This window comes from Paraburkholderia largidicola (genome assembly GCF_013426895.1).
In the GTDB taxonomy this organism is placed as follows: domain Bacteria; phylum Pseudomonadota; class Gammaproteobacteria; order Burkholderiales; family Burkholderiaceae; genus Paraburkholderia; species Paraburkholderia largidicola.
In genome coordinates this window covers 1,821,894-1,936,367 of sequence record NZ_AP023175.1, presented here as the reverse complement: position 1 = coordinate 1,936,367, position 114,474 = coordinate 1,821,894, and the positions used below count along the sequence as shown (strand labels likewise).

The 114,474-nt window shown below is 62.5% G+C and carries 104 protein-coding genes (1 of these 104 cut by a window edge); 49 read left to right on the top strand and 55 right to left on the bottom strand.

Features of this window, described 5'->3' with window-relative positions; all coding sequences use genetic code 11:
- The first annotated feature begins 106 nt into the window (after positions 1–106).
- The gene (locus PPGU16_RS25370; RefSeq protein WP_180723152.1) at positions 107–1,783 is read left to right on the top strand and encodes a methyl-accepting chemotaxis protein; all 1,677 of its coding nucleotides are present in this window, start codon (positions 107–109) and stop codon (positions 1,781–1,783) included.
- A gap of 150 nt (positions 1,784–1,933) precedes the next feature.
- On the opposite strand, the gene PPGU16_RS25365 is transcribed toward PPGU16_RS25370, so the two are convergent.
- Positions 1,934–2,455 carry a methylated-DNA--[protein]-cysteine S-methyltransferase gene (locus PPGU16_RS25365; protein WP_180723151.1) on the bottom strand — a complete coding sequence of 174 codons (522 nt, stop codon included), beginning with the start codon at positions 2,453–2,455 and terminating at the stop codon, positions 1,934–1,936.
- 427 nt (positions 2,456–2,882) lie between these two features.
- Here PPGU16_RS25365 and PPGU16_RS25360 point away from each other — a divergent pair, with 427 nt between their 5' ends.
- The 5 genes from PPGU16_RS25360 to PPGU16_RS25340 all read left to right on the top strand — a co-directional run bounded on the left by PPGU16_RS25360 (position 2,883) and on the right by PPGU16_RS25340 (position 8,053).
- A complete protein-coding gene (locus tag PPGU16_RS25360; RefSeq protein ID WP_012403560.1) occupies positions 2,883–3,134 on the top strand; it encodes a hypothetical protein in 252 nt (83 codons plus the stop codon).
- A 297-nt stretch (positions 3,135–3,431) separates the two neighbouring features.
- Positions 3,432–4,421, top strand: coding sequence for a DedA family protein/thiosulfate sulfurtransferase GlpE (locus PPGU16_RS25355; protein ID WP_180723150.1), 990 nt, complete (start codon positions 3,432–3,434; stop codon positions 4,419–4,421).
- Positions 4,422–4,475: 54 nt separating this feature from the next.
- Complete coding sequence (locus tag PPGU16_RS25350) at positions 4,476–6,182, top strand: FAD-dependent oxidoreductase (protein ID WP_180723149.1); 1,707 nt, start codon at positions 4,476–4,478, stop codon at positions 6,180–6,182.
- A 189-nt stretch (positions 6,183–6,371) separates the two neighbouring features.
- Positions 6,372–6,659 (top strand): hypothetical protein, encoded by a 288-nt coding sequence (locus tag PPGU16_RS25345; RefSeq protein WP_180723148.1) that lies wholly within the window; start codon positions 6,372–6,374, stop codon positions 6,657–6,659.
- Between the two features lie 179 nt (positions 6,660–6,838).
- On the top strand, positions 6,839–8,053 hold the full coding sequence (locus tag PPGU16_RS25340) for a winged helix-turn-helix domain-containing protein (RefSeq protein WP_180723147.1): 1,215 nt from the start codon (positions 6,839–6,841) through the stop codon (positions 8,051–8,053).
- 15 nt (positions 8,054–8,068) lie between these two features.
- On the opposite strand, the gene PPGU16_RS25335 is transcribed toward PPGU16_RS25340, so the two are convergent.
- From PPGU16_RS25335 to PPGU16_RS25320, 4 genes are all read right to left on the bottom strand, one after another.
- The gene (locus PPGU16_RS25335; protein ID WP_180723146.1) at positions 8,069–8,668 is read right to left on the bottom strand and encodes a LysE family translocator; all 600 of its coding nucleotides are present in this window, start codon (positions 8,666–8,668) and stop codon (positions 8,069–8,071) included.
- A 129-nt stretch (positions 8,669–8,797) separates the two neighbouring features.
- Positions 8,798–9,055: a hypothetical protein gene (locus PPGU16_RS25330; RefSeq protein WP_180723145.1), complete on the bottom strand. Its 258-nt coding sequence runs from the start codon at positions 9,053–9,055 to the stop codon at positions 8,798–8,800.
- A gap of 151 nt (positions 9,056–9,206) precedes the next feature.
- A complete protein-coding gene (locus tag PPGU16_RS25325) occupies positions 9,207–11,390 on the bottom strand; it encodes an NHL repeat-containing protein (RefSeq protein ID WP_180723144.1) in 2,184 nt (727 codons plus the stop codon).
- 230 nt (positions 11,391–11,620) lie between these two features.
- Positions 11,621–12,520 carry a DMT family transporter gene (locus tag PPGU16_RS25320; RefSeq protein ID WP_180723143.1) on the bottom strand — a complete coding sequence of 300 codons (900 nt, stop codon included), beginning with the start codon at positions 12,518–12,520 and terminating at the stop codon, positions 11,621–11,623.
- A 105-nt stretch (positions 12,521–12,625) separates the two neighbouring features.
- On the opposite strand from PPGU16_RS25320, the gene PPGU16_RS25315 reads away from it, so the two are divergent.
- Positions 12,626–13,609, top strand: coding sequence for a helix-turn-helix domain-containing protein (locus PPGU16_RS25315; RefSeq protein WP_180723142.1), 984 nt, complete (start codon positions 12,626–12,628; stop codon positions 13,607–13,609).
- 227 nt (positions 13,610–13,836) lie between these two features.
- Positions 13,837–14,961 carry an aminotransferase gene (locus PPGU16_RS25310; protein ID WP_180723141.1) on the top strand — a complete coding sequence of 375 codons (1,125 nt, stop codon included), beginning with the start codon at positions 13,837–13,839 and terminating at the stop codon, positions 14,959–14,961.
- A 712-nt stretch (positions 14,962–15,673) separates the two neighbouring features.
- Here PPGU16_RS25310 and PPGU16_RS25305 read toward each other — a convergent pair.
- The 5 genes from PPGU16_RS25305 to PPGU16_RS25285 form a co-directional block, all read right to left on the bottom strand.
- Positions 15,674–16,945, bottom strand: coding sequence for an IS256 family transposase (locus PPGU16_RS25305; protein WP_418016271.1), 1,272 nt, complete (start codon positions 16,943–16,945; stop codon positions 15,674–15,676).
- A 147-nt stretch (positions 16,946–17,092) separates the two neighbouring features.
- Positions 17,093–20,107 carry an FAD-binding and (Fe-S)-binding domain-containing protein gene (locus PPGU16_RS25300; protein ID WP_180723140.1) on the bottom strand — a complete coding sequence of 1,005 codons (3,015 nt, stop codon included), beginning with the start codon at positions 20,105–20,107 and terminating at the stop codon, positions 17,093–17,095.
- A 39-nt stretch (positions 20,108–20,146) separates the two neighbouring features.
- Complete coding sequence (locus PPGU16_RS25295; RefSeq protein ID WP_180723139.1) at positions 20,147–20,896, bottom strand: 2-keto-4-pentenoate hydratase; 750 nt, start codon at positions 20,894–20,896, stop codon at positions 20,147–20,149.
- Positions 20,897–20,913: 17 nt separating this feature from the next.
- Positions 20,914–22,200: an MFS transporter gene (locus PPGU16_RS25290; protein ID WP_180723138.1), complete on the bottom strand. Its 1,287-nt coding sequence runs from the start codon at positions 22,198–22,200 to the stop codon at positions 20,914–20,916.
- Between the two features lie 271 nt (positions 22,201–22,471).
- Positions 22,472–23,692, bottom strand: a complete 1,221-nt coding sequence (locus tag PPGU16_RS25285; protein ID WP_180723137.1) for a pyridoxal-phosphate-dependent aminotransferase family protein — start codon at positions 23,690–23,692, stop codon at positions 22,472–22,474.
- Between the two features lie 143 nt (positions 23,693–23,835).
- On the opposite strand from PPGU16_RS25285, the gene PPGU16_RS25280 reads away from it, so the two are divergent.
- A complete protein-coding gene (locus tag PPGU16_RS25280) occupies positions 23,836–24,561 on the top strand; it encodes a GntR family transcriptional regulator (RefSeq protein WP_180723136.1) in 726 nt (241 codons plus the stop codon).
- A 54-nt stretch (positions 24,562–24,615) separates the two neighbouring features.
- On the opposite strand, the gene PPGU16_RS25275 is transcribed toward PPGU16_RS25280, so the two are convergent.
- From PPGU16_RS25275 to PPGU16_RS43110, 5 genes are all read right to left on the bottom strand, one after another.
- A complete protein-coding gene (locus PPGU16_RS25275; protein WP_180723135.1) occupies positions 24,616–25,959 on the bottom strand; it encodes an MFS transporter in 1,344 nt (447 codons plus the stop codon).
- A gap of 61 nt (positions 25,960–26,020) precedes the next feature.
- Complete coding sequence (locus PPGU16_RS25270; protein WP_180723134.1) at positions 26,021–26,965, bottom strand: hydroxymethylglutaryl-CoA lyase; 945 nt, start codon at positions 26,963–26,965, stop codon at positions 26,021–26,023.
- A complete protein-coding gene (locus tag PPGU16_RS25265) occupies positions 26,962–28,155 on the bottom strand; it encodes a CaiB/BaiF CoA transferase family protein (protein ID WP_180723133.1) in 1,194 nt (397 codons plus the stop codon). The genes PPGU16_RS25270 and PPGU16_RS25265 overlap by 4 nt, the downstream gene beginning before the upstream one ends.
- A gap of 110 nt (positions 28,156–28,265) precedes the next feature.
- Positions 28,266–29,192, bottom strand: coding sequence for a LysR family transcriptional regulator (locus tag PPGU16_RS25260; RefSeq protein ID WP_180725206.1), 927 nt, complete (start codon positions 29,190–29,192; stop codon positions 28,266–28,268).
- Positions 29,193–29,256: 64 nt separating this feature from the next.
- The gene (locus PPGU16_RS43110) at positions 29,257–29,391 is read right to left on the bottom strand and encodes a hypothetical protein (protein WP_274599983.1); all 135 of its coding nucleotides are present in this window, start codon (positions 29,389–29,391) and stop codon (positions 29,257–29,259) included.
- 148 nt (positions 29,392–29,539) lie between these two features.
- Between PPGU16_RS43110 and PPGU16_RS25255 the strand changes: the two genes are divergently transcribed.
- Entirely contained in the window at positions 29,540–30,499 is a 960-nt protein-coding gene (locus tag PPGU16_RS25255; protein ID WP_180723132.1) for a GlxA family transcriptional regulator, read from the top strand.
- 81 nt (positions 30,500–30,580) lie between these two features.
- The gene (locus tag PPGU16_RS25250) at positions 30,581–31,330 is read left to right on the top strand and encodes an SDR family oxidoreductase (protein WP_180723131.1); all 750 of its coding nucleotides are present in this window, start codon (positions 30,581–30,583) and stop codon (positions 31,328–31,330) included.
- A 39-nt stretch (positions 31,331–31,369) separates the two neighbouring features.
- Here PPGU16_RS25250 and PPGU16_RS25245 read toward each other — a convergent pair whose 3' ends face one another.
- The 16 genes from PPGU16_RS25245 to PPGU16_RS25170 all read right to left on the bottom strand — a co-directional run bounded on the left by PPGU16_RS25245 (position 31,370) and on the right by PPGU16_RS25170 (position 45,737).
- The gene (locus PPGU16_RS25245) at positions 31,370–31,690 is read right to left on the bottom strand and encodes a helix-turn-helix domain-containing protein (RefSeq protein ID WP_180723130.1); all 321 of its coding nucleotides are present in this window, start codon (positions 31,688–31,690) and stop codon (positions 31,370–31,372) included.
- Positions 31,683–32,048, bottom strand: a complete 366-nt coding sequence (locus PPGU16_RS25240) for a type II toxin-antitoxin system RelE/ParE family toxin (RefSeq protein ID WP_180723129.1) — start codon at positions 32,046–32,048, stop codon at positions 31,683–31,685. The genes PPGU16_RS25245 and PPGU16_RS25240 overlap by 8 nt, the downstream gene beginning before the upstream one ends.
- Before the next feature lie 352 nt (positions 32,049–32,400).
- A complete protein-coding gene (locus PPGU16_RS25235; RefSeq protein ID WP_180723128.1) occupies positions 32,401–33,804 on the bottom strand; it encodes an MFS transporter in 1,404 nt (467 codons plus the stop codon).
- Positions 33,805–33,831: 27 nt separating this feature from the next.
- Positions 33,832–35,088 carry an NAD(P)/FAD-dependent oxidoreductase gene (locus PPGU16_RS25230; protein WP_180723127.1) on the bottom strand — a complete coding sequence of 419 codons (1,257 nt, stop codon included), beginning with the start codon at positions 35,086–35,088 and terminating at the stop codon, positions 33,832–33,834.
- Complete coding sequence (locus PPGU16_RS25225; RefSeq protein ID WP_180723126.1) at positions 35,081–36,046, bottom strand: VOC family protein; 966 nt, start codon at positions 36,044–36,046, stop codon at positions 35,081–35,083. The genes PPGU16_RS25230 and PPGU16_RS25225 overlap by 8 nt, the downstream gene beginning before the upstream one ends.
- A 13-nt stretch (positions 36,047–36,059) precedes the next feature.
- On the bottom strand, positions 36,060–37,556 hold the full coding sequence (locus PPGU16_RS25220; RefSeq protein ID WP_180723125.1) for an aldehyde dehydrogenase: 1,497 nt from the start codon (positions 37,554–37,556) through the stop codon (positions 36,060–36,062).
- A gap of 27 nt (positions 37,557–37,583) precedes the next feature.
- Positions 37,584–38,414: an aspartate dehydrogenase gene (locus PPGU16_RS25215; protein ID WP_180723124.1), complete on the bottom strand. Its 831-nt coding sequence runs from the start codon at positions 38,412–38,414 to the stop codon at positions 37,584–37,586.
- Positions 38,407–40,065, bottom strand: a complete 1,659-nt coding sequence (locus PPGU16_RS25210; protein ID WP_180723123.1) for a thiamine pyrophosphate-binding protein — start codon at positions 40,063–40,065, stop codon at positions 38,407–38,409. Before PPGU16_RS25210 ends, PPGU16_RS25215 begins: the two co-directional genes overlap by 8 nt.
- Positions 40,058–40,864 (bottom strand): SDR family oxidoreductase, encoded by an 807-nt coding sequence (locus PPGU16_RS25205; protein WP_180723122.1) that lies wholly within the window; start codon positions 40,862–40,864, stop codon positions 40,058–40,060. The genes PPGU16_RS25210 and PPGU16_RS25205 overlap by 8 nt, the downstream gene beginning before the upstream one ends.
- Positions 40,864–41,724 (bottom strand): IclR family transcriptional regulator, encoded by an 861-nt coding sequence (locus PPGU16_RS25200; protein WP_180723121.1) that lies wholly within the window; start codon positions 41,722–41,724, stop codon positions 40,864–40,866. Before PPGU16_RS25200 ends, PPGU16_RS25205 begins: the two co-directional genes overlap by 1 nt.
- Positions 41,721–42,614: an alpha/beta fold hydrolase gene (locus PPGU16_RS25195; RefSeq protein ID WP_180723120.1), complete on the bottom strand. Its 894-nt coding sequence runs from the start codon at positions 42,612–42,614 to the stop codon at positions 41,721–41,723. Before PPGU16_RS25195 ends, PPGU16_RS25200 begins: the two co-directional genes overlap by 4 nt.
- Positions 42,615–42,639: 25 nt before the next feature.
- Positions 42,640–43,179 carry a cupin domain-containing protein gene (locus PPGU16_RS25190; RefSeq protein WP_180723119.1) on the bottom strand — a complete coding sequence of 180 codons (540 nt, stop codon included), beginning with the start codon at positions 43,177–43,179 and terminating at the stop codon, positions 42,640–42,642.
- A gap of 35 nt (positions 43,180–43,214) precedes the next feature.
- Positions 43,215–43,982, bottom strand: coding sequence for an SDR family oxidoreductase (locus PPGU16_RS25185; protein ID WP_180723118.1), 768 nt, complete (start codon positions 43,980–43,982; stop codon positions 43,215–43,217).
- A complete protein-coding gene (locus tag PPGU16_RS25180; protein ID WP_180723117.1) occupies positions 43,975–45,063 on the bottom strand; it encodes an aromatic ring-hydroxylating oxygenase subunit alpha in 1,089 nt (362 codons plus the stop codon). Before PPGU16_RS25180 ends, PPGU16_RS25185 begins: the two co-directional genes overlap by 8 nt.
- Positions 45,064–45,106: 43 nt before the next feature.
- On the bottom strand, positions 45,107–45,418 hold the full coding sequence (locus tag PPGU16_RS25175) for a recombinase-like helix-turn-helix domain-containing protein (protein ID WP_180723116.1): 312 nt from the start codon (positions 45,416–45,418) through the stop codon (positions 45,107–45,109).
- Position 45,419: 1 nt separating this feature from the next.
- The gene (locus PPGU16_RS25170) at positions 45,420–45,737 is read right to left on the bottom strand and encodes a non-heme iron oxygenase ferredoxin subunit (RefSeq protein WP_091781007.1); all 318 of its coding nucleotides are present in this window, start codon (positions 45,735–45,737) and stop codon (positions 45,420–45,422) included.
- A gap of 440 nt (positions 45,738–46,177) precedes the next feature.
- Here PPGU16_RS25170 and PPGU16_RS25165 point away from each other — a divergent pair, with 440 nt between their 5' ends.
- Positions 46,178–47,251, top strand: coding sequence for a porin (locus PPGU16_RS25165; protein ID WP_180723115.1), 1,074 nt, complete (start codon positions 46,178–46,180; stop codon positions 47,249–47,251).
- Positions 47,252–47,362: 111 nt separating this feature from the next.
- On the opposite strand, the gene PPGU16_RS25160 is transcribed toward PPGU16_RS25165, so the two are convergent.
- Positions 47,363–48,217, bottom strand: a complete 855-nt coding sequence (locus PPGU16_RS25160; RefSeq protein ID WP_434064425.1) for an IclR family transcriptional regulator — start codon at positions 48,215–48,217, stop codon at positions 47,363–47,365.
- Between the two features lie 440 nt (positions 48,218–48,657).
- Here PPGU16_RS25160 and PPGU16_RS25155 point away from each other — a divergent pair, with 440 nt between their 5' ends.
- The 8 genes from PPGU16_RS25155 (at position 48,658) to PPGU16_RS25120 (ending at position 58,024) form a co-directional block, all read left to right on the top strand.
- Positions 48,658–49,611, top strand: coding sequence for a MurR/RpiR family transcriptional regulator (locus tag PPGU16_RS25155; RefSeq protein ID WP_180723113.1), 954 nt, complete (start codon positions 48,658–48,660; stop codon positions 49,609–49,611).
- Entirely contained in the window at positions 49,608–50,603 is a 996-nt protein-coding gene (locus PPGU16_RS25150) for an isoaspartyl peptidase/L-asparaginase family protein (RefSeq protein ID WP_180723112.1), read from the top strand. Before PPGU16_RS25155 ends, PPGU16_RS25150 begins: the two co-directional genes overlap by 4 nt.
- A 35-nt stretch (positions 50,604–50,638) precedes the next feature.
- A complete protein-coding gene (locus PPGU16_RS25145; RefSeq protein WP_180723111.1) occupies positions 50,639–52,561 on the top strand; it encodes a dipeptide ABC transporter ATP-binding protein in 1,923 nt (640 codons plus the stop codon).
- Between the two features lie 88 nt (positions 52,562–52,649).
- Positions 52,650–54,212 (top strand): glutathione ABC transporter substrate-binding protein GsiB, encoded by a 1,563-nt coding sequence (gene gsiB, locus PPGU16_RS25140; protein WP_180723110.1) that lies wholly within the window; start codon positions 52,650–52,652, stop codon positions 54,210–54,212.
- A 90-nt stretch (positions 54,213–54,302) separates the two neighbouring features.
- The gene (gsiC, locus tag PPGU16_RS25135) at positions 54,303–55,223 is read left to right on the top strand and encodes a glutathione ABC transporter permease GsiC (protein WP_180723109.1); all 921 of its coding nucleotides are present in this window, start codon (positions 54,303–54,305) and stop codon (positions 55,221–55,223) included.
- 7 nt (positions 55,224–55,230) lie between these two features.
- Positions 55,231–56,136: a glutathione ABC transporter permease GsiD gene (gene gsiD, locus PPGU16_RS25130; protein WP_180723108.1), complete on the top strand. Its 906-nt coding sequence runs from the start codon at positions 55,231–55,233 to the stop codon at positions 56,134–56,136.
- Complete coding sequence (locus PPGU16_RS25125) at positions 56,133–57,203, top strand: DmpA family aminopeptidase (protein ID WP_180723107.1); 1,071 nt, start codon at positions 56,133–56,135, stop codon at positions 57,201–57,203. Before gsiD ends, PPGU16_RS25125 begins: the two co-directional genes overlap by 4 nt.
- The gene (locus tag PPGU16_RS25120; protein WP_180723106.1) at positions 57,200–58,024 is read left to right on the top strand and encodes a M55 family metallopeptidase; all 825 of its coding nucleotides are present in this window, start codon (positions 57,200–57,202) and stop codon (positions 58,022–58,024) included. The genes PPGU16_RS25125 and PPGU16_RS25120 overlap by 4 nt, the downstream gene beginning before the upstream one ends.
- Positions 58,025–58,060: 36 nt before the next feature.
- Here PPGU16_RS25120 and PPGU16_RS25115 read toward each other — a convergent pair whose 3' ends face one another.
- The 8 genes from PPGU16_RS25115 to PPGU16_RS25080 all read right to left on the bottom strand — a co-directional run bounded on the left by PPGU16_RS25115 (position 58,061) and on the right by PPGU16_RS25080 (position 69,236).
- Positions 58,061–58,282 (bottom strand): PAAR domain-containing protein, encoded by a 222-nt coding sequence (locus PPGU16_RS25115; RefSeq protein ID WP_238268721.1) that lies wholly within the window; start codon positions 58,280–58,282, stop codon positions 58,061–58,063.
- A gap of 57 nt (positions 58,283–58,339) precedes the next feature.
- Entirely contained in the window at positions 58,340–59,185 is an 846-nt protein-coding gene (locus PPGU16_RS25110; RefSeq protein WP_180723104.1) for a hypothetical protein, read from the bottom strand.
- A 112-nt stretch (positions 59,186–59,297) separates the two neighbouring features.
- Positions 59,298–61,802 carry a M35 family metalloendopeptidase gene (locus PPGU16_RS25105; RefSeq protein WP_180723103.1) on the bottom strand — a complete coding sequence of 835 codons (2,505 nt, stop codon included), beginning with the start codon at positions 61,800–61,802 and terminating at the stop codon, positions 59,298–59,300.
- A gap of 51 nt (positions 61,803–61,853) precedes the next feature.
- Positions 61,854–64,034, bottom strand: coding sequence for a type VI secretion system Vgr family protein (locus PPGU16_RS25100; RefSeq protein WP_180723102.1), 2,181 nt, complete (start codon positions 64,032–64,034; stop codon positions 61,854–61,856).
- Between the two features lie 520 nt (positions 64,035–64,554).
- Positions 64,555–65,571, bottom strand: a complete 1,017-nt coding sequence (araH, locus tag PPGU16_RS25095) for an L-arabinose ABC transporter permease AraH (protein ID WP_180723101.1) — start codon at positions 65,569–65,571, stop codon at positions 64,555–64,557.
- A gap of 60 nt (positions 65,572–65,631) precedes the next feature.
- Positions 65,632–67,182, bottom strand: coding sequence for an L-arabinose ABC transporter ATP-binding protein AraG (gene araG / locus PPGU16_RS25090; RefSeq protein WP_224029590.1), 1,551 nt, complete (start codon positions 67,180–67,182; stop codon positions 65,632–65,634).
- A 25-nt stretch (positions 67,183–67,207) separates the two neighbouring features.
- Positions 67,208–68,212: an arabinose ABC transporter substrate-binding protein gene (locus PPGU16_RS25085; RefSeq protein ID WP_007582801.1), complete on the bottom strand. Its 1,005-nt coding sequence runs from the start codon at positions 68,210–68,212 to the stop codon at positions 67,208–67,210.
- A 94-nt stretch (positions 68,213–68,306) separates the two neighbouring features.
- Positions 68,307–69,236 carry a Gfo/Idh/MocA family protein gene (locus tag PPGU16_RS25080; RefSeq protein WP_180723100.1) on the bottom strand — a complete coding sequence of 310 codons (930 nt, stop codon included), beginning with the start codon at positions 69,234–69,236 and terminating at the stop codon, positions 68,307–68,309.
- A gap of 484 nt (positions 69,237–69,720) precedes the next feature.
- Between PPGU16_RS25080 and PPGU16_RS25075 the strand changes: the two genes are divergently transcribed.
- Positions 69,721–71,463 carry an IlvD/Edd family dehydratase gene (locus PPGU16_RS25075; protein ID WP_180723099.1) on the top strand — a complete coding sequence of 581 codons (1,743 nt, stop codon included), beginning with the start codon at positions 69,721–69,723 and terminating at the stop codon, positions 71,461–71,463.
- A 27-nt stretch (positions 71,464–71,490) separates the two neighbouring features.
- On the opposite strand, the gene PPGU16_RS25070 is transcribed toward PPGU16_RS25075, so the two are convergent.
- Positions 71,491–72,219, bottom strand: a complete 729-nt coding sequence (locus tag PPGU16_RS25070; RefSeq protein WP_180723098.1) for a FadR/GntR family transcriptional regulator — start codon at positions 72,217–72,219, stop codon at positions 71,491–71,493.
- 261 nt (positions 72,220–72,480) lie between these two features.
- Here PPGU16_RS25070 and PPGU16_RS25065 point away from each other — a divergent pair, with 261 nt between their 5' ends.
- Positions 72,481–72,732: a hypothetical protein gene (locus PPGU16_RS25065; RefSeq protein WP_180723097.1), complete on the top strand. Its 252-nt coding sequence runs from the start codon at positions 72,481–72,483 to the stop codon at positions 72,730–72,732.
- 27 nt (positions 72,733–72,759) lie between these two features.
- Here PPGU16_RS25065 and PPGU16_RS25060 read toward each other — a convergent pair whose 3' ends face one another.
- The gene (locus tag PPGU16_RS25060; RefSeq protein WP_180723096.1) at positions 72,760–73,809 is read right to left on the bottom strand and encodes an asparaginase; all 1,050 of its coding nucleotides are present in this window, start codon (positions 73,807–73,809) and stop codon (positions 72,760–72,762) included.
- A 222-nt stretch (positions 73,810–74,031) separates the two neighbouring features.
- Here PPGU16_RS25060 and PPGU16_RS25055 point away from each other — a divergent pair, with 222 nt between their 5' ends.
- The 6 genes from PPGU16_RS25055 to PPGU16_RS25030 all read left to right on the top strand — a co-directional run bounded on the left by PPGU16_RS25055 (position 74,032) and on the right by PPGU16_RS25030 (position 81,881).
- Positions 74,032–74,337 carry a DUF4148 domain-containing protein gene (locus PPGU16_RS25055; protein ID WP_180723095.1) on the top strand — a complete coding sequence of 102 codons (306 nt, stop codon included), beginning with the start codon at positions 74,032–74,034 and terminating at the stop codon, positions 74,335–74,337.
- 327 nt (positions 74,338–74,664) lie between these two features.
- Positions 74,665–78,171 (top strand): response regulator, encoded by a 3,507-nt coding sequence (locus PPGU16_RS25050; RefSeq protein WP_180723094.1) that lies wholly within the window; start codon positions 74,665–74,667, stop codon positions 78,169–78,171.
- Positions 78,172–78,190: 19 nt separating this feature from the next.
- The gene (locus PPGU16_RS25045) at positions 78,191–79,039 is read left to right on the top strand and encodes a CheR family methyltransferase (RefSeq protein ID WP_180723093.1); all 849 of its coding nucleotides are present in this window, start codon (positions 78,191–78,193) and stop codon (positions 79,037–79,039) included.
- 41 nt (positions 79,040–79,080) lie between these two features.
- Positions 79,081–79,725 (top strand): chemotaxis protein CheB, encoded by a 645-nt coding sequence (locus tag PPGU16_RS25040; protein WP_180723092.1) that lies wholly within the window; start codon positions 79,081–79,083, stop codon positions 79,723–79,725.
- Positions 79,722–80,834, top strand: a complete 1,113-nt coding sequence (locus tag PPGU16_RS25035) for a hybrid sensor histidine kinase/response regulator (RefSeq protein ID WP_180723091.1) — start codon at positions 79,722–79,724, stop codon at positions 80,832–80,834. The genes PPGU16_RS25040 and PPGU16_RS25035 overlap by 4 nt, the downstream gene beginning before the upstream one ends.
- Positions 80,835–81,044: 210 nt before the next feature.
- Entirely contained in the window at positions 81,045–81,881 is an 837-nt protein-coding gene (locus tag PPGU16_RS25030) for a DUF2242 domain-containing protein (protein WP_243460611.1), read from the top strand.
- A 2-nt stretch (positions 81,882–81,883) separates the two neighbouring features.
- Here PPGU16_RS25030 and PPGU16_RS25025 read toward each other — a convergent pair whose 3' ends face one another.
- A complete protein-coding gene (locus PPGU16_RS25025) occupies positions 81,884–82,984 on the bottom strand; it encodes a Fic family protein (protein ID WP_180723089.1) in 1,101 nt (366 codons plus the stop codon).
- A 533-nt stretch (positions 82,985–83,517) separates the two neighbouring features.
- On the opposite strand from PPGU16_RS25025, the gene motA reads away from it, so the two are divergent.
- The 3 genes from motA to PPGU16_RS25010 all read left to right on the top strand — a co-directional run bounded on the left by motA (position 83,518) and on the right by PPGU16_RS25010 (position 86,292).
- Positions 83,518–84,387, top strand: a complete 870-nt coding sequence (motA, locus tag PPGU16_RS25020; protein ID WP_180723088.1) for a flagellar motor stator protein MotA — start codon at positions 83,518–83,520, stop codon at positions 84,385–84,387.
- A 23-nt stretch (positions 84,388–84,410) separates the two neighbouring features.
- A complete protein-coding gene (motB, locus tag PPGU16_RS25015; protein WP_180723087.1) occupies positions 84,411–85,394 on the top strand; it encodes a flagellar motor protein MotB in 984 nt (327 codons plus the stop codon).
- 310 nt (positions 85,395–85,704) lie between these two features.
- Positions 85,705–86,292: a BPSL1445 family SYLF domain-containing lipoprotein gene (locus tag PPGU16_RS25010; RefSeq protein ID WP_180723086.1), complete on the top strand. Its 588-nt coding sequence runs from the start codon at positions 85,705–85,707 to the stop codon at positions 86,290–86,292.
- A gap of 119 nt (positions 86,293–86,411) precedes the next feature.
- Here the strand turns inward: PPGU16_RS25010 and PPGU16_RS25005 are convergent, their stop codons facing one another.
- Both PPGU16_RS25005 and PPGU16_RS25000 read right to left on the bottom strand, forming a co-directional pair.
- Positions 86,412–87,062: a hypothetical protein gene (locus PPGU16_RS25005; protein ID WP_180723085.1), complete on the bottom strand. Its 651-nt coding sequence runs from the start codon at positions 87,060–87,062 to the stop codon at positions 86,412–86,414.
- Positions 87,063–87,327: 265 nt separating this feature from the next.
- Positions 87,328–88,266, bottom strand: coding sequence for a GlxA family transcriptional regulator (locus tag PPGU16_RS25000; protein WP_180723084.1), 939 nt, complete (start codon positions 88,264–88,266; stop codon positions 87,328–87,330).
- A gap of 129 nt (positions 88,267–88,395) precedes the next feature.
- Here PPGU16_RS25000 and PPGU16_RS24995 point away from each other — a divergent pair, with 129 nt between their 5' ends.
- The gene (locus PPGU16_RS24995; RefSeq protein ID WP_180723083.1) at positions 88,396–89,211 is read left to right on the top strand and encodes an SDR family NAD(P)-dependent oxidoreductase; all 816 of its coding nucleotides are present in this window, start codon (positions 88,396–88,398) and stop codon (positions 89,209–89,211) included.
- 255 nt (positions 89,212–89,466) lie between these two features.
- Here PPGU16_RS24995 and PPGU16_RS24990 read toward each other — a convergent pair whose 3' ends face one another.
- On the bottom strand, positions 89,467–90,582 hold the full coding sequence (locus PPGU16_RS24990; protein ID WP_180723082.1) for a succinylglutamate desuccinylase/aspartoacylase family protein: 1,116 nt from the start codon (positions 90,580–90,582) through the stop codon (positions 89,467–89,469).
- 36 nt (positions 90,583–90,618) lie between these two features.
- Positions 90,619–91,392, bottom strand: coding sequence for a transporter substrate-binding domain-containing protein (locus PPGU16_RS24985; RefSeq protein ID WP_180723081.1), 774 nt, complete (start codon positions 91,390–91,392; stop codon positions 90,619–90,621).
- A gap of 138 nt (positions 91,393–91,530) precedes the next feature.
- Between PPGU16_RS24985 and PPGU16_RS24980 the strand changes: the two genes are divergently transcribed.
- Positions 91,531–92,463, top strand: coding sequence for a LysR substrate-binding domain-containing protein (locus PPGU16_RS24980; protein WP_180725204.1), 933 nt, complete (start codon positions 91,531–91,533; stop codon positions 92,461–92,463).
- Positions 92,464–92,680: 217 nt separating this feature from the next.
- Entirely contained in the window at positions 92,681–93,370 is a 690-nt protein-coding gene (locus PPGU16_RS24975; RefSeq protein WP_180723080.1) for an HD domain-containing protein, read from the top strand.
- A 151-nt stretch (positions 93,371–93,521) separates the two neighbouring features.
- Here the strand turns inward: PPGU16_RS24975 and PPGU16_RS24970 are convergent, their stop codons facing one another.
- Positions 93,522–94,484, bottom strand: a complete 963-nt coding sequence (locus PPGU16_RS24970; RefSeq protein WP_180723079.1) for a helix-turn-helix domain-containing protein — start codon at positions 94,482–94,484, stop codon at positions 93,522–93,524.
- Positions 94,485–94,768: 284 nt separating this feature from the next.
- Here PPGU16_RS24970 and hpaR point away from each other — a divergent pair, with 284 nt between their 5' ends.
- Complete coding sequence (hpaR, locus tag PPGU16_RS24965; RefSeq protein ID WP_180723078.1) at positions 94,769–95,245, top strand: homoprotocatechuate degradation operon regulator HpaR; 477 nt, start codon at positions 94,769–94,771, stop codon at positions 95,243–95,245.
- A 61-nt stretch (positions 95,246–95,306) separates the two neighbouring features.
- On the opposite strand, the gene PPGU16_RS24960 is transcribed toward hpaR, so the two are convergent.
- The 4 genes from PPGU16_RS24960 to PPGU16_RS24945 form a co-directional block, all read right to left on the bottom strand.
- On the bottom strand, positions 95,307–95,486 hold the full coding sequence (locus PPGU16_RS24960) for a hypothetical protein (protein WP_180725203.1): 180 nt from the start codon (positions 95,484–95,486) through the stop codon (positions 95,307–95,309).
- A gap of 25 nt (positions 95,487–95,511) precedes the next feature.
- A complete protein-coding gene (locus PPGU16_RS24955; RefSeq protein WP_180723077.1) occupies positions 95,512–97,209 on the bottom strand; it encodes an FAD-dependent oxidoreductase in 1,698 nt (565 codons plus the stop codon).
- A gap of 22 nt (positions 97,210–97,231) precedes the next feature.
- Positions 97,232–98,596, bottom strand: a complete 1,365-nt coding sequence (locus tag PPGU16_RS24950; protein ID WP_180723076.1) for an MFS transporter — start codon at positions 98,594–98,596, stop codon at positions 97,232–97,234.
- 136 nt (positions 98,597–98,732) lie between these two features.
- Positions 98,733–99,551 (bottom strand): helix-turn-helix transcriptional regulator, encoded by an 819-nt coding sequence (locus PPGU16_RS24945; RefSeq protein ID WP_180723075.1) that lies wholly within the window; start codon positions 99,549–99,551, stop codon positions 98,733–98,735.
- A gap of 287 nt (positions 99,552–99,838) precedes the next feature.
- On the opposite strand from PPGU16_RS24945, the gene PPGU16_RS24940 reads away from it, so the two are divergent.
- The 8 genes from PPGU16_RS24940 to PPGU16_RS24905 all read left to right on the top strand — a co-directional run bounded on the left by PPGU16_RS24940 (position 99,839) and on the right by PPGU16_RS24905 (position 106,432).
- The gene (locus PPGU16_RS24940) at positions 99,839–101,233 is read left to right on the top strand and encodes a selenium-binding family protein (protein ID WP_180723074.1); all 1,395 of its coding nucleotides are present in this window, start codon (positions 99,839–99,841) and stop codon (positions 101,231–101,233) included.
- Between the two features lie 7 nt (positions 101,234–101,240).
- Positions 101,241–101,852, top strand: a complete 612-nt coding sequence (locus tag PPGU16_RS24935) for a hypothetical protein (RefSeq protein ID WP_180723073.1) — start codon at positions 101,241–101,243, stop codon at positions 101,850–101,852.
- Positions 101,853–102,017: 165 nt separating this feature from the next.
- Complete coding sequence (locus PPGU16_RS24930; protein WP_180723072.1) at positions 102,018–102,413, top strand: VOC family protein; 396 nt, start codon at positions 102,018–102,020, stop codon at positions 102,411–102,413.
- 157 nt (positions 102,414–102,570) lie between these two features.
- Positions 102,571–103,683: a BMP family ABC transporter substrate-binding protein gene (locus PPGU16_RS24925; RefSeq protein WP_180723071.1), complete on the top strand. Its 1,113-nt coding sequence runs from the start codon at positions 102,571–102,573 to the stop codon at positions 103,681–103,683.
- Between the two features lie 34 nt (positions 103,684–103,717).
- On the top strand, positions 103,718–104,260 hold the full coding sequence (locus PPGU16_RS24920; RefSeq protein ID WP_180723070.1) for a nucleoside deaminase: 543 nt from the start codon (positions 103,718–103,720) through the stop codon (positions 104,258–104,260).
- 370 nt (positions 104,261–104,630) lie between these two features.
- Positions 104,631–105,200: a cytochrome b gene (locus tag PPGU16_RS24915; RefSeq protein ID WP_180723069.1), complete on the top strand. Its 570-nt coding sequence runs from the start codon at positions 104,631–104,633 to the stop codon at positions 105,198–105,200.
- Between the two features lie 53 nt (positions 105,201–105,253).
- Positions 105,254–105,817, top strand: coding sequence for a YceI family protein (locus tag PPGU16_RS24910; protein WP_180723068.1), 564 nt, complete (start codon positions 105,254–105,256; stop codon positions 105,815–105,817).
- Between the two features lie 36 nt (positions 105,818–105,853).
- On the top strand, positions 105,854–106,432 hold the full coding sequence (locus tag PPGU16_RS24905) for a YceI family protein (protein WP_180723067.1): 579 nt from the start codon (positions 105,854–105,856) through the stop codon (positions 106,430–106,432).
- Positions 106,433–106,639: 207 nt separating this feature from the next.
- On the opposite strand, the gene PPGU16_RS24900 is transcribed toward PPGU16_RS24905, so the two are convergent.
- Both PPGU16_RS24900 and PPGU16_RS24895 read right to left on the bottom strand, forming a co-directional pair.
- The gene (locus tag PPGU16_RS24900; RefSeq protein ID WP_180723066.1) at positions 106,640–107,011 is read right to left on the bottom strand and encodes a nucleotide pyrophosphohydrolase; all 372 of its coding nucleotides are present in this window, start codon (positions 107,009–107,011) and stop codon (positions 106,640–106,642) included.
- Positions 107,012–107,043: 32 nt separating this feature from the next.
- Positions 107,044–109,533: a penicillin acylase family protein gene (locus PPGU16_RS24895; RefSeq protein WP_180723065.1), complete on the bottom strand. Its 2,490-nt coding sequence runs from the start codon at positions 109,531–109,533 to the stop codon at positions 107,044–107,046.
- Between the two features lie 137 nt (positions 109,534–109,670).
- Between PPGU16_RS24895 and PPGU16_RS24890 the strand changes: the two genes are divergently transcribed.
- From PPGU16_RS24890 to PPGU16_RS24870, 5 genes are all read left to right on the top strand, one after another.
- Positions 109,671–110,261: a helix-turn-helix domain-containing protein gene (locus tag PPGU16_RS24890; protein WP_180723064.1), complete on the top strand. Its 591-nt coding sequence runs from the start codon at positions 109,671–109,673 to the stop codon at positions 110,259–110,261.
- Entirely contained in the window at positions 110,258–110,785 is a 528-nt protein-coding gene (locus tag PPGU16_RS24885; protein WP_180723063.1) for a GNAT family N-acetyltransferase, read from the top strand. The genes PPGU16_RS24890 and PPGU16_RS24885 overlap by 4 nt, the downstream gene beginning before the upstream one ends.
- Before the next feature lie 136 nt (positions 110,786–110,921).
- Positions 110,922–111,386, top strand: coding sequence for a hypothetical protein (locus PPGU16_RS24880; RefSeq protein ID WP_180723062.1), 465 nt, complete (start codon positions 110,922–110,924; stop codon positions 111,384–111,386).
- Positions 111,387–111,589: 203 nt separating this feature from the next.
- Positions 111,590–112,117: an ankyrin repeat domain-containing protein gene (locus PPGU16_RS24875; protein WP_180723061.1), complete on the top strand. Its 528-nt coding sequence runs from the start codon at positions 111,590–111,592 to the stop codon at positions 112,115–112,117.
- Entirely contained in the window at positions 112,114–112,980 is an 867-nt protein-coding gene (locus PPGU16_RS24870; RefSeq protein ID WP_180723060.1) for a S66 peptidase family protein, read from the top strand. The genes PPGU16_RS24875 and PPGU16_RS24870 overlap by 4 nt, the downstream gene beginning before the upstream one ends.
- Here PPGU16_RS24870 and PPGU16_RS24865 read toward each other — a convergent pair.
- On the bottom strand, positions 112,977–113,507 hold the full coding sequence (locus PPGU16_RS24865; protein ID WP_180723059.1) for a hypothetical protein: 531 nt from the start codon (positions 113,505–113,507) through the stop codon (positions 112,977–112,979). The genes PPGU16_RS24870 and PPGU16_RS24865 overlap by 4 nt on opposite strands.
- 233 nt (positions 113,508–113,740) lie before the next feature.
- On the opposite strand from PPGU16_RS24865, the gene PPGU16_RS24860 reads away from it, so the two are divergent.
- Positions 113,741–114,474, top strand: the 5' portion of a protein-coding gene (locus PPGU16_RS24860) for a sugar efflux transporter (protein WP_180723058.1). The gene runs 568 nt beyond the window's last position; only the first 734 of its 1,302 coding nucleotides appear in the window; its start codon is at positions 113,741–113,743; its stop codon lies off the right edge, out of view.

Here is a 114,474-nt window from a genome sequence, read left to right as displayed (position 1 = left end):
TTACCTGAGTCAAATACCAGGAAAACCCTAAAGCATCAGGGGTCAATGCCGTTAAGCCTTACAGAACCATTCGGGTGCGGAGGCATCCGGCAGTCCAAGGAACGTCATGCGCAACAATCAGCCTGTCACCCAGAACGAGTACGACTATCCGTCCTCGCAGATGCTCGTTTCGGCAACCGACCTCAAGGGCAAGATCCAGTACTGCAATCCTGCCTTCATCGCCGTATCTGGCTACAGCCGCGACGAGCTGATCGGCCAGCCGCACAACTTGATCCGCCATCCCGACATGCCGGCCGAAGCCTTCGCCGACATGTGGACGACGATCCGCGCCGGCCGCCCCTGGTCGGCGTTCGTCAAGAACCGCCGCAAGAACGGCGACCACTACTGGGTGCGTGCGAGCGTCACGCCCGTCGTCGAGAACGGCACGACCGTCGGCTACCTGAGCGTGCGCGTGAAGCCGGATCGCATTCAGGTGCGCGAGGCGGAAGCGCTCTACGCGAAGATGCGCGCGGGCACGGCGCGCGGCGTCCGGCTGCATCAGGGCGTGGTCGTGCGCACGGGGCTGGTCGGCAAGCTGCAGGCGTTGATGCGCCTGCCCGTCGCCATGCGCGCGACGATCGGCTACATGGTCGCGCCCATCGCGCTGCTTGCAGCGGGCCTCGCGGCATGGGGCGGCACGCCGCCGCTGCCATTCTGGATCGCATTCGGTGTGACGGCCGCAGTGAGCGCGGCGGCTGCGCAGTTGCTGTCGCGCCATCTCGGTCAGCCGGTCGATGCGATGGGGTCGTTCGCCACGCGCATGGCTGCAGGCGACCTGACAGCGGATCTCGCCATCGCGCGACACGACGATCTCGGTGACGTGCTGCAGGCGCTGAACCAGCTAAAAGCGAATCTCGCCGCGATCGTCTCCGACGTGCGCGCGCAGATCGGCGGAATGCTCGACGCTGCGCACGAAATTTCGACAGGCAATCTGGATCTCGCGCGCCGCACGGAAATGCAGGCGGCGTCGCTGGAAGAAACGGCGGCGACGATGGAGCAACTGACGACCACCGTGCAGGCCAACGCCGATGCCACCGTGCGCGCGCTCGATCTCGTCAGGGATGCGCAATCGGCGGCGGCGACGGGCGGCCAGGTCGCGCTGCAGGTCGAGCAGACGATGGCAGGCATCACCGAAGCGTCGAAGCGCATCGCCGACATCACGGGCGTGATCGACGGCATTGCGTTCCAGACCAACATCCTCGCGCTCAATGCCGCCGTCGAAGCGGCGCGCGCGGGCGAGGCAGGGCGCTCGTTCGCCGTCGTCGCGAGCGAAGTGCGCATGCTGGCGCAGCGCTGCGCGGCGTCCGCGAAGGAAATCAAGCAGGTGGTGGATACGACGGTGAGCGAGGTGTCACAAGGCACGGAACTGGTCGCGCGCACCACGGCGCAGATGGGCGTGATCGATCAGGCCGTGGCGCGCGTGTCGTCGCTGATCGTCGAAGTCGCGAACGCGAGCAGCGAACAGGCCGACGGCATCGGCCAGGTCAATCAGGCCGTGGCGCATCTGGACAGCGCGACGCAGCAGAACGCCGCGATGGTCGAGCAGGCTGCAGCGACGGCGCAACGTCTCGCGGAACAGGCCGACGTGCTCGACGAAGCTGTGCGCCTGTTCACGGTGGCGGGCGCGCAGGACGCGCGCGGCGCGGTCAGCAAAGCGGTACGCCCCGCCGACCGGGCGTTGCGTAACCCGGCCACGCCGGCTCGCGCAGTCCGCGCTGCCGTCGATGAAGACGCTTTGGTCTGACGGATCATCGTTACTACCATCTCGACAGCGCGCTATTGTCCGATAAAGATAGGTCCGTCAGCGCCCAGAATTGAGTACGGGCCGGCTGACCCGAGTAACAACGGCGTTTACGCAGCCCGCCCTTCTGGACGGGCTATTTTTTTGCTGCGTTCAACCGAACGCGAGCAATTCCAGCTGCTGCGGCGCTTTCGACATCGGCCGCTCCAGCGTCAGCAGCGCTTCCTTCCGATGCAGTCCGCCCGCGTAGCCGGTCAGATCGCCCGCGCTCGAAATCACCCGGTGACACGGCACGATGATCGAAACGGGATTGCGTCCGTTGGCCGCGCCGACCGCGCGCGACGCGGATAACGGCGAGCCGAGCCGCCGCGCGATGCTGCCGTAGCTCGCCGTTTCGCCGTACGGAATCTGCACGAGCTGATCCCACACGTCGCGCTGGAAAGCGCTCCCGAGCATTCTTAAAGGCACAGTGAACGCATCGCGCTCGCCCGCGAAGTATTCGTCGAGCTGTTCGCGCGCCTGATGCAGCACCCGTGACGCGTTCGCAGCGGCAAGCGCGCCGTCGGCGGCCGGAAAATACTTCTGTCCGACGAAGTACACGCCCGTCAGCGCGTCGTCTTCGGCGCGCAGCAGAATGTCGCCGAGCGGGCTCGGCATCGACATGCATTGCTTCATGAGATTTCTCCTGCATGGTCGCGAAGGCCGGCGGCAAGGTCGTGCGCGGCCTTCTGGATGCGCCCACTGTATCGCACCGGCACGCGGCGCTGCTTCCCGGATCTTGCTGATCGAAGCCCATCACACGCACGCGTCATTGCCGTGACAGCGAAAAAATGTGTGTCGCGAACCCGCGCGAAATCTGTGCCGTCGCGTCCCGAAACGCACGCGACACGCGCGCTCGCTGCCATGCAAAAAAATCGCGGCACCCCGCCAGGAGCCGCACCGGCCTTATATTTGCGCGCGCCGCAGCGCCCCTTCGATGCATCGCGCACGCCTCGCCCGCATAATCCGGAGAGTGTGAGCGCCACGCGACAGACGGCGCGCGGTACTGCCCTTACAATGCCTGTTCGGCAACGTTGTTCAATCACGCAAGAGGGAATTTTCGATGCGCACCACCGGGTCTTCCGGGGCAATGGCCCTGCTCACCGAGCACGACGACGCAACGGGTCGCGAACTGCGCTCACTGCGCCTCGAATCGACAGAAGACGGGAAAGGCATACTTCTGATCGAAGTCGATGAACGCAAGCCGGGCATTCACCGCGAAGTGCGTTATGAAATTACGCCTGCGGAACTGATCGCAGCCATCCGTGCGCATGGCGCCGAACTACCGGGCGAGCAGCATAACCACCGTCAATAATTCACTGCAGTCATCAATAGCCATACGAAGCGTGCGCGGCGCAGGTCGAATCAGGCGCCGCGCCTCTTGTTTTTTGCGCAGTCACCATCATCTTTGACGCCTCGACGGACGTCGCATGACGTTCATCGGACGCACCAAAGCCTTTCCGCCGAAGACCGAGGCGTCAGGCGCTTTTCCCGCACGTCGGCAATATCCGGACGCAAAACGCACCTCTCTTGCACGCGTTGAAAATGCGTCCATAATCTTTTAGTCACTTCCAGTCGTCTTCGAGGCCGAAACGGTCACGAAAGTAAGCCGATGCTACATGATCTCGTCGAGCAGTACGGGCCTGCTATCGTATTCGTCAATGTGCTTGCCGCATCCATCGGGCTGCCCGTGCCCGCGATGCCGTCCCTCGTGCTGTTCGGCGCGATGGCCGCGATGCATCCCGGTTCGGTCGGCGCGCAAGTGCTGCCCGTGCTGGTGCTCGCGGTATTCGCCACGCTGATCGGCGACAGCGCGTGGTTCGCAGCGGGCCGCATCTACGGCGGCAACACGCTGAAGACGCTCTGCAAGCTGTCGCTGTCGCGCGATACCTGCGTGAAAAAGACCGAGCGTTTCTTCGGCCGCTGGGGCGTGCGCGTGCTGGCCGTCGCGAAGTTCGTGCCGGGCCTGTCGATCGTCTCCATTCCGATGGCGGGCGCGATGGGTACGCCTTACCGCATGTTCCTCGCCTACGACAGCATCGGCGCGACGCTCTGGTCGGGCCTCGGCCTCGGGCTCGGCGTCGTGTTCGCGCAGCAGATCGACATGCTGTTCGCCGGCGCGAGCCGTCTGGGCAAGATGACGGCCGTGGTCGTCGTGGTGCTGCTGGCCATCTACTGCGCGTACCGCTGGTACAGGCGTCGTCAGCTGATCAAGAAGCTCGCAACGGCACGCATGGACGTCGACGAGCTGTACGACCTGATGCTGGACAAGCGCACGCCCGTTCTATTCGACATCCGCTCGGAAGAAAAGCGCGCGCTGGATCCTTTCGTGATTCCCGGCTCGGTGTTCGCGGATGAGCGCCAGCTCGAGGAAATCGTCGCGAAATATCCGCACGACCAGAAGCTGGTGATCTATTGCTCGTGCCCGAACGAGGTGTCGGCGGCATGGATGGCGAAGCAATTGGCGGATGCCGGCTTCAAGGACGTGATTCCGTTGCGCGGCGGCCTCGATGCGTGGCGCGATGCGGGCCGCCAGCTCGAACCGCTCGCCGACGAGCCAGAGCCGACGCTGGATATCGGCATCACGCCGAAGACAGTCTGACCGACATTGGCTGCATGCCGCATCAGGCGTGCGGCAAAGCAAGGAGCATATTCGATGGGTGTAACGCGAGAGGGTGAAGACGCTCAACGCGCCGCCGTCAACGAGGCGCCGTTCTCGACGCTTTCGACACGGCGTCACCAGATGTTTCCCATACTCCAGCCCGAGGAAATCAAGCGGCTGTGCAAGTTCGGCGAAAGGCGGAATTACGAAGCGGGCGAGATGCTGTTCCTTACGGGCACCACCGGTCCGGGCATGGTCGTGGTGCTGAAAGGCTCGGTCAAGGTCTACCAGCGTGATGGGCTCGGGCGCGAACTGCTCGTCAACGAACACCATCAAGGCTCGTTCCTCGCCGAAGTCGGCCAGTTGTCGGGCAAGCCGGCGCTCGTCGACGGTATGGCGCTGGAACACGTCGAAGCCCTGCTGATCTCGCCGGAGCGGCTGCGCGCACTGATCGTCGCAGAGGCTGAACTCGGCGAGCGCATCATGCGCGCGCTGATTCTGCGCCGCGTCGGGCTGATCGAGCGCGGCGCGGGCGGACCGATCATCGTCGGCAAGAGCAATGACCGGCGGCTCGTGTCGCTGCAAGGGTTCCTCGCGCGCAACGGCCATCCGCATACCGTGCTCGACGAGCGCGATGAAGACGGGCTGCGCGTCATCGAACAGTTCGCGGCCGGTCCCGAGGACATGCCGCTCGTGATCTGTCCCGACGGCTCGGTGCTGCGTCATCCGAGCGACCCGGAACTGGCAACCTGCCTCGGCCTGATCCCCGATCTCGACTCGGAACATGTCTACGATGTGGCGATCGTCGGCGCGGGTCCGGCGGGGCTGGCGACGGCCGTATATGCGGCCTCGGAAGGTCTGTCGGTGATCGTGCTCGACAGCCGTGCGCCGGGCGGACAGGCGGGCGCCAGTTCGCGCATCGAGAACTATCTCGGCTTTCCGACGGGCATTTCGGGCCAGGCGCTCGCGGGCCGCGCGTTCGTGCAGGCGCAGAAGTTCGGCGCGCACGTGGCGATTCCCGTCAAGGTCAAGCATCTGCACTGCGAGGAACGTCCGTACCGGCTCGAACTGCAGTGCCAGGGCAGCATCCGCGCGCAGACGATCGTGATCGCGAGCGGCGCGGTGTATCGTCGGCCCGAGATCGACGGGCTCGACCGCTTCGACGGCCGTGGCATTTACTACTGGGCGTCGCCTGTCGAGGCGAAACTGTGCAAGCGCGAGGAAATCGTGCTCGTCGGCGGCGGCAATTCGGCGGGTCAGGGCATCGTCTATCTGGCTTCGCATGCCAAGCACATCCACGTGCTGATCCGCCGCAGCGGCTTCGAGGCCACAATGTCGCGCTATCTGATCGACCGGATCGCGTCGCTGCCGAACGTCACCGTGTATCCGGATACGGAGATCGGCTGGCTCGAAGGCAACGAAGGCGGGCTCGAGCAGATCGGCCTGAAAAACCCATGCGCGGACGGACGCGACTGCTTCGACTCGCGGCATCTTTTCCTGTTCACGGGCGCCGATCCGAATACGGACTGGCTGCGCAGCTGCGGCGTCGAACTGGACAAGAAGGGCTTCGTCATTACGGGCGCAAACTCGGCGTGCGATCTGAACACGTCAGTCGAAGGCGTGTACGCGATCGGCGATGCGCGCGCCGGATCGACGAAGCGCGTGGCGGCTGCTGTCGGTGAAGGCGCCCAGGTCGTCGCGCAAATCCATCAGATGCTCGCGCAACTCGCGGGCGAAACGACCGTCGCGCTCGGCGCCTGATACTTCCGCTTTTGCACCGGCCTGCGCGCTTCGCCGCGCAGGCCGGTCGCCTCTCCTGTTCCCCCAATCGTCAGCCTGCTTACTGGTTGTTACATAAGCCACCGTCTGCTTGCACCTGTGATGCTTTCTACTTCGTAAGATCAAGTCAGGCTTCAGTTAGCAATCGGCTTGGGACGGATGGAGAACAGCATGATCAAACGTGCGATGGTATTTGCGGCAATCGGACTGGCCGCTGCATGCGTATCGACGGCCGCATCGGCGCATGTCGGCGTCGGCGTGTATCTGGGCGGGCCCGTTTATGCCGCGCCGCCGCCCGTCTACTATGCGCCGCCTCCCGTGGTCTATGCACCGCCGCCGCCCGTCTATTACGGCGGATATGGTGGCTACGGGCCCCGCTACTGGGGCGGCGGTCCGCGCTGGCACGATCATGGCCGTCATCGCGGCTGGGAAGGACGTCATCATCACGGACGCTGGTAAAGGGGCAACGCATCGCGCGACGGCAAATGCCATCTGACGGTGCGTTTGCGCCGATCACGCTACAGTAGCGACACGTCCGGCATGGCAAGCCGCCATGCCGCCCCTGGTAAGGCGCGACTCGGGTTTCGCTCGACGCTGCGCCTGCCGGATCGCTATAACGCCGCTACGACGCCGACCGCGTGATCACACTGCCCTTACCCGCCGCCCGCACCCTGCATCTGGCCGCTCAAGGCCTGCTCTCCCCGCCGCGCCGCAAGGCGACCAAAGCCGATGTGCTCGACGCCATCCGGCGAATGGCGCAATTGCAGATCGATACGATCCATGTCGTCGCGCGCAGTCCTTATCTCGTGCTGTTCAGCCGTCTCGGACCGTATCAGCCGCAATGGCTCGACGAGCATCTCGCCGAAGGCAAGCTGTTCGAGTACTGGGCGCACGAAGCGTGTTTTCTTCCCATCGAGGACTACGGCCTGATGCGGCACCGGATGCTCGATCCCGGCGACATGGGCTGGAAATACGCTGCCGACTGGCACGCGCAGTACCGCGCCGAAATCGACGATCTGCTCGCGCATATCCGCGCGACAGGACCCGTGCGCTCGGCGGACTTCGCGCGCGAAGCGGGCAAGAGCAACGGCTGGTGGGACTGGAAACCGCAGAAGCGGCATCTGGAAGTGCTGTTCGCGATCGGCGCGTTGATGGTCGCGGAGCGGCGCAATTTTCAGCGTGTCTACGACGTGACCGAGCGCGTGTTGCCGCATTGGAACGACAAACGCCATCTGCAGCCCGTCGATGCCGTCGCGAAAGAACTACTGCGGCGCAGTTGCCGCGCGCTGGGTGTCGTGCGGTCGGACTGGGTCGCGGATTACTACCGGATGCCGCGCCGCCCTTACGCCGACGCGCTCCATCAACTGGCGGACGAAGGCGAGCTGACACCTGTGCGCGTCGAAGGATGGAAGCAGCCGACTTTCGTGCATCGCGACTTCACGCCGATGATCGACGATGCGGCAAACGGCAAGATTGCGTCGACGGTCACGACACTGCTGTCGCCATTCGATCCCGTCGTCTGGGACCGCAAGCGCGCCGCCGCGCTGTTCGACTTCGACTATGTGATCGAATGCTACGTGCCCGCGCCGAAACGCAAATACGGCTACTACGTGCTACCCATCCTCAATCGCGGCAAGCTGATCGGCCGTGTCGACGCGAAAGCGCACCGCGCGAGCGGCGTGTTCGAACTGAAGGCGCTGCATCTGGAACCGGGCGTGCGCGTAAGCGGCCGGCTGACGTCGGATTTGCGCCGCGCGCTGCAGCGTTGCGCAGACTGGCACGGCACGCCGCAATTGCAGATCACCTCCGCACCCGACGAACTCAGAGCCTCGCTCGAAACCGGCGAAGACTAAGCGCTATCTACGCGTTCAATGCAACGCAGCCCACGCGAGCGAAAGGGAAAACATCCCGAGCACGATCGACGCCGCGCGCTGCATCTTCACCGGGTCGAGCCATGTGAGCTTGCCGCTGCCGAGCGCCGCGCCAAACGAGATCCACGCGAACGCGATGGGCGCGAGCAAACACGCGAACAGCGACATCGCAAGGCCATAGGTTGCGAGGTTCTCGAATGCAATCGACGGAAAGATCGTGCCTGCGAACAGCAATGCCTTCGGATTGAGCAGCGTGGCGACGAATAGCGCGCGCGGCCCGTTGGCCGGTTGCGCCGAGTCGGGCAGCGCCACGGCCGCGCGCCACATGTCGACGGCCAGCCACGCGATGTACAGACCGCTCGCGATGCGCAGCACCGAAGGCAGCCACGGCAGCGTATGCGCCGCGTGCACGAGAAAACGGCCCCACGCGGAAATCGACACGAGATACCCGGCCAGTTCCGCGCCGATCAGCGGCAGCGAGCGGCGCGCGCCCTGGCGCAGGCCAGCGGCTGCCAATAGCGTGTTGGTCGGGCCAGGCGTGATCAGCACGACGATGATGCCGAGCGCGAGCAGCGCCGTGTTGGAAGGAGAAAGCATCAGGTGAAGACGGGCAGGTCGGAACGAGCGCCCTTTGTATCACAGTCGCGCGACAGTGCCGATTTCTGTCAGGAAAACGGCTGCATGCGGCGTACTCGAAAGCGCCGCCGCATGCACCGCGGCACACGTTCAGTGATCGATTTTGACCCGCAGTTCACGCGCCGTTTCGAGCAGACCTTCGTAGCCGGAACGCGCATGTTCCGGCAGGTCCGGGTCGCCGACCAGCGTGCCGAGCGTTTCGATCAGGCTATAGAGAATGCCGCGGGCCGCGCTCGCCGCGATGTTGCCCGACGACACCATTTCGTTCACATGCGACACGGCTGCGTCGAGATGTTCGAGGTCCGGCTGAACGCCAGTTTGCTGCTTGTCCGGATCTTCGGGCGTCATGATGAATCGTCGCTCCTGTTATGGCTCGTCAACAAAGGGTTCTATCGTTATATATATACCGATCGTGTGCAGCCGTCCATTCGCACAGACGGCATGCACGGGCGGCATGTCTCTTTCGACTGACGACGATCAAGCCGAGTTCACGCGGCGTTCAGGGAGTCCATCGATACATCAGGATTTTCGCGCGCGCATCGTCTTCGAGCAGCACGACATATTCGCCGTTAGGGCGCCGTACTGCGCTGATGCCGAGATACACGTCGACCCATCCCGTCGTGTTGCCGACTGCGGCGCCCGGCGTCATATAGCCGACCATCTGTCCCGAGCGCGCATCGTAGACGTCGACCTTCGGCGTGTACAACTCGGCGACGAAGATATAGTTGCCCGCCACGGCGACGCCGACGGGCGTGACCTGCGGATTGCTGCTCGCATTCCACGGCAGCGCGATCGTATAAGCGGGCGTGGGCGAGCCCGAACTCCAGTTGTCGTAGCGCACGAGAATGCGGCCCGCTTCCTTCCAGTGCGTCGCGTCCCACGGCAGGCTGCTCGTGTAGCCGGACACATACATCGTGTCCGTTTCGGCGATATAGACGATGCGCACGATGCGATTGAACGGCGCGGGCATCGGGAACGTCTTCGAGCTTTCGTACGTGTAGATCGGATTGCCCACGCCGTCGAAGCCCTGCAACGGCGTTTCGCGGATACCGCTCGCTGGCGTCGCGAGCCACACGTTGCCCGGCGTATCGACCCACCAGAAGCCGTTGCCGACCGTGCTGCCCGTCGACGGATTGCCGGTGATCTCGCTTGCGTCGACATGGCCGTCGCCGTTCGTATCGCGCCACATCCATTCGCCGTAAGTGGGCTGGCCGACGGGCCAGTTGCCCGGCAGCGGATTCTGCGCGAACAGGCCGGAGGGAATCGCCACTTCGTCATGCGCGGCATCGAAACGATAGACGTTCAGGTAATGCGCGCCGGGGTCGAGCGTGTACAGATACGGCTTGCCGTTGATCCGCCGCACCATCGGCTCGCCGCGCACGCCGCGCGGCTGATGGAAGGTCGGGTCGTCGGGGAAATCGAAACGGTTGAGCGTGAAACCCGCGTACTTCCATTCGCTGCCGGGCGGCTGCGCATAGTCCATCGTGAAGCGCTTGGAGCCGGTGTAGACGATGTTCGGCGTCGCGGGATCGAAGGCCGCGCTGTCGACAAACGTGAGCCCTTGCAGCCGCCAGTTGAAGCCGCGTGTCGCGTAGCGGTAGCTTTCCAGCACCGCGCCCTGTCCGACCGTCGCCGACGCAAGCGGACGCGGCCCTTCGCCGTTCTGAGCGACGTAGAGGTTGCCCGCCTGATCGAAGCCGATGCCCGTGATGCCGTTGAAGCGCCAGTTGCCAGGCGTGCCCTTCGGTTCGTGGAAGATGCCGTATAGCGTACCGAGCGCGCCCGTCAGTCGGGTCGCGCCACTTGCCGACCGGTCGTAGACGAGGACCTGCTGCTTCGGGCCGTTGTCGGCGACGAGAATCTGTCCCGCAGGGGAAATGGCGAGATCCGTCGGCACGGTGCCGGCGGGTAACGCGAGCGTGCCCGCCAACGGCGCGCCCGTCGACGAATAGTGCAGCACGCTCACGCTGCCCGTGCCGAAGCCGCTCATCACCCAGAGGGATGCGTCGGTATCGAGCGCGATGCGTCCCGGTGCCGCGACATTCCACGAGCGCAGACGTCGCATCGTGTTGGCGTCGAACACGACGATCTGATTGCCGTAGGTATCCGACGCATACAGTTCGGTGTCCGTCGCTGCGAGGCCGCGAATGCCCGCGTCCGCGCCCGTCGCGACCGCGTTCACGCGCAGAAAGCTGTTCTTCGTTGCGTTTGCGCTGTTGCCGATGCCGCTGTCGAACGGCGCGCCTACCGCGATGTTCGCAAGCGAGCGGCGCGTGATGCCGAACCACGTCTGCCCGCTCGGCGGATAATCCGCGCCGACCAGGCCATTGTTCTGATTGCCGATCGACATGGCCGCGTACACGTAGGTGTGATTCGAAGCTATCGCATCGCCGCCTGCCGCGCCCCAGCCGTGCGTCGCGCCGGCAACTGCAATTTTGTCGCCATTTTTATAGGCGGCTATTTCGCTTCCGCTTTCATCCCATGGCGAATTCGTGAATACGGTGCCATCCGGCGCAACGTTAATTGCCTGAATGTCTTGCTGCATCCATTTACCGTCGCCAAATCCAAAACTATTGCCTATCCACGAGGTGGTGTAGGTCAATTGCGATTGCGCAGCAGCGCCGAGGGGAATCAGGCTGCCAAGCGTGAACAGCGCGGCAGCGAGGCGGGTCGAGACTTTCACGGTCGTGTCCTTGCGAGAAGCAAAACGTTAGCAAATGCAGATAAAGATCTCATCGATGTGCTTATCGAAGAGCATTTGCCATTCCGTACGAATTAATACCCAATTCGCATGGAATAAACTTATTGTGCTTGTTATCTTCTCAAATCAGAACGCGACCGTTTCTCCTTAAATAATTCGTTTAGCGATTTTTTCCGCTTTTATTCGAATCGAATTGGCATTAGCTTGAAGGATCAGACAGTTCGCGCACGGCGCACGAATAGCCGCTGTGTGACGCCGAACGCGACGAGGTTGCCCGCCACCACCAATACGAGTCCGACGACGGCAAGCGGCGACCATCGGTAGCCTTCGAACACCGTCGACACCACCAGCGCGACGAACGGGAACAGCACCGTGCAGTACGCGGCGCGCTCCGGACCGATGCGCCCGACCAGCATCAGATACGCGGTAAAGCCGATCACCGAGCCCGGTACAGCGAGATAGACGAGCGCGCCGAGATAGCGCGCGTCCGTCTCCAGTGCGAACGGCAGGCCGGCAGCGAGACTGCCCACCGTGAGCACGCTCGCGCCGATCAGCATCGCCCAGCTGTTGGTGACGAGGGGATGCAGACCCATCGACTGCATGCGGCTGGACAGCAGATTGCCCGCCGAAAAGCACAGCGTCCCCGCGAACGCGACGGCGAGACCGAGCCACGCGGCATGATCGCCGAGATGCCCGGCCATCTGCTGCAACGACAGGCACAGAATGCCCGCCAGCCCGAGCACCGCGCCGACGATAGCCGTCGGCTGCAATGGGCGGCCCATGAAAAGGCGACCATTGAGCGAGTTCAAAAGCGGCGCCGTCGAAAACACGACGGCCACGAGACCGCTCGGCACGACGCTTTCCGCGTAATAGAAGCAGAGGAAGTTCACGCAAAACAGCGCGAGACCCTGCGCGGCGAGAAAACGCCACGCCGCGCGCGGCGGCCACATCGGGCGACGCATGATTTTCAGCAGCGCGAACAGCACGATGGCGGCGAGCCAGAAGCGGCACGCAATCGAAACGGACATCGGCACGGCGCCGAGCTGCCACTTGATCGCGATCCAGGTCGTGCCCCAGATGAGCACGGTCACAACATAAAGAAACAGATTCATTGCATCAGGGCCACACAATACGAGTTGGCCCGACTATGCGCCAGCGCACGTCCGTTCGATTGTCCAGAATTGCGCACTTTTGCCATGCCGCCGGGAGCGAAATGCGTGCTGGCCGTATACTCGATGCAAGCACTGAGTTTCTGCGTCCCCTTTTCGTTTCGCCGCATCCACGTGAACCCACCGCCCATCGCCACGACCGACCCAGCCGATCCGCCGTTCGGCCTGCATTCGGTCTGCAAGACGCTGAGCGACTCCAATGCGACACTCGAACGCTTCGCGTGGCTGGGCGATCAGCTCGCTGTTGCAATCTGGACGCGCGAAACGAAGGAAGCCGAGACGATCTACGCGCAACCCGGTCATCACACGCTGTCGTGCTATCTGGACGGCGGCTATCGCACCGAGCGCCAGAAGCTGCCGGGCCGCTATGGCGCCCCAAGCCGCCTGTGCGCGCTGCCCGGCGATCACGAATCGCGCTGGTGGGTACGCGGCCACATGCATTTCATGCATCTGTATTTCCTGCCCGAGCACTTCACGCAGCGCGCGATCCGCGAACTGGACCGCGAGCCGCGCGAACTGACGCTTGCCGACCGCACGTACTTCGAGGACGAGCACATTGCGGCGCTCTGCCAGTCGCTCGCGAACGATGTGTGGGACGACGCCGACGGCCGTTTGCGCGCCAACGAAACATCGCATGAAATCCTGAGCCTGTTGCTGCGCTCGCAGGGCGTCAACCGCACGGGCGCGGTGCTCAAGGGCGGGCTTGCCGTCGCGACGCGCCGCCGGCTGCGCGAATACATCGATCAGAATCTGACGCAGCCATTGACGCTCGGTGAACTCGCCGCCGTCGCGAACCTTTCCGAATTCCATCTTGCGCGGATGTTCCGTGCATCGTTCGGCCTGCCGCCGCATGCGTGGATTGCGCAGCAGCGGCTCGAACGCGCGCGCACGCTGCTGCGCACGACCGCGTTGCCGCTGATCGATATCGCGACGCAGTGCGGCTACGCGAACGCGAGCCACTTCAGCCACCGGTTCCGTCAGGGCGTCGGCGTGTCGCCCGCCGCCTGGCGGGAGGCGCTGCGCGCCGGCTGACATGTCGCGCCTGCGTCGCGTCCGGTTCGGGCGTACGCTGTCTTTTCGTTTTCCACTCTCCGTCCCGATGCGCGTCGCTGCGTAGACGCGCGTTTGCCCTTTCTGCCATTTATGGACTTTGTTTGTCTATTTGAGACAAATAGTCTACACTCGACAGCAATCAACCTGCGCCGCGAACGTCTGACCAGCCGCGCCCTAGCCACTGCTTTCACACGAGGACAGCACTCATGCAAATCAGGGAATTTGGAGTCGAACGCTGGATGGATCTCTATGAGAACCAATGTGAGTTGAACCTTGCGGAGACGTGCGTCGAATCGCTGACGGTTGGCGAACTGCTGAAGATCGCGGGCAAGGAAGACGCGCTGCTCGGCGAGATTCTGCCGATGAAGCTGACGTATGGCGCGATCGACGGCACTGAGCGTTTGCGGAGCAATGTCGCGTCGCTGTATGAAAAGCAGGGCGTGCCGAATGTGTTGATTACGCACGGCGCGATCAGCGCGAATGCGCTGGTTTATGAAACGCTCGTCGAGCCTGGCGATCATGTGATTTCGGTGCTGCCCACGTATCAGCAGCATTATTCGATTCCCGAGAGCTACGGCGCGAACGTTGAGATTTTGCGTTTGCGTGAAGAGAACGGTTTTCTGCCTGATCTTGAAGAACTGAAGCGGATGGTCAAGCCGACCACGCGCGTCATCGCGATCAACAATCCGAACAATCCGACGGGCTCGTTGATGGATCGCGAGTTTCTCCTGGCGATTGCGGAGATTGCACGTTCGTGCGGCGCTTATGTGCTGAATGACGAGGTGTATCGCGGTACGGATCAGGAAGGGACGGGCTTTACTGCGTCGATTGCGGATTTGTACGAGAAGGGCATCAGCACGGGCAGTATGTCGAAGACATGGTCGTTGGCGGGCTTGCGGGTGGGCTGGATCGTTGCGCCTGTTGAATTGCTTCAGCGCGTCCGGACGCATCGCGACTACAACACGATTAGTGTCGGGATGTTGAATGATCTGCTGGCTTCCATTGCGCTGGAAAATCGCAAGGCGATTCTGGAGCGTAATCACGGGATTTTGCGGACTAATCTTGCTGTGCTCGATGCGTGGATTGCCAAGGAGCCTTTGCTTTCTTATGTGAAGCCGAAGTCGGGGACGACTGCTCTTGTGAAGGTTAATGTCGATATGACTTCTCGAGAGTTCTGTGTCTCTTTGCTTGAGAAGACTGGGGTGATGTTTACGCCTGGCAGCGCGCTGGATGTCGAAGGGTATGTTCGGGTGGGATACACGAATAATCGTGAGGTGCTTGTCGCGGGGCTCGCTAAGGTGTCGGAGTTTTTGCGGGGTATTGCGCGTTGAGGTTTTTTTTGCGCCTGCGCGGCGCGGGCGGTTGGGTGTTTTTGTTTTTTCGCTGGCATCCGCGTGATGTTATTGGTCCGCAAGCGTTGCCCCTGTGCGGGGCGGCACCTACTTTTCTTTGCCGCCGCAAAGAAAAGTAGGCAAAAGAAAGCGGCTCACACCGCCAGTTCTTGTGTTTGCCTGAGGGCCCCCAAAGGTTCTTACGCTTCATACGGCAACAAGATTGCTCAGGTTCGTTGCCAACGCTCTCTCTATACGCCTCACCCGCTTCATGCGCCCGCGTCGCGGTACGCCGTGTCAGACAGTCCGCCGCCGCCCAGGTGGCAAACGGTGTGTAGGTTGCCGCACCAGACAGGTGAGCGCTCTTACCAGAAACACCAATCTTGCTACACAGTTCGGAGTGGTGCGCGTACGGCGCGAAAGCCTACACACAGTTTGCCGCCTGGGCGGCACAAACCATTCGCTGACGCTGGCTCTTGTGCGGGTGTTTGACGTGGGTGAGGCGCTAATGTAGAGCGCTGGCAACGGGCGTCGATCAGCGCGTTGCCGTCTGAGGCATAAGACCCTTTGGGGGCCCTCAGGCAGTAACAAGGGCTGGCGGTGTTAGCCGCTTTCTTTTGCCTACTTTTCTTTGCGGCGGCAAAGAAAAGTAGGTGCCGCCCCGCACAGGAGCCTGTCCGCATTTTTGTGGGCGAGGCGGTTAAAGGAATCGTTAGCCGCGCGCCTGCGTGAATCGATCGCCAAACAGAATAGCAAACTGGTTCATGGCTGACTTCCAGTCGAAGGCTGAGCGCACGTTTTTGGCCAGGACGTTGCGCAATGCCAGCCAGAGTAGCTTGATGGCAGCATCGTCATTGGGGAAGTGACCGCGGGTCTTGATGATCTTGCGTAACTGCATGTTCAGACTCTCAATGGCGTTCGTGGTGTACACGACCCGTCGGATCTCGGGTGGAAACACGAAGAACGGCGTGACGTGCTCCCATGCGCGCTGCCAGGACTGCACGATGCTCGGGTATTTCGCGCCCCATGGCCCATCAGCGAAGGCTTGCAGAGCCTGCTTCGCGGCCTCTTCGCTGGCCGCTGCGTAGATCGGACGCAGCGCCTGGGCGACGGCCTTGCGGTCCTTCCAGCCCGCGTATTCCAGGCTGTTGCGGATCAGATGCACGATGCAGGTTTGCACCGCCGTCTTCGGATAAGCCGCGCCGATCGCGTCGGTCAGCCCCTTCAGGCCGTCAACGACCGCAATCAGGATGTCCTGGCAGCCGCGGGTCTTGAGTTCGTTGAACACCTTGAGCCAGAACTTCGCGCCCTCGGTCTGCTCGATCCACAGGCCCAGCACATCGCGCTGGCCGTCCGCCTGAATGCCCAGAGCCAGATACACCGCCTTGTTGCTGACCACACCGTCATCGCGGATCTTGACCCGCAACGCGTCGAAGAAGACCACCGGGTACATCGTCTCGAGCGGACGGTTCTGCCAGGCCAGCGTTTCGGCCATCACCTCGTCGGTGACCGAACTGATGAAATCGGGCGACACCTCGGTGCCGTAGCTCTCGGCCAGAAAGGCCTGGATCTCACGCACGCTCATGCCACGCGCGTACATCGCGATGATGCGCTCGTCAAAGCCGGTGAAGCGGCGTTCGTGTTTGGGGATCAGGATCGGCTCGAAGCTGCCGTCGCGGTCGCGCGGCAACTCGACCCGGACGACGCCACGATCGGTGATGACCGTCTTGCGGCTGGCGCCGTTGCGCTCGTTGGCCTGGCCAGCGGGTTTGGATTCGCCCGGCGGATACCCCAGATGCAGATTCATCTCCGCACCCATCGCGCGTTCGATAATCGCCTTGTTAAACGCCAGCATCAGATCCTGCACCTCGCCTGGCGTCATCGGCCCTTTGACCAGTTCGTCCAGCAGTGCCTTGGGCAGTTCAGGCAGCGGCCCTCGGGCCGCTGCCTGAGACGCCACCGTGCGTTTCTTCTTCATTGGCATATCCATGACTTTTACCTCTCATGATATGCCTCGCCCACAAAATGACGGATAGGCCCCCGCACAGGGGCAACGCTTGCAGACCAATAACATCTAGCGGATGCCAGCGCAAAGCCCCAAAAACCCCAGCCAGCTTGCGCAGACAAAAAACTACTTCAAAGCCCGCATCAAAACCCGCGCGACGTGCATCGCACTCACCCCTGCTCCATCATAAATCTGATGCCGACAACTCGTCCCATCCGCGACCATCACAGTGTGAGCATCGATCCCACGCGCCGCAGGCAGCAACGACAACTCCCCCATCGCCATCGACGCCTCATAGTGCTCCGCCTCATACCCGAAGCTCCCCGCCATCCCGCAACACGACGATTCGACGGTCGATACCTTCAACTCGGGAATCCACTTCAACACTGTCTGAACAGGCGAAAACGCATCGAATGCCTTCTGATGACAATGCCCATGCACCAACGCCTGGCTCGCATCGTCAAGCGGCTTCAAATCGAGCGTCAATCGACCAGCCTTATGCTCGCGAACAAGAAACTCCTCAAACAGCATCGCGAGTTTAGACAGACGCTCAGCCTCTTCCCCAAAACCATACTGAAGAAACTCGTCGCGCAGCGACAAAAGACATGAAGGCTCCAGCCCAACCACAGGCACACCACGCTCGATAAACGGCCTGAACGCATCGAGCATCCGGCGCGCTTCGCGCTTCGCTTCATCCACGAGTCCCGCTGCAAGAAACGTCCTCCCACAGCACAGCGGACGCTCGCCCTCGATCTTGTTGAAGCGCACGGTATATCCCGCCGCTTCGAGCACCTGTTGCGCGGCGCGCGCGTTCTCCGGCTCGATGTTGTTGTTAAACGTATCGACGAATAACAGCACTTCTTTTTGCGCGCTCTGCGCATTCGACGACGCAGCCTTCACATCTCCACGACTCAAAAAAGGCTTCACAAATCGCGGCAACGATCTCTGCGGCGCAAATCCCAACGCACGCTTGAACCAGGGCATGTCAGCCGCAAACGCAAACACGCCCGGCATGCTCGCTGCAAACCCAGCGTAACGCGGCATAAACGCGATCATCTTCTCGCGCAAACGCAGGCCATGCTTCTGCGCCCACGCAGCGCGTGCTTCGATCTTGAACTTCGCCATATCGATGCCCGTCGGACAGTCGCGCTTGCAACCCTTGCACGAGACGCACAAATCGAGCGTGTCCTTCACATCCTGGCTGGCAAGCCCTTCATCACCCAACTGCCCCGACAGCGCAAGCCGCAATGTATTGGCCCGTCCGCGCGTCACATGCTGCTCGTCCTTCGTCACGCGATAGCTCGGACACATCGTCCCCGCATCGAACTTGCGGCAATGACCGTTGTTGTTGCACATCTCGACGGCCTTCGCGAGGCCGCCCGCCAGGTCGTTGCCCGTGCCACGCGCGGTCTCCACGCCCGTCATCGGATCACGTTCGACATTCCACTGCGACCAGTCGAGGGCTGGCGTCAACGCACGCGCCTTGTATCCCGGTGCGAAACGGAAGTTGCTCGCATCGTCCATCTTCGGCGGACGCACGATCTTGTCCGGGTTCATCCGGTTGTTCGGATCGAACAGCGCTTTGATCTCGCTGAACGCCCGGTTGATGCGCGGACCGTATTGCCACGCCACCCATTCGCCGCGACACAAGCCGTCGCCATGTTCACCGGAATACGCGCCCTTGTATTCGCGCACCAGCGCCGCCGCCTCTTCGGCAATCGCGCGCATCTTTGTCGCGCCGTCGCGGCGCATGTCGAGAATCGGCCGCACGTGCAGCGTGCCGACGCTCGCATGTGCGTACCACGTCCCTTCCGTGCCGTTGCGATGAAACACCTCGGTCAGCCGGCTCGTGTACTCGGCGAGATGTTCCAGCGGCACCGCGCAGTCTTCGATGAACGACACGGGCTTGCCATCGCCCTTCATGCTCATCATGATGTTCAGGCCAGCCTTGCGTACTTCCCACAGCGCCTTTTGTTCGCCTTGATCGGACATTTGCACGACCGAGTCGGGCAGGCCAAGATCGGCCATCAGCTCCGTCAGTTGCTTGAGCAACGCGAGTTGTTCGTCGCGGTTCTCGCCTGCGAACTCGACGAGCAGAATCGCTTCGGGCCTGCCGACCAGCGCCTTCTCGATCACCGGCCGGAACGCGGGATTGCTCATCGCGAGATCGATCATCGTGCGATCGACCAGTTCGACGGCAACGGGCTTGAGCTTGACGATGTGCTGCGTCAGGTCCATGGCCTGCCAGAACGTCGGAAAGTTCACGACGCCCAGCGCCTTGTGCGCAGGCAGCGGCGCGAGCTTCAGCGTCAACTGGCGGCTGAACGCGAGCGTCCCTTCGGAGCCGACCAGCAGATGCGCGAGATTCGCAAACCCATCGTCGGTATAGGCGCGCGGATTCTGACAGTCGAACAGATCGATGTTGTAGCCCGCGACACGTCGCAATACCTTGGGCACTTGCGCGACGATCTCATCGTGCTCGCGCAGCGCAATCGCCTTCACGTCTTCGACGATCTGCTGCAACCGCACGCCCTGCGGCGCATCGCGCAGCGAAGCGAAATGCGCTTGCGTGCCGTCCGCGAGAATCGCGTCGATCGCTTCGACGTTGTGAACCATGTTGCCGTATTCGATCGACCGCGAGCCGCACGAATTGTTGCCCGCCATCCCGCCGATCGTACATTGCGCCGCCGTCGACACATCGACAGGAAACCACAGACCATGCGGCTTCAGCCACGCATTCAGATGATCGAGCACGATGCCCGGCTCGACCGTCACCGTGCGCTTGTCCTTGTCGAACGCGATGACCTGATTGAGCCATTTACTGGTGTCGATCACGAGCGCTTCGCCGACCGTCTGCCCGCACTGGCTCGAACCCGCGCCGCGCGCGAGCAGCGGCACGCGTTCGCTGCGCGCGATGTCCAGCGCAACGAGCAGATCGTCCTGATCGCGCGGCACGACCACGCCGATGGGCATGATCTGATAGATCGACGCATCCGTCGAATAGCGTCCACGGCTTGCTGCATCGAACAACACATCGCCGCGCAATTCCTTGCGCAGGCGGTTCGCAAGCGGCGTGCTCAGACGCGCCGACGACGGCACGAGATGAATCGGTTTGACCAGCAGAGAATCGGCGTTCGACATGTGCTTCGGCCTATAAAAAGCGAGGCGTGTAGTGCGAAACTATTCGAGCGTGACGCTGACGGGCGCAAGCCCGTCGATATGCCCGCGCGCAGTGCCCGCATGTTGCGGAAAGAACATGCCCGTATACGAACCCGTCGTGAGGATCATGTCGGTTGTCACTGCAATGCGATGATGCTGCGTGCAATGATTGACGAGCCACGTCAGCAGGCGCCGCGGATCGCCACAAGGGTTCGAAGGCGTCGCCTTCACCACATCCTGTCCTTCGAACGTGAAGCCGAGCGTGGGCGCCACGAACGGAAAATCACGCCGGTACTGCGTGAACTCGCCGACAATCAGCGCGCCGTGATTCTGCAAGTCCGCGAGTTGCGCGAGCTTGTCGACGTTGGGCCATTGCGCGAAGCGGCTCGCAACGATTTCGATGGTCGCAGCCATCGAATCGATTGCATCGAGCACTTCGACTTCGTGATACGCGCTGGCCGACGGCTCGAAGTCCCGACCGAAGCGAAACGCGATTTCCAGTTCGAGGCCAAGCGGCGCGTAATGCGCGCGCGGCAAACGCGCGCCATCCACATGCAAATCTGAAGAAGGCAGCGGCGCGCCCTGAATCGCGCCCTCGGCGGATTTAGCGCCGATCTTCCAGCCGCCGATACGCGCGCCGCGCAACGCCAGCAACTCGTGCTGGATCGCGTAGGCGGCGCTCATGTCGGCGGGAATCAGTTCGGGCGAGAGTGACGCGAGCGTCGTGTGATCGGCGCGCGCGTCGGCAAGTTGTCGAGTCAGCATGGTCATTCAAACGTTGGCGAGGCTCACGCGTTAAAGCGCGTGGCGGGTTGTGCACTCGGCTCTGCACCGATTTCAAAACGGCTTTCGGGCTGCATGCGGAACGCAAGCACGACGCCAATCGCCATCAGCAGCATGCTGCCCGCGAACGGCAACTCCCAGCTGCCGAACGTATCGATCAGGTAGCCCGACAGCACAGGCGAAATGATCGCCGCGAGTGCCGAGCCCGTGTTCATCATGCCGCTTGCGGTGCCCGAGTATTCAGGCGCGATGTCCATCGGGATCGCCCACATCGGGCCGATCGTCATTTCGGCGAAGAAGAAGCCCGCCGACAGACACACCATCGACACATACAGGTTGTGCGTAAGCATCAGCGGCACGAGCGACGCGAGCGTGAGCAGCATGCAGATCGACACCATCCAGCTACGCGCGCGCCTGAGGTTGCCCGTGCGCTCGAAGATCTTGTCGGTGACGATGCCACCCAGCGTATCGCCGATCACGCCTGCAAAGAACACCGCCGAAGCGAATATCGCCGACTTCTTCAGGTCGAGGTGATAGCTATGCAGAAAGTACTGCGGAATCCAGCTCAGGAACAGCCACAACGTCCAGCCATAGCAGAAGTACACGATGGTCACGGGCGTCATGCGCTTGAAGAGCGCCTTCCAGGGCACGTTTGCGGTCTTCGCTTTGGGGGGCGGCAGGAAGTCGAGTTCTTCCTGCGTGATGCGGCGATGTTCTTTCGGATATTCGGTGAACGTCATCGCCCAGACGACGACCCACAGCAGACTGAACGCGCCGCAGATATAGAACGACTCGCGCCAGCCCCATGTCGTCATCACCAGCACGATCACGCCGGGCGCAACGGCATTGCCGATGCGCGCCGCCGCGTGCGTGATGCCTTGCGCGAAGCCGCGCTTTTCTTTCGCGACCCAGCGCGACATCGCGGCCGTCGCGGCCGGAAACGTTGCGCCCTCGCCGAAACCGAGCAACACCCGCGCAAAGAGCAGCGAGACGAGGCCACCCGCGAAGCCCGTCAGCAGCGTCGCGAGCGCCCAGATCGCGCCGCACGCAATCAGCGTGCGCTTCGCGCCGAAACGGTCGCTCACCCAGCCACCGATGATCTGAAACACCAGATACGGATAGGCAAAGGCCGAGAAAACAAGGCCGATTTCCGTATGCGAAAGGTTGAACTCCTTGCCGAAGCCCGCGGCCGCCGTGCTGACGTTGACGCGGTCAAGGTAGGTGATGAAGTACATGATGCATAGCATCAGTAGAACGATACTGGTCGCACTGGTTACACGAAACCGCTTCATCGTCTGTCTCCGTTGCTGGCGGACGGGGCATTCGCACGGCGTGTTCGGCCTTCATGCCGCGCGAGCCGCCGTCCGCAGGGTCTGCCGTTGGCGTTGGTCGCGTTTGTGGTTCGCTTGCGTCTTTGTCTTTCTGTTCGCTGCTGTGCGTCGCGCTGGCCGGGCGCGTGAGTACTTCGGAATTGCGTTTGCGATGAAGGAAGCAACGTGTCGCCGTTTGCGCTTCCTTCGTCGTCTGGTTATCGGCAGCTTATGTGGCTGCTTAAGTATTCAATCAAGCGGCTGCCTTGAGCTTCGGTGCGTTCGGCTGCGACATCAGGAATTCCATCGCAGCAGGCAGGCCGCTCGCCGCAACGGGCACACCCGCGATCTGCAGGCCCATTTCGACGCCGGCAAGCGTCGCCATCAGCGTGAGGTCGTTGCAGTCGCCCAGATGCCCGATGCGGAACATGCGCCCTTTCATCTTGCCGAGGCCCGTGCCGAGCGACATGTCGAAGCGTTCGTAGATCACCTTGCGCACGGCGTCCGCATCGACGCCATCCGGCATCATCACGCCCGTCAGCACCGGGCTATACACGGACGGATCGGCGCATTGAATCTCGAGGCCCCATGCGCGCACTGCGCGGCGGCAGGCTTCGGCAAGGCGGTCGTGACGCGCGAACACGTTGTCGAGCCCTTCGCCGAGAATCATGTCGAGCGCCTCGTACAAGCCATACAGCAGGTTCGTATTCGGCGTGTACGGCCAGTAGCCGCTCTTGTTCATCTCGATGATTTCAGTCCAGTCCCAGAACGCGCGCGGCAGCTTCGCCTGCTTGCCCGCTTCGATCGCCTTCGGCGACACGGCGTTGAAACTGATGCCCGGCGGCAGCATCAAGCCCTTCTGCGAACCCGAGACGGTGACGTCGACGCCCCATTCGTCATGACGATAGTCGGCGCAGGCAAGCCCCGAAATCGTATCGACGAGCAGCAGTGCCGGATGGCCCGCCGCGTCGATCGCGCGGCGCACGGCAGCGATGTCGGACGTCACGCCCGTCGAGGTTTCGTTGTGCACGACGCACACGGCCTTGATCGAATGCTGCGTGTCCTCGCGCAGCCGCGCTTCGATCATTTGCGGTTGGACGCCGCGCCGCCAGCCTTCGATGCCCGGCAAGCCCAGAAACTCCGGCTTCAGACCGAGGTTCTCGGCCATCTTCTTCCATAGCGTCGCGAAGTGGCCCGTTTCAAACATCAGCACGTGGTCGCCGGGACTCAGCGTGTTCGACAACGCCGCTTCCCATGCGCCCGTGCCCGACGCCGGATAGATCACGACCGGCTGCTGCGTCTTGAAGATCTTCTTGATGCCGTCCAGCACTTTCAGGCCCAGCGCGCCGAACTCCGGGCCGCGGTGGTCGATGGTCGGATAGCTCATCGCCCGCAAGATGCGGTCGGGCACCGGGCTCGGACCCGGAATCTGCAAAAAGTGGCGGCCTGCGGGATGAAAGTCGAGTTTCAGCATCGGTCGATCTCCTCGATTGAATTTTGCATGCAAAAAACTATAACAAACGATTCGTGACAATCCCAAGGCGGTGTTTACCCTCGCAGTCAGTTAGCGGGGTGCATGCTTTAAAATCGGTGTAAATCGTGCTTGAGGATTTTTGTATGCAAAATTCGGACATTGAAGCAGGCCTGACACCGCCTCCCCTGATGCCGAAGGTCGAACGCCAGCGTTTGCACGACACGGTGGTCGAACACATCCGGCGCTTCATCGTCGAGGGGGTGCTGGAGCCGGGCAAGAAACTGAACGAACGCGAACTGTGCGAAACACTCGGCATTTCGCGCACGCCGTTGCGCGAGGCGCTCAAAGTGCTGGCGGCGGAAGGCTTGATCGAGATCGAGCCGAATCGCGGCGCGTCGGTGTCGAAGATGTCGGAAGCGGAACTACGCGAGACGTTCGAACTGATGAGCGGGCTCGAAGCGTTTTCCGGCGAACTTGCGGCGGAGCGCATGACGGCCGCCGAACTCACCGAAATCAAGGCGCTGCACTACGCGATGCTCGCGTGCCGCGCGCAAAACGATCTGGCCGGTTACTACAGCCGCAATCAGGCGATTCACGACAAGATCAACGAGGCCGCGCGCAACTCGGCGCTGCGTCAGACGTATATCGCCGTGAACCGCCGCTTGCAGGCGCTGCGCTTTCGCTCGAACTTCCAGATTCCGAAGTGGGACAGCGCGATTCACGATCACGACGAGATGCTCAAGGCGCTGGAAGCGCGAGACGGCAAGCGCCTGAGCGTAATCTTGCGGCAGCACTTGCTCGACAAGCGCGATGCGGTGCTGCAAGTGCAGTCGCGCGAAGATGCGGCGGCTGCGAAACTGAAGGCTTAAAAGCAAAACGCACGGCTCGATGCCGTGCGTTTTTTCTATCCAGTCACCGTTGCATCACGCGCCCGCGCGACCCGTGTGATCTTTCTGCCGCAGCGATTGCGGCAGGCCATACAGAATGATCAACGCGCAGATCAGGCTCAACGCACCAATCACATACAGCGCGGGCGTCGTGCTACCCGTCACGTCGCGCACGCGCCCCACCATCACCGGGCTGACGATACCGCCCAATTGACCCAACGTGTTGATCAGCGCGATACCGCCCGCCGCACCCGCGCCCGTCACGAGCTTCGGCGGCAGCGCCCAGAACGCGGGAATCGAAGCGATTACCCCTGCGCCGAGCACAGCGAGTGCGATGACCAGCATCACCGTCTGCTTGTCGAAGAAGCCTGCAGCAAAGAAACCGACAGCGGCCATCACGAGCAACCCGCTCACGAACTTGCGGCGCTCGCCCGATGCATCCGACAAACGTCCCACGATCACCATGCAGATCGCGCCGCAGATATAAGGCACGGCCGTCAGCAGACCGATGATCGTCGGGCTTTGTGTGCCTGCGACACGGATCAGATGCGGCGCCCAGAAATTCAGGCCGTAGGAAGCGATCTGAATCAGGAAGTAGATCAGGCCGAGCGTGAGGAAGCCGGGCGTGCGAATCGCGCCGAGCAGCGAGTGACCATGCGTGGTCGGCTGCGCCTGCTGCGCGATCTGGCTCGACAGATAGGTCTTTTCGGCAGGCGACAGCCAGCCTGCGTCTTCGATGCGATCCTTCAGCACCTTGAGCACGAGAATGCCGAGCACGATACACGGTAGGCCGCCGAGCATGAAGAGCCAATGCCAGCCGCGAATGCCGAACACGCCGTCCATCTGACCGAGCACCAGACCCGAGAGTGGCGCGCCGACGAGACCCGAGAACGCCGATGCGAGAAACAGCAGCGACGTCACGCGTCCGCGATAGCTCGCCGGAAACCACAGCGTCAGGTAGTAGAGCACGCCGGGCGCAAAGCCCGCTTCCATCGCGCCGATCACGAAGCGCAGACCGTAGAACTGCCATTCGTTCTGGACGAACACCATCGCGGCTGTCGCGAGACCCCATGAAATCATGATCCGCGCAATCCATCTGCGCGCGCCGACCTTGTACAACAGCATGTTGCTGGGCACTTCGAACAGCACGTAGCCGATCACGAAGAGACTCGCGCCGAGGCCGTACGCCGTATCCGAAAAGCCGAGGTCGCTTTGCAGCTGGAACTTCGCGAAGCTGATGTTGATGCGGTCGAAGAACGCGAACAGATAGCAGATCATGATGAGCGGCATGAGCCGCCACGTGACCTTCTTGATGATGTCGGCCGTGGCCGTTAGTTTGTCGTCGCGGCCGCCTGCCGCCACTGCGCCTGGTGTGCTCATGGTTGTCTCCTTACAGGCCGGATTCGTCGTCCGGTCGTCGGTGTTGTTGGTCGGGTGAAGTTCAGATAGCGCGAACGTAATCCGGCACGGGATGCACGTCGCAATTGCGGCCCGCTTTCATCAGTTGGCCCGGTACGTCATGACCGAGCAACGCGGGCAGCGTGCGCGACAGCGCGATCAGCTTTTGCAGATCGATGCCTGTCGGAATGCCGATCTCGTCGCACATGTTGACGAGGTCTTCCGTGCAGATGTTGCCCGACGCGCCCGGCGCAAACGGGCAGCCGCCGAGGCCGCCGAGCGCCGCGTCGAAGCGGCGCGCGCCAACTTCATACGCGGCCAGCACGTTCGCGAGCCCAAGGCCGCGCGTGTTGTGGAAGTGCAGCGTGAGCGCATCGGCGGGCACGCGTTGCAGCACGCGCTTGACCAGCCGCGCAACCTGGCGAGGATTCGCCATGCCCGTCGTATCGGCAAGCGTGATGCCGTCGATGCCCATCTCGCGGTATGTATCGACGATCGACACGACACGGTCTTCGTCGATCTTGCCTTCGAACGGGCAACCGAACGCCGTCGCCACCGTCGCATTCAACGACACTGGGAAATGCTTCGCGAGCCGCACGATATCGCCGAATGCATCCAGCGACGCCTCGCAGCTCATCCGCATGTTCGCGCGGTTGTGTGTCTGGCTCGCGGACATCACGAGGTTCAACTCGTCGGCGCGTGCATTGAGCGCGCGTTCGGCGCCCTTTACGTTCGGCACCAGCGCGACGAAGATCACGCCTTCGCGGCGCTGGATCTGCGTGAACACCGCTTCGCCGTCGCGCAACGCGGGAATCGCTTTCGGCGAAACGAACGAGCCCGCCTCGATGCGCGTGAAGCCCGCTGTCGACAACTGATCGATCAACGCGATCTTGTCGGCCGTTTCGACCCACGTCGGTTCGATCTGCAAGCCGTCGCGCGGCGCGACTTCCTGCACGATCAGCTTGTCGAACTGAATGTCGTCATTCATTGCACAGCTCCTTCGCGGCGCAGCCGCTCGATTTCGCTTTGCTCGTAGCCAAGATCGGCGAGCACGCTCGACGTATGCTCGCCAAGCGTCGGACCTTGCCAGCGCACTTCACCCGGCGTCTCCGACAGCTTCGGTACGATGCCCGGCATCTTCACCGACGCGCCGCCCGGCAGATCGGCCTTCAGCAACATCTCGCGCGCCTGATAGTGCGGATCGGCGACGATATCGGCGACTGAAAAAATACGGCCCGATGGCACTTCGGCGCGTTCGAGCGCGGCCAGCACGTCGTCGATCGATTGATGCGAGGTCCACGCCGTGATCGCGGCATCGAGCATCGCGCTTTGCGCGACGCGGCCGTCGTTGCGAGCCAGCGCGGGATCGTCGGCGAGATCGGCGCGGCCGATCACATGCATCAGGCGCTTGAAGATCGGATCGCTATTGCCCGCGATCACGACAAAGCCGCCATCTTCCGTGCGATACGTGTTCGACGGCGCGATGCCCGGCAGCGCGCCGCCGCTGCGCTCGCGCACATGGCCGAGCAGATCGTATTCGGGCACGAGGCTTTCCATCAGGTTGAACACGCTTTCGACCAGCGACACGTCCACGATCTGTCCATCGCCCTGTCCAGTCTTCACGCGCAGCAGCGACATCAACGCGCCGATCACGCCGTGCAGCGAAGCAAGCGAATCGCCGAGGCTCACGCCGACGCGAGCGGGCGCGCCGTCGACATCGCCCGTCGTATAGCGGATGCCGCCCATTGCTTCGCCGATCGCGCCGAAGCCCGGCCGATCGCGATACGGGCCCGTCTGGCCATAGCCGGAGATGCGGACCATCGTGAGTTTGGGGTTGATGGCGTGCAGTACGTCCCAGCCGAGGCCGAGCTTTTCGAGCGCGCCTGGGCGCAGGTTTTCGATGACGACGTCGGCATCGGCGGCCAGACGTTTGACGACATCAGCGCCCTCTTCCGACTTGAGATTCACGCAGATCGACTTCTTGTTGCGCGATTGCAGATACCACCAGAGCGAGGTGCCTTCATGCAGCTTGCGCCATTTGCGCAACGGGTCGCCCGTTTCGGGCGCTTCGATCTTGATGACTTCGGCGCCGAACTCGGCGAGCAGGCGCGCGGCGAACGGCGCTGCGATCAGCGTGCCGATCTCGACGACGCGAATACCCTGCAACGGACCACTCATGATGCTGTCTCCAATCTTGTTTCACGTTGGAGACAAATGTAGAAGCGAGGCCGCCGGGGCGTCCAACCGCATTTCGCCAAGGACCGTTCGCGGTTCGCGAACGCTCGGCGCTAAGCCTTGCTGGACAAGGCTTCCACCGAGGACAGATGATCGAACAGCAGCTTCGCGACGGGCGACAGACGCGCCGCATCCCGCGTAACGATGATGAGGCTGCGCTCGGCCCATTCGTCTTCGAGCGCAACCGACACGAGTCCCAGCGGCCGCCCCATGATGCGATACACGTTGACGGGCAGCACGCCGACGCCCATGCCCGCCTGCACCATGCGGCACACGGCGTCGAAGCCCGGCACGTGAATGCGCAGCTTCAGTGCCTTGCCCGCCTGGCGCGCCGCCATGTGCGTGCGCGCGTTGATCGAACTGGCCGAATGCAGACCGACGTGATCGCTGTCGAGCGTGTCTTCGAACGCAACACTCGTACGGCCAGCGAGCGGATGGTCGTCGCGCATCACGACGCACAGCATGTCGTGCCGGTAATGCGTCACTTCGAGGCCACGCGCGTCGGCTTCACCGGAACAGATGCCGAGATCGGCGAGACTGTCCGCCACCGCCTCGACTACGCCGCCGCTTGGCCGCTCTTCGAGGTCGATCTTCACCTGTTCGTTGACGGCGAGAAATGCGCGCAGATCTTCGGGCAAGAACTCGACGATCGCGGAGAGGTTCGCCATCATCCGCACATAACCGCGCACGCCGCTCGCGTGGCCTGCAAGCTCGATACCGATGTTCTCGATGCCGCGCATCACGCGGCGCGCGTGATGCAGCAGCGTTTCGCCCGCGGGCGTGAGCGTCATGCCGCGCGCGTTGCGCTGAAACAGCGTCGCGCCGACGGCCTGCTCCAGTTCGAGCAGCCGCTTGCTCGCGGCGGAGACGGCGATGGCCTCGCGTTCCGCGGCGCGCGTCAGCGTGCCTTCCTCATACACGGCGATGAACAGTTGCAGCGTGGTGAGGTCGAGGCGGCGAAGCAGGTTCTTCAGGACCATGACGGACAATTAGCGCATTGGATTGCGTGATATTGTGCCGCGAGCCTGCCGCTTGCGCTCGAAGTCAATCGAAACACATCGGCGCGATCGGGTCGCTGGCGGGGAAAGTGTCCATCAGCGCTTCGTCCATCAGTTGTTCGTCGTGCGCGTCGCGGCCCTCGGCGTCGGCGTTGTAAGCAGATTTGCTATCCTGTTCCATCCTGGGTTCCTCCGGTGATTCATGGTTGTCGATGGCTTCAGTATTGGTTTTGAGGCCGCTGCCTTCAACCTGCGCTCACCGCCGTAACCTGCCAACCACACGTCGTCTGCTGCCGTTTTCCATTACGCGTTGTCTGCGAGGTCACTGAATGCCGAGCGTTGCCATAGCGATCTTTCCGGGCGTCCAGGCGCTGGATGTCGCCGGTCCTCTCGATGTGTTCGCCGAGGCGAATCTGTTCATCGGCGACAAGGAACGCTATGACGTGGCGCTGCTCGCCGCGGACAGCGCGCCGCTGCGCGCGTCGAATGGCATCCGGTTCGTCGCCGACGAAACCTTCGACCAGCCACGCAGCACGTTCGATCTCGCCCTGGTCGCAGGCGGTCCCGCCTTGCCGGAAAGCACGCCCGACGCGCGTCTCACGGCCTGGCTGGCGAATGTCGCATCGCAATGCGAGCGCTACGGCTCGATCTGCACGGGCGCGTTCGCGTTGGGCCACGCGGGACTGCTCGACGATCGCAACGTCACGACGCACTGGCAGCACGCGCAGCAGCTCGCGGCGCAGTTTCCGAAAGCGCGCGTCGATTTCGACCGCATCTATCTGCGCGACGAGCGGCTCGTGACGTCGGCGGGCGTGACGGCGGGCATCGACCTCGCGCTCGCGCTCGTGACGGAAGACCACGGCCCGCAGACGGCGCTAAAGGTCGCGAAACGCCTGGTGGTGTTCTCGCAGCGCCAGGGCGGGCAGTCGCAATTCAGCCCCTACCTCACTGCGCCCGCCGACGAGGCCTCGCCTGTGGCGAAGATCCAGGCACATGTGATGACGAACATCCGCAACAACTTCACGGTCAAACAACTCGCGGATGTGGCGGGCATGAGCGCACGCAATTTCGCGCGCATCTTCGTGCAGGAAACGGGCGTGACGCCTCATGAGTTCGTCGAGCGGGCGCGGATGGATGCGGCGCGCAAGCTGCTCGAAAGCAGCGGCGCGGCGCTCAAAACGATTGCCTACGATTGCGGCTTCGGCACGGCCGACCGCATGCGCATCGTATTCACCAAGCGCATTGGCGCGACACCTAAACAGTATCGCGAGCGGTTTCGCCAGGAATGAACGAAGCGCCTGCACACGTCGAATGCGCGTGAGAAAATGGTGCGCTGATCAACGGTCTCATTGAATATCGAGCACATCGACATGAACGCTACTACTTCCGTTCGCGCCATCGTCACGGGTCACACGCGTGGTCTCGGCGAGGCGCTCGCACATCGGCTGCTGGCACAAGGCATCGCCGTGCTCGGCATTTCCCGTTCGCGCAACGAAGCGCTCGCGAATCAGGCGGGCTTCGAACAGGTCGCGGTCGATCTGGCGGATGCCGAAAGCCTCACGCAATTGCTCGCGGGCGACACGTTGCGCAACTTCCTGAAGGGTGCGCAGACCGCGTTGCTGTTCAACAATGCGGGCATGGTCCAGCCGATCGGGCCCATTGAAGCGCAAGACGTTGCCGCGATTGCGCAAGCTGTGACGCTGAACGTGTCGGCACCGTTGATGTTGGCGAGCGCGTTCGCCACGGCCAGCCCGGATGCGAGCGACCGGCGCATCGTGCATATTTCCAGTGGCGCGGCGCGCCATCCTTATTCCGGGTGGAGCATTTACTGCGCGACGAAGGCCGCGCTCGATCACCATGCGCGTTCTGTCGCGCTCGACGAGAATCGCGCGCTGCGTATTTGCAGCGTCGCGCCGGGTGTCGTCGATACGAACATGCAGGCGGAGATTCGCTCGACAGGTCTGGAAAAATTCCCGATGCGCGAGAAGTTCGAAGAACTGAAGCGCAGCGGGAAGCTGGCGACGCCGGAAGAGTCGGCGGGCAAGCTGGTTGATTACGTGTTGAGCGACACGTTTGGGGCAGTGGCGACGGCCGATGTGCGGGAGTTGCCGCAGGGTTGAGGGGTCTGCCCAACGGGCAGACCTACGGCTTCGCTTTCGTTACCCGAATATCGCCAAACCGTTCTTCTGAATGAGCTGAAGCAGACGCGCGGCAATCCCACTCGGCTTCTTGTCGCCCTGCTCCCATTGCCGTACCGTCGACACCGTCGTGTTGAGATAGAGCGCGAACACGTTTTGGCTGACGTTCACGCCCTTACGGATACGCGCAATATCTTTTGCATTGAACTCCGGTACTTCTTCGATGCAGAGTTCGTCGTACTCGCGCATCGTTTTCTTGTCGATGACATTGGCCCGATGCAAGCCGGAAGCAGCGCTATGAATAGCTTCTGACGCATCGCTTCTAGAACGTGTCTTAGCCATTGCAGATCTCCACTAGTTCCTTCGCTTCCAACATCCAGTCTATGTCGGCGGGCTTCGCCGCACCGTAGTCCCGGGCAAGCTTCTTGAAACCGCGCAACTCGCGATCGTCAATGTTCTCGCGGGCGCTCTTCGCAAATACGTAGACGAACACCCAAAAATCGCCGACCTTGTTGACGACGATGCCTCGCTTCGTGTTCTTATCCAGACGCTTTTTCCAGACGTTCCCACCGAGGTCGTCGCCTTGTCCGTCGGTCAGCTCTCTCGCAGCCTTGCATAGCTCCGCGTCTGGGATACCCGCAGACCTGGCCTTTTTGGTGAACCAGGCCGTTTTGAAAACCCGCAGCGCCTTTTTCTTCATTTGAGGTCAAGTCGTGGACGTGATGAAATATACCACTTAGTGGTATATTTTTCAAGTGGAGACATGTCACGACCGCGGGAACCCCTCCCGTAGCGAAGTCCCGAAAACCCTCACCTTTACAGGTTGCGTGCTTCTCAAATGCCTCATTCTGCCTGCTCGTCATCCTCTAAAAGCGTGTGGAAATGGGCTGAAACGGGCGTTTTCAGATCATTCGAACCATGCCGATGCAGCTTGAGGTGCGTTCGAAACGCACCCAAAGACTCACTCCCGAAAACCCTCACCTCAAAACAACTCGGGCCACGATACGCAGAACCTGCGCATCGCGGCCCGACATAAAACACGTCAGAGAAGCCTAGGCTTCCAGCTGCTCCAGCACCTTCCCCTTCGTCTCGATCCCCAGAAACTGCACGACAAGCGCCGCAAGAAACGGCACCACGGCAAGCAGATAAAACGCCACATCGAGATTCCCGCCGACCATCGTCTTCGACACCAGCGTCGGCGCAAAGATCGCTGCAAGCTTCAACCACGCGCCGCCAACACCGCACCCAAACGCGCGAATACTCGTCGGATACAACTCAGGCGTGTACACATAAGCCGTGATGAACCCACACGCCAGCCAGCCGAGCGCGAACGCACAGCACGTCGCCACCACATAAACGGAGGCGTCATGGAACACGCCCGCCAACACCAGCGACAACGCGCACAACATGAACGACCAGTTGATGATCGGCTTGCGGCCCACCTTGTCGACCAGCATCGCGCACAGCAGCGAACCGAGCACGCCAAGCACGGACGCAGCAACAGCCAGATTCAGCGCCAGTTGCAACGGCGCGTGATACACCGTGCGATAAATCGTCGGCAGCCACGTCGACAGACCGTACTGGATCACGCCGCACGTCATCCACAGCATCGCGACAGCCGCCGAGCGCTTCCAGTACGCCTTGCCGAACAGATCGCGCATCTTGCGTTTCGGGTGGCGCGCAGCCATCGCTTCGAAATCAGCGGGATCTTGCATCGGCGGCAGCGCGCTTTTGGCGGTGCGCTCGAAAGCGTGCACGGCATCGGCGGCTTCGTTCATGCGGCCGCGTTCTGCGAGCCAGCGCGGCGATTCGGGCACGAGCCTGCGCAGCACGAAGAACAGGATCAACGGCATGCCGCCGATAAAGTACATCGCCTCCCAGCCGAAGCGCGGCACGATCCACGCGCCCAATGCATTCGACGCAAGCAGGCCGACCGGGAACACGATCTCGTACAGCAGCACGAAGCGCCCGCGTCCATGCGCGCGGCAGATTTCATTGATGTACGTCGCGGCCACGGGCAACTCGCCACCCAGCCCGATGCCCTGCACGATGCGCAACACGAAAAACACTGCAAATGTCGGTGCAAAACCACACGCGATACTCGTCACACCGATCAACCCCGAACTCAGCGCGATCGCCTTCACGCGGCCGTGACGCTCCGCATACCACGGAAACAGAAACGCGCCGATCAATTGGCCGACCGAACTCGCGCCGATCATCAGGCCCACATCCCACGGCGTCAGATGCCATTTGCCGATCAGGATCGGCAGCGTCGCGGCGATCGCGATGACGTCGAAGCCGTCAAAGAACGTCGCGAGGCCGATCAGTATGCGCGCGCGCACCAGCATCGCATTCGCGGGCAATCGTTCGAGCCGCGCAATGATCGAGCCGCGCGTCGCGGGATGGGAGACACCGGCGCTGCTGTGTGCCTCAAACGTGTTGTCGATAGTGCTCATGCGTCGTTTCTCCGCCCCGTACTGTGGTTAGGCAAGCGCCTTGTCGGCGTCGGCCAGAGCCGCCACATCGACCGTGCGCCCCTGGGTCATCCATTTGCGCGCGAGCTTCAGATCGCGCGGCGTGTTGATCGCAATCACGCCGCGCACGCCACCGTCCGCGACATGAAAGAGCGTCGCGCGGCGCGCGCTGACATCGCCACGCACGACGAGTTCGGCATCGGCGGGAATGTCGCCGAGAATCTGCAGGTTCACGTCGTATTGATCCGACCAGAACCACGGAATCTCCGCATACGGTTCGAACTGACCGAGCATGGCCTTCGCGACGACGATCGCCTGGTTCTGCGCATTCGCCCACGATTCGAGCCGCACGCGACGCTTCAACCACGCGCTCGGATGATTCGCGACATCGCCGCAAGCGAAGATGCGCGGGTCGTTCGTCATGCCGTGTTCGTCGACGACGATACCGTCGTTCACAGGCAAGCCGGCCGCTTCAGCCAGCGACGTATGCGGCGTCAGACCGATGCCCGCCACGGCGAAATCGGCATCGATGGATGTGCCGTCCGCAAGCGTCGCGCGCACTTTGCTCGCGTCGTCAGGATGCGTGTCGAGCGACGTCAACGCAGCGGACAAACGCACGTCGACGCCATTCGAGCGATGCAGATCGAGCAGGAAGTCCGATACGGCAGGCGGCACCGAACGCGCACACAGACGCGGCGCGCCTTCCACGACCGTCGCCGCGACGCCGAGCTTGCGCGCCGTCGCCGCGACTTCGAGACCGATCCATCCACCGCCGATCACGAGCACATGCTTGCTAGCGCGCAAACGCTCGCCGAGCGCCGACGCTTCGTCCAACGTGCGCAGATACGCGATGTGATCCGTCTTCACCAACGACGCAGGCAGCTTGCGCGCCGCGCCGCCCGTTGCGATCACGAGCCGGTCGTACTGCACTTCGCGTCCCGATTGCGTACGCACGATGCGTTGTGCGCGGTCGATCTGCGTCGCAACGTCCGGCTGCCATGCTTCGACGTTGAGCGAAGCGAAATCGTCGCTTGCGAAGAGGCGCACCGTATCGATGTCGGCATCACCCGACAGCACCGCTTTCGACAGCGGCGGCCGCTCATACGGCAGATGAATCTCATCCGCGATCATCACGAGACGGCCTTCGAAGCCCGTCTTGCGCAGCGTCTTCACGACCCAGCCCGCAGCCTGCCCCCCGCCGATCACGACGATCGTTTGCGGCACGTCCGCGTTGCTCGCAGCGTTTGAAATGGCAGCGTCAGTCATGTTTGCGCTCCGTCATGAACTTGCCTTCCGGCGCCTTCGCGTTCTTCTGACGGCGCGTGTTGCCGTCGATACCGCCGTCGATCGCCCATTCGGCGAACACGGTCGGACCCGGTTCGAAATCGCGCGGCTGCCATTCGGGCGTGAGTTGATCTTCGTCGGCGTAATACTCGATCAGTCCGCCTGCCGGATTCTGGAAGTACCAGAAGTACGCGGACGAGACAGGGTGACGTCCCGGCCCGAGTTGCGTATCCCACCCGCAACGGCTGACGTGCATGCCGCCACCGAATACTTCGTGGATGTCGCGCACGGTGAACGCAACGTGATTCAATCCGCGCTTGCCTGTCGGCAGTTGCAGCAGAAAGATGTCGTGATGGCCGCCGTGCGGCGCGCAACGCATGAATGCGCCACGGCCCGGATAACGGTCCGACATCTCGAAGCCGAGTCGTTCCTGATAGAACGTCTCCTGCTCCGCGAGGCAGTTCGTGAAAAACACGACGTGGCCCACTTCGACGGGTTCCGCGCGTTCGTAGATCGGACTAGGCGTATCGACACGCAGCGTCTGGCCCCATACGTTCGACGGCGAACCATGCACATCGACGGCGCGCTTGCGTGTCACTTCAACGCGAATCGCCATACCGTTCGGATCGATGCAGCCGACGGCGTCGTCGTTCGAGTAATAGCCCTGCGCGCCTTCGAGACTCGCACGGTATTTGTCGAGATCGGCGGGCGTGGCGACGCCCCACGTCACTTCGCGCAGCGTCGGACCTTCTTCGAACGCGGGCGGCAGCGACGGGTCGTTCGCCATCACCGCGAGCACCGTGCAACCGTTCAATGTTTCGAAGCGCGCGCGCGTTTCGTCGTGCGCGGTTTCCTTCATGCCCCAGTCGGCGAAAAAGCGCCGACAGGTATCGAGATCCGTCACGCCGTACGTGATCTGTTCAATGCCGAGAATGCTCATGTTGCGTGCCTCTTCAGTTCGCCCAAGCCAACGGGGCGTCGTTCAAGCCCCAGTAGAGGCTCTTTTGCTGCATGTACTCACGAATGCCCAGGCGGCCTTTCTCGCGGCCCATGCCGCTTTCTTTCCAGCCTGAGAACGGCGTCGAAATCGAGAACAGCTTGTACGTGTTGATCCAGACGGTGCCCGCTTCGAGCGCGCGCGCGACGCGCCATGCGCGCTTGTAGTCCCGCGTCCAGATGCCGGCGGCGAGACCGAATACGCTGTCGTTCGCTTCTTTCAGCAGCGACGCTTCGTCGTCGAACGGCATCGCGACCAGCACGGGCCCGAAGATTTCTTCCTGGCAAATGCGTGCGTTGTTCGACAGGCCCTCGAGAATCGTCGGCTGATAGAAGAAGCCTTGTTCGCGGTTATTGCCGACAGGCCGTTCGCCACCACACAGCAAACGGCCGCCTTCTTCGAGACCCAGCGCGACATAACGCTCAACCGATTCGCGATGCTTCGCGGAAATCAGCGGACCCATCTGCGTGCTTTCACTCGCGGGATCGCCGACGCGCAACTCACGCGCTTTCGCAGTCAGCCGCTTCATGAACTCGGGATAGATCGAGCGCTGCACGAACAGACGCGAACCCGCGATGCACGCTTCGCCCGACGAACTGAAAATGCCGTACAACACGCCGTTCACTGCATGATCGAGATCGGCGTCGTCGAAAACCATCGTCGGCGATTTGCCGCCGAGTTCGAGCGACACAGGCATCAACTTGTCCGCCGCGATCCGCGCGATGCCGCGCCCCACTTCCGTGCCACCCGTGAACGACACTTTCTTCACGAGCGGATGGCGCACCAGCACATCACCGATCACCGAGCCCTTGCCGGGCAGTACGCTCACCACACCCTTCGGCACGCCCGCTTCCTCGCAGATGCGAGCAAGCGCGAGCGACACCAGCGGCGTTATTTCAGCGGGCTTCAACACGACGGCATTGCCAGCAGCCAAAGCGGGCGCGAGCTTTTGCGCATCGGAAGCGATGGGTGAATTCCACGGCGTAATCGCCGCAATCACGCCGATCGGCTCGTGTACGCTCATCGTCAGATAGTCGCCGCGCGAGGGCGTCACTTCTTCGTCGAGTGTTTCGAGGCACGCCGCGAAATAGCGGAACGTGTTCGCTGCGCTCGCGACCAGTACGCGCGTTTCGCCAATCGGCTTGCCGTTGTCGCGGCGTTGCAGTTGTGCGAGCGCTTCGTGCTTCGCCATGATCAGATCGGCGATGCGATACAGAATCAGCGCGCGCTGATGCGGCTTCAGACCGGACCAGTTCGGCTGGCGCCACGCGAGGTCGGCGGCTTCGGCGGCTTCGCGCGCATCGTCGGCATCGGCCGTCGTGATTTCGGTGTTCACCGAGCCGTCAGCGGGATAAATGCTCGCGTACAGTGCACCGCGCCCGCGTTTCCATTCGCCGCCGACAAAAATGTCGGCGGTGGGCACGAGGCTCGAAATGATGTCGGTGTGGGGCATGTCGTACTTCCTTTGACTGTCAGATCTTCAGATCACGCAGCGGGCCGCGCGATTGCGCAGCGCGCGGATCGCGCTGAACGCGGTCAGCGCAGAGGTCTTCGGATTGTCGGGCAGCGGCTTGCCGCTCATTTCGAGCGACATCTCGCCGAACGCGCCGCGCGCGACGATGCGATGCACGTTGCGCGTCACGGCGGGATCGGCGATCAGACGCACCATCGTCTGATCGAGGCCGAGACCGGCGAGCGCGACAGTTGCCGCGACGTTTGCGTTCTTCGGATACAGGCGCGCCGCTTCGCGCGCGCTGCCTTCGAAAATCACGCGCGCTTCCGTCAGCGTCTGCAGATCGCAGAGTTGCTCGGCGGGCGTGCCGAGCCAGCCCGTCGGCGGCTTGCGGCCGATGTACTGCACTTCGTCGAGGCCACCGAGTTTTGCCGCTGCGAGCGCGTCAATGCCGCCAATGGCGCCGGAAAGCAGCGTCACGGTTGCATGGCCTTCATCAGCGGCGGCGTTCAGCGCTTCAAGCAGGCTCAGATCCGACAGCGCGCCGATCGACGCTACGGCGCAATCGGTGCCTGCCTTCAGCAGCGGCACGACATGGCTCACCAGCGCGCCGTGCCCCGCGCATTCGAGCGCGAATTGCGGACGCGACTTCAATGCATCGACGGTCCACACGACATCCACATCCGGCCCGACCTGCTCACGCACGGCGTTGGCCTGATGCTCGGGCACGATCACATGCGACACATGCACTTGCGGATCGGCAGCAACCGCGTGATACACGGTCTGACCGATGGCGCCGAAACCGATCATCGCGATGTCGATGGGCGTGTGATGATTGATGCCCGCAACGTTAGGCATGTTCTGGCTCCTGTTTGCGCACGGGCGGGCCGGCGAATGCAGTGGCGAATGAACCGACCGACAACATGTCCACTTCGACCAGCACCGGCCCGCTCTTCGCGATGCCGTCGCGGATCACATCGTCAGCCTGATCCAGCGACGAAATGCGGTAGTGCGTGAGGCCGAAGCTCGCGCAGAACTGCGCAAAATCCGGTTGATGCAGTTGCACGTAGCAGCGGCGGCCGCCATAGTGCGCGTCCTGAATGTTGCGGATCACGCCGTAGCATTGATCGTTCATCAGCACGATCATCACGTTCGCGTTTTCCTGCACGGCCGTGACCAGTTCGCCGACGTTGACCATCAGGCCACCATCGCCGACGAGGCAAACGGTCTTCGCCGCCGCATCCGCGAGCGCCGCGCCGATCGCCATCTGGATGCCCTGGCCGATGCCGCCGCCAAGCGCATGCACGCCCGCGCGCGGCTGGAAGATCTTCAGCATGCGGTTGCCCCACGTGCTGTTCGAGATCGTCACGTCGCGCACCCAGTTGTAGTCGCGGCCCACGGCGTGTTGCAGCACGTCGACGAGGCGCTTGTACGGTCCGAGACCCTTGCCCGTTTCAGCGACAGCGACTTCGCGCGTCGCGGCCAGATCACCGGCAAATGCCGGGTCGATCTTCATGCGGCCTTCGAGCAGCGTCGCGAGCTGATCGAGCACGGCGACGGCATCGCCATGAACGAACAGCTCATTGCGATAGCCGCGGTTGTCGGCGAGTGCGTCGGCGTCGACGCGGAACAGCGGTTGCGGCAACGCGAGCTTGTACTTGAGCGTTTCGTTGCCCCGCAGACGCGAGCCAACCACGAGCAGCGCATCGCAGGTCTTGTAGAACTTCTCGACTGTCGGCTGCACGTTGAATGCACCGAGCGTCGCGGGATGATCTTCGGGCAGCACGCCGCGGCCCTGCACGCTGGTCACGACGCCGAAGCCGAGCTTCACGAGGCGTTCGACCTGTGCACGCGCATGACGCGTTCCGCCACCGAGCCACAGCAACGGACGCTTCGCTTTCGCGAGTTCGTCGGCAAGTTGTTCGACGCGCTTCGCGTCGTGCGTCAGCGTGTTGATGTGCGGCGCAGCCATGTCGACGGGCCATTCGATTTCAGCGGCCTGGATGTCGATCGGAATCTCGACACTGACGGGACCACTCGGCGCCGTTTGCGCGACGCGCACGGCTTCGCGCACGGTTGCCAACGCCGTCTCGACCGAGCGCACGCGGTATGCGGCCTTCGAAATCGACGAGAGCATCGCCAGCTGATCGGGCGCTTCGTGGATGTACGCGAGGTCCTGATCCAGATACGTCGATTCGATCTGACCGGTGATATGCACGAGCGCCGTGCCTGCCGTCAGCGCTTCGACCATCGCGCCCGCCGCGTTGCCCGCAGCCGTGCCCGTGCTCGTGAACGCGACGCCGAGGCCGCCCGACACGCGCGCGAGACCATCGGCCATGTTCAGCGCGCCCGCTTCGCCGCGCGCGCCGACATAGCGGATGTTGCCGCGCGTGTTGATCGCGTCGAGGATCGGCATGTTGTGGATCGAGATCACGCCGAATGCAGTTTTAACGCCGCATTGCTCGAGAAAAGCGGCGATCAGCTCGCCGACGGTGGTTTTGTTAGACATGACGTGCAACGCCTCCGGAAACATCGATATGGCTTCCCGTCGTGTACGACGACAGGGGTGTAGCGAGATAAAAGAGCGCTTGTGCGGCCTCTTCAGGACGGCCGAAGCGGCCGAGCGGAATGTTCTTCTTGCGCGCGAGTTCGCTGGTCCATTCTTCCCAGCTTTGTCCCGGCTGCGCCTGCGTCTGATAGCGTCGGCGCCATTGGCCCGACTCGACGATGCCGATCAGAATCGAGTTCACGCGAATGCGCTGCGGCGCGAGTTCCACGGCCAGCGACTTGATCAGGTTCTGCACGCCCGCGCGCGCCGACGAGGTCGCGACCATATGCGACTCCGGCTGCAATGCGAGCAGCGAGTTCACGCAGACAATCGAACCGTGGCCTTGTTGCGCGGCTTGCGTGAGCATCGGCAGAAATGCGCGCGTCGGACGGATCACGCTGAAGTACTTGAGGTCCAGTTCTTCGCGCCACGCTTCGTCGCTCGTGTCGGCGAACGTCGATACGCGGCCCTGGCCTGCGTTGTTCACGAGCATGTCGGTGCGGCCGAAGCGTTGCTGTACTGCATTCGCAAATGCGACGACTTCATCGGCATCGAGCACGTTGCAGCGCGCGGCGAGCAATTGCGCTTGCGGAAACTGAGCGCGCAACGAAGCTTCGGCGCTTGCAAGCCGGTCGGTGTCGCGCCCGCAGATCGCTACCGATGCGCCCGCACGCAAAAAGAGTTCGGCTGTTGCGAGACCGATGCCGGACGAGCCGCCCGTCACCACTGCAACCTGTCCTGTGAGATCGATTTGAATCATCAGAGCCCCAATGCCTTCATGTACCTGCTTTCCGCCGACGGCCGATAGTTCAGCCGCAGCGACAGTTGCTCCGCCGCAGTGCGCACCTTGTCGATGAGGCCGCCATCGAGCAGCGCCGCGTCGATCTGCGGACGCGGGATCGTCGTCGTGATGACGGCGGCGATGCGGCCCGTATCGTTGCGCACAGGCACACTGATCACGGAAATGCCGTTTTCAAACGACGATTCGCTGATCGCGAAACCGCGCACTGCGTCGTCCTTCACGCGCTCGTACAGTTCATCGACAGTGGCGGGCGTGTGTTTGGTGAAACGTTCAAGCGTCTGCTCCGGATACAGCGCACGCAGTTCGTCGAGCGACAGATCGCCCATCAGCACGTGGCCATGCGTCGTTGCATGCGCGGGCAGCCGCGTGCCGACGTTTACCTTCACCGAGCTGAACACGGGCGCGTGACTCTGCGCCTTCGCGACGAACACCACGTCGCGGCCGTCGCGGATCACGATGTGCGTGGTCAGGCCCGTCGCGTCGCGCAACCCTTCGATCAGCGGCAAGCCGAGATCGGTGAGTTCGAGCGAACTGAGATATTCGAAGCCGAGGCGCAGCACCGCGACGCCCAGGCGATAGTTACGATCGCGATCTGCCCGCTCCAGGAAGCCTAGCGATTCGAGCGTCTGCAGCAGACGGAACACCGTCGTGCGCGGAATGCCGAGGCGCTTCGACAACTCGGGCGCGCCGAGCACCGGTTCGCGCGGCGAAAACTCCGTGAGAATGCGCAGGCCGCGTTCGAGTCCGGGCACGCGATAGCTCGCGTCGTTGCGGTCTTCTTCTGCTTCAGGTGCAGTGCCCGTCAATTCGGGGGTCATGCCTTGCTCCATTGGCCGTCGCTCGCGCAGCAGAATGCGTCGATGAGCGCGGTGTAGTCAGTGCTCGCCTCGATATAGCCCGCGTGACCCGCGCGCGGGATGATCTGCAAACGCGTGTTTGCTGCGAGCGCGATCCGTTCACACGACGACGGTGGCGTAATCACGTCTTCTGCACCGACCGCGACGGTGATACGGCCTGTGTACGTCGTGACATCGCTGGCGAGGTCGGCGTTGGCGAGCAGATGCGTCGCCTGTGCGTAACCGTGCGGCACGATGCGCGACATGTTCCAGCGGACCCAGTCGCGCGATGCGTCATCGGCGTGCGGCGACAACATGTTGGCGCTGCGTTGGTCCGCGAGTCCTTGCGGGCCGAGTTCGGCGAGCATCGCAAGGCGGCTGTCGCGCTTCGACGCGCGCACTTCTTCGGATGCCGCGCCGTAGCCCGCCGCGGGCGAAATCAGCAACAGACCGGCGACGCGCTCAGCGTGCGATGCCGCGAACGAGCCCGCGATGATCGCGCCAAGCGAATGACCGACCAGCACGCAACGTTCTATGTTTAGTACGTTGAGCCATTGCTCGACTGCACTCGCGTACTCGCTCGCGGCGGGCGAAGCCGATGCAACAGGCGTCGATTCGCCATAGCCCGGCGCGTCCCACGCGAACACGCGGCGCGTCGTGCCCAACGCTTCGAGTTGTTGCACCCACGAAGCCGCGCCCGAGCCGATACCGTGCAACAGCACGAGCGGCAGCGCATCGGCATGTGCGGCACCCGCTTCGCGATAGCCGATCGCGCATTGCGGCGCAATCTCGATCCGCCGTGCCGGGAAGTGCGAGAGGCGCGTTTCCAGCGTGACGGTTCGATCGACAGTGACGGGCAAGGCTGCGGACATGGGCATGACTTCGTGAGTGGTGGGCTTACTTCGCGAGATCGCGCTTGATCTTTGCGAGCGGCGAGTCAGGCGGATACGTCGGCGTGATCGGCTTCGACGAACCGAGCATCACGCACATCAGCGCGTCTTCTTCACCAATGTTGATTTCCGTGCGATACACGCCCGGCGGCACCGAGATCAGATCGCGTTCGCCGAGCACGGCTTCCCACGTTTCGCCGTCGCGCTCGCAGATCACTTTCATCTTGCCGCGCAGCACGAAGAAGATTTCTTCGACGTCGATATGAATATGGCTCGGGCCGATGTTGCCGGCGGGAATCACCATCGTCGAGAACGTGAAGTTGCCTGCGGGCACCGTGTTCATATCTTTCGCGACACCCGTGCCGCCCGTGCCGACATAGCGCATTTGCGCGCGACGGTACTTCGGGTCGTAGTCAGCCTGGAACTTCAGCGCGTCCCAGTCGTAGCGGCGCGTTTCGAACCGCGCGACGCGCGTGTCCATCCATTGTTCGAAACTTGCGTCGGCGGGTTGATCCCACGATTTGCGTTCGAGATCGGCGTCGGCCATTGTTTTCTCCATGTGGTTTGCTGGTTCGAGCAAGGTCAATTCATCACGAAGCCGCCGTTCACGGGCAGCAACTGGCCCGTCACGAAGCGGGCGGCGTCCGTCAGCAGGAAAAGCACGGGGCCCGTTACGTCATCGGGCACTTGTGCGCGGTTCAACGCGCGGCCTTTCAGGTAATACTCGTGGCGTTCGGCGGGCACGTAGGCCGTCGCTTCGACTTCCGTGAGGCCAGGCGCAATTGCATTCACCGTGATGCCGTGCGCACCGAATTCGCGTGCGAGCGAGCGCGTCATCGAAATCACCGCGCCCTTGCTTGCGACGTACGCGAGCAGCTTCGGCGCGCCCCACATCGCCGTGTCCGACGCAACGTTCACGATCGCGCCGCGCTTCGAGTCCCGCAGATGCGGCAGCGCTGCTGTGCACATGAGCCACGTGCCGCGCACGTTGACGTTCATCACGGCGTCCCATGTTTGCGTGGTCAGTTCTTCCGCGAAGCGTCCGCCTGAGTTGGTGATCGCGGCGTTGTTGATCAGGGCGTCGATGCCGCCCATCTTCTGCGCGGCTTGCGTGACGAAGGCATCGATGCTGTCGGGACTGGCGAGATCGAGCGGAATGAAATGCACGTTCGCACCGAGCTTCTCCGCGAGCGCACGGCCTTCAGCTTCGAGCACATCGCCGAACACGACTTGCGCATCTGCTTTAGCAAGCGCATCGATGAACGCTGCGCCGAGCCCGCGCGCGCCGCCCGTCACGACGACGCGCCGACCGCTCAAACCGCTCAGGCTGGAGACCGTGACATCAGGCATGAGCATGCCCCGTCGACGCTTGCGCGCCTGCTTCCGCCTGCTTCGCGTTGAATGCGTCAAGCTCCGAGAAGTGCTGTTGCGCGCGTTGACGCAGCATGCGGCGCACGCGCGTCATACCGACATCGTGCTGATAAAGGAATTCGTGTTCGCGCGCGTTCGGTGCGAGGCTTTCGAGCACGTAGCGGTCTTGCTCCAGCACCGCCCAATGCAGGCCTTCCAGGCGATTGCGATACAGGAAGCGCCATGCGTCGCGCTGCCAGCCGCTCACCTTGCGCGTGCGCCAGAAGTAGACCTGGCAGTTATCGTTATCGACGGGCACCGCAAAGCCGATGATGCCGAAGCTGCCGCCAGGGCCGAACTTCTTCTTGTAGGGAATCGCGAGACGCATCCACAGGCAACCTGTTTCGCCCAGTTCGACCCAGTCGAAATTCACGTCGCGCTGACCGACCTTCTCGAACATGAGGCCGGTTTCGGTTTTACGCACGCGCATGTCGGCCTGCTTGTCGCCTTCGGCCATCGAATGCGACGTCGCGTGCAGATACGCGCCGTGCATCGGGTCCATCACGTTGTCGATGGCGTACTGATAGTTGCACTTCCAGTTCGACACGCACAGGAACTGCGAGTACTCCGCGCCGACCAGTTCGTCGGGCAGTGCGAGCGGCGTCGGCTCCTTGTGCGCGTCGTCGCCGAACCACAGGAAGATCGCGCCCGCGTGTTCCTCGACGGGATACGACTTCACGCACTTCTGACCTTCGAGCGGACAGGCCGACACGGCAGGCACGGCCTGCACGGTGCCCGAGCCGTCGACTTCGATGCCGTGATACCAGCACGCGACGCGATTGCCAAGATTCCAGCCGAGCGACAGACGCGCGCCGCGGTGCGGGCAGCGGTCTTCGAGCGCGTGGACTTTGCCGTCCTGATCGCGCCACAGCACGATCTGCTCGCTGAGCCGCGTGAGGCCGATAGGCGCATTGCCTACCTGCCAGCTCGGCGCGACGGGATACCAGTAGTTCTTGATGCCGCGATCGAGATAAGCCTGAATCGGATCGGCGGCGGGGCTCGTTGTATTGAGGGACGTCATGGGGAAACTCCGTGTTCGCTGGGATCGGTTGAACTGGCTGCGCTTATTCCGCGAGCAACCGCAGTTCCGCGGCGAGACGCTCTTCGCTCCACTGCGCGCCTTCCGGCGTGCGGAATCCGACCCGGTTCAGACCCGCCACCACTTCGTGCAACTCGACTGCGCCGGCTTCGAACACCTGTTCCAGTGCATTGCCGAAGTCGTTCTCGTATTGCGTCGGCTCCGCCTTGCGCGTCTGCCAGATCATGTTTTCCGTCTCGCCCGGCTTTTCGATCACGCCCTTGCCGGCGACGTTGTTCGGCTGCGGCGCGAGCCACGGCTTGAGGAAAGGATTGAAGTTCACGAAGGCTTCTTTCATGTCATTCCACCTTGATCTGGATTTCTTCACCCGCGAGGCGCACCGCGTACACCTTCAGGTCGCGGCCGCCCGGCTCTTTCAGACATTTGCCCGTCGGGATGTGAAAAACGGCTTCGTGCAGCGGACATTCGACCGTGTCGCCGTCGATGAAGCCTTGAGTCAGCAGCGCATACGCATGCGGGCAGACGTTCTCGAGCGCGTAGACCTCATCGCCCACCTTGTAGATGCCAATTTCCTTGCCGTCGCCGAGCTTGAACTCGACGGGCGCGTCTTCGGATAGCGCGCCGGCGTGTCCGGCGCAAAGCCACTGTTCACTCATTTCTCACCTTCTCCGACCAACCGGTTCCGACCGTTTGACGTTCCACCTAAGGAACATCAGTTTATGTATGGTCATTATAGGAACATGTTCGGGCGGACAAAATAAAAATTCTGCGCTTCCAGGGAAAACACCGACAGCAGCTTTTTCGCAACGTAAGAAGGCCGTAAACCGGGCCAAATCAAAGGGTTGCTGCGCATAAAGAGCGCGCGCGTACGGCACTGGACTGATCTGATGAATGAGGGTTTTCACCATCGCAAAAACTTTTTTGTTCGTTCATTTGACTCTCTATACTTTCCATAGGCGATACACATGCCCATAGGTGGAACGTAAAGCGGATAGCCGACGTAGCAGGCGACCAGAAGGCCATCCAGAGAGATGACAGGCAAAGGAAGAGAAACCGGCATGTCCGGCTCTCGACTACACGATCAGGAGTACCAAGGGTGAAACGCATCATCGCTGCCGGCGCGGCAGGACTTGTGGTGACATCGACGGCATGGGCGCAAAGCAGCGTCACGCTGTACGGCAGCCTCGATGCCGGCATTGCTTACGTGAGCAACGTCGGCGGACATACGAAGTGGATGGAAGAACAAGGCAACATGCAGCCGGACCGCTGGGGTCTGCGCGGCGTCGAAGATCTGGGCGGCGGTCTGCACACGATCTTCCAGCTGGAAAACGGCTTTTATACGAACACCGGCAACTTCGCGAAAGCGGGCACGCTGTTCAACCGGCAGGCTTATGTGGGCATCAGTTCCGACCAGTTCGGGCAGATCACGCTCGGCCATCAGACGCCGTTCAACTTCGACATGCTCGGCCCGCTCAGCACCGCTTACCTCGCGGCGAGCTGGTTTGCGTTCCACCCGGGCAACATCGACGAACTGGCTGATACGGGCGTCGTACCGTTCGACAACTCGGTGAAGTTCAAGTCAGCCAGCTACGCGGGCTTCACGGTCGGCGCGATGATGGGCCTCGGCAACACGACGAACTTCTCGACGGGCAAGACGATGAGCTTCGGCGTGAACTACGCGAACGGCCCGTTCAAGGCGGCCGCCGTGTATTCGAACGAGCACAACCGCACGCCTTCGATCGTCACCACGGGCATCAACACGTTCCAGGGCGTGCCGGCCGCCACCTATTCCGCCGACAAGGTCGAGAATATGGGCGCTGGTCTGTCGTATCAGCTCGGCAAGCTGCTCGTGCACGCGCTGTACACGCGCGTGAAGTTGCAGTCGAACGGATTCTCGGACACGTATCAGAGCTGGGACGCGGGCGCGAACTATCAGTTCACGCCGGCCAACACGCTCGCGGGCGGCGCCGCGACGACGACGCTGTCGGGTCGTCGCTGGACGCAGTTCGAAATCGGCGATATCTATGCGCTGTCCAAGCGCACGCAGGTCTATGTGAATGTGCTCTACGAGCACGCGAACGAGAACGCGAACGCCGCGTTTTTCACAGCGGGCGTGTCGGGCGGCCGCAACCAGGCAATCGTGCTGACAGGCATTCATCACTCGTTCTGAGCGATGGTTTGAGGCCTTTTTTAAGGCCTCGAAATGAGACAGGCGGCCTATCGAGGCCGCCTGTTTTCGTTTTTCTGCCGCACTATTTGCGACGCGAGCGCAAGACCCTGCCTAGCGACGCGTTTGCGCGAGCGTTGGATCGTCGGCCGACGGGCGATAGTTCAGACGCGCCGACAGATCGAGCGCCGCGCCGCACACCTTTGCGACGAGCGGCCCGCGTTCATCGTCACCGATATCGGAACGCGGCACTGTCGTCGTCATCGCCGCGACGATCTTGCCCGTCTGATCGCGCACGGGCGCGCTGACCACGGATATCCCGCGCTCGAACGATGCCTCGCTGATCGCATAGCCTTGCGCGGCCGTTTCTCGAATGCGCTCGTACAGTTCGTCGACGGTGGCGGGCGTGCGGTCGGTGAAGCGTTCGAGCTGCTGCTCGGGATAAAGCTGACGCAGCTGCATCAGCGAGAGATCGCCCATCAGCACCTGGCCGTGGACGGTCGCGTGCGCGGGCAACCGCGTGCCGACGTGGACCTTCACTGAACTGAACATCGGATCGTGCGTCTGCGCCTTCGCGACGAACACGACATCGCGCTCGTCGCGTATCAGCAGATGGGTGCTCAAGCCGGTCTGATCGCGCAACCGCTCGAGAATCGGCGTGCCGAAGTCGGTCAGTTCCAGCGAGCTCAGATACTCGAAGCCGAGGCGCAGCACCGCGACGCCAAGACGAAAATGCCGGTCGCCATTCGCGCGTTCGAGAAAACCGAGCGCTTCGAGTGTTTGCAGCAGACGGAACGTGGTCGTACGTGGAATGCCGATGCGCTTGGATAGCTCGGGCGCGCCGAGCACGGGTTCGCGTGCCGAGAACTCAGCAAGAATGCGCAAGCCGCGCTCGAGGCCGGGGACGAGATAGGTCGAGCCGCCGCCGGATTCTTCTTCGGCGGATTCCGCTGGATCCGTGCTGCGCATCGTGTCCTCGTCAGCCGGTGCGCGCGCCGCCTGCGTTCCGGCAGCCCGGTGTCCCACTCCTGTCGTGTTTTCTCTTGCCATGTCCGGCTATGTCGTTGAACCGTGGAAGATTGAGATGATAGCGCGAAGGGGTGGGTGGGACGGCGTTGCCTTCCATGCACGCACCGTTCTCATGCCATTGCAGTGACTGTTCGGAATCCGATAAATGCTTCCGAACTTTTTCCGTGTCCTTGTGCGATCTCGACAGAATCCATTGATCGTGATCAAAGCCGATCGATCTTTCGCGCTTGTTCCTGCTGTCCGACTCGCACCAAACCCACCAAACCTGTTTCCCGCCTGCTCAGCAAAAACCCTAGGCGAGCGAAAATATATTTTCACAAGATAATTTTCATGTAAATTCACTTTCATTCCAGCCAGCCCGACAGACCCGCTCCGACATCATGGTCCGCCAACGTCAGAATCCACCCACCGCCGCCGAGCCTGCCATCGCCGCCCGCATCACGGCTGCGATGCCGATCCTCACGCCCGTTCACCGGCGCATGGGCGAGTTCGTGCTGGCCAACCAGTTCCGGGCCGCGACCATGCGCATCGACGAACTGGCCACCGCCGTCGGTGCGTCCATCGCGACGGCGAACCGCTTTGCGCGCGCGCTCGGCTTCGACGGCTATCCGGCGTTTCGCGAAGCGCTCGTGCGCGGCTTCGAAGCGACGCTCGCCCCTGTCGAGCGCCTGCGCACCGCGCAGGAATCGCAGACGAACGGCGACGAACTGTTCAGCGCGTCGCTCGAACAGGCCGCCACCAATCTCGGCACGACGCGCAGCACGATCGACGGAACAGCCGCCGAGGCCGCCGTCGAAGCGATCATCGCCGCGCGCCGCGTGTTCATCCTCGGCTCCGGCGCGAGCGCGTTTCTCGCGAGCCTGATGGAGCACAACCTGCTGCCGTATCACGACAACGTGCAGTCGCTCGCCCTGATCGGCGGACCGACGCACGCGGCGCGCCGCCTGTTCAACGCGGGCAAGGGTGACCTCGTGATCGCCATCGCGTTCCCGCGCTATGTCGACGACACGATCGAGCTCGCGCGCCGCGCCGCCAGCCTCGGCGCCGACGTGCTCGCGCTGACCGACGGTCCGACCTCGCCACTCGCCACGATCGCCACGCGCTCGCTCTTCATCCGCGCCGAGCGGCGTCTTGCCGCGACATCGGAAGCGACCGTGCTCGCGGTGATCGAAGCGCTGTGCGACGCCGTCGCGTTCCGCGCGAAGCGCTCCGCGCAGGCGGCCGCCAACATGACCGAGTTCGTGTTGCCGTGGCTCACCGACACGTCGGCGCTGCAAGCTCATTCGAAGTCCGCCACGCGGCCCACCTCCAACCAGGCAAAGAAGAAGAAATGAACACCAAAGCGGTAATCGCGATTCATGGCGGCGCAGGCACGATCGTGCGCGCGTCGATGGCCCCCGATGCGGAAGCCCGCTATCACGCCGAATTGCGCGCCGTGCTCGTCGCCGCGCAACGCGTGCTCGCCGATGGCGGCAGCGCGCTCGACGCCGTCACGCAAGCCGTGCGGCTGCTCGAAGACTGTCCGCTGTTCAACGCAGGGCATGGTTCGGTTTTCACGTCGGCGGGCACGCATGAACTCGATGCGTCGATCATGGACGGCCGCACGCTCGAAGCAGGCGCCGTGTCGTGCGTGAAGCGCGTGCGCAACCCCATCGTCGCCGCGCGCCACGTGCTCGAATACAGCGAGCACGTGATGTTCACGGCCGAAGGCGCCGAAGCATTCGCGCAGGCGCAGGGTCTGGAATTCGTCGATCCGTCGTACTTCCACACGGACGCACGCTATCGCCAATGGCAACTGGCACGCGAGCAGCAACGCGCGATGCTCGACCACGACGGCGCAGCGCTTGCCGCGCAGGAAGCAGCGTCCGCCAATAAAGAAGCCCTGCCCCACGAGCCCATCGATCCGAACAAAAAATTCGGCACGGTCGGCGCAGTCGCCGTCGATCTATACGGCCACGTCGCGGCCGCGACCTCGACGGGCGGCATCACGAACAAGCAGTTGGGCCGCGTCGGCGATGCGCCGCTGATCGGCGCGGGCTGCTATGCCGACGACGCAACCTGCGCCGTCTCGACCACGGGCTCGGGCGAAATGTTCATGCGCATGGTCGCCGCCTACGACGTCGCCGCGCAGATGGCGTATCGCGGCGTGTCGCTCGACGAAGCGGCAAACGATGTCGTGATGAACCGCTTGCCGCGCATCGACGGACGCGGCGGCCTGATCGCCGTCGACGCGCACGGCAACGTCGTGCTGCCCTTCAATACCGAAGGCATGTACCGCGGCTATGCGCGCGTTGGCGAAGCGCCCGTCACGGCGATCTATCGCTAGCCCGCCCGCCACGCTTACGCCATCCCCTGTTTCAGATGCCGGGAGACATCATCGTGCCGAACACGCCGAATACGCCGCACCAGCCACGCCCGCTCGACAGCCTGCCGCCGCAACGCGTCGTCGATATCGATCGCCTCACGGTCGCGTTCCGTCGCGGCGAGACCACGTTCAACGCGGTACGCGACCTGTCGCTTTCCGTCGATCGCGGCGAGACGCTTGCCATCGTCGGCGAATCGGGCTCGGGTAAATCGGTGACGTCGCTTGCGTTGATGCGCCTCGTCGAACACGGCGGCGGAAGCGTTGCGAACGGCAGCATCGCGTTTCGCCGGCGCAACGGCAGCGTGCTCGATCTTGCGCGGGCATCGCAATCCACCATGCGTTCCGTTCGCGGCGCAGACATCGCGATGATCTTCCAGGAACCGATGACGTCGCTCAATCCCGTCTTCACGGTCGGCGATCAGATCGGCGAAGCAATTGCGCTGCATCAGAACATGAACCGCAGCCAGGCGCATGCTGAAACGCTGCGTCTGCTCGATCTCGTGCGCATTCCCGAAGCGCGCCGCGTGGCCGCGCGCTATCCGCACCAGTTGTCGGGCGGCATGCGGCAGCGCGTGATGATCGCCATGGCGCTGTCGTGCAAGCCGTCGCTGCTGATCGCCGACGAACCGACCACTGCGCTCGACGTGACGATCCAGGCGCAGATCCTCCAACTGATTCGCGGCTTGCAAGACGAGATGAACATGGGCGTGATCTTCATCACGCACGACATGGGCGTCGTCGCCGAAGTGGCGGATCGCGTGCTGGTGATGTATCGCGGCGACAAGGTCGAAGAAGGCGAATCGGCGCAGCTGTTCGCTTCGCCCGTGCATCCTTATACGAGGGCGCTGCTTGCGGCCGTGCCGAAGCTCGGCTCGATGCAAGGCACGAACTCACCCGCGAAGTTTTCGCTGCTCGCGCTGGACGGTGAACGTACGCAGCAGCCGCTTCCCGAAGCCGACACGGCATCGGAAGCATCGAAGCAGGTACAGCCGATTCTCCGCGTGCGCGACCTCGTTACGCGTTTTCCCGTGCGCAGCGGTCTGTTCGGCAAGCTCACGGGTCGGGTGCATGCCGTCGAGCGCGTCAGCTTCGATCTGCATGCGGGAGAAACGCTCGCGCTGGTCGGCGAATCCGGTTGCGGCAAGTCGACCACGGGGCGCTCGTTGCTGAGGCTCGTCGAAAGCCAGAGCGGCAGCATCGAGTTCGACGGCAAGGACATCAGTTCGCTCACAGGCCCTTCGCTGCAAGCTTTGCGCCGCGATATCCAGTTCATTTTCCAGGACCCGTTCGCGTCCCTCAATCCGCGCCTGACGGTCGGCTTCTCGATCATGGAGCCGCTGCTCGTGCACAACGTCGCGAGCGGCAAGGAAGCGCAGGAGCGCGTCGCGTGGCTGCTCGACAAGGTCGGCCTGCCCGCCGACGCCGCGCGCCGCTATCCGCATGAATTCTCGGGCGGCCAGCGTCAGCGGATCGCGATTGCGCGTGCGCTCGCGCTCAACCCGAAGGTCGTCATCGCGGACGAATCGGTGTCGGCGCTCGACGTTTCCGTGCAGGCGCAGATCGTCAATCTGATGCTCGATCTGCAACGCGAACTGGGTGTGGCGTATCTGTTCATCTCGCACGACATGGCCGTCGTCGAGCGCATCAGTCATCGCGTCGCGGTGATGTATCTCGGCCAGATCGTCGAGATCGGACCGCGTCGCGCGGTGTTCGAATCGCCGCAGCATCCGTACACGAAGAAGCTGATGGGCGCCGTGCCCGTCGCCGATCCCGCGCGCCGCCACGCGAAGCGCATGCTCGCCGCCGATGAACTGCCCAGCCCGATTCGCGCGCTCGACAACGAGCCCGTCGTCGCGCCGCTCGTCGCCGTGGGCCCCGATCATTTCGTCGCCGAGCATCGCATCGGCGGCGCTTACTAGACACAGCAATACCCGCAACAACCCCGTAGCCGCGCAGACCAGCGGCATGACAACAGGCAGTTCCCTCGCTCAGTGGAGTTCTGAAACGATGACTACGCTTCTCTTCTCTCAACCGTTGCGCCTGCGTTCGCTCGTGACGAGCGGCGCGCTGGTGTTCGCGATGCTCGCGTCGGGCGCTGCGCACGCGGCAACCACGGCCGTGATGGCCGTCGACTCGACGTTCACGACGCTCGACCCATACGACGCCAACGACACGCTCTCGCAAGCCGTGTCCAAGTCGTTCTATCAAGGTCTGTTCGGCTTCGACAAGGACATGAAGCTGGTCAACGTGCTCGCGACGAGCTACGAAGCCAGCCCGGATGCGCGCGTCTACACGTTCAAGCTGCGTCAGGGTGTGAAGTTCCAGGACGGCACCGACTTCAACGCCGCCGCCGTCAAGGCGACGTTCGACCGCGTGACCGACCCGGCGAACAAGCTCAAGCGCTACAACATGTTCAGCCGCATCGAGAAGACGGAAGTGGTCGATCCGTACACCGTGAAAGTCACGCTGAAGGCGCCGTTCTCGGCGTTCGTCAACGTGCTCGCGCATCCGTCGGCCGTGATGATCTCGCCGGCTGCAATGAAGAAGTACGGCAAGGACCTCGCGTTTCACCCGGTCGGCACGGGCCCGTTCGAACTCGTCAAGTGGGACCCGGCGGGCGATCTGACTGTGAAGAAGTTCGATGGTTACTGGAAGAAGGGTTATCCGAAGATCGATGAAATCGACTGGAAGCCCGTAGTGGACAACAACACGCGCGCCGCGCTCGTGCGCACGGGCGAAGCAGACTTCGCGTTCCGCATTCCGTTCGAACAGGCCACCGCGCTGCAATCGGAATCGAAAGTCGACATCATCGCGACGCCGTCGATCATCAACCGCTACGTGAGCCTGAACACGACGAAGAAGCCGTTCGACAACCCGAAGGTGCGTGAAGCGCTGAACTACGCGATCAACAAGGAAGCACTCGCAAAGGTCGCATTCTCGGGCTACGCCGTGCCCGCCGACGGCGTGATTCCCGAAGGCGTCGATTACGCGACGAAGCTCGGCCCCTGGCCGTACGACCCCGCGAAAGCACGCGCGCTGCTGAAGGAAGCTGGCTATCCGAACGGCTTCGAAACGACGCTCTGGTCGGCGTACAACAACTCGACTTCGCAGAAGACGATCCAGTTCGTGCAGCAGCAACTGGCGCAGGTGGGCGTGAAGGCGAGCGTCGAAGCGCTCGAAGCGGGCCAGCGCGTGGCGAAGGTCGAAAGCGCGCAAGACCCGGCGACGGCGCCCGTGCGCATGTACTACATCGGCTGGTCGTCGTCGACGGGCGAAGCGGACTGGGGCATCACGCCGCTGCTCGCGTCGTCGTCGGTCCCGCCGAAGCTCGTGAACACCGCGTACTACAAGAACGATACCGTCGACAGCGATCTCACCAAGGCGCTCGAAACCACGGACCGCACGCAGAAGGCCGCGCTCTACGGCGACGCGCAAAAGCGCATCTGGACCGACGCGCCGTGGATCTTCCTCGTCAAGGAGAAGATCGTGTACGCGCGCAGCAAGCGGCTTGCGGGCGCATACGTGGCGCCGGACGGCTCGTTCAACTTCGATGAAATCGCGCTGAAGTAAAGCGCTGATGACGCTGGTCTCGATGCGTGCGTTTCGAGACCAGCGCGTTCGCTTCATGCAGCCCATGCTTTTCGATAGCGGATCGCTCTCATGCTGAATTTTCTCGTCAAACGTCTGCTGGGCCTGCTGCCGACACTCCTGATCGTCGCCGGCCTCGTGTTCCTGTTCGTGCACATGCTGCCCGGCGACCCGGCGCGGCTCGCAGCCGGCCCCGAAGCCGACGATGCGACCGTCGCGCTCGTGCGCGCCGACCTCGGCCTCGACAAGCCGATGCCGCAGCAGTTCGTGAACTTCTTCATGCGCACCGCGCATGGCGACTTCGGCATCTCGACGCGCAGCAAGCGCCCCGTCTCTGCGGAGATCGGCGAACGCTTCATGCCGACGCTGCTACTCACGCTCGTCAGCATGGTGTGGGCGGTGATCTTCGGCATGGCGATCGGCATCGTGTCGGCCGTGTGGCGCAACAAGTGGCCCGACCGGCTCGGCATGACTATCGCGGTGTCGGGCATTTCGTTTCCCGCCTTCGCGCTCGGCATGCTGCTGATGGAAGTGTTCTCGGTGAAGCTCGGCTGGCTGCCGATCGTCGGCGACGGCTCGTGGCGCAGCTACGTGCTGCCGTCCATCACGCTCGGCGCGGCTGTCGCAGCCGTGATGGCGCGCTTCACGCGGGCATCGTTCGTCGAGGTGCTGAACGAGGACTTCGTGCGCACCGCGCGCGCGAAAGGCGTCGCCGAGCAATGGGTCGTCATCAAGCACTGCCTGCGCAACGCGATGATTCCCGTCGTCACGATGATGGGCCTGCAGTTCGGCTTTCTGCTCGGCGGCTCGATCGTCGTCGAAGTGGTGTTCAACTGGCCGGGCATGGGACGCCTGCTGGTCGACGCCGTCGCGATGCGCGATTACCCCGTGATTCAGGCGGAAGTGCTGCTGTTCTCGCTGGAATTCATCGTCATCAATCTGATTGTCGACGTGCTGTATGCCGTCATCAATCCGACCATCCGTTTCAAGTGAGGCCCGCATGAGCACGACCGCCGACAACACCCGCACCGTCTCGTCCACCCGCGACGAACGCGCGATCCGCACGCCATGGAGCGAGTTCTGGCGCAAGTTCCGCAAGCAGCACGTCGCCCTCGCGGCGGGCCTGTTCGTGCTGGTGCTCATCGTCGTTTCGATCGTGGGCCCGTATATCGTTCCGTACGACCCTGAAAACTATTTCGACTACGACGCGTTGAATGCGGGACCGTCGGCTGCGCACTGGTTCGGCGTCGATTCGCTGGGCCGCGATATCTTCAGCCGCATCGTCGCGGGCACGCGCATTTCGCTTGCGGCGGGCTTCGTGTCGGTGGCGATCGGTGCGGTCGTCGGCACGTTCTTCGGTTTGCTCGCGGGCTACTACGAAGGCTGGTGGGACCGCATCACGATGCGCGTCGCCGACGTGCTGTTCGCGTTCCCGGGCATTCTGCTCGCCATCGGCATCGTTGCGATTCTCGGCAACGGCATGATCAACGTGATCGCAGCCGTCGCCGTGTTCAGCATTCCCGCGTTCGCGCGGCTCGTGCGCGGCAATACGCTGATGCTCAAGCAGCTGACGTATATCGAAGCGGCACGAAGCATCGGTGCGTCGGACTGGACCATCATCATGCGACACATTCTGCCGGGCACGATTTCGTCGGTGGTCGTGTATCTGACGATGCGCATCGGCACGTCGATCATCACGGCGGCGAGCCTGTCGTTTCTCGGCTTGGGCGCGCAGCCGCCGACGCCCGAGTGGGGCGCGATGCTCAACGAGGCACGCGCCGATATGGTGACGGCGCCGCATATCGCGCTGTTTCCGAGCCTCGCCATCTTCCTGACTGTGCTCGCGTTCAACCTGCTCGGCGATGGCTTGCGCGACGCGCTCGATCCTAAGCTGGATCGGCCATGAACATGCTGTCGATGCCGCATGTCGGCGTGTTGCCTGCAGGCGTGTTGGGCACGATCGGCGATGTGGCTGGCGTGACGGTTGGGCATTGCACGCTCGCTGATGGGCCGATACAGACAGGCGTGACCGTAGTCCGGGCCCATCGCGACGATCCGTACCGTCACAAGGTGCCTGCTGCTGCGAGCGTGATAAACGGTTTCGGCAAGAGCATCGGACTCGTGCAGGTCGAAGAACTCGGCGTGCTCGAAACGCCGATCGCGTTGACCAATACGTTTGGTGTCGCGGCTGTCGCGCAGGCGCAGATCCGCGCCGCCGTTGCGAGCAGTCCGCAGATTGGGCGCGAGTGGTCGACCGTCAATCCGCTCGTGTTCGAATGCAATGACGGTTATCTCAACGATATTCAGGCGCTTGCCGTTGCAGACCAGCACTACGTCGCGGCGCTCGATGCGGCGACATCCAGGTTCGAACGCGGCTCGGTCGGCGCGGGCCGCGGCATGTCGTGTTTCGATCTAAAAGGCGGTATGGGCTCGGCTTCGCGCATCGTGAATGTGGCGAGGCAAGACTTCACTGTCGGCGCGCTCGTGCTCGCGAACTTCGGGCGGCTGCCGATGCTGACTATCGATGGCGTCCCGATTGGACGTGAACTGTCTGCACGCAAGCAGACATCGACGCAACCGACTGCCACAAAACCCGAGCAAGGCTCGATCATCATGATCGTCGCCACCGATGCGCCTCTCGATTCGCGCCAACTCAAGCGCCTTTCAATGCGCGCCGCCGCGGGCCTCGCGCGCACAGGTTCGGTGTATGGACACGGCAGTGGCGATATCGCGCTCGCGTTCTCGACGGCGTGGACTGTTCCGCATGAGGCCGATTTCATCGCAACGCCGCCGTTGCTCAGCGACACGCGTCTCGATCCGTTGTTTCACGCATGCGCGGATAGCGTCGAGCAGGCAATCATCGATGCATTGTGGTCCGCCACCTCCGTCACCGGGCGCGACGCGCACACACGTCTTTCGCTGCGTGAAGCGGCGCCCGATCTCGAACAACTGTTGAAGCGGCACACAACATGAAAGCACTGATTTCCGTCGATATCGAAGGCGTGGCAGGCGTCGTGAGTACCGAGCAGACGCGCGCGGGCAATGGCGAATACGAACGCGCGCGCCGCTGGATGACGCTGGAAGCGAATGCAGCGATCGAAGGTGCATTCGCGGGCGGTGCTACGGACGTCTGGGTCAACGACTCGCACGGCGGCTTTCGCAATCTGCTGCCCGACATGCTCGATGCGCGCGCCAACGTGATACTCGGCAAGCCGCGCACGCTCGGCATGATGGCGGGCCTCGAATACGGGCCGCAACTCGTATTCATGATCGGCTATCACGCGATGGCGCAAAGCCGCGGCATTCTTGCGCATACGATCAACAGCTTCGCTTTTACCCGCGTGACGATGAATGGGCGCGAGGTGGGCGAAGCCGGGATTTATGGCGCGTTGGCTCGTGAATATGGCGCGAGCGTCGTGCTGCTTTCGGGCGATGACGTGTTTGCCGATGAGACGAATCCCGTGTTTCGCGATGCGACGTTCGTAGTTACCAAGAACGCGACGGGTTTTGGAAGCGGTGTGACGCAGACGCCGGAGCGTGCGTGTGCTGCGATCAGAGAAGCAGCACGGGAAGTTGTCACGAAGTTCGAGGGGCGAGCCGTTGCGCAACGCGTTACGCGTCAGCCTGTCGATATCGAATTGCGCGTGCAAACGACTGCGCTCGCCGATCTGTTTGCGCAGATGCCGTCGCTGGAACGCGTGGACGGCGTGACGCTGCGGTTTTCTACACCCTCTGTCGAGCATGCGGTGCGCACGCTGAATTGTCTGTCGGCGATGTCGTTCATGTTGCGCTGAGAACTTCCTTGGACTTTTGAAGTTCGCTAGTAGCAGTCAGTCTAAAAGCCAACCGCTATCGCCTTCGATAAGCGTGCCGCCGTGACTTGTCGAGTCGCCCATTCGCGCAACGCCCGAACCATCGAATACCGATGACGATCCCGACACGATTACCGCTCCGCAACTGGTCTTGTCACCGACCCGTGCGACGGCACGACCACCGACAAGCACGCCGCTGGTACCCGTAGTCACGATGCCGGGACCGTGAATGGGACACATGTGTTGATGTCCAACCAGAACCACTGGGCGCATAAAAGTCCTTCACTGTCGAAGCGCTTATCGTGCCGAAGCCTTCGGCTGCTCGCCGGCATACTTCCACTGGAAACTGAACGGGTCTACGCCAATATTGCCCGGCAGGTTCGGCATCTGGTCGCCCTCCTTCACAAAGGCTTCGTGATATCCCCCGATCATGTCAATGGTCTGGCCTACCGCCTGCCAGTACCCCGTTCGTGGTGAGAAGTCGCCGGGGCGGGCAAAAGGAAACGCTGGCACCTGAGTCCGGGCATCCACTTCACCGAGGAATTCGATCTTTCGACCTTTCGCGGCTTCTTCCTCTGTGGGTTTATAGACCTTGAAGTACAGGCGGTTCGATGGAGCATTGTCGGTAATCGGATAGCGCATGCGGCCCTTGCCCTGCGCATCGGTTCGATCAAGGACTTCGCGTACGGCGATCCAGTCAAGCTGGCTCTGCCAGTAGACCATTTCGTAGATATGGGTGCCGGGAAGGAACTGGCTGTTCTCGATGAGGAGTTCCGCAGGGATTCCACCATCAACCTGCCGTTTTGGATGGATCGCATATCGATACTTCATTGTTTCGTCGTCACGCGGTGCCGCTTTGATTGCCATAATGCCGTCATCTTTGCGAGAGATTCGCGGCTCTATCTGTTTCCCTTCCGAATAAATTCGCTCATGCGGCCCGTCCGGTGTTGGGCTACCAGTAGCTTCGACGTCCGAACTCGTCGGATTTATAAAGGTAAGGCTGTACCGTATCATTGTGTCGTCGTTCCCCATGGCCCAATCGATAAACTTGATCAGAGTAATGAGGGGATTTTTCACCCAGTTGATACGGTTGTCAGGAATACCTGTCTGGTTGGCGCTGCCGGAAGACTGGTTGCTGTTCATGGTGACAATCCCGCTACTGATTTTTGTGGACGACGACTGTGTTTCAATTGTCGAACAGGCTGTAAAGGTCACGATACTCCATACGGCGACCACCCATCGAATAGGTCGCCGACTACGCGTCAAGTTCTGGTTCATCTTTTGCACTCTCGATAAAGAAAGCAATACTCTCGGCATTGGCAAGTGCCCAATTCGGGGAGAATTCAGCCAGCACTCTTGCCGCGCGTGCGCCGTAGGCAGTGCGGCCATTGAAGTCCTTTGGATCGCTTGTTGCGGCAGGCAGCGCGATAATCTGGTCTTTTGCATGCGCAGTGTTTTGCAAATGTGCGACCTCATGCAGTTGGACCTCCATCCGGTTCTGGTCGACAGGATCATTCTTACTGAACGGGCGGAAAAACAGTCCGTACTGGCACCCGATATTGGCGTACTCCATCTGAAAACCGGCTTGTGCAGGTTGCAGCGGCCGCACTGGGTACGAAGCGGGGTGTACCCACGCGCCTGCCTCAAAGCCCACTGCACCCTTGATGACACGCTGCAGTGAAATGTGCCGGAAAAAGTTCCTCATGCCTTTCATATATAGATAGACATGGTGACCGGCAGGCGCGGCTGCGAGCGTCCCGTGAAGCGTTTCGGGCGCGGCAATTGCGTTGGGATCCACGCCGAACCAGTAGATGAAGTTTTCCCAGAACGTTACGTGACCGATATTGTGAATGTCGTGCGTTGTCGCATACTCACGGGCGACTACGGGCGTTGGCGCCGGGGGAGACGGCAAGGTAGCCGTGGCTTCCTTCCAGGGCTCAAGCTGCGCCAGGCGCTTTTCGATCAGCTTCAGGCCCGTATTCCAGCTTCGCAGGATTTCCTGTTCGAATGCTTCTTCTGAGAGATGCACATCCGTCGTCAAGCATTCGCGCATCTGCGCAAGGAAGCCGAGCGGATGAAAGTGCCAGTTCTTCGCATCCATCGGTTGCGCCCGCGGAGTCAGGGATGGACTGGTCACACCATCCTTCTTTACCTGAGCTTCGGTCCAGAACTGCTGGCGTCCTACGTCATCAAGGAACGCGTTAAACTGCTCATCGGTCAATTGTGGAAGTGGCGGATGCGCGCCAGTTTTCAGCTTCTGGTAGCGCGTCGCGTTGTGGTCCTTATCCCACTCGGTGTGAAAACGCACTGCCGTACGGCGTAGGATTGCATCTACGCCCGCACTATGCAGATCGTTCAGGTTTAACGCTGCTGGCAGCTTGCAAGCCGCACCGAGTATCTGCTGCATCACCGCGTCGTCGTCCTCGACGAAGGCATCATCGGTTGTGTTCAGATCCCTGTCGTCGTATGCCAGCCAGCCACTACTCATCCAGTCGCTATCGGTAGTCAGCGAGATCCATGCATCGTTGGCGAAACTTCGGCCGTCAGCGGCTGCAAGAGCTTGGGACGAATAGGCATACCAAGCGACCCCAGATAAATCGAATAGTTTGAAACAACGAAGCTCTAACGCGCTAGTTCCGGGTTTTCCATCTACCCTGCAAGGAATCGCTGATGCAAAACACGATCCGGCAGAAACTCCTATAACGTCACTGCTCGTCAATGCTGAGACTCCGAAGGGCGGACGCTTCATGAGCTGCGCAATCCTCGTCAACCACACCTTCCCCGCGCCATCGCTCTTACCACCATCCGCGTAGTCCTGATGCGCCAGGCTGGGGTTGACTATGTTAAGCGGCTCAAGCGCCTTCATCGGCTTAACCAACGCGTTGTCGGCAGTAAATATCTCGAGGTGGAAGCTGTCGGCGATCACCCCGAGCTGGCCATCGGTCATGCCCGCATAACCGATGACCTCGCCTGCACGCACAGGATGGCTAACTGTCTTCACCGCATCGAGCGTGCGCCACATTTTCTCCGTCGGATGGTTCCCGTACAGCGCACCGATCGGATAGCCAAGCCGTACTTTTGCTGAAACAGCAAGCGGCACGGCAGGATCAAGGTCCAGGTAAAGATGTTCGATCCAGCCCTCGACCGTACCGCCCGTGTTGACGTCCGTAACACGTATTCTCGACATCCGGTGTGGATCATTGTTGAGAGCCAGAATCGTAACCAGGTCGCCTCGCAAGGCACTCACTGGCAAAAAGCTCTCGCCCGTTGCGAGAAAAGGCGGCAAAAGTCTCTTGTCCTTCATTGACGATAAGGGCATCAGATTCGCGTATAGCGAATAAAAGTGCGCGCCGGTATAGCGGTTTGTCGGATTGGCGCCGTTATTCTTTTCAAGCTCGTGACGGATCAGTACAAAGCTGCCACTGATCTGCCGATAGGCCGACCGCCTCGGCGCAGGCTTTGCATTCTCTTTGACCTTCATGTCTAACGAACTGTGGGTGTAGTCACTGTCCAGCCGATAGGCGACGATCACGCCCGCGGCAACCGCCCGCACAGGCTTCGTCGACTTGAGATGTACACCGCCATGCCAGAAGCGGTTTATCCCGACAGGAAATACGCCGCCGGACAACCCTCGTGCCTGATCCAGATACTTCTTGACGAGCGCGGGCGTGGTCAGTGCCGCCCCGTTCGACGCTGCATAGCTGACAGAAGGCGGAGGGCTGTAGTAAGGATCGTCTTCAAAAGGAAAAGTAACAATCATTGTTCTATGTTGTTCAACTCAGCGTCGTGAAGTGCTGGACTGGCGGATTGCTCAACCGGAAAACGGAAAGGTCTCGGGATCGAAAGTCGACCCGTCACGCACGTCGGAGCGCATTTCAAGTGCGTTCTTTACCCATCCGGTTGTCGACTGCACGGGTCCCTTCAGGACGATCCTGACCGCCTCCAAGGTGATGCCATTGCCGTCGAGCGTGATCGTTCCTGCCGGCCCCTGGATCTTCGCCACGTCGCCTGCCATCAACGTAAGTACCTTGCTGCTCAGATCGAGGGCCTGCCCGGCCTGCAGCTGATAATGGCCTTGCACGGTATGCTCCGCATGCCCCTTGATATCGACCAGATGGTTTGCGGTAATACGATCCTTGCGATGATTGCCGATCTCCTCGATACGGTCCTTGGCGATGTGCAGGGTATGATTCCGGCCAATCTCCAGAAACGCGTCGTGGTCGATACGGTGATGCCGGTCATGACCAATCTTCACCTGCTCGTTGTTGCCGACCGTCTCTGAACGGTCGTGACCAATCGTTGTGTTTTCGTCGTTCTCAACAGTCTTTATCCGGTCGTGCCGGACCGCGTGCGACTCGTCATTCTCGACCTCAGTGCGCATGTCTTTCTCGGCCTGCAGCCACAACTCTTCCGCGCCCTTCTTGTCCTCGAAGCGGATCGCGTTGGCGTTCCCGTAGCCGCCATCCTTCGACGAGCGCGTGAGGATGCCACTTTGCGTCGCGTTGCCGGGCAGATCCCACGGCGGCATCGTCATCGCGTTATAGACGCGTCCGGTCACGATGGGCAGATCCGGGTCGCCGTTGACAAAGTCCACGATCACTTCCGTGCCCACGCGTGGAATATGGATGCCGCCGAAGTTGCTGCCCGCCCACGGATACGACACGCGCACCCAGCATGACGAGTTGTGGTCCTTCGGGCCGTGGCGATCCCAGTGGAAGGCGAGCTTCACGCGCCCGTACTGATCGGTCCAGATTTCGCTGCCGGGCGCGCCCGTCACGATCGCCGTTTGCGGACCGGTGGTGCGCGGCTTCGGATAATGCTCGCGCGATGGACGGAAGACGGTCGTTGCCGGCTGCACGGCGAACTCCGTCCTGATGCGGTATTGCGCGCCGCTGCCCGTCACCTCGGCGACTTCCTCGGCCTCGAGCGTCGCGCGTAACACCAGGTATTCGCGGTTGGCACCCGCCTGCGGATGGCCAGCAAGAGTGAAGGTCGTGCCGCACACGATACTGCGCACATTGCCGCCGCCCGAGGCCACCTCGCCCTGCGCGTACAGTTCCTCCATGCGCACCCGCGCGAACTGCTCGCCGTGTTCGCGATCGGTGTAATCACCCGGCCATTCATAGCGTTCGAGCTGGTTGTGCGCGGTGTCCTGAGCCAGCTCGTTCTGCGCCTGCAGTTGCGCCTTTGGCTTCTTGAAGTCGAAGTCGTTCGTGGTCCAGATGCCCGTCTGCAGGCGGTCAGAGGTGTTGAACCGGCCGATGTATTCACGGTCGATCTTGTGACCAGGCGGGTAATACCACAGCGTCTGGTAGGCGGCACTCTCAACCGTTTTATGCGCACCCAGATGATCCACCAGCACCATCCGGTGGAATGTATTCGAGTGCTCGACAAACCAATAGATGCCGTGCTCGGCCATCAGGCGTTGAACGAAATGAAAATCCGTTTCGCCATACTGGACCTGAAAGTCGAGCACCGGATACGTGCCGCTCAGGCGCAAGTCGTACGAGTAGAGATAGTTGCCAAACACCGCTTCGAGGATTTCCACCACGGTCTTGCGCTGAAAAATTCGATAGTCCAAGCGCAAATCCATCAGCGCGATCCACGGCTGCAGCAGCACGCGGTAACGCGACTGCCGGTTCAACTGCTCCACGAACCCCGCTTCCATCACGATGCCGCTGATCTCACGCGTACCCGCGCCGATGTTCGCGGAACCTGTCAGCCCCGTAGCGCCCGCCACGAACTCACCCATGCCGTCGAGCTGGATAGTCACCGTCAGTTCAGTGCCGATCAATGCTTTCAGGTCGACCGACGCGGCTTCCTCTTCCGGCATGTCCAGCGGCGTCGTAAGAAAGAGATCGTAACCGTAGAGGGAGGAGAGCTTCTCTTCGCCGCGAAGTGCTGCCAGTTGAAGGACGGGTGAACCGTCGGGAAACTGCGGCAGCGCAGGGCCGCTGACGCTCAGCGTGCGGGCAGTCAGAAAGTTCAGCATGCGGGGCGGACTCCCGGCCGAGCGGAGCGCAGACTAGCGTGTCGACATGTTAAGTCTTGCATGCGGCAGATTCCTTTCTTATGCGTTTTGATGTCTACCGCCTTGTGTATCTACGCGGGAGCACAACTTAACTTCACTTCAACGCGGCGCGAAAGACTCTGCCTCAGGCTTGACCTTGATGCATATCAGAACAGTCCCAATAATTAGCTATCCGATTCAAATAGCATTTGTCTGTCAGATAGCGCGCTTATAGCGCGACATTGACGGCAAACAACTCAGGAATACCGTACGGGCGATCGACTGGGGGATGAATATGGCCGACAGACTTCTCGACGCCGCAGAATGAATTACGCGGGCGTCGCGCATTCAAAACAGGCGCCTCGAACGAGGACGAACGGGTCGCGCTGCGCTATGGTTTCGAATGAAAGCGCAACGCGACCCGCTGAAGGGGGACGGAAAGATGATCGAGTCGGCGGTTGACTCTATTGAAGAGAAGGTACGGTGAACAAAATCACGTGTTTCAAACCCGCCGCTTGCTCCGCCGGAACTGATCGAACAGCACCGCGAGCAGCAGAATCCCACCGCGAATCAGATACTGATAAAACGTCGGAACATTGAGCAGGCTCATCGCGTCCTGCACCGAGCCCATAATCAGCACGCCAACCAGCACACCCGAAATCGTCGCGACACCACCTGTCAGCGACACGCCGCCCAGCACGCAAGCCGAAATCACGCCGAGTTCCAACCCAACCGACGTCTTCGGATCGCCGAGACTCATCCGCGACGCGAGCATCACGCCTGCGAAACCCGTCACCAGCCCTTGCAGCACGAACACCGTGATCTTGATGCGCGTAACCGGCAGACCGGCCAGCAACGCCGCCTCGCTATTGCCGCCGACAGCCAGCACATTCTTGCCGAACACCGTCTTGCGCAGCAAAAATCCGAACAGCACGAAGCCGACGATGTTGCTCCAGATCGGAAACGAAATACCGAGGAACGAACCGCCGCCAAGATCGAAGAAGCTCTCTTCCGAGATCATCACCGCATCGCCGTTCGACGTAATGAACGCGAGGCCGCGCACCACTTCCATCATCGCGAGCGTGACGATCAGCGAATTGATCTTGTAGCGCGCAATCAGCACGCCGTTCACCATCCCGACCGCGCCGCCCGCCAGCACGCCCGCGGCAACGCCGAGCGTCACGCTGTGCGTTGCCGTAATCAGCGTCGACGCTACGACACCCGAAAACGCGACGATCGACGCCACCGACAAATCCACTTCGCCAAGTGCCAGCACGAACATCATCGTCACGGAGATCGAACCGATCAGCGTGACCGAGAGCAACAGGCCCTGCATGTTGCGGGTCGTCAGAAAGTCGGGCACCGCGAACGACAGCACCGCGAACAGAATGACGAACACCATCACGATGCCCGACTTGTTGATCAGGTCCCACGTGCGCGCCGCGTGCGCGGCCGCGCCGGGCGATGCGGCGTGATTGGCTGCCGGCTCGGTCGCCGGACGTGTGCTCGGTGTTTGCATGGTCTTCCAGTTCCGTGGTCTACGTGGTGCGTTGTTGCGCGTGCTGAGTCGCTGAATGCGTCACTGCGGCAAAGCAAGTTTGATCAGTTGATCGGGCGTGGCCTGCGCTTTCGGCAGATCGCCGACGATGCGCCCTTCCTTCATCACCAGCACGCGGTCCGCAATGCCGATCACTTCCGCCAGATCGCTCGAAACGACGATCACCGTGCGCCCCGCTTCCGCGAGGTCGTACAGCAGGTCGTAGATTTCCGCGCGCGCGCCGACGTCGATGCCGCGCGTTGGTTCGTCGAGCAGAAACACGTCGATGCGCTCGGCCAGCCAGCGCGACAAAATCACCTTCTGCTGGTTGCCGCCCGACAACGTGCCGATCACGGTTTCCGTATTGCGTGTCTTGATCGACAGCTTGTCGATGTATTCGCGCGTCAGATCGCGTTCGCGCTTGCCGTTCAGCAGAAAACTCAATGGGCTGAAGTGCCGGCGCGCGCTGATGTTCAGGTTGTCGGCCACGGAAGCAATCGCGACGATGCCTTCCTGCTTGCGGTCTTCCGGACACAGCGCGATGCCTGCGCGCACCGCATCGCGCGGCGTCGCAAAAGCAACACGCTTGCCGTTCAGTTCGACATGGCCGCTTGCTGGCCGCGTCGCGCCATAGAGCAGCTTCATCAACTCCGAGCGCCCCGCGCCCACCAGCCCGAAGAAGCCGACAATCTCGCCCTTGCGCGCAGTGAAGGAGACCGGAGCGGAAAGCCCCGGCCCCATCAACTGCTTCGCTTCAAGCTGTACCTCGCCCGGCGTACGCGGACGATATCCATACACATCGCGGATCGAACGGCCCACCATGCAGCTGATGAGCCGGTCGCGATCCAGATCCGCAACGGAATCGAACGTTTCGATCCGGCGGCCGTCGCGGAACACCGTGACGCGGTCGCACAGTTCGTAGACCTCGTCCATCCGGTGCGTGACGTAAATCACCGCGCGCCCTTGAGCGCGCAGCGCATTGATGATCTTGAAGAGCCGTTCCGTTTCTCGCGCGGACAGCGAACTGGTCGGTTCGTCGAAGGCGATCACGCGCGCGTCGCGCATCAGCGCCTTGCCGATTTCGATCATCTGCCGCTGACCGATCGACAGGCTCTTCACCTGCGTGTTCGGATCGATCGATTCGCCTAGCCGCTCCAGCTCGGTCATCGCGCGTTTGACGAGCGCTTTCTCGTCGAGCACGCCGAAGCGGTTCGGCAACTGCCCGAGCATCAGGTTCTCAGCGACCGTCAGCTCGGGCACGAGATGCAGTTCCTGATAGATGATCGCGATGCCCGCCTCGATCGCGGCTTTGGTCGTCGTGAACTTGTGTTCGACACCGGCGAGGCGCAATGCGCCCGCCTGCGTCTGGTTCACGCCCGACAACACCTTCAGCAGCGTCGACTTGCCCGCGCCGTTCTCGCCCATCAGGCCGTGCACTTCGCCGCCGCGCACGTCGAACGAGACGTTGTCGAGCGCCACCACGCCCGGAAACGCGACGGTGATGCCGTCGAGTTCGAGATGCGTGGCGGACGCCGTCAACGGCTGTTCCGAAGGAGCGACATAGGTCGCGCTGCTGGCGTCATTCGCGTTCATCGTGTTTTGCATCCGTTCTACCGCATCAGATTCCGAGTTCCGTCCGCACGTCCTTCCAGTTTTCGCGCGTCATCAGCTTGCCCGTGGTCTGCGTATCGGCAGGCGGCTGCTTGCCCGACTTGATCCAGTCGACGAGGTTCTGCGTGCTCTGCTTGCCGTGGTTCGTCGAGCTGACGGCGATCGTGCCGTAGAAGCCCGTCGGTTCCTTCTTCTGGAACTCGGCGAACGCTTCGCCCGCGCCGTTGATGCCCACGCCGATCACGTCCGCGCCGGGAATGTGCAGTTGCTCGGTGGCACGCACGCCGCCCAGCACGCTCTCTTCATTCAGCGCGAAGATCACCCACTTCTTGATGTTCGGATGCTTCGACAGCACGGGCGACGCTGCGTTGAAGCCGCCTTCGTCGTCGGTGGTCTTTTGCGGCGCGTCGAAGATGTTGTCCTTCTTGAAGCCGTTGGCGAGCAGCGATTCCGTTGCGCCGTCGGTGCGCAGCTTGGCCGTCGGCAGTTCGTAGTCGGTGATGCGGATCGCGCCCACTTCTTCCGGCTTCCAGCCGCGCTTCTTCATTTCGTCGGTGATCGCCGTGCCAACCTGATTGCCGATCTTGAACGCCGACATGCCCAGATGCGGCACGTTCGCGAGCGGCTTGCCCGTCGAGTCGACCAGTTGATCGTCGACGGTCACGAACTTCATGTTGTAGCGCTTTGCGCGCGCCTGAATCGCCGGTCCGAGACGCACGTCGGGCGGGCAGATCACGAAGCCCTGTGCGCCTTGTGCGCCGAGGTTGTCGATCGCGGCGAGCACTTTCTCGCCGTCGGGCGCGCCGATGTTCACAACCGAGAAGCCTTCCTTCTGGCCCAAAGCCGCCGCCGCTTTCTGCTCGTTGATGAACCATGCCTGTTCGGGCATCTTCACGAGCACGCCGATTTTCAGCGGCGTATCCGCGTGTGCGGTCATCTGCACGGCGAACGGCGCGGCCAGCAGCGCGGCGGCCATCGCGGACAAAGTGAGGCGTCTAAGCTTACGGGTCATGCTTGTCTCCTTGGATCAGGTCGTTGCTTGTGGTTGTTCGAATCAGCGCTTAACAGGTCTAACGGGACGACCAGGCCCGCGCATCTCTCAGGCGCTAGTCGTGAAACGGCTCGACCTCGTGACGACGGCCAAGCAGGAATGCATCGGCCACCAGCCGCAGCGGGCGCACATCCACGTCGTGCTCGCCATGCGTGATCAGCCAGTGGAACCGCTCATACAGCGACGGATATTCGCGCTCGGGTCCGATCTCGACCGGCTTGCCCGCAATCGCGAGCTTCTTGCCGCCTTCGCTCAGATGCAGCACGCCGTCCGTGGTCTTCACTTCGATTTCCCATTGCTCGACGGGACCATGACGCCAGTCGAACTCCGCACGCACGGGCACGCCCGCTTCGTCGATGAAGTCGAGGTCGGCGGCGATCGGCGTCTGCACGTTGGCGGGAACCGAAAGCGTTGCTTCGCGCAGAATGACTTCGCGCGGCAGCATGTGCGTGATGATCGACAGCGCATTGATGCCCGGATCGAACACGCCGAGTCCACCCGGCGTCCAGATCCACGCCTGACCCGGATGCCAGCGGCGCACGTCTTCCTTCCAGCGCACCTGCACTTCCTGCAGCGTGCGCGACGCAAGCCATTCACGGGCCGTTTCGACAGCGGGCGCGTAACGCGAATGCCATGTCGCAAACAGCGTGCGGCCCGCGTTGCGCGCCATCGCGCGCAATACGTCCACTTCGTGCACGCTCGCGCCGGGCGGCTTTTCGAGCATCACGTGCTTGCCGGCTTCGAGTGCAACGCGCGCCTGATCGAAGCGCACTTGCGGCGTCGCGCAGAGCGACACCGCATCGAGTTGCGGCTCGTTGGCCAGCATCTCTTCGATGGTCTTGTAGTTGCGCACGCCGTCGACCTGCGCATTGCGACTCGCGCACGCGACAAGCTCGAAGCCGTCGAGCGCGGCGATAGCGGGAAGATGCTGGTCGCGCGCAATCTTGCCGACGCCGACGATGCCAATGGAAAGTCTGTTGTTCATATAGTGAGCTTCGAGGGACTAACGGATTGTTAGCGGCCCCAGCGTAACGCAAGCGCATGTGCCGCGCGTGCGCATCCGCATGAATCGACGCGAGCGGCATTCGACATCGCGCCGACTTGCAGAGCGAGTCGCACAACGTGGGATTCGACGAAGCGTTTGCCCGACCTTGCCACTATTTGAGACTCCTCATTTTCTTCACGCTGCCGACTCGCCTGTTCACCGTGCCGCCGACGAATTAGCCAAACTATATGCGTGGAGTCGACACGGTGTGATTGGTGTTTTCCCCCATGCACAACACCCAAAAGTCATTCTATTTATCGACTCTAGCAACGTGCAACCCGTATTACAGCGCACAACGTACCCGCTATTTAAGACATTCCGCTGACAATGGACTTTTCAAAAGTTTGCTTGTAAGCCCTAATGGACATCGGCGGAAGCCACGCATATAGTCTTACTATATTTGAACAAAATTGAACGAGACACCATGACCGACCAACCCCGCAAACTGCGCTCCGCCGCCTGGTTCGGCACCGCCGACAAGAACGGTTTCATGTACCGCAGCTGGATGAAGAACCAGGGCATCCCCGACCACGAATTCGCCGGCAAGCCGATCATCGGCATCTGCAATACGTGGTCCGAGCTGACACCGTGCAATGCACACTTTCGCAAGCTCGCCGAGCACGTGAAGCGCGGCGTCTATGAAGCGGGCGGATTTCCCGTCGAGTTTCCGGTGTTCTCGAACGGCGAGTCGAACCTGCGGCCCACGGCCATGTTCACGCGCAATCTCGCGAGCATGGATGTCGAGGAATCGATTCGCGGCAATCCGATCGATGCCGTCGTGCTGCTCGCCGGTTGCGACAAGACCACGCCCGCACTGCTGATGGGCGCGGCCAGTTGCGATGTGCCCGCGATCGTCGTGAGCGGCGGGCCGATGCTCAATGGCAAGCACGAAGGTCGCGACATCGGCTCGGGCACGGTCGTGTGGCAGCTGAGCGAACAGGTGAAGGCGGGCAAGATCTCGATTCACGAGTTCATGTCGGCGGAAGCGGGCATGTCGCGCTCGGCGGGCACCTGCAACACGATGGGCACGGCGTCGACGATGGCTTGCATGGCCGAAGCGCTCGGCGTCACGCTGCCGCACAACGCGGCGATTCCCGCCGTCGATTCGCGCCGCTATGTGCTCGCGCATCTGTCGGGCATGCGCATCGTCGAGATGGCGCTGCAGGACGTGCGGCTGTCGAAGCTGCTCACGCGCGAAGCGTTCGAAAACGCAATCCGTGCGAATGCGGCAATTGGCGGATCGACCAACGCGGCGATCCATCTGAAGGCGATTGCCGGACGTATCGGCGTGCAGCTCGAACTGGACGACTGGACGCGTATTGGACGCGGCACGCCGACGCTCGTCGATCTCCAGCCTTCAGGCCGCTTCCTGATGGAAGAGTTTTACTACGCGGGCGGCTTGCCCGCTGTATTGCGCAGGCTCGGCGAAGCCGGTCTGCTGCCGCATCCCGACGCGCTCACTGCGAACGGCAAGACGCTGTGGGAAAACAGTATCGACGCACCGATCTATAACGACGAAGTGATCCGGCCGCTGGAGAAGCCGCTGCGCGAAGACGGCGGCCTGTGCGTGCTGCGCGGCAATCTCGCGCCCAATGGCGCGGTGCTCAAGCCGTCGGCGGCCACGCCTGCGCTGTTGAAGCATCGCGGCCGCGCCGTGGTGTTCGAGAACTTCGACGACTACAAGAAGCGCATCGCCGACCCCGAACTCGACGTGACGGCGGACTCGGTGCTCGTGATGAAGAACTGCGGGCCGAAGGGTTATCCGGGCATGGCCGAAGTCGGCAACATGGGTCTGCCGCCGAAGCTGCTCGCGCAGGGCGTGACGGACATGGTGCGCGTGTCGGATGCGCGCATGAGCGGCACGGCGTATGGCACGGTGGTCCTGCACGTGGCGCCCGAAGCGCGCGCGGGCGGCCCGCTCGCGGTGGTGCGCGACGGCGACTGGATCGAGCTGGATTGCGACGCGGGCCGCCTGCATGTCGATATCGACGACAAGGAAATGACCACGCGTCTCGCGGAATGGAAAGAGTCGCAACAGCGCAATCCCGCCGATGCGAGCGGCTATCGCAACCTCTATATCGACCATGTGCTGCAGGCCGATCAGGGCTGCGATTTCGACTTTCTGGTGGGTTGTCGCGGCGCGGAAGTGCCGGCGCATTCGCACTGAACGCGCCGCGCTACGTAGCGTAGCGAATCAGCTCAGGGTATGCGCTCCGACGCCGAGAATCTTATCGGCGTCGGCGCGGGCGTTTTCGAGCTGCACGAGGCTCGCCTGACGCGCGGCCAAGGCATCGCGATTCTGGATCGCGGTGAGGATCGCCTTATGGCGCGGCAGCGATAGCGCATGCGTGTCGGGATGGCGGCTGGTCAGCTTGATCGACTCCGACAGCGCCAGCGACATCATGTTGCCGATATACGCGAGCATGTCGTTGTGCGTCGCAGCCATGATCGCGCGGTGAAACTCGAGGTCCGGCTCGAGCAGATCGCCGGCGCTTTGCGCATGCTCCATGCGGTCATACGCGGAGCCGATGCGCACCAGGTCTTCATCCGTTGCCGCCGTCGCCGCGAGCGCGGCCGCAGCGGGTTCTATGATGCGGCGCACCGTCATCAGCGACAGAAAGAACTCACCTTCGGGAATGCTGTTGAGCGTCCAGTAGAGCACGTCAGGGTCCAGCATGTGCCACTCTTCGCGCGGCCGCACGACGCTGCCCACGCGCGGCTTCGAAACGACCAGCCCTTTGGCGACCAGCACGCGCGTCGCTTCGCGTAGCACGGGACGGCTGACACCGTATTTTTCGCACAGCGTCGCCTCGGCGGGCAGGCGTTCGCCTGGCGCCAGCCTGCCGCTTACGATCTCGATGCCGAGTTCCTGCACGATCCGCGCATGCAGGCTTTTGCGTTTCTGAAGATGCCGGTAGTCCATGATGTATTTGTTGTGGCCGTGCGAATGCGGATAGCTGTACCGTTCCCGTTGTGGGCTCTGCAAAGCATAGCATGGGGCGCACGCACCGCCTTCCCCTTTGGCGAAGCGCCACACGCAGTCATTATCGCGCTTGCCTGATATCGCCATGCGTGCGCTGCGCCGCGTTGGGTTCGTTTTTTGCTTGATCGTTTGTGGACGGGCTGCTTTACTCAAAGACAGTCCAGACAACCCGTGCATTCAACTCGACATGGACCCACGGCAATGAAGCTCAAACCGCTACTTCTGCTGGTCGCATGCGTGGCGGCGGCGAACGTCGGAACGGCCGCTACGCGCGACGAGCAGACCAAGGCCTGCAAGCACGACGCGATCAAGTTCTGCGCGATCCATATTCCCAACAAGGAGAAGATCGAAGCGTGCATGAAGCAGCACTACGACAAGCTGTCGCCGAAATGCCAGGCGATGTTCGACCCGCCTGACAACGACAGCGGCAGCGGCAGCCAGTCGTCGAGCTAGGCGCGCTTGTCAACGTGCTGATCGTGTTCAGCCCGCTTTGACGAGCGGCACGGCCACTTCGACCCGGCCCGTTTCGAGACCGACCGTGTTGCGCATGGCGCGCAAACGGAAACCATCGAGCGCGCGATACGCGGCTTCTTCGCCGATGCCAAGCTTCGCGAGCAGGTCGACGACGATCGCATAGAGGATGGTCGAGTTGCCGTCCTCCACTTTCACTGCGATGCCGAGGGCGCCCTTCGCCCCCAGCTTTGCCGTCTGCGCCGACGCGCGCACTCCGATCGCATAGCTCGCGTCCGCGCCCACCTTGCCGACCAGCGCGCGTTCGAATGCGCCCATCAGCGCGGTGCAGAAGCGCCCTTCGCCGGCGACCATTTCCGGGTGCGTCGTCATCGCGCGATAGATTTGCGCAAGCGCCGCGTCTCTTTTCAAATCCGTCGATACATGCCCGTCGGCGGCCCGCGCGAGCTTCATGTAAAGACGCGCGAGACGGTCGAGCGGGAACGCGGGCGTCGGCAGATTGCAGCCGTCTACAGCCCATTGCACGCTGTCGGCGGGCAGATCGCAGACGTCGGCGACCGTGCGCTTCACGAGCCGCTGCAACGGATGCTCCGGCAGATGGTAGTCGGCAAGCGCCGCGCCGATTGCCCGCGCGCCCGCCAGCATGCCCGCGTGCTTGCCCGAACAGTTGCTGCACACGGCGCCCGGAACGAAGTCGCGTTTGATCCATTCGCGGTAGACGGCATCGGAAATAGGCGCATGGCCGCCGCAACGCAAATCGGCTTCCGTCGCCTGCGATTTTTCGAGCATGCGGCGCGCGCGTTCGATGTGCCGGTCTTCGCTACTGTGCGAGCCGCACATCAGCGCGAGGTCCGCGTCGTCGAAACCAAAGCGCTCGAGCGCGCCCGACTCGACGACGGCGAGCGCCTGAGCCGGCTTCGCTGCCGACCTGACCAGCGTGACGCGCGACGGGTCGCCGCACGAATACAGCAGCGCGCCCTCTGTATCGACGACGGCCACATGCGCGATATGCGTGTTCTCGACAACATCGCCGCGATAGACGGTGGCAGCAACGGACATCCCGGTCTCCTTATCTGTTCGGTTCGGTCTGCGCAACGGCAGAGCATGCCGCCGGATTCTACAACCCTGCCAGGCGCGATACGTGCGTGTCGAGTACATTGGATTCACCCGGCGCCTGGCTGCATCGGCCCAGGTTATGCGAACGGGTTCATCACCGGGTTCATCCGAATCAGGCCGCGCAAGCGGAATCGATCGTAAAGCCATTACGACAGGAGAAAAGATATGCACATCGCCAGAAAACTGATCGTCCTCCTCGCCTCGGCCTCGTTGGGCATCGGCGCGGCTGCGCCGGCATTTGCGCAAAACGACGCGGGCACGGACGCGGCGGGCGTCGCCGCCTCCGCCGCGAAGCCGACCAAGCAGCAGAAAAAGCAGGCCCGCAAGGAAGCGCGTGCGAAGAAGAACGCCGAGTTGAAGAAGCTCGAAGATGCGGGCTACCAGCCTGGCCGCTCGAACGACCCGAACTACCCGCAAGACTTGCAAGACGCGCAGAAAAAGGCAGGTATTGGCGCGGGCGCGAGCCAGTAATCATCGTGTGATCGAGTCGGCCGCACGCGGCGTTGTCTGCGTACGGCCGTACCGCTTTTCGCAGTGTCGATAGTCGCTGTATGACCCTTCCCGCCAGTCCTCCCTAAGCGTCACTTTCTGTTCGGCCATCGCCGTTTGTGCGTCGTATTCCACGAACGCCCGACGCTATGTGATACTTTCCAGCGCTTGTCCACACAACGAATTGCATCGCTGCGACGGGGGCATAGCCGTGCAGTCGCACATTCCGGCTACAACTAAAGACGCCAACGCTTTTTCCAGTCAAAAATGCCGAATCCATCACACGAGCCGAGCGGCCGCGCAGAAAAAATGACCGCCATCGCCGCTGTCGATCAGATCAGTTTTCGCCGCATCATTCGCCGCAATATCGCGCTACCGCTCGCGCTCGGCGTCGTCACGATGGCGCTGTTCGTCGCGCTGATCGCCTATCTCGTCAATACGATGAGCTGGGTCGAGCATTCGGAGCGCGTGATCGGCAACGCCAATGAAATGCTGCGGCTCGCCGTCGACCGCGAGTCCGCATTGCGCGGCTTCCTGATTACGGGCGACGAAACTTTCCTCGCGCCGTATCAGCTGGGCCAGCCGCGCTTCGAAACCGAGATCAACACGCTGATGCAACTGGTCTCCGACAATCCTTCCCAGGTCGAACAGCTCAAGCGCATTCGCGGCGTGCAGCTGCGCTGGGACCAGTTCGCGCAGGAGATGATCGATCTGCGCCGGCGTAACCTCGACTACACCGATCAGGTGAAGAGCGGTCGCGGCAAAATCGAGTTCGACGAAACGCGGCGGCTTTTCGGGCAGTTTCTTTCTGTCGAAGAAGCACTGCGTCAACAGCGCTCCAGCGACGCACGCAGCGTCACATCCGTTCTGGTGGGCGTCTTCCTGCTGTTCAGCCTGTCGATCAGCGGCTTCATCGCGTATCGCGGGCGGCGCGATCTGGTGAATCTCTCCGAGTCGTACGACGGCGTGCTCGCGCGCCAGGCCGAGCACACGGAAGTCTTGCAGCAGCAGGTATGGCTGCGCTCCGGGCAGCGCCTGCTCGCGGAGAAGATCGTCGGCCAGTCGAGTTCGCCTCTCGTCGGCCGCGCGATACTCGATTTCCTCGCCGAGTATCTCGACGTCTCGGTCGCGGCCATGTACGTGCGCGACCGCGCGACCAGCAGCCTCAAACGCATCGCCACCTACGGCTTCAGCCAGGAAAGCGAACAGGCGACGCGCACGTTCCGCGAAGCCGAAAGCCTGATCGGCCAGGCTGCCGTGTCGCGCCGTACGCTCGTCTTGCACGACGTTCCCGACGATTACGTGAAAGTCGTCTCGGGCACGGGCATGAGCCCGCCGCGCAATCTCGTCGTGCTGCCGATCGAAAACGACGGCATCGTGAACGGCGTCGTCGAACTCGGCTTCATGCGCAACATCGCGCCGCGCGACCACGAGTTCCTGCAACTGATCGCCAACAGCATGGGCGACTCCATCGAAGCCGCGCTGTATCGCGAGCGCCTGCAGGATGCGCTCGCCGAAACGCAGCAGCTGAATGAAGAACTTCAGGTGCAGCAGGAAGAATTGCGCGTGTCGAACGAAGGGCTCGAAGAACGCGGCCGCGCGCTCGTCGAATCGCAATCGCGGCTCGAAGCGCAGCAGGCGGAACTCGAGCAGACCAATGTGCAGCTTGAAGACTACGCGAAGCGCCTGGAGCGCCAGAAGTCCGATCTGCTCGAAGCGCAGGACGAACTCGCCGCGAACGCCGCGCGGCTGGAGCAGTCGAGCCGCTACAAGTCCGAGTTCCTTGCGAACATGTCGCACGAACTGCGCACGCCGCTGAACAGCTCACTGATTCTCGCGCGCCTGTTGCAGGAAAATCGCACCGGCAACCTGACGGAAGAACAGGTGCGCTACGCGGAAACGATCCACGCGTCGAACAGCGATCTGCTGGTGCTGATCAACGACATTCTCGATCTGTCGAAAGTGGAAGCCGGGCAGATCTCGATCGACAGCGAAACCGTGCCCGTCGACTCGATGCTGCAGTCGCTGCGCGAAATGTTCGAGCCGATGGCGGCGGCGAAGCATTTGCAGTTCTCCGTCGAGCGCGCGCCCGGCGTGCCCGAGACTTTCGTCACCGACGGCCAGCGCGTCACGCAGATTCTGCGCAATCTGTTGTCGAATGCGCTGAAGTTCACCGAGCACGGCGAAGTCGCGCTGACGGTCGGCGCCGGCGACGCGGACACGCTGCGCTTCGACGTGCGCGACACGGGCATCGGCATTGCCGCCGACAAGCTCGAACTGATCTTCGAAGCCTTCCAGCAGGCGGACGGCTCGACGAGCCGCCACTATGGCGGCAGCGGCCTCGGCCTGTCGATCTCGCGCGAATTCGCGCGGCTGCTGGGCGGCCGCGTGAGCGTCGCGAGCGAACCCGGCAAGGGCAGCGTGTTCACGCTATGGCTGCCGTTGCAAGGCCCGGCCGATGCGCAGGCCCGCGCGACGCAGGTCACCGAGCCGCTGACGCTGCCAGTGCGCAGCAAGCCCGCGCCGCCGCCCGTGGCCAACGCTGCGTCTGCGTCTGTGTCTGTAGCCAGGCCCGCGCTTTTGCAGACGGGCAACGCGCAGCCGACGATCGGCGATGACCGCGACAACCGGCGCCACGAGAACCGCCTGATTCTCGCGATCGAAGACGATCTCGTCTTTGCCGAAATCCTGCGCGATCTCACGCATGAACTCGAATTCGATTTCGTCCATGCCACCGATGCGACGACGGGCCTCACGCTCGTGCGCGACATGCAGCCGACAGCCGTGCTGCTCGACGTCGGTCTGCCCGACCGCTCTGGGCTGACGGTGCTCGAATGGCTGAAGAACGATCCCGCCACGCGACACATCCCGATTCATATCGTTTCCGCCACCGATCACGCGGAGAAAGCGCTGCATCTGGGCGCCGTCGGCTACACGATCAAGCCTACCGCGCGCACCACGCTCGAAGCCGCGATCCGGCGGCTGGAGTCGCGCCTGCAACAGCGCATGAAGCGCGTGCTGGTGATCGAGGACGATGCGGCGATGCGCGCGAGCATCCACGCGCTGCTGCAAAGCGACACCACGGAAATCGTCGCCGTCGCGACGCTCGCGGGCGCGCTGGAGCAACTGTCCACGACGTTGTTCGATTGCGTCGTGACCGACCTCGCGCTGCCCGACGGCACTGGTTACGATCTGCTCGAACAGCTTGCCGCCGACGTCACGCATCAGGCGATGCCCGTCATCGTCTACACGGGCCGCATGCTGTCGGGCGACGAAGAGCACCGGCTGCGCCGCTACTCGAAATCGATCATCATCAAGGGCGCGAAGTCGCCGGAACGTCTGCTCGATGAAGTGACGCTGTTCCTGCATAGCGTCGAGTCGTCGCTCGCGCCCGAGCAGCAGCGCATGCTGCGCACCGTGCGGCAGCGCGACAACCAGTTCGAAGGGCGCACCATCCTGCTCGCGGAAGACGACGTGCGCAATATCTTCGCGCTGTCGCATGTGCTGGAGCCGCTCGGCGCAAAGCTCGACATTGCGCGCAACGGGCGCGAGGCGCTCGAAGCGCTGAACACCGGACGCGAGGTGGATCTCGTGCTGATGGACATCATGATGCCGGAGATGGATGGCCTGACGGCGATCGCGCACATCCGCCGCGACCCGCGCTTCGCGCATCTGCCCATCGTCGCGCTGACGGCGAAGGCGATGGCGCAAGACCGCATGCGCTGCCTCGAAGCGGGCGCCGACGATTACATCTCGAAGCCGATCGACGTCGACAAGCTGATCTCGCTGTGCCGCGTGTGGCTGCGGCAACGTTAGGCGCGAGGAACCGTCAGCCATGAGCCGTATCTCGTACGACGATTCGCCGCAACGCATGCACGATTTCGATATCGAGCTGAAGCTGCTGCTGGAAGCGATCTATCTGAAGTACCAGCACGACTTCCGACATTACTCGATGTCGTCGCTGCGGCGGCGTCTCGTGCAGGCGCTCGAAGAGTTCGGCGTCAGTACCCTGTCGCAGCTGCAGGACAAGATCATGCGCAACGAGGCGGACTTCGTGCGGCTGTTTCACTACCTGACGGTGCAGGTCAGCGAGATGTTCCGCGACCCCGCGTACTTTCTCGCGCTGCGCAACCATGTGCTGCCCGTGCTGCAAACGTATCCGTCGATCAAGGTGTGGGTGGCCGGCTGCAGTACGGGCGAAGAACTGTGGTCGTTGAAGATCCTGTTCGACGAAGCGGGGCTCACCGAGCGCACGCTCTTCTACGCCACCGATATCAATCCCGACGCGCTCGCGCGCGCCGAAGCGGGCATTTACGCGCTCGACCGGATCGCGGGCTTCACGCGCAACTATCTGGCCGCGGGCGGCAAGCGCTCGCTCGCCGATTACTATCATGCGGCGTATAGCGGCGCGCGCTTTTCAGGCCCGCTGAAAGAGCGCGTGGTGTTCGCGGATCACAGCCTGTCGACCGACGAAGTGTTTCTCGAAGCGCATCTCGTGTCGTGCCGCAATGTGCTGATCTATTTCGATCGCGGCCTGCAGGACCGCGCGCTGGGGCTGTTCAAGGACACGCTGGTGCGGCGCGGCTTTCTCGGCCTGGGCAGCAAGGAAAGCCTGCGTTTTTCGACGCAGTACGATGCATTCGACGAATTCCGCGAGCGCGAGCGCATCTATCAGAAGCGTTAGACTGCCCGTGCCCTTCAATATCGAACGATCGATCGACGCGTATGAACACACCTCGCCGTCCCTCTTCGCCGTCCGTGCCGGGCGCTGCCGCGCCGGTGGAAACGCGTGCGTTCGAGGCGGTGGCGATCGGCGCGTCGGCAGGCGGCATCGACGCGTTGAACGTGCTGTTGCCCGCGCTACCCGCGTCGTTCGGGCTCGCCGTGCTGATCGTCTCGCACCTGCCCGCCCATTCACCGAGCTGTCTCGCCGAAACGCTCGGCTATCGCTGCGCGCTGCCCGTCGTCGAGCCGGATGCGGGCGAGCCGCTCCTGCCCGGCCGCGTGCATCTCGCGCCGCCCGGCTATCACATGCTGGTCGACGACGACCGCACGGTCGCCTTGTCGATCGATTCGACGGTGCGCTATTCGCGGCCGTCCATCGACGTGCTGTTCGAGTCCGCCGCGCACGTGTACGGCGAGCGGCTGCTTGGCATCCTGTTGTCGGGCGCGAACGACGACGGCGCGCACGGCCTCGAAGTGATCCGCGCGATGGGCGGCCTCGCGTGGGTGCAGGACCCGCAAACGGCCGTCTCGTCGACGATGCCGCGCGCGGCCATCGCGCTTGGCGCCGTCGACGAAGTGCTTTCTCCAACCCTGATGGCCCGGCGGCTCGCCGGTTTGCCGCCTCACACTAGAACGATGACATGAGGAACTCACCCGTCAACATTCTGATCGTCGACGATATCGCGCATAACATCACGGCGCTTGAGGCGCTGCTTGCGCGTCCGGGCATCGAGCTGCTGGTCGCGAACTCCGGAACGGCCGCGCTCGACCTGCTGCTCAAGCATGAAGCCGCGCTCGCGATCCTCGACGTCAATATGCCCGGCATGAACGGCTTCGAGCTGGCCTCGCTGATGCGCGGCAGCCCGCGTACGTCGCACGTGCCGATCATCTTTCTGACGGCCACGGCGGAAGACGCGTCGCGCACGTTTCGCGGCTACGAAGCGGGCGCCGTCGATTTTCTGCACAAGCCGTTCGACCCGCGCATCCTGCAATCGAAGGTCGATGTGTTCGTGCAGCTGGAGCAGCACAAGCGGCAACTTGCCGATCAGTTGCTGACCACGCGTCAACTGCTCGAAGCGAACGAAATGCTGATGGCCGTGCTCGGCCACGATCTGCGCACACCGCTCGGCACGGTGCTGGCGTCGGCGGAATTTCTGGTGCGCAATGCCTCCGACGAGCAATCGGCGACCGTCGCGGGACGCATCAGGAACAGCACGATGCGCATGTCGCGGATGGTGCATCAGCTGCTCAATCTCGCGCGCCTGCAAGGCGGCCGCATGCAATTGCAGCCGCGCGCGAGCGATCTCGCGGCGCTGTGCCGCGGCGTGATCGAAGAGTTCGCCACGCACGAGCGCGCCGGCCAGATCGACTTCACGTCGCGCGGCAATGCGACGGGCACGTGGGACACCGACCTGCTGTGGCAGGCCATTTCGAATCTGATCAGCAACGCGTTGCATCACGGCGAGCACGACAGTCCAATCACCGTGGACCTCAACGCCGACGAACCGAACCGGCTGCGGTTGACCATCAGCAATCGCGGCGCGATACCGCCCGCGATGCTGCCGCATCTGTTCGAGGCTTTCGGCACGACCAGCGCTGGCGAGCGGTCGCGCGAAGGGCTCGGCCTCGGGCTGCACATCGTGCACAAGATCGTGCACATGCATGGCGGCAAGGTGACGGGCAAATCGGATGAGATCGTCGGCACGGTATTTACGGTCGAACTGCCGCGCACGGCGCAAAGCTGGGTGCTCTGACACGGCGCGGCGGCAGGCAGGCCGCGCGCCTGAAATACTTCGTAAGAGATACGGCAGCGGCGCGCGCGCCTTGCGCGGCATGGGCAAGCGTCCGCGCCCCGTTTCGCGCGCCGCCCCAGCACGTGTGGCTGTCAGTCGATGTAATAACGGCTCGCCCTCAAACCGCACTACAATGCTTGCCGTCCGATGCCCGTTGTTCGCTTCTTCATCATGTCCAGCCGCCCTTCCCGTGTTGCTCTCGCGTTGACCTTGCCCGTGCTTGCCGTGCTCGGCGCGTGCTCGACGCCGCCCAAGGCGAAGCTGCAGGAAGACTTCGTCAGCAGCGGCGCAAGCCCCTACACGCGCACGTTTCAGGTGACGAGCACGGAAGCCTGTGAAGGCGCGCGCCGCGCGCTCTTGAGCCAGGGCTACATGACGACGCTGGTGCGCCCCGATACCGTCGACGCCAGCAAGAACTTCCAGCCTGCCAGCGACTCGCACTTCACCGTCGAATTTCACATCGTCTGCACGGCGGGCGACGACGCGACCAACAGCAGCATCGTCTATGCGAACGCGGTGCAGAGCGGCTACGCGCTCAAGAAGAGCGATACGTCGGCGAGCGTCGGGCTGAGCGTGCTCGGCTCGCTGTCGCTGCCGATCCGCCAGAACAGCGACGCGATGGTGAAGATTTCGAGCGAAACGATCCAGTCGGGCAAGTTCTACGACGGCTTCTTCAATCTGATCAGCCACTATCTGGCGAACGTGGTGCGCAGCATGCCTGTGCCCGGCAATAGCGTCGACGCGACGCCGCTGCCGATGCCCGCTCCCGCGCCGGCGCTGGTCGTCGCGCCGATGTCGTCCACGCCGGGCGGCAATGCGGCGCCCGTCATCATGCCCGCGCCATCGAAGGAGCAGACCGCGCCGCTTGCAGCGGCCGCGACGCCGGTGGCTTCGGCAGCGCCTGCCTCCGCGACGACGCACGCGCATGAAGCCGCCGCTGCCTCGCCTGATAGCTCGCCTGCGATCATTGAATCGCCGGCTTCGGGTGCGGCGGCTTTGGCGCAGTGAGATTACGCGGCCGTGTCCACCGGCCCCCACCCTGGAATGTTCAGGTAATAGCGCGTCGAGCGTCCGCCGCCGACCTTGCAAAGTAACCCCATCTCCTCGAGTTCGATGAGTTCGCGCGATGCCGTGGCTCGCGAGGTGCCGCCGATGCTCTCGTACTTTTTGGTGCTCATGCCCCCGTCGAAGCCGTTTGGACCGGCATCGAGCAAAAGATTGACGACCTTGCGCTGCCGAGGCGTGAGTACTTTGTCCTGATGGTTCATCCAGAAAATCGCTTTAGCGAGCGTGGCGTCCACGACACCGGACGCTTCGTCGCAGGACACTCGCACCTGTTCCACGAACCACAGAACCCATTCGGTCACGTCCAGTTCGCCGTGCTGGGCGCGCTCAAGCTGCTCGTAATAGTCGCGGCGCTTGTCGAGCAAGCGCTGCGAGGTGCGAATCAGGCGGCTGATTTCACCGCTGTCGCGCGCCAGCACAAGGTCGATGAGCACCCGACCGATGCGGCCGTTCCCGTCCTCAAAGGGATGAATCGTCTCGAACCACAGGTGAGCAAGTGCTGCTTTGACCAGATTGTCGTGCTCGGTCGGTGCGTTGAACCAGTCCAAAAACTTCTGCATTTCGACAGGGACGTTCGCGGATGATGGGGCCTCGTAGTGGACCCTTTCGCGTCCGACGCTCCCGCTGACGATTTGCATCGGCTCAGCATGGTCTCGGTAGGCGCCGACAAGCACTTTGGTCATGCCGGAGTAGCCGGTCGGGAAGAGCGCCGCCTGCCAGGCACACAAGCGCTCGTGCGTGAGAAGCGCCTCCCTTTGCCGCACGGCGTCATCCATGATGTCGAGCAAGCCTTCGACGCTTCGGGGCGCGATGGGGCCATCCTGATTCCCGACACCCAGTCGCCGCGCCACGGACGAACGCACTGCGGTGAGATCGATGCGTTCGCCCTCGATCGCGGCCGTCGCGACTGCATCCTGGCTCCAGGCCTCGGCGGCAAGTTCGAGGCGTTGCTCGAAGCCGAGACCCGCCAACTTGCCTTCAACGACACCCTGAGATCTGCGCGCACGGGCCACCTCGCCGCCGACGCGGACAGCGTCGTAGTGCATGCCTCGCCACGTGGCGGCCTGCCAGATGAGAGATGAGGTTGATGACATGGTGGTGAGGAGCGTTGAGTCGATTACGGGCGCTAATCGCCTCGAATTGTGAGTCGAATACGAGTATAGCCGACCGTGAGTCGATTGCGCGCCCAATCGACTCAAAACATGAGTCGAAACTCACTCGCCGTGGGGACTCAACTGCCCGGCGCCGCTTCTCGGCAGCGTGATCGACAGCCTTGCCATTCATCCGCCGATTTTTATTTTCACGCCGCACTCAAGATTTGACCCATTTTGCCGACCGCGAACGATTATTTGTTTTAAATCACCGATCGGTAAAAACGATTCGAGTAAAAACGCCCGAAGCATCGATATAAATCAAATCGTCGAAAATATTTTCCCGATCGGGCTTTGCCCGCACTTCAGCGCAGCGTCGATCCAGCCGTTACCACCTTCACGGAATTAACAAAACGGTACGCAATTTCAGGCAGTAAAAGCTGCCGGTTCAGTTGCGTGCCGCACGTTTGCTCAATTTGGAGAGGTCCATGTTTGTCGCTATTGGTTGGGTGCTGGTTCTCGGCTCTGTGATCGGGAGCTTCGTGGGAGTGGGCGGCCATTTGCCCGCGCTCGTTCAGCCTTTCGAACTGCTGTGCATTTTCGGCGCGGCAATGGGCGCGTTCGTCGTCAGCAATCCCGTTTCGGTATTGAAGAAAACCATCAAGGCTTTGCCTGGATGTTTCAAGGGCGGCAGTTATTCGAAAGAGGTTTATCTCGAACTGATTGCACTGCTTTACGAGTTGCTTCAGAAAGCGCGTAAGGAAGGCATGATGGCGCTCGAAGCCGACGTGAATGCGCCCGAAGAAAGCGCGCTTTTCCAGAAGTATTCACACGTTTTGAAGGACCATCATCTGCTCGATTTCATCGTCGATTATCTGCGGATGATGGCGACGGGTAACGTCAACGTGCACGAAATGCAGGATCTGATGGACGAAGAACTGGCGACGCATCACGCCGAGTCGTCCGTGGCCGCGAACGCGATCCAGAAAATGGCCGACGGCCTGCCCGCGTTCGGCATCGTCGCAGCCGTGATGGGCGTCGTGCACACGATGGGCTCGGTCGGCGCGCCGCCTGCCGTGCTTGGCGAGATGATCGCGGGCGCGCTGGTCGGTACGTTCCTCGGCATTCTGCTCGCGTATGGCTTCATCGGTCCCGTCGCCGATCTGCTCAACGCAAAGGGCCGCGCGGAAGCGAAGCCGTATCAGTGCGTGAAGGCCGTGCTGCTCGCGTCGCTGTCCGGCTATGCGCCGCCCGTGGCCGTCGAATTCGGCCGCAAAGTGCTGTTCACCGCGGACCGTCCGAGCTTCCAGGAGCTCGACGACGCCGTGCGCGCCACCAAGATGCCGAAGTCGGCCTGACGCACGCTCAAAGGGAGACTGTCATGGCCGAAAGACGACCTCGCGGCGAAGAGAGCGAGAAGACAGCCGCGCCCGTCATCGTGCGCCGCTCGAAGAAGGGCGACGATCACGGCGGGCACCACGGCGGCGCATGGAAAATCGCCTACGCGGACTTCGTGACCGCGATGATGGCGTTCTTCCTGCTGATGTGGCTGCTCGGCTCGACGTCGAAGTACGACAAGCAGGGTATCGAGGATTACTTCAACACGCCGCTGTCCAGCCTGCTCGGCGGCAACGAAGGGACGGCGGCTGCGCGTCCGAACGTGATCCAGGGCGGCGGCCGCGACATGTCCGACACGCGCCCCGGCGACGGCAAGAAGGCGCAGCAGGAGCCCGCCAAACCGACGCTCACGCAGGCGACGATGGCGCCCAACGACACCGCGCGTCTCGAACAGCTGAAGGCGAAGCTGTCGGCATTGATCGAGCAGACGCCCGCGCTGAAGGCGTTCAAGGATCAGATCCGCATCTCGATCACGAACGAGGGCTTGCGCATCGAGATCGTCGATTCGCTGAAGCGCCCGATGTTCGCGACGGGCAGCGCCAAACTGCAGAGCTACGCGGTGGAGATTCTCACGCAGATCGGCGCGTCGCTGAACGACGTCGATAACCGCATTTCGATTGCGGGCCACACGGACGCCGTCACCTACGCGAACGGCCCGGCAGGTTATTCGAACTGGGAGCTGTCGTCGGAACGCGCGAACGCGGCGCGGCGCGCGCTGGTCGCGGGCGGCATGCGCGAAGACAAATTGCTGCAGGTGCGCGGTCTCGCCGACGTGCTGCCGCTCAATGCGAACGTCGCCGACGAGCCGACCAACCGACGCATCAGCGTGCTCGTGCTGAACAAGGCCGCCGAGCAGGCGTTCTTCCGCGACGGCGGACGCACGTCGATCGATGAAGCACTGCCTGCGAGCGAGGCGATCCCCGGCGTGGTGTCGAAACTGAAGGTAAGCACGCGCAGCGCGTATTGATTTGCGTTGCAGTGTGTTCGGCCGCGCGCTTCGAAAGGAGCGCGCGGCTTTTTTTGCTTCGCTTCAGCGCGAGTTCACTGAACGAGTTGAACGCGCAATGTAACGGTCATACGCACTGTTTCTCCCAGCGACACATTCGCGTCGTCAAATGCATCCAGTCTTGCGCTCAGGCAAGGCAATTTCAGCGCCGTACTTCACAACCGCAACACGTTTCTGATATTGGTAGAGGGAGCGTAGCTGTTGCGCTTGCGCGAGATCACGCGTGCAAACGTGCATTTCCCTTCCAATGCTTCATTGACGGAGAACGACAATGCAAAGAAGACACTTCGTGACAGCAAGTGCTGCTGCACTCGCATACGGCAGTCTGCTGTTGTCGGGCTGCAGCACGACGACGAGCAGCGGCGAATCGGCCGCGACCGACATGTCCAAGCGGCAGTCGATCGACTCCAACGTCGACGGCGCGCTTTCGAAGCTCTACACGACCGTACAGGGCTCGCGTGAACTGGTCGGCAAGGCTCGAGGCGTCCTTGTGTTCCCATCCGTGCTGCAGGTGGGCTTCGTGGTGGGCGGGCAGTATGGCGAAGGCGCGCTGCGCGTCGGCGGCAGCACGGCGGGCTACTACAGCACGATCTCCGGCTCGTTCGGCCTGCAGGCGGGCGCACAGTCGAAGGCGATCATCTTCCTCTTCATGACGCAAGACGCGCTCGACAAGTTCCGCAACGCCAAGGGCTGGTCGGCGGGCGCCGATGCGTCGGTGGCGCTTCTGAAGGTGGGCGCGAACGGCGCACTCGATACAACGACGGCAACCGAACCCGTCGAAGCAATCGTCATGACGAACTCCGGACTGATGGCCGACGTATCGCTGGCCGGCACCAAGGTTTCGAAGCTGAACATCTGAGCCTGATGCCGTGCGACGTGGCGCGCTCGCCACTGTCGCGCATCACCGCCGAGCGGAAAGAAAAACGGCTCGCCGAGACCGATGGCGAGCCGTTTGTTTTTTTACGTGCTATGTAGCGATCAGAAGCGATACGTCACGCCAACCTTCACGATGGGATACCAGCGCCACTTGTCGGCCTTGTCCTGCAGGTCCTGGCGTTCCTGATCGACGTTCGCCTGACCCGCTTCGGCGACGATGTCCGCGGGAACGTCGAGCGTCACGTGCGGGCGGCCGTAGGTGACGCCTGCATCGAAGAACGCCGAGAAGCCTTTCTGCGCGACAGGGGTATGACCGAAGCCAATGCCGATGTACGGCCGCACCGTCGGGTATTTCGCCTCCGCGTGCACGGTCTCGCCGTTCGTCGAGTAGTTGGTGCCGTTGATGCGGACGGTGCCGCTCGGGCTGTTCGCGTCGCCCGACACGTTATCGCCGCCGATCAACACACCCGCCGTGATGCGGAACGGCACCGTGGCGGGCGCCGGGAAGAAGTCCAGGTAGAGGCCGCCGTGATAGATCTTGGCCTTGCCGTCGTAGTTCAAGCCACCGGCGCTGAAGTTGTGCGAGAACGCAATGCCGTTGAATTCGGCGCGGATGTTGTCGCGCGTGCCGAGCGGTTCGGAGAAGCCAATACCGAGGCCTTCCGTGCCGACCTGACCATAAATTTCGTGAGCGTGCGCGACGGGCGCGGACAGCGCGAAGCCCGCCGCGAGCGTGACCAACAGCCTTTTCATCTGTGAGATTTCCTTCGGGGTTCTGGAGGGCGCCTGACCATGACGCCGCGTGTATCGGGAAAAATTGCCCGTCACACGCAATGACCTTGCGTCGCGGCGGCGTCCCAGACCCGTCTTATTACGGACCACTCACAGAAAATCTTTAATGAATATTTAAAACGTTCTTTGCGCACTGCCTGAATCGCTTTAAATGACGGGCTCCTCAGCAAAGATCGGTAAATTACACGGCCTTACCAATGGTTTAAATCCGTCGGCTTTAACGCCTTCATTCGATACCACGCGTCATGCGCTGGATCGCCTGCGGCGGCTGGCCGAACGCGCGCAAGAACGCCCGGCGCATGCGTTCGCTATCGCCGAAGCCCACATCGCGCGCCACCACGTCGACGCCGTGCCGTCCTGTTTCGAGCATCAGACGCGCCGCTTCGACGCGCAGCCGTTCGACCGCTTTCGCGGGCGTCTGCCCTGTTTCTTCGCGGAACGCACGCGTGAACTGCCGGGTGCTCAAATGCGCGGCATCCGCGAGCTGTTCGACGGAAAGCGACGTGTTCAGATTGCGCCTCGCGTACGACAGCGCCGTCTGGATGCGATCGGATTTCGGCTCGAGTTCCAGCAACGCAGAGAACTGCGATTGACCGCCTGCGCGCCGGTGATACACGACGAGCTTGCGCGCAACGTGGCGCGCGAGTTCGACGCCAGCGTCCTTCTCGACGAACGCCAGCGCAAGGTCGATGCACGCCGTCATACCGGCCGACGTCCATACGTCGTTATCGATGATGAAAATGCGATCCTCTTCCACTTTCACGGCTGGATAACGTTTGCGCATGTCTTCCGCGTAGTACCAGTGCGTGGTCGCACGCCTGTCGTCGAGCAAGCCTGCGTCAGCCAGGTGAAACGCGCCCGTGCAGGCGGCGGCCACGCGCCGGGCGGCGGGCGCCGCGCGCTTCAGAAATTCGATCAGCGACGGCGGCGACGGCTGCAAATCGTTGTCGCCGACGACGAGGATCGTGTCGAAGCGACTGTCGTCAAACGGCTGGGTCGAGACCTCGAAGCCGGACGAGCACGGCACCAGGCCGCCGTGCTCCGACAGCAGCACGTATTCGTACAACGGCTCGCTCATCTCGCGGTTCGCGAACTCCAGCACACTCGTCATGCCGAGATTCATCACCTGAAAACCGGGAAACAGGACGATTCCGATGCGTAACATGGGCTTGACTCCAGCGATGTCCGAAAACGAGGGATCTACGACATTGAGGCCATGTGAGTATGCACCTAATCTGACGGTCATGCAGACGACGCCGCGTCGCCTGCGCCCTCTGACCTCAGGAGCATTGATATGTCGAATTCTTCCAATACCGCAGCGAATCTCGGCACGGCCGTCGTGACGGGCGCCTCGTCGGGCATCGGCGCGATCTACGCGGACCGCCTCGCGCGCCGTGGCTACGACCTGATCCTCGTCGCCCGCAACCGCGCGCGCCTCGAACAACTGGCGACGCGCATCTCGAACGAAACGGGTCGTTCGGTAGAAATCGTCGCCGCCGATCTGAACGACGACGCCGATATCCGCCGCGTCGAAAACGTGCTGCGCACCGACGCGAGCATCACGATGCTGGTCAACAACGCGGGCGTGGGCGCCGCAGCGCCGCTGGTGGATTCCGACGTCGACAAGATGGAAGCGATGATCAAGCTGAACGTCGTCGCGCTGACGCGGCTCACGTACGCCATCGCGCCTGGCTTCGTCGCGCGTGGCGGCGGCAACATCATCAACATTGCGTCGATCGTGGCCGTGGCGCCTGAAATCCTGAATGGCGTCTACGGCGGCACGAAGGCATTCGTGCTGGCGTTCACGCAATCGCTGCATCACGAACTGGCGAGCAAGGGTGTCAAGGTGCAGGCCGTTATGCCGGGCGCGACGCGCACCGAGTTCTGGAGCGTGGCGGGCGTGCCGATCGAGGCCGTCGAAGAGCGCGGCATTGTGATGTCGGCGGAAGAGATGGTGGATGCGTCGCTGGTCGGCTTCGATCAGGGCGAACTCGCGACGATTCCGTCGCTGCCTGACTACGCGGATTGGCAAGCGTTCGAGTCGGCGCGCGCCGCGCTCGGGCCGAATCTGTCGCGCACGGCGCCGGCTGCGCGGTTCAATGTGGCTTGATGTTGTGAGGTGAGCGCGATGCGACGCGGGGATTGCGTCGCATCGTGCTTTGCCGTGCGGGTGCAGGGTGCGTGGAGTTTATGCGCCTAAACCATCTGCTCGAAGCGTCGGGCGTCGCGAGCGCCCGCACGTGGTGAGGTGCGGAGTTTATGCGCCTAAACCGCAGGCCCGGAGCGCCGAAGCCCCGCAAACCGCCAGCCAACGCCAAGGTGCGAAGTTTATGCGCCTAAACTCACCGCCCGCGCGCCACGCGTATCACGCGCCGAGCAACACGCCGGTACGGAACGCCCGCGTTCCCGTCACGCGGCCAAGCGGCGCGCCTGCCGTCACGAAACGGATCGCACGTCGCATGTAGAGCACGCCTTCCGTGTTGCTGGTGATCGTCGTGGTTTCGTCCGTCAACGGATCGACGATATCGAACAGCGCGTCGCCAACGCGAATCCAGTCGCCGATCTTCGCGCGATGCACGAGGATGCCGCTGACGGGTGCGTAGAACTGCTCGCTGCCGGCAAGCGGCGTCGCGGGCGTCGGCAGTTCCGGCAGCGGCTTCGCGCTGCCTTCGATCGCCTTGCGATGCGTCAGATAGTCGACGAGCGCATCGGCGTCCTGTTGCGCGACTTCGTACGATACGTCGCGCTGTCCGCGACATTCGATCGTCACCGCAACCGTGCCCGTCGGCACCGGCTTGCCTGCGGGCATCTGTTGCTGCAAATGCCACCACAAGAGGCTGTGCGTTTCGTCGAACGCCTGGCCGCCCGAGTCCGTCGCGAGCAGCGACGCTTCCGAGCGCAGATAGCGTGCGAGCGGTTCGATCTCGGGCCAGCCTGCTTCGCTCGTGTAGACGTGCATCACGGCTTCGAGCGAGCAATGCAGATCGATCACGACGTCCGCGTCGTAAGAAAGCTTCAGCAATGCGAGTTGCAGCGACTCGTACTCGGTGAGTGGCTTTTGTGCGTCGAGTTGTTCACGCACCAGCTCGCGAATCAGATCGCGGTTCTCTCGCGCATCGGCGCCGAGGCGATCTTTCGCGCGATCCAGCAGCGTCGCGAACTGCATGAAGTGCCGGTTGAAATTCTTGCCGCTGCCCGTTTCGAACCGGCCGATAAACTGGCCGAGCACATGCTGCCCGAGCCCGACGGGATTCGCGACGGGCACGAGCACGATTTCGGCTTTCAGCAAGCCTTGCGCTTCGAGTTCCACGAGGCGCCGCTTGAGTAACACCGTCGTGAGCATCGCGGGCGTTTCGTCCGCGTGCAGCGACGACTGGATATAGATCTTTTGCCCGCTGTTTTGCGGGCCGAAATGAAACGCGACGAGTTCGCGTGAGGTGCCGACGGCGGGCGAGAGAAGCGGAATCGATTGCCTGTTCATGTGACTCTTCTGAGTGTCGTTCGACGTGTAACCGGATCAGTTACCGTACGGATCGAAATCGAAATACTTGTGCGCGATCTGCGCATACGTGCCGTCTTTGCGCATCGACGCGATGGCCGTGTTGATCGACGTCTGCAACGCACCTTCGTCCTTGCGCAAGCCGATGCCGACGCCGCGATCGCCCATATCGAGCGGCTCGCCGACGAATGCGAAGCCCTTGCCCTGCGGCGTGCGCAGGAAGCCGTAGTCGGCTTCGACGGTGCCGAGCAGTGCGCCGTCGAGGCGTCCATTGATCAGGTCGCTGAACACTTCGTCCTGGCCCTTGTACGCGACCACGTGCACGCCAGCGGGCGCCCAATGCGATTGCGCGAACGACTCGAACTGCGTGCCCGTTTGCACGCCGATCTGCTTGCCGGCCAACGTCGCGGGCGCGCTGCCGTTCAGGGCCGTGCCCTGCTTCGCGACCAGCCGCGATTTGAACTGGAACAGCTTCGACGAAAAGAGAATCTGCTGCTCGCGCTTCGCGGTGATCGCCATCGACGACATGATCGCGTCGATCTTGCGCGCCTGCAGCGCCGGAATCATGCCGGAAAACTCCAGTTCGACCCATTCGCAGCGCGCGTGAATGCGCTTGCAGATTTCATTGCCGAGATCGACGTCGAATCCTTTGAGACTGCCGTCGGGTGCTTTCGCGTCCATTGGCGGATAGGTCGGGTCGATGCCGAGACGAATCGTGTCGTTATCGCGTGCGAACGCGCCCTGGCTTGCGAATCCCAGTGCGGCAAGGAGAAGTATCAGCGAAGTCTTCATGGCTAACGGGCCTATCGGTCGGCGGTGACGGGATGCATTCCGAGTCGATCCTACGATGCGCCAGTGATACAAAAAAGTGCAAATCTGTCTATCATGATCACTTCTGCTGATCGCCAGTTTTTTGCGCCCCTTTCGACGATGGCTCTGACCATTTCCCAGCTTCGCGTGTTCACGGCGGTGGCCGAGCACGGCAGCATCCGCGCCGCGTCGCGCGCGCTCGGCATCGCGCAAAGCGGGATCACGCAGCAATTGCAGAACCTCGAGTCGATGCTGGGCGCCACGCTCTTTACGCGCACCAATCGCGGCATCGCGCTCACGGCGATCGGGCAGCGCATGCTGCAACGCGCGGCGACGATCCTCGGCGAATGCGCGCGCGCCGAACATGAAGCGCAGCAACTGCGCGGCGAGTACACCGGACAGGTCACGTTCGGCATGACGACCGAACCGCTGATCGACGCGGGCGCGCCCGTGCTGACGGAGTTTCGCGAGCGGTTTCCGCGCGTGGCCGTGCATATGCGAACGGGCACGTCGCGGATGATGATCCAGTGGATACGCGAGGGCACGCTCGACTTCGCCGTCGCGCTCGTCGCGAAGCACACGGACACGACCGATCTCCTGGTGACGAAGCTGTATCCGTCCGATCCCGTCGTCGTATGTCGGCGCGGTCATCCGATGGCGCACGCGAAGTCGCTTGCCGAACTCGCGGACTGCTCGTGGATCGCGACGCGCTCGCCCAATCTCACCGACGATCCGCAAGCACACCGCCTCAACGATCTGTTCAAGAGCCACCGTCTCGCGCCGCCGAGAATCGTCTCGACCGTCGAAGGGCTGTTCGAGTCGCTGCATCTGGTGAGCGAGACGGATTGCCTGTCGCTGGAGGCAGCCGTAGTGACGAAGCGCGGCCCGTTCGCACGCGTGTTGACCACGATCGGCGTGCGCGAGCGCGTCGCCGCGCAGGACGTCTGCGTGTTGCAACGCGCGGCCGCGCCGCTCACGCCCGCCGCCCAGGAACTCGCGACGATGATCGCGTCGTACACGCGAACCGTGCGCGCGCGGAATCATCGGACGTAGTTGAACCGGCAACCACCGCTCGCTGTTCAGGCTCCCGTAAATCCTCACCTGAAGCAGGTTCCGCCGCCCGTGGCAGAAAACCGCGCGCAGTTGGCAGCATCGCGTGTATCAATGCTTTTGCCGCGCGAGAGGGCTCTCCCTACACTTTGATCACACGCCGATCGCTCAACTCGACACAGCGAACGGCCACCACCGATCACGTTCTGGAGAACCCGAAATGAGCGAAATCATCGCAGGCATCAAGATCCCCGACAGCAAGATGGCGCGCGAAGCAACGCAGCTCGTGCGTGACACCGAAACCGATCTGCTCTATCACCACTCGCGCCGCGTGTTCCTGTTCGGTGCGCTGACGGGCGAACGCAAGCAACTGAAGTACGACCCGGAGTTGCTGTACATCGGCGCGATGTTCCACGACATGGGCCTGATGGAAAAATACAGCAGCGCGCACGATCGCTTCGAAGTCGACGGCGCGAATGTTGCGCGTAGTTTTCTGCAGGGCTACGGCATCGATGAGAACGACATCGACATGGTGTGGGATGCAATCGCGCTGCACACGACGCCGGGCATTCCGCAGTACAAGAAGCCCGTGGTCGCGCTGGTGACGGCCGGCGTCGAGATGGACGTGCTGGGTCTCGCCTACGACGAGTTCTCGACGGAAGACCGCAAGCTGATCGTCGCAGCGCATCCGCGCGGCGAGAGCTTCAAGGAAAACATCATCGATGCGTTCGCGAACGGCACGAAACACAAGCCGCTGACGACGTTCGGCAATGTGAAGGCCGATGTGCTCGCGCTGAAAGACCCCGAATACAAGCGCCTGAACTTCTGCAGCATCATCCTCGGCTCGGCGTGGAACGACTCGAACGTGCAGGCCAGCGTGTGCCGCAATCCCGCGCACAACCACGGCTAAGCGCGACTCACCGCTCTCTCTTCGTCAAGGTCTGTTGACGATCAAGCCGCTTGCAGTCTCCGCTCAAGCGTGCCTTTGAATCCGCGTTCTCGCGAGCGCGGATTCTTTTTTGGTTGGGACAGAACTGCGAACAGATGTGTTCGCGCTTCGCTCATCGCGCCGAAATCGCGCGTGACGACCGTCGGACAGTGTGCGAAGGCAACTCGCCGAACTGCGCCTTGTATGCATTGGCGAAATGCCCGAGGTGCACGAATCCCCATTGCGCGGCGGCATCGCTGACGGAGAGATCAGCCTGGCGCGTATCGAGCAGCAGACGCCGCACCTGCGCGAGCCGCAATGAGCGCACGTAGGCCAGCGGGTTGGTTTGCACGACAGCCTGAAAACTGTTCTGCACCGTGCGACGGCTCACGCGCAACTGCGTGCAGAGGCTTTGAATGTCGATGAGTTCGTCGGGATGGTTGATCACGAAGTCGTGAATGCGGCGCACGATATCGGCCTGACACGCATAGGTCAGCCGGTTCGACGATGCGGGCACGTGATACGCGAGCAGATCGACGAGTGCCTCGCTCACCTGGTTGCGCACCGCGTGCTGCGCGCGGATGTCGTCGAACGCTTCGGGCTGCGCGAGAACGCGTTCGATCAGCGTCGCGAGCTGCAGCCCGGCGCGCGTACATGCGGCGTTCGGAATATCGAGTACGGTGCGGCGAAACAGATTGTCGTCGAGCTCGACGCCCGCGCAATCGGCGACGCCTTGCAGCATGTCGGAATCGACCACGACGCCGATCAGCGCCATGTCGTCGGGCGAGTGAAACTCGAATGGCATGCCGCCTTGCGCCATCACGAACCCGCCGCGATCGATGCGCACGCCGCCGAACGAGAACGCGCCAGCGCCCGCGAGCGGAATGCCAAACGTCATATGATTGTCCGGCAGTTGCCCGCGCTGCACGACGCGCAGATTCGCCGACTCGTGGAACACCTGCACGCCGTCCAGCTCGATCTGCTTCACCGCGCTGCGAAACGTGCCCGAGCCGATCTGGTCGTAACGCTGATCCCAGCCCCGCAGCGCGGCCGCGTGGTCATCGGCATCGTTGAAGAACTGGTGATGGACGTACACGGTGCCCCCACAATCTCAAAAAAACCGCCAAGTTGCGTAGAATAACCGACCACGCGGTCGGGGAAATACTTCCGAGGGTTTGTCCTGGGCGTTTTCGTCGGCTGAACACGACAGTCCGTGGATTTTCATGGACCCAGCGCTGACTTCTCCATTCTAGTCGGCGTCAAAAATCCGCCGAAGCCTTCCAGAACACCAGGCCCGCTAAAGAAAATCCGTAATACGCGGCTGTTATCGGGCGTGATTTACTTATATCCTAGCGAATCGCTTTTCCCGCCTGGATATCAATGGTGACGACCCGATCCCGCTCAGCCACACCGCTTGCGATGCATCGCAACCTGCCGATGCTGCTGCTGCGCGCGCGCGAACTCATGATGGCGCGCTTCCGTCCGTTGCTTACGGCGCAGGGGCTGACCGAGCAGCAATGGCGCATCATTCGCGCGCTGCACGAGAACGGGCCGCTCGAGCCGCGGCAGATTTGCGCGCTGTGCACGATTTCGAGTCCGAGTCTCGCGGGCGTGCTCGCGCGCATGGAAGATATTGGACATGTGACGAAAGAGCGTTTCGAGGACGATCAACGGCGCGTGCGCGTGTCGTTGACCGCGCAGAGCGAGGAGATCGTCGAGCGGATGAAGCCGATGCTGGAAGCGGAGTATCGGGCGCTGGAGAGCAAGGTCGGAGAGAAAGTTGTCGGCGATCTTTATGTGGCGGTGGATGCGTTGATCAGGGAACTGGATACGGGGGAAAGCCGTGATGCGGAGTGAGACGAACGCGCCGGCGGGAGCGCGCGGCGCGTGATATCAGCGGGATCGCAAGCAGGTAATGCTATTCGCTTGCCCCCTCCCCCGCCGCATCGATCAACTTCAGCGACACATCCGCATCGCCAATTTTTTCAATCGCCAGCAGCGCGAACCGCGCGAGAAACATTGGCGCATTCGCCTCGCCGACCTGGGTCATCGTCTTGCACAGCCGCGTATAGACGGTATCGAGTTCTGCATCGGTCATCGCGTTCTCCATTCGTTCAATTGGTTCATCGGGCAAGCGCGTGTGTGATCGCCGCCTCGACATCTTCGGCGCTTGCATCACGCCAGCGCCCGAGCACATGTCCATCCGGGCGCACCAGATACACCGTGCCCGGCTTCGCGTCATAGCGCTCGAAGATGCGCCCCGTGTGATCCCACGCATGCACGCCCTGCGCTTGCGGATTCAAACGCGCGTTCAGCGACACGACCTTGAACGGCACGCCGCGTTCGCGCAGCGTCTGCGCAAGCGCGGTGAAATCAACGGACATCTCACCCTCTTCGCCGAAACACAGCGCCGTAAAACGCGCACCGACGAGATCAGTCAGATGCGCTTCGCGCGCATGCCCGCCTTCGGCAATCGTCACTGGAAACTCGGCGAGCACTGCGCCCGGCACTGGCCCCGCAGCAAACTCATCCGCATCGGAAATATTCAACGGCGACTGCACATAAGTAATCGCCGACGTCTGCCGCGGATTGATAAGCGAGCGCACACCCGGATGCTTCACTGCAAGGCTCAACACAGCCTTGCGCATCAGATCGAATGCAAACGAAGGCGGCGCCATGAACTCGGTGCTCTTCGTGCCATAACTCAGGTTCTCATGCGTAGCGGCAACACGCTCATCCGAATAGCTGTCGAGCAGCGTCGCCGACGCCAGCCCCTTCACAACAAACGCCAGTTTCCACGCGATATTGTCCGCATCGTCGATACCCGAATTCGCGCCGCGCACGCCAAAGATCGGCACGAGGTGCGCGGCATCGCCTGCAAACATCACGCGCCCGTGCCGATAACGTTCGAGCGTCAATGCATTGGCCTTGTAGATCGTGATCCAGATCGGCGACCAATCGCCTGTCTCGCCCATCATGTCGAGCAGACTTTGCACGCGGGGCATCACGTTTTCAGGCTTCACCGCCTGCTCGGCGTCTTCCCCGTCGCGCAACTGATAGTCGATGCGCCACACGTTGTCCGGCTGCTTGTGCACGAGCACCGTCGAACCCGGATTCGAAGAAGGATCGAAATATGCGAGACGTTCCGTCGGGCGATCGCTTTGCAGTTCGATATCGACGATTACATAGCGCCCTTCGTAGCTCGTGCCTTGCAACTGCAAGCCGAGCGCTTCGCGAATCGTGCTGCGCCCGCCGTCGGCGGCGACGACCCAATCCGTTTCGAGCGCATAGTCGCCCTCAGGCGTCGTCAATTGCAGCGTTGCGCCGTCATCGCGCGAATCGATCGACTTCACGCGCGTCTGCCAGCGGATATCGATCAGATCGGCGCGCTTCTCGGCAGCATCGAGCAGGAACTGTTCGATGTGATATTGCGCGAGGTTGACCATCGGCGGCAGCTTCTGGTTTTCGTCTTGCGGCATCGTGAAGTGCAGCACTTCCGTCTCGCGATAGAAGCTGCGGCCGCCCGTCCACGGCAAGCCCGTTTTCAGAAAGCCATCGACTGCGCCGAGCCGTTCGATGATCTCCAGGCTGCGGCGTGAAATACAGATCGCGCGGCTGCCGTAGCAAACGGAATCGTCCGCTTCGATCAGCACGCAGCGCACGCCGTGATTCGCGAGACCGAGCGCGACGGCGAGACCAACAGGACCGCCGCCGACGATCGTCACCGCATGACGCTGCGTGTCCACACCTTGCTTCAGTTGCGGCACGCGCGCCGCGTACTGTTTCGCGGTGAACGGATACGGTTTGAATTGCTTGTTCATCCAATGCTCCAGATCGATTCCTTCAGGCGACATGCGCAGTTGGCGCTTCGCGTTTGTCCATCGGCAGCAGCGTCACGATGACTACGCCGATCACCAGCAGCGCCGCCGAATACAGCAGCCCCGCCGAAAAACTGTGCGTCGCGTCCCGCAGCCATCCGACGATCAGCGGGTTGAGCGCCGAACTGATGTTGCCCGTCGCGTTGATCACGGCAATGCCGATGGCGCGTGCACGGAAGCTCAACGCGTGATCGGGCGTGGTCCAGAAGATCGACATCGCCGTGTACGAACCCGCCGACGCGAGGCACACGCCGAACATGCGCATCGCCGGGTTCGCCGAGTATGCGGTGCACAGCCAGCCTGCGGCGGAGAACAGCATCGGAATCATCAGATGCCATTTGCGTTCCTGCTTGCGATCCGAGCGGCGTCCCCACCAGATCATCGCGACGATCGTGCACACCTGCGGAATCGCGGCGAGCAAACCAATCGTGCGATTGCTTGCGTCGGCGCTGAAGCTCTTCACGATCAGCGGCGTCCACACCGCGACCATCGCCAGCGTGTTCACGAGACAGAAGTACGCAATCGCGAACTTCACGACAGCCGGAGACAGCAGTTCGCTGACGATGCTCTTCTCGCCACGCTTGGGAGCATCCACAGTAACGCCCGGCTTATGTTCCGCAGCAAGCGTCGCGGCAAGCGTGCGCCTTTCTTCGTCGTCGAGCCAGCGCGCCTGTTGCGGGCTGTCGTCGAGATACGCATACACGACGAGGCCGAGAATCGCCGACGGCAAGCCTTCGAGCAGGAAGAGCCATTGCCAGCCCTTCAGTCCAAGCGTGCCGTCGAGTCCGAGGATGAAACCCGACAACGCCGAGCCGACCGCCGCCGTCACGGGCATCGCAATCATGAACAGCGCGTTGGCGCGCGCCCGGTACGCGGCGGGAAACCAGTAGGTCAGATACAGCAGAATGCCCGGAAGAAAGCCCGCTTCCGTCACGCCGACCAGCACGCGCAAGACATACAGCGTGCCGGGGCTGGTCGCGAACATCGTCGCCGTCGACGCAAGGCCCCACGCGATCATGATCGTGCCGATCCATCTGCGCGCGCCGATCCGCGCCAGCACGATGTTGCCCGGAATGCCGAACGCGATGTAGGCGACGTAGAAGAGCGTCGTCGCGAGACCGAATTGCGTGCTGGTGAGCCCGAGGTCCTTCATCATCGTCAGACCGGCGAAGCCGATGTTGATGCGGTCGAGAAACGAAAAGAAGAACAGCACGAACAGGAATCCCAGCAGATGCCGCGAAACCTTCGCGATCACGGGCTGTTCGTGCCGATGCGGCGCGGTGCTGGCAGGCGTCGCATGCAGCGCGCCGGCTTGCGAGGAGGTGTCCATACCGTTGTCTCCGATGTTGTCGCTTTCTGATGCGTCGGAGTATGGAACGCAGCTATGTGCTGCCTGTCCTCATTTTGGGTACAACCTGGGGCTGGCTAAGGCCTGGGGAAAACGCGAATACGTCGGCGGAAATGCGTCAGACCTTGCCCGGCCCGATGCACAGCGCGAACAGTTGCCGCTGGCTCGAAATGCCGAGCCGTCGAAACGCGCGCTTCTGATACGTGACGACGCTCGTCGCCTTGATGCCCATCGTGTCGCCGATTTCCTGCGCGCTGCGTCCTTCGAGCACGCCCGTCAGCACATCGAGTTCGCGCTTCGACAGCTCGGGACAGAGGCCGCGCACGCGCGCTAGCATCAGATGCGAGATCGCCAGATCACGCTGGCCGCAGATCGCATAGTGATGCTTGGCCGCGTGCGCGATCAACGGCGCCATCGCCTCGATCAATGCAATCTCGCGCGGATGGTAATTGCCGAAGCGCCGGTCGCGATACAGGTTCACCGAGAGCCAGATATCGGGTGTCGGCTGCACGAGCAGCGACACGCGGTCCGATACGTTCGGCTGCTGGTAGCACGCGGCGCGATACGCTTCGTTGAGAATGTCCTCGCTGGTCTGCTGATGCAGCACGAGCGTCGAGCCGGGCTTGTCGTTGCGCGCCGACGAAACGATCTTCTGGTTGCCGTCGAGCGCATAGAAGTGGCGCGCATAAGTATCGGCGACGTCGCGCAGAAAACGCCCGCCCCGATGGTCCGCCACAGAAACAGTGCGCGGCCGGTTGCCGAACTCGTACGCGAAGATCGTGCACTGCGAAATCGCCGCGATATCGCCGAGCAGCTTCAGCACTTCGGCGGCGAGCGCATTCGAATCGTCACTGCCGATCGACGATACGAGTCCCGTCGCGCGGCTGAGATCCAGCTGCCCTTGCGAAACGGGACGGTCGAGACGCCATGAACGCATGATCGGATTGCGGCTTCGCAGTGTTTATAAGGCGAGAAAAATCGCGGAATCGCATCATTTTAATCTGCGCGGCGTTTGCGCATATCTGACTGTCGCTTCGACATCCATACCGACGCAACAGCGTCCGCCGCGCTTCATCGCACGGATCAAACATGTCACGCCACCACGAACAGTCCCGCAATCCGCCGCGAAATTGCCTACAGTGAAAAGCTCAAACGCTCGTGCCGTTTTGGTATAAGGCGCGAGCGACTTGCGTGCCGCATCGCAACATCTTCCGGAGATGAGTCATGGCGACATGGAAACCCGATCCGACCTTCTATCCCTCCGCGCGCATGGCAAGCAGCGCGCCGAAGGAAACCGTCGCGTATGTGGCGAGCTTCGATCCGTCGCGCGATACGCCCGACGAACTCGCCGTCGTCGATGTCGATCCAGGCTCGGCGGAATATGGGCGCATCGTCGGCCGCGTGCCGATGCCCAATACGGGCGACGAGTTGCATCACTTCGGCTGGAACGCGTGCAGTTCGTGCCTATGCCCCAACGCACCGCATCCGCATACGGAGCGCCGCTATCTCGTCGTGCCGGGGCTGCGCTCGTCGCGCATCCATATTCTCGATACGAAGCCCGACAAGCGGAAACCGCAAATCGTGCGCGTGCTCGAACCGGCCGAGGTGGCGGATAAAGCGGGCTATACGCGCCCGCATACCGTGCACTGCGGGCCGGCGGGCATTTACGTGGTGTCGCTCGCGAACGCGCAGGGCGAAGCGCCCGGCGGCATCTTCCTGATGGATCACGAGACCTTCGACATTCGCGGTCAGTGGGAAATCGATCGCGGCCCGCAGGAACTCGCCTACGACGGCTGGTGGCACCTCGGCTACGACACCGTCGTGACGAGCGAATGGGGCCTGCCCGCGACCTTCGAGAACGGCCTCGTGCCGGAAGTGCTGCTCGGCGGGCAGTATGGGCACCGGCTGCACTTCTGGGACATGAACACGCGCAAGCACAAGCAGGTCGTCGACTTCGGCGCGGAGAACCAGCTGGTGTTCGAACTGCGCCCCGCGCACGATCCGACCAAGGCCTACGGCTTCGTCAATTCGGTGATCAGCCTCAAGGACCTGTCGGCGTCGATCTGGACGTGGTATCGCGAAGGCGACCAGTGGGCTGCGCGCAAGGTGATCGAGATTCCCGCCGAGCCCGCCGACGCCTCCCTGCTTCCGCCGATGCTCAAAGGTTTCGGCGCGGTGCCGCCGCTCGTCACGGATATCGCGCTGTCGCTCGACGACCGTTTCCTGTACGTGTCGTGCTGGGGTACGGGCGATCTCAGGCAATACGACGTCTCCGATCCGATGAAGCCTGAATTGACAGGCACGGTGCGCATCGGCGGCATCGTCGCGCGGGCGACGCATGCGGCCGCGGGCGAGCGCCCGCTGAACGGCGGCCCGCAGATGGTCGAAGTGAGCCGCGACGGCAGCCGCGTCTACTTCACCAACTCGCTGTACGGCGCGATCGACGAGCAGTTCTATCCCGATGGTCTCAACGGCTGGATGGTCAAGCTCGACGCAGGAAAGAACGGCGGCCTCACCATGGCGAATGACTTCTTCGTCGACTGGCCGAAGTCGCATCGTCCGCATCAGATCCGGCTGGAAGGCGGCGACGCGTCGTCGGATTCATATTGCTATCCGTGAGCGTGCAATGAACGGCGTGTGGGCGACGGTGATCGGCAGCGGCATCTTTCATGGCGTGAACCCGGCGATGGGCTGGCTGTTCGCAGCCGCGCTCGGGCTTCAGCATGGCAGCCGCAAGGCTTTGCTGATGGCGCTGCCGCCGCTCGCGCTCGGCCATGCCGTTGCGGTGATGTTCGTGACGACGTCGGCTGTCGCGTTCGGGCTCTTCGCGCGAACCGATCACCTGCGCATGCTCATGGGCGTGCTGCTGATCGCGTGGGCCGCGTATCACCATTTCTATGGACACAAGCAGCGCGTGCGCGTGGGCATGACGGCGGGCTTCGTCGGGCTCGCGCTGTGGTCGGCGGCTATGGCGACGATGCATGGCGCGGGCCTGATGCTGCTGCCCGCGCTGCTGCCGCTATGCGGCGCAGGGATGCCTATCGGCAGTTCGCTCGAATCGGTCGGTCAGGTGACGGCCGTGCACACCGTCGTCACACTCGCGACGGCAAGCGCGATCGCGCTCGCCGCCTATCAGTACCTCGGGCTCGGCATGTTGCGCCGTGGCTGGATCAATTTCGACTGGCTCTGGTGCGGCGCGCTGACCGTCACGGGCGTACTGTTGATCGTCACTGGCTAGCTGCGCGCAACGTTCGATCCGGGTCCCGAATAACCTCACCTTACACTACAGTGCCGTGCGGGTTGCGGGGCAACTCACCGTTGCGCGGCTCCCGGAAACTCTCACCTGAAGCGCAATCGTGAGCCCGTCGACCACAGGCAAGCTCACCATTACGGAGATCACGCGATGACGACTGCCCGTCCCTTCCTGCTGTTCCAGGACCACAACGCAGAAGAAGCGATGAAGTTCTACGTGTCGCTATTCGACGACGGGAAGATCGTCGAAATCGTCCATTACGCGCCGGACGCCCCGGGGCACGAAGGTTCGGTGATGAAAGGCACGTTCCATGTCGCCGCTCAGACGGTGATGTGCACCGACAGCATTGCGAGGCACGATTTCACGTTCACGCCGGCGTTCTCGCTGTTCGTCGACTGCGACTCGGAAGCGCAGCAGGAGAAGCTGTGCGCGGCGCTGTCCGAAGGCGGCGCGCAACTGATGCCGCTCGACAACTACGGCTTCAGCCGCCGCTTCGCGTGGGTCAGCGACCGCTTCGGCGTGTCGTGGCAACTGAACCTGCCGTGAAAGGGGCGACATCCTTCATATCAATTCCGTTATAGAGCGCATAACGGATTTCAATTTCGACCTCGATATTGGCTTACGACCATCTTCGCTGACGTGATGCGGCAGACCGTCTGCGCGTCTTTACCGCGTTTTACTTTTCCCCGTCTCCGGAGATTTCATGAAAACAACAATGGCCCGCGCAGTCATGCGTTCGCTACGCCTTCCCGCTGCGCGTCTCGCAGCCCTCGGCGCCACTGCCGTGCTGAGCACGGCCGCCCTGGCCGCGCAGCCGCTGGGCGTCGCCTTCGTCTATCTCGGCAATCCCGGCGACGCCGGCTGGACGTATGCGCACGAGCAAGGCGTGAAGGCGATCGAAGCGAAGTACGGCGACAAGATCAAGGTCACGCGCGTCGAGAACGTACCCGAATCGGCGGATTCTGAGCGTGTGTTCCGCGACCTCGCGAGCAAGGGGAACAAGATCATCGTCGGATCGAGCTTTGGTTTCCAGGACTTCGAACTGAAGACCGCGAAGGATTACCCCGATATCGTCTTCGAGCACGCGACGGGCTACAAGAAGGCCGCGAACTTCGCCACCTACGACGTGCGCACGTATCAGAGCGCGTATCTTGCGGGGCTGGTCGGCGGCTATACGACGAAGACCAACACGCTCGGCTTCGTCGCGTCAGTGCCCGTGCCGGAAGTGGTGCGCAACATCAATGCGTTCACGATGGGCGCGCGCTCGGTCAATCCGAACGCGAAGGTGAAAGTGGTGTGGATCAACACGTGGTTCGATCCGGGCAAGGAGAAGCAGGCAGCCGAAACGCTGATCGGCCAGGGCGCCGACGTGCTGATCCAGAACACCGATTCGACGGCCACGATGCAGACGGCCGAGCAGAAGAAAGTGCATGCGTTCGGCTGGGATTCGGACATGAAGCAGTTCGGCCCGAACGCGCAACTGGGCGCGTGCGTGAGTTACTGGGGCGTCTATTATTCGCATCTGATCGATCAGGTGCAGTCGGGCAAGTGGACCAACGCGCCGACGTGGTGGGGCCTCAAGGAAAAAGCGATCGACCTCGCCAGCATCAACACGCAAGCCGTGTCGCCTGTCGCGCAGAAAGCGCTGGCGCAGAAGCGCGACGACATCATCGCGGGCAAGTTCGACCCGTTCTCCGGGCCGATCAAGGATCAGGGCGGCGTGATCAAGGTGGCAGCGGGCAAGTCGCTGTCGGATGCGGATCTGCTGCGGTTGAACTGGTTCGTGCAGGGCGTCGACGGATCGCTGCCGAAGTAAGCGCGAATGCGAACATAAAAGGAGGAGACACCGTTTGAGCCTGACCACTTCATCGATACACGACGCGTCGGACTTTCCCGAACAAGGGCTTGCGCCGACGCGCGAACAGATCGTGCGTCATTTGCGTCGTGCGAGCGTCGTCGCGGAGCGTGCGACGCTGATGGGACATCATCCGTTCGGCGCGATACTCGTCGGCCCGGATCAGGAGACCGTGCTGATCGAACAAGGCAACGTCGATACCGTCAATCATGCGGAGTCGGTGCTTGCGCGCATTGCCGCGCTCAACTTCACGCCGCAGTATCTGTGGAGCTGCACGCTCTATACGACTGTCGAGCCGTGCTGCATGTGTGCAGGTACCGCGTATTGGGCGAACATCGGCCGCGTGGTGTTCGGGATGACGGAAGAACGCCTGTTGCAAGCCACGGGCAATCATGCGGAAAATCCGACGATGAGCGTGTCGTCGCAATACGTCTACGATCATTGCCAGAAGCCTGTCGATCTGATCGGCCCTGTCGTGGAAGTCGAAGAAGAAATCATGCAGGTACAGCACGCTTTTTGGGCTTCGCGTTCCGACTGAAGCGTGGCGCATTGCTAAAGCGCAAAGGTTCGGTGATCCATCGATCCTTTGCCTCGTCCTGTGCATAGGCGCAATGGAGCAAGATCGGGCAAACGCCGTCGTCCCGACATTCGGCGGCTACAGCGGCGAACCGGAAACCACCTTGCAAGGTTACTACCGGCGTCAGGAAGCCGAAAACGCGTATCGTAGATCGAAGTGCAAGTAATCGGCGTGATTGTTAAATGATTGCTCGCACCGCCGCAACGATCTGTTCTCCCGCACATAGCTATTCATAGGCATATTCGCCCACTACCATTCGCGTTCAGTCGGAGGCGGCGTCATTACGTCGCACTCCACAGTGAACAGAACACGCGAAGGTCCTCGATTGCCTATGACGTCCCACGCTTCTTCTCAAAGCGCCGGCAAGTCGCTGCGCTACAGCCGCACGGCCATTGCGTTGCACTGGCTGATTGCGCTGCTGATGATCTGCGGCTTCTATCTCGGCTGGATCATGACGGACATTCCGGGCTTCACGCCGACGAAGCTCAAGTACGTCTCGTGGCACAAGTGGATCGGCGTCACCGTGTTCGCGCTGGCCGTGCTACGTGTGCTATGGCGCGCAACGCATCAGGCGCCGCCGATGCCCGTCGCGACGCCCACATGGCAAAAGGCCGCCGCGCATGCAACGCACGCGCTGCTCTATGTGCTGATGCTTGCCATTCCAATCAGCGGCTACTTCTTCAGCTCGGCGGCAGGCGTGCAGGTCGTGTATCTCGGCGTGCTGCCGCTGCCGACTTTCATCGGTCCCGATCAGGCACTGAAGGCCATTCTGCGCACCACGCATATCGCGTTGAACTACACGCTGCTCGTGCTGTTCGCCATGCATGTGCTGGCGGCGCTCAAGCATCAGTTCGTCGAACGCGACGGACTGCTTGCCCGCATGATTCCTTTCCTCAAATGAGCGCGCTTCTCGCGGCGCTTTCACGTTGAACTTACGCTGGACATCGAATGAACATGAAGAACACTTCTTATCGCCGCGTGCTGGCGGGTGCCGCCGCCGTTCTGTTCGCCGCCGCGTTGCCGGCCTTCGCACAGGTCGATGCGGGCAAGAGCACGGTCGTCGCGACATCGAAGCAGATGAACGTGCCCGTCGACGGCACGTTCAAGAAGTTCAACGCACAACTGACGTTCGATCCCGCGAAGCCCACGGCAGGCAGCGCGAATCTGTCGATCGACACCGACAGCTACGACCTCGGCGACCCTGAGTACAACAAGCAGGTGCGCGGCAAGGAATGGTTCGACAGCGCGACGTTCCCGAAAGCGACGTTCGTTTCGTCGGCGATCGCGCCCGCGGGCGGCAATCAGTACAAGGTCACGGGCAAGCTGACCATCAAGGGCAAATCGCAGACGGTCACCGTGCCGGTTTCCATCACGCAGCAGGGCGCGACGCAGACGTTCGACGGCTCGCTGCCCATCAAACGCACGCAGTACGACATCGGCTCGGGCGAATGGAAGGATACGTCGGTAGTCGCCGACGACGTCGTCATCAAGTTTCACATCGTCGCCGCAAAGCATTGAGCGCGCGGGGCACACTCATCAATTCAGGAGAATAACGTGAAGAAACAACTGTTGATCGCAGCGGGCGCGCTGATCGCGGGCATGTCGTTCAATGCAATGGCAGCCGATACGTACCAGCTCGATCCGAATCACACGTACCCGAGCTTCGAAGCCGATCACTTCGGCGGCATCTCGGTATGGCGCGGCAAGTTCAAGAAGTCGAGCGGCACGGTCACGCTCGATCGCGCAGCGAAGACGGGCACGGTCGACGTGACGATCGACACGACCTCGATCGACACGGGCAACGACAAGCTCGACAAGCATCTGCAAACGCCGGAATTCTTCGACGCAGCGAAGTACCCGACGGCGACCTACAAGGGCACGCAGATCCGCTTCGACGGCGACACGCCTGTCGAAGTGATCGGCACGCTGACGCTGCACGGCGTGACGAAGCCGCTGAACCTGAAGATCGAATCGTTCAAGTGCTTCATCAACCCGATGCTCAAGCGTGAAGTGTGCGGCACGGAATCGACGGCGACGTTCGACCGCGCGGACTTCGGCATCGACTGGGGCAAGTCGTACGGTTTCAATACGAAGACGGTGCTGCATATCCAGGCTGAAGGCGTCAAGCAGTAAGCGCATCACGCTGACTGTCATGCGAGCCGCCTTCGGGCGGCTTTTTTCATTGCTGCGGCCGTGGCCTTCAGCCCACGCGACCTGCTCCCGAAAACGCTCACCTATCGACAGTTCGCGCCGACATGGCAAGGCCGCGGCCCCGACAATCCGACCGGCGAACACGCGCGCCGCCGTTTCTTCGCAGAAGACGTCGCGACGATATGAACGCTAGTCGCCGCCGTATTCGGAGTACTTGCGCGAATCGCCGCGCACCTTGTGCGCCGGATACTTCGCGCGATTCAGTTCGATCTTCTCCAGCACCGCCGCATACAGATCGACATCGAGCCGGTCGGCAAGCATCACGAGATACGCGAGTACGTCGGCCATCTCATGACGGATTGCGGTGAGCTTGTCGTCGGCGAGTTCGCTCTTTTCGCCCGACTGTAACCATTGAAACGGCTCCAGCAGTTCGCTCGCTTCGACACTCAATGCCGTCGCGAGATTCTTCGGCGAATGAAAGCGCGACCAGTCGCGCTCATCGACGAACTGCCTCAACAGATCGCGCACCGCGAGCAGATCGCTGCTGCGTTCATTCTCCATACGGACACTCCACTCAAACCTTCAATACAAAGTCATTGGCCCGTGCGGCCAAGTATCAGCCGATGCACGGGCGCGCCCGGCAGAAACGACGTCTTCTCGCCGCGCACCCACGCTTCGTGTCCGGCGAGAAAGTATGGCGACAGCGGATGACCCGACTGCCCGCCCGGCATTTCGAAGATGCCGCTCTGCTCGCGTCCCGGCGACACGATCATCCGCTCCGATGCGCCGAACGCCGGCGCCTGCACGCGCGGCATGTTGATGTCGCCGGGCAGCGGATCGTGCGGCGCGCCGAGCCAGCCGCGCACCCACGGCAGCCACGCCGGCACGATGCGCGCAAACGGATGCTCGATGGCCGCGCGATTGCGTTCGCCCCAGCGCGCCTGTTCGACCGGCGTATCGGCGGGCAGTTGCGCAATCGTGCGATCGATGCGGTCGAGCATGAACGCGCGCCAGTCCCTGAAACCGTCCGGCATCCACGCGTGATGCTCGGCGAGCGTCTCCATGACGGCTTCGTAGCGCGAGTTTGCAATGCGCAGACCAAGCGGCGGATTGCCATTGCCGCCGCCCGGCATCGCGCCCGCCAATTCGGCGTCGAGCCTGCCGAACCACGCGTCGTACAGCGAGAAGAAGAAACCGCGCGTGAGCCGATAGCCGACGGCGTCGACATCCGCGCGTCCATTCCATGCGACCAGTTGCTGCCGGAACGCCGCGCGTTGCGGATGACCTTCGAGCGCGCCGGCATCGAGCGCTTCGAGCGCCACGCGACGCCAGACTTCGATCCATTGCGCGCGGTCGTCGGTCTGGATCGACAGCATCGCGTGCTCGTCGGGGCTCGGCGCGGCGAGCAGATCGTCACGAATCTGCGACGCACGCGCGCCGAGGTCCGCGCCCGAGTCGCCGATCAGCGCGGCGTCACCCGACATCACCACGCGATTGTTCGCTGTCCACAGACGGCCGAGCGGCGGATCGACGCGCTTCGGATACGACGCGGGCGGCAGATAGTGCTGCCAGCCTTTATACGTCGCCGAGTCGTATGGCGTGTCGCTGTCCGGGCCGTTTTGCGCGTCGCCCGGATCGCGCTGCGGCAGCGGCCCCGCCAGCGTCCAGCCGATCTTGCCGCGCGAGTCCGCGACCATGATGTTCTGGGTCGGAAGGCCGCTGGTCTGCGCGACGCGCAGTGCTTCGTCGATCGTCTTCGCGTCTTCGAGCTTTTGCAGATTGAGGTTCACGGCTTCGCGATCGTGCGCGACCCAGCGCAACGCATACGCGCGCGCACCGATCGTCAGCTCCGGTCCCCAGCGCGTTTCGGCCACCGGCAAGTCGACGCTCGCGCCGCCCTTCACGTCGATGCGCTCGTGATAGACGGTCGCGCGCGTCCATGCGCCATCGGGTGTGCGGTACTGCAAACGGTCGGCAGGGTTGCGCTGCAACTCGATCAGATCGATATAGCGGCCGTAGCTGTTCGTGAAACCCCACGCGATCTTGCCGTTGCTGCCCGCAATCACGAGCGGCGCGCCGGGCAGGCTCACGCCCGTCAGCGTGTGCATCGGCAGTCCGTCGCCGGCGGGCCACATCAGCGACACGCGGTACCAGATGTTCGGCAGCGACAGCCCGAGGTGCATGTCGCTCGCGAGAATCGCGCCGCCATGCGCGCTGTGTGCGCCGTCGACGACCCAGCCGTTGCTGCCCACAGCGGACTCGTTCACAGCTTCGCTCTGCTCGTTCGCGACGCTCACCGGCTTCGGCGCCGAGAGCCAGTCGGGACGGGTCGAAGGAATGCGCGCGGGTTCGACGGGCGGTGTCGACGCGCTGTCGAATGGCGCGTCCCAATGGCTCGCGGCGGGCAGCAGGAACGCGTACAGGTCGGCGCTCACGCGGTCGCGCAACACGGCGCGCGCGAGGATACGGCGCGTTTCGGACGATTGCAGATCGAAGTACATCGCGTAGACGACCAGCAGCGAATCTTCGGCACGCCACGGCTGGGGCTGCGTGCGCAGCATCCAGTATTCGAACGGCCTTGACGACAACGCGGCGAGTCCCGCATTGACGCCCGCCGTGTAGCGCTCGAGGAGCTGCCGCTGATCCGCGGGCATCGCTTCAACGATGGCATGCGCGCGGGCGCGGAAGCGATGCAGCCGATTGCGCCTGTCGAGTTCGAGCGCGTTCGGACCGACCAGCGCCGACATCTCGCCCGCCGCGACGCGCCTCAGCAGGTCCATCTGAAGGAAGCGGTCCTGCGCGTGCAGGAAGCCCGTCGCATAAGCGACATCGTCGCGCGTCGCGCCGTGGATGGTCGGCACGCCGAGCGCGTCGCGCTCGATCGTCACCGGCGACGACAGCGACGGCGCGCGCTGCATGCCGTCGAGTTGCGCAAGACTGCCGCGCAGCAGCAGCCAGCCGCCGAGCAGCGCCGCGACTAGCAGCCCGACGACGACGCCCGCCAGCACGAGCGCGGCGAGGCCGATGGTTTTACCGATCGATCTGCTTGACGACTGACTTGCGACGGCGGGACGACGGCTCATCGTTCGGGTTCGTAGTGGTTCGGGGAATCGGGACGTCCGGGCATTGTGCACGAAGCAGTTTGCACGCTCGCATTCGACTGTAACGAAAGCACTGACCATCCAACATAATGGAATTATTATCCAGTATGATAGACGTCATGGACATCAACTCACTGATTGCGCGCCGCGTGCGCGAACTGCGCGACCGCCACGGGCTGTCACTCGAAGCACTCGCCGAACGCAGCGGCGTGAGCCGTTCGAATATCTCGCTGATCGAGCGCGCACAAAGCAGCCCGACGGCGGCCGTGCTCGACAAGCTGGCGACCGCGCTCGGTGTCGCGCTCGCGTCGCTGTTCGAAGCGCCCGCGCCGCCCACGGACGCGCCCTCGCCGCTCTCGCGCGCCGCAGAGCAGGCTGTCTGGACCGATCCCGGGTCCGGCTATGTGCGGCGCAATCTGTCGCCCGCCCTACCGTCGCCGATCCAGTTAGTGGAGGTTCACTTTCCCGCCGGCCAGCGCGTGGCCTACGAGACAGGCGCGCGCGACGCCGAAATCCATCAGCAGATCTGGCTGATCGAAGGCACGATGGACATCAGCGCCGGCGACGCGCATTGGCGGCTCGAAGCGGGCGATTGTGTCGCGATGCGTCTCGATTGCCCGACCGTGTTTCACAACCCGACGCGCAAACCGGCGCGCTATCTGGTGGCGCTATCGACGCTGCCCTTTTCACCTTCGAGGAGAAACGCATGATGGAAACGATCAGCGTGCGTCGCGTCGGCGCGCACGAGGCCACGCAGTGCATCGACGATCTCGCCGATGTGCTGATCGACTGCGTTGCGGGCGGCGCTTCCGTCAGCTTCATGTGGCCGCTCGCGCGGGACAAGGCAGTCGCGTTCTGGCAAATGGTGGCCGCCGGCATCGAACGCGGCGAGCGCGCGTTGCTGATCGCGGAAGACGCGGACGGGCGTATCGCCGGCACGGTTCAGCTGGTGCTCGCGCAGCCCGACAACCAGCCACATCGCGCCGATGTCGCGAAGATGCTCGTGCATCGCCGCGCCCGCCGGCAAGGCGTCGCGCATCGGCTGATGGCCGCCGCCGATGCCGTGGCCCGCGACGAAGGCAAGACCGTGCTCGTCCTCGACACCGTGACAGGCGGCGACGCCGAGCGCGTGTACGCGCGCGCGGGATGGCAGCGCGTCGGCGAAGTGCCGAACTATGCGTTGATGCCGGATGGATCGTTTTGCGGCACGACCTTCTATTTCAAGCATCTTTGAATGGGTCGTTTGCCCGTCACGCAAAACGGGGAAATATGAGATTCGACAAACGTTTGCGGTTTAGGGAAATCAGCCCTTAATCTTTTCCGCCATACGCCGTTATCGCTAGAGCATTCCCAATTTCTTCTCAGGCGACATGGCCAAGACCATTCCGTTTCCCGGCAGCAATCAGGCAGCGCGCGCGCGGCAAGCAAAAGCCATGCTGCTGCCCATCCCGCGCAGCATGGCGGTCGAGCTGATCCTGCCCGTGCACATTGCCCTCGACGCCCTGCGTCGTGGCGCAGGCAGCATGAGTGCCGCGCAGACGCTCACGCAGACGATGCTGCTGACCGGCTTTCTGTGCGACCTCGGCTATGGTGAGATGACCTACGATCAGCTGCGCACCGCCGATCAGGCGCTCGCCGTCACGTTCGAGCGCGGCCGCGCGAGCGACGAGTGGCGTATCGACGAAGCGCATGTCGAATTGCTCTCGCATATCGTCAGCACTTATGACGCGCAATTGCAGCGCGCGCCGCTCAGCGCGCTGACGGATGCGAGCGCCCGGCTCGACCGCATCATGGCAAACGGCGACGCGGAGCCGACCATCCGCAAGCAGGCGTAACGGTTGCGGGACGCTGGCTCCCGAAAACGCTCACCGTTACCGAAACGCGCGACCCGCGCTTCTGCCCGCCTTCGTAACGCATCTCTTTGCCAGGCAACGCGTGACCCGGGCAAGGGCAACATCAAACAGGCATTGCCTGTATCCTCTGCTGTACCCGATGCGCCGCGCAAACGGCGACGTTCGTTCGACAGTGGAGAAGCTTCATGACAGACGACAAGCGCAGCCCAGAAGACATCGATCCTGACTTGGTCGAAGTGGCGCGCGAAATATTCGACGCAGCCCGGCGCGGCGAAGCGAACATGCTGGCCGCCGTCATCGAAAAAGGCGCGCCGCCGAATCTGCGCAACGAGAAAGGCGACAGCCTCGTGATGCTCGCCGCCTATCACGGCCATACGGACGCCGTGCGCGTGCTGCTCGAGCGCGGCGCGGACCCGAACCTGCGCAACGACAACGGACAGACGCCTCTCGCGGGCGCAGCCTTCAAGGGCTTCAAGGATGTCGTGCAGACGCTGCTCGCGCATGGCGCGGATGTCGAAGGCGCGTCGCCCGATGGACGCACGGCGTTGATGATCGCCGCCATGTTCAATCGCACGGAAATGGTCGAGCTGCTGCTCGCGCATGGCGCGAATCCCGATGCGCGCGACGCGAACGGCGTGTCGGCCGCCGACGCGGCAAGCCGCATGGGCGCGCCGGAAACGGCTGCGCTGCTCGCGAAAAAGGCGGGCGCATGAAGCTGGAGGGCAAGACAGTCGCCGTCGTCGCGCCTGCAGGCGTGCCCGACATGCAGCATGTCGAGCAAAGCATCGCATTGCTCGAAAGCTGGGGCCTGCGCGTGCGGGTCGGCGCGCACGTGCGAGACCGCTACCGCTATCACGCGGGCAAGCATGAAGACCGCGCTGCGGATCTGCATCGCGCGTTGACCGATCCTTCCGTCGATATCGTCTGGGTGGCGCGCGGCGGCTACGGCAGCATTTATACGCTGCATGCGCTGCCCGATGCCGTGCCGTGCGCAAAGACGCTGGTCGGTTTTTCCGATGCGACGGCGCTATTCGGTGCACTGCATGGCATGCCGAACGTGCGCGTGATTCACGGTCCGACGTTGAACGGACTCGCAACGAAACTCGACGACGCCTCGCGCGCAAGCATGCTCGCCGAGCTGCGCGACGAGCGCGCCGCGCCCGTGCCTCTGGAGCTGTTGTACGGTTCGGATGCGCGTCGTGTCGAAGGGCATCTTGCGGGCGGCAACATTACCGTGCTCGCAAGTCTTGCCGGGACGCAATGGCAGGCGAGTTGCGACGGCGCGATCGTGCTGCTCGAAGACGTGACCGAGCTCGCCTATCGGATCGACCGCAGTGTCATGCAGTTGCGCGAAGCGGGCGTGTTCGATGGTGCGCGTGCATTCGTGCTCGGCGATTTCATTCGCTGTCCGCTGCCCGAAAACGCGGACTTCACGTTGCACGACATGATGGTCGATCTGTTGAAGCCGTACGGCGTACCGATTTACGCCGGCTTCCCGATCGGCCACGGTTCACGCAATCATGCGTGGACGTATGGCGCGCCGGCAGCGCTCGAAGGCGATCAGCTGGTGCGTTAGCGCGTCAGTTGCGTGATGACGCGCTGGACAGCGTCGAAGTCCGGCGCGTCTTTTTTCAGCGCGTCGCGCGCACACCATGGGTACGGCAAGCGGCTCGCCCAACGCAACAGGCTCCCGGCGAATTCCGCGGGCAATGTCGACATCTCTTCGATCGTGACGTGCAGGCGCGTCACTCGCGACGATGCCGCATCGCCCGTCCAGTCGTAACGGCCATAACCGACGCGCGCCGCGCCCGTCGCCTTTTCCGTCATGCAGACGAGCCAGTCGCACGAGAATTCGTTTTGCTTGGCGGCCGGCATTGCGCCGATGCAAAACGTGTACACGTTCTCGTATTTCAGCGCGAAGTCGCTCACCAGCACGGACGCGATCGCATCGCGCCCGTGCGTTTCTTGCGGAAACGCGATGGCCGTTGTTTTCACAGTCATTGCCAAAGACGCATCGTGCGCGAATGCATCCATCAGCAGATGCGGACGGTTGGCGTCCTTCGCCAATATGTAGGATTCGATCGAGCCTTTGAGTTCAGTCATCTGTCAAAACGTGTCAGCGTAACGAGCCGATCAGTCTAAGCGCTTCACGTCGCTGCACTTCGCTTGCCCTTGATGCCAAACGGGCTTCTGCTGTTTTCACGAATGCGGCGCGCATTCTTTGCACAACATGACGAAACTGCGTTGCGCGCGATGCGCTTTGCGTTCGACAATGCCTCTTCCGTGCGCAACTTCTCATTTGCGCCCGCATCCCACAGTTCGAACACGCGCCCTCGATGAACTCCCGCTTCGCCAGTCTCACGCGCATTCATTCTTTCATGCCGCTTGCCGGCGCGACGCTGATGCTGGGCATCGCGATGTCGTTCACCGCACCGTATCTGTCGTTGTTCGGCGTCGAGCAGACGGGCATGACGCCGTTGCAGCTCGGGTTGTTCATGACGCTGATTGCGGCAAGCGGAGTCGTTGCAAGCGCGTGGGCGGGCAAATGGTCCGATAGGCATGGGCATCATCGCGCGCTGTTGCTCGCTGCGTTGATCGCTGCATCGCTCGGCTTTCTGCTGCTTTGTTTCGTGCGCAACTATCTGGCGCTGCTCGTGATCGGCGTGGCGTTTCTCGGCGCAGGCGGCTCGGCGATGTCGCTGGTGTTCTCGTTCGGTCGCGCGGCGCTGCCCGTGCACGACGAAGCAGAGCGCTCGTTCGCGCTCGCGACGCTGCGCACCGTGCTGTCGATGGCGTGGGTGTTCGGGCCGTCCGTCGGCGCGCTGGTGCTGGCGGGCGCGGGCTTTTACGGGCTCTTTCTGTTCGCGGCCGCGTGCTTCGCGGCATGCGGCGCGATCGTGTGGCGCATGCGCGAATCGCCCGCTGGCGATCCGCACAACACACCGGCGCACTATGCGGGCGACCCGGCCTCGTCGCTCGAAGTGACGACCGTCACCGAACCCGCCGAGCCGCCGCCGCCCTCGCCGCCTCATGCCCCCGGCACGCAGCGGCAGATCTGGCGTTCCGTCGT

Excerpts from the sequence above, each read along its gene's own strand:
- PPGU16_RS24940 (WP_180723074.1), top strand. The coding sequence starts at position 99,839 with ATGGCGACATGGAAACCCGATCCGACCTTCTATCCCTCCGCGCGCATG.
- PPGU16_RS24900 (WP_180723066.1), bottom strand. The coding sequence starts at position 107,011 with ATGGAGAATGAACGCAGCAGCGATCTGCTCGCGGTGCGCGATCTGTTG.
- PPGU16_RS25065 (WP_180723097.1), top strand. The coding sequence starts at position 72,481 with ATGAAGCTCAAACCGCTACTTCTGCTGGTCGCATGCGTGGCGGCGGCG.
- PPGU16_RS24915 (WP_180723069.1), top strand. The coding sequence starts at position 104,631 with ATGACGTCCCACGCTTCTTCTCAAAGCGCCGGCAAGTCGCTGCGCTAC.
- PPGU16_RS25170 (WP_091781007.1), bottom strand. The coding sequence starts at position 45,737 with ATGAGTGAACAGTGGCTTTGCGCCGGACACGCCGGCGCGCTATCCGAA.
- PPGU16_RS25245 (WP_180723130.1), bottom strand. The coding sequence starts at position 31,690 with ATGGCTAAGACACGTTCTAGAAGCGATGCGTCAGAAGCTATTCATAGC.
- PPGU16_RS25270 (WP_180723134.1), bottom strand. The coding sequence starts at position 26,965 with ATGAATGACGACATTCAGTTCGACAAGCTGATCGTGCAGGAAGTCGCG.
- PPGU16_RS24885 (WP_180723063.1), top strand. The coding sequence starts at position 110,258 with ATGATGGAAACGATCAGCGTGCGTCGCGTCGGCGCGCACGAGGCCACG.
- gsiD (WP_180723108.1), top strand. The coding sequence starts at position 55,231 with ATGAGCACGACCGCCGACAACACCCGCACCGTCTCGTCCACCCGCGAC.
- PPGU16_RS25100 (WP_180723102.1), bottom strand. The coding sequence starts at position 64,034 with ATGCTGAACTTTCTGACTGCCCGCACGCTGAGCGTCAGCGGCCCTGCG.
- PPGU16_RS25080 (WP_180723100.1), bottom strand. The coding sequence starts at position 69,236 with ATGAACAACAGACTTTCCATTGGCATCGTCGGCGTCGGCAAGATTGCG.
- PPGU16_RS25215 (WP_180723124.1), bottom strand. The coding sequence starts at position 38,414 with ATGCCTAACGTTGCGGGCATCAATCATCACACGCCCATCGACATCGCG.
- gsiB (WP_180723110.1), top strand. The coding sequence starts at position 52,650 with ATGACTACGCTTCTCTTCTCTCAACCGTTGCGCCTGCGTTCGCTCGTG.
- PPGU16_RS24895 (WP_180723065.1), bottom strand. The coding sequence starts at position 109,533 with ATGAGCCGTCGTCCCGCCGTCGCAAGTCAGTCGTCAAGCAGATCGATC.
- PPGU16_RS25280 (WP_180723136.1), top strand. The coding sequence starts at position 23,836 with ATGCAAAATTCGGACATTGAAGCAGGCCTGACACCGCCTCCCCTGATG.
- PPGU16_RS24960 (WP_180725203.1), bottom strand. The coding sequence starts at position 95,486 with ATGACCGATGCAGAACTCGATACCGTCTATACGCGGCTGTGCAAGACG.
- PPGU16_RS43110 (WP_274599983.1), bottom strand. The coding sequence starts at position 29,391 with ATGGAACAGGATAGCAAATCTGCTTACAACGCCGACGCCGAGGGCCGC.
- PPGU16_RS25180 (WP_180723117.1), bottom strand. The coding sequence starts at position 45,063 with ATGACGTCCCTCAATACAACGAGCCCCGCCGCCGATCCGATTCAGGCT.
- PPGU16_RS25360 (WP_012403560.1), top strand. The coding sequence starts at position 2,883 with ATGCGCACCACCGGGTCTTCCGGGGCAATGGCCCTGCTCACCGAGCAC.
- PPGU16_RS25195 (WP_180723120.1), bottom strand. The coding sequence starts at position 42,614 with ATGTCCGCAGCCTTGCCCGTCACTGTCGATCGAACCGTCACGCTGGAA.
- PPGU16_RS25010 (WP_180723086.1), top strand. The coding sequence starts at position 85,705 with ATGCAAAGAAGACACTTCGTGACAGCAAGTGCTGCTGCACTCGCATAC.
- PPGU16_RS25335 (WP_180723146.1), bottom strand. The coding sequence starts at position 8,668 with ATGCTTTCTCCTTCCAACACGGCGCTGCTCGCGCTCGGCATCATCGTC.
- PPGU16_RS25185 (WP_180723118.1), bottom strand. The coding sequence starts at position 43,982 with ATGCCTGATGTCACGGTCTCCAGCCTGAGCGGTTTGAGCGGTCGGCGC.
- PPGU16_RS25260 (WP_180725206.1), bottom strand. The coding sequence starts at position 29,192 with ATGGTCCTGAAGAACCTGCTTCGCCGCCTCGACCTCACCACGCTGCAA.
- PPGU16_RS24890 (WP_180723064.1), top strand. The coding sequence starts at position 109,671 with ATGGACATCAACTCACTGATTGCGCGCCGCGTGCGCGAACTGCGCGAC.
- PPGU16_RS25240 (WP_180723129.1), bottom strand. The coding sequence starts at position 32,048 with ATGAAGAAAAAGGCGCTGCGGGTTTTCAAAACGGCCTGGTTCACCAAA.
- PPGU16_RS25045 (WP_180723093.1), top strand. The coding sequence starts at position 78,191 with ATGAGCCGTATCTCGTACGACGATTCGCCGCAACGCATGCACGATTTC.
- PPGU16_RS25210 (WP_180723123.1), bottom strand. The coding sequence starts at position 40,065 with ATGTCTAACAAAACCACCGTCGGCGAGCTGATCGCCGCTTTTCTCGAG.
- PPGU16_RS25145 (WP_180723111.1), top strand. The coding sequence starts at position 50,639 with ATGCCGGGAGACATCATCGTGCCGAACACGCCGAATACGCCGCACCAG.
- PPGU16_RS25190 (WP_180723119.1), bottom strand. The coding sequence starts at position 43,179 with ATGGCCGACGCCGATCTCGAACGCAAATCGTGGGATCAACCCGCCGAC.
- PPGU16_RS25300 (WP_180723140.1), bottom strand. The coding sequence starts at position 20,107 with ATGTCGAACGCCGATTCTCTGCTGGTCAAACCGATTCATCTCGTGCCG.
- PPGU16_RS25290 (WP_180723138.1), bottom strand. The coding sequence starts at position 22,200 with ATGAAGCGGTTTCGTGTAACCAGTGCGACCAGTATCGTTCTACTGATG.
- PPGU16_RS24985 (WP_180723081.1), bottom strand. The coding sequence starts at position 91,392 with ATGAAGACTTCGCTGATACTTCTCCTTGCCGCACTGGGATTCGCAAGC.
- PPGU16_RS24875 (WP_180723061.1), top strand. The coding sequence starts at position 111,590 with ATGACAGACGACAAGCGCAGCCCAGAAGACATCGATCCTGACTTGGTC.
- motA (WP_180723088.1), top strand. The coding sequence starts at position 83,518 with ATGTTTGTCGCTATTGGTTGGGTGCTGGTTCTCGGCTCTGTGATCGGG.
- PPGU16_RS25220 (WP_180723125.1), bottom strand. The coding sequence starts at position 37,556 with ATGCCCCACACCGACATCATTTCGAGCCTCGTGCCCACCGCCGACATT.
- PPGU16_RS25305 (WP_418016271.1), bottom strand. The coding sequence starts at position 16,945 with ATGCCAATGAAGAAGAAACGCACGGTGGCGTCTCAGGCAGCGGCCCGA.
- PPGU16_RS25355 (WP_180723150.1), top strand. The coding sequence starts at position 3,432 with ATGCTACATGATCTCGTCGAGCAGTACGGGCCTGCTATCGTATTCGTC.
- araG (WP_224029590.1), bottom strand. The coding sequence starts at position 67,182 with ATGAACGCGAATGACGCCAGCAGCGCGACCTATGTCGCTCCTTCGGAA.
- PPGU16_RS25320 (WP_180723143.1), bottom strand. The coding sequence starts at position 12,520 with ATGAATCTGTTTCTTTATGTTGTGACCGTGCTCATCTGGGGCACGACC.
- PPGU16_RS24975 (WP_180723080.1), top strand. The coding sequence starts at position 92,681 with ATGAGCGAAATCATCGCAGGCATCAAGATCCCCGACAGCAAGATGGCG.
- PPGU16_RS25205 (WP_180723122.1), bottom strand. The coding sequence starts at position 40,864 with ATGATTCAAATCGATCTCACAGGACAGGTTGCAGTGGTGACGGGCGGC.
- PPGU16_RS25125 (WP_180723107.1), top strand. The coding sequence starts at position 56,133 with ATGAACATGCTGTCGATGCCGCATGTCGGCGTGTTGCCTGCAGGCGTG.
- PPGU16_RS24995 (WP_180723083.1), top strand. The coding sequence starts at position 88,396 with ATGTCGAATTCTTCCAATACCGCAGCGAATCTCGGCACGGCCGTCGTG.
- PPGU16_RS25275 (WP_180723135.1), bottom strand. The coding sequence starts at position 25,959 with ATGAGCACACCAGGCGCAGTGGCGGCAGGCGGCCGCGACGACAAACTA.
- PPGU16_RS25025 (WP_180723089.1), bottom strand. The coding sequence starts at position 82,984 with ATGCACTACGACGCTGTCCGCGTCGGCGGCGAGGTGGCCCGTGCGCGC.
- PPGU16_RS24980 (WP_180725204.1), top strand. The coding sequence starts at position 91,531 with ATGGCTCTGACCATTTCCCAGCTTCGCGTGTTCACGGCGGTGGCCGAG.
- PPGU16_RS25350 (WP_180723149.1), top strand. The coding sequence starts at position 4,476 with ATGGGTGTAACGCGAGAGGGTGAAGACGCTCAACGCGCCGCCGTCAAC.
- PPGU16_RS25000 (WP_180723084.1), bottom strand. The coding sequence starts at position 88,266 with ATGTTACGCATCGGAATCGTCCTGTTTCCCGGTTTTCAGGTGATGAAT.
- PPGU16_RS25115 (WP_238268721.1), bottom strand. The coding sequence starts at position 58,282 with ATGTGTCCCATTCACGGTCCCGGCATCGTGACTACGGGTACCAGCGGC.
- PPGU16_RS25365 (WP_180723151.1), bottom strand. The coding sequence starts at position 2,455 with ATGAAGCAATGCATGTCGATGCCGAGCCCGCTCGGCGACATTCTGCTG.
- PPGU16_RS25040 (WP_180723092.1), top strand. The coding sequence starts at position 79,081 with ATGAACACACCTCGCCGTCCCTCTTCGCCGTCCGTGCCGGGCGCTGCC.
- PPGU16_RS24955 (WP_180723077.1), bottom strand. The coding sequence starts at position 97,209 with ATGAACAAGCAATTCAAACCGTATCCGTTCACCGCGAAACAGTACGCG.
- PPGU16_RS25155 (WP_180723113.1), top strand. The coding sequence starts at position 48,658 with ATGGTCCGCCAACGTCAGAATCCACCCACCGCCGCCGAGCCTGCCATC.
- PPGU16_RS24930 (WP_180723072.1), top strand. The coding sequence starts at position 102,018 with ATGACGACTGCCCGTCCCTTCCTGCTGTTCCAGGACCACAACGCAGAA.
- PPGU16_RS25070 (WP_180723098.1), bottom strand. The coding sequence starts at position 72,219 with ATGGACTACCGGCATCTTCAGAAACGCAAAAGCCTGCATGCGCGGATC.
- PPGU16_RS25060 (WP_180723096.1), bottom strand. The coding sequence starts at position 73,809 with ATGTCCGTTGCTGCCACCGTCTATCGCGGCGATGTTGTCGAGAACACG.
- PPGU16_RS25055 (WP_180723095.1), top strand. The coding sequence starts at position 74,032 with ATGCACATCGCCAGAAAACTGATCGTCCTCCTCGCCTCGGCCTCGTTG.
- PPGU16_RS24870 (WP_180723060.1), top strand. The coding sequence starts at position 112,114 with ATGAAGCTGGAGGGCAAGACAGTCGCCGTCGTCGCGCCTGCAGGCGTG.
- PPGU16_RS25150 (WP_180723112.1), top strand. The coding sequence starts at position 49,608 with ATGAACACCAAAGCGGTAATCGCGATTCATGGCGGCGCAGGCACGATC.
- PPGU16_RS25050 (WP_180723094.1), top strand. The coding sequence starts at position 74,665 with ATGACCGCCATCGCCGCTGTCGATCAGATCAGTTTTCGCCGCATCATT.
- PPGU16_RS25075 (WP_180723099.1), top strand. The coding sequence starts at position 69,721 with ATGACCGACCAACCCCGCAAACTGCGCTCCGCCGCCTGGTTCGGCACC.
- PPGU16_RS25005 (WP_180723085.1), bottom strand. The coding sequence starts at position 87,062 with ATGAAAAGGCTGTTGGTCACGCTCGCGGCGGGCTTCGCGCTGTCCGCG.
- PPGU16_RS25105 (WP_180723103.1), bottom strand. The coding sequence starts at position 61,802 with ATGATTGTTACTTTTCCTTTTGAAGACGATCCTTACTACAGCCCTCCG.
- PPGU16_RS25085 (WP_007582801.1), bottom strand. The coding sequence starts at position 68,212 with ATGACCCGTAAGCTTAGACGCCTCACTTTGTCCGCGATGGCCGCCGCG.
- PPGU16_RS24880 (WP_180723062.1), top strand. The coding sequence starts at position 110,922 with ATGGCCAAGACCATTCCGTTTCCCGGCAGCAATCAGGCAGCGCGCGCG.
- PPGU16_RS25310 (WP_180723141.1), top strand. The coding sequence starts at position 13,837 with ATGCAAATCAGGGAATTTGGAGTCGAACGCTGGATGGATCTCTATGAG.
- PPGU16_RS24935 (WP_180723073.1), top strand. The coding sequence starts at position 101,241 with ATGAACGGCGTGTGGGCGACGGTGATCGGCAGCGGCATCTTTCATGGC.
- motB (WP_180723087.1), top strand. The coding sequence starts at position 84,411 with ATGGCCGAAAGACGACCTCGCGGCGAAGAGAGCGAGAAGACAGCCGCG.
- PPGU16_RS25175 (WP_180723116.1), bottom strand. The coding sequence starts at position 45,418 with ATGAAAGAAGCCTTCGTGAACTTCAATCCTTTCCTCAAGCCGTGGCTC.
- PPGU16_RS25230 (WP_180723127.1), bottom strand. The coding sequence starts at position 35,088 with ATGACTGACGCTGCCATTTCAAACGCTGCGAGCAACGCGGACGTGCCG.
- PPGU16_RS25265 (WP_180723133.1), bottom strand. The coding sequence starts at position 28,155 with ATGAGTGGTCCGTTGCAGGGTATTCGCGTCGTCGAGATCGGCACGCTG.
- hpaR (WP_180723078.1), top strand. The coding sequence starts at position 94,769 with ATGGTGACGACCCGATCCCGCTCAGCCACACCGCTTGCGATGCATCGC.
- PPGU16_RS25035 (WP_180723091.1), top strand. The coding sequence starts at position 79,722 with ATGAGGAACTCACCCGTCAACATTCTGATCGTCGACGATATCGCGCAT.
- PPGU16_RS25235 (WP_180723128.1), bottom strand. The coding sequence starts at position 33,804 with ATGAGCACTATCGACAACACGTTTGAGGCACACAGCAGCGCCGGTGTC.
- PPGU16_RS25250 (WP_180723131.1), top strand. The coding sequence starts at position 30,581 with ATGAACGCTACTACTTCCGTTCGCGCCATCGTCACGGGTCACACGCGT.
- PPGU16_RS25295 (WP_180723139.1), bottom strand. The coding sequence starts at position 20,896 with ATGACCATGCTGACTCGACAACTTGCCGACGCGCGCGCCGATCACACG.
- PPGU16_RS25110 (WP_180723104.1), bottom strand. The coding sequence starts at position 59,185 with ATGAACAGCAACCAGTCTTCCGGCAGCGCCAACCAGACAGGTATTCCT.
- PPGU16_RS24925 (WP_180723071.1), top strand. The coding sequence starts at position 102,571 with ATGAAAACAACAATGGCCCGCGCAGTCATGCGTTCGCTACGCCTTCCC.
- PPGU16_RS25225 (WP_180723126.1), bottom strand. The coding sequence starts at position 36,046 with ATGAGCATTCTCGGCATTGAACAGATCACGTACGGCGTGACGGATCTC.
- PPGU16_RS25030 (WP_243460611.1), top strand. The coding sequence starts at position 81,045 with ATGTCCAGCCGCCCTTCCCGTGTTGCTCTCGCGTTGACCTTGCCCGTG.
- PPGU16_RS25285 (WP_180723137.1), bottom strand. The coding sequence starts at position 23,692 with ATGCTGAAACTCGACTTTCATCCCGCAGGCCGCCACTTTTTGCAGATT.
- PPGU16_RS25255 (WP_180723132.1), top strand. The coding sequence starts at position 29,540 with ATGCCGAGCGTTGCCATAGCGATCTTTCCGGGCGTCCAGGCGCTGGAT.
- PPGU16_RS25370 (WP_180723152.1), top strand. The coding sequence starts at position 107 with ATGCGCAACAATCAGCCTGTCACCCAGAACGAGTACGACTATCCGTCC.
- PPGU16_RS24950 (WP_180723076.1), bottom strand. The coding sequence starts at position 98,596 with ATGGACACCTCCTCGCAAGCCGGCGCGCTGCATGCGACGCCTGCCAGC.
- gsiC (WP_180723109.1), top strand. The coding sequence starts at position 54,303 with ATGCTGAATTTTCTCGTCAAACGTCTGCTGGGCCTGCTGCCGACACTC.
- PPGU16_RS24910 (WP_180723068.1), top strand. The coding sequence starts at position 105,254 with ATGAAGAACACTTCTTATCGCCGCGTGCTGGCGGGTGCCGCCGCCGTT.
- PPGU16_RS25330 (WP_180723145.1), bottom strand. The coding sequence starts at position 9,055 with ATGACGCCCGAAGATCCGGACAAGCAGCAAACTGGCGTTCAGCCGGAC.
- PPGU16_RS25345 (WP_180723148.1), top strand. The coding sequence starts at position 6,372 with ATGATCAAACGTGCGATGGTATTTGCGGCAATCGGACTGGCCGCTGCA.
- PPGU16_RS25160 (WP_434064425.1), bottom strand. The coding sequence starts at position 48,217 with ATGCGCAGCACGGATCCAGCGGAATCCGCCGAAGAAGAATCCGGCGGC.
- PPGU16_RS24990 (WP_180723082.1), bottom strand. The coding sequence starts at position 90,582 with ATGAACAGGCAATCGATTCCGCTTCTCTCGCCCGCCGTCGGCACCTCA.
- PPGU16_RS25200 (WP_180723121.1), bottom strand. The coding sequence starts at position 41,724 with ATGACCCCCGAATTGACGGGCACTGCACCTGAAGCAGAAGAAGACCGC.
- PPGU16_RS24865 (WP_180723059.1), bottom strand. The coding sequence starts at position 113,507 with ATGACTGAACTCAAAGGCTCGATCGAATCCTACATATTGGCGAAGGAC.
- PPGU16_RS25120 (WP_180723106.1), top strand. The coding sequence starts at position 57,200 with ATGAAAGCACTGATTTCCGTCGATATCGAAGGCGTGGCAGGCGTCGTG.
- araH (WP_180723101.1), bottom strand. The coding sequence starts at position 65,571 with ATGCAAACACCGAGCACACGTCCGGCGACCGAGCCGGCAGCCAATCAC.
- PPGU16_RS24945 (WP_180723075.1), bottom strand. The coding sequence starts at position 99,551 with ATGCGTTCATGGCGTCTCGACCGTCCCGTTTCGCAAGGGCAGCTGGAT.